The organism is Tropicimonas omnivorans, from assembly GCF_031846565.1.
Classification (GTDB): Bacteria; Pseudomonadota; Alphaproteobacteria; order Rhodobacterales; family Rhodobacteraceae; genus Tropicimonas_B; species Tropicimonas_B omnivorans.
Genome location: NZ_JAVRHL010000002.1, coordinates 1013714 through 1101624, shown reverse-complemented (window position 1 = coordinate 1101624; position 87911 = coordinate 1013714). Strand labels below are relative to the sequence as shown.

87 protein-coding genes, 1 tRNA gene and 5 pseudogenes (1 of these 93 cut by a window edge) are annotated in these 87911 nt (G+C 64.0%); 45 read left to right on the top strand and 48 right to left on the bottom strand.

The features are described 5' to 3' along the window. Positions 1-185 precede the first annotated feature (185 nt). Complete coding sequence (locus RM543_RS10570) at positions 186-941, bottom strand: AraC family transcriptional regulator (protein WP_311691312.1); 756 nt, start codon at positions 939-941, stop codon at positions 186-188. Between the two features lie 288 nt (positions 942-1229). Between RM543_RS10570 and RM543_RS10565 the strand changes: the two genes are divergently transcribed. Then, positions 1230-1985 carry an SDR family NAD(P)-dependent oxidoreductase gene (locus RM543_RS10565; protein ID WP_311691310.1) on the top strand — a complete coding sequence of 252 codons (756 nt, stop codon included), beginning with the start codon at positions 1230-1232 and terminating at the stop codon, positions 1983-1985. 325 nt (positions 1986-2310) lie between these two features. Here RM543_RS10565 and RM543_RS10560 read toward each other — a convergent pair whose 3' ends face one another. Then, positions 2311-3249, bottom strand: coding sequence for an alpha/beta hydrolase family protein (locus RM543_RS10560; RefSeq protein WP_311691308.1), 939 nt, complete (start codon positions 3247-3249; stop codon positions 2311-2313). A gap of 146 nt (positions 3250-3395) precedes the next feature. Between RM543_RS10560 and RM543_RS10555 the strand changes: the two genes are divergently transcribed. Then, positions 3396-4292, top strand: a complete 897-nt coding sequence (locus tag RM543_RS10555; RefSeq protein WP_311691306.1) for an AraC family transcriptional regulator — start codon at positions 3396-3398, stop codon at positions 4290-4292. Between the two features lie 469 nt (positions 4293-4761). Here the strand turns inward: RM543_RS10555 and RM543_RS10550 are convergent, their stop codons facing one another. Beyond that, positions 4762-5211: a MarR family winged helix-turn-helix transcriptional regulator gene (locus RM543_RS10550; RefSeq protein WP_311691304.1), complete on the bottom strand. Its 450-nt coding sequence runs from the start codon at positions 5209-5211 to the stop codon at positions 4762-4764. Positions 5212-5289: 78 nt separating this feature from the next. Between RM543_RS10550 and RM543_RS10545 the strand changes: the two genes are divergently transcribed. From RM543_RS10545 to RM543_RS10525, 5 genes are all read left to right on the top strand, one after another. Then, entirely contained in the window at positions 5290-5757 is a 468-nt protein-coding gene (locus RM543_RS10545) for a hypothetical protein (protein ID WP_311691302.1), read from the top strand. A gap of 53 nt (positions 5758-5810) precedes the next feature. Next, a complete protein-coding gene (locus tag RM543_RS10540) occupies positions 5811-6203 on the top strand; it encodes an anthrone oxygenase family protein (protein ID WP_311691300.1) in 393 nt (130 codons plus the stop codon). Positions 6204-6462: 259 nt separating this feature from the next. After that, positions 6463-7164 carry a hypothetical protein gene (locus RM543_RS10535; RefSeq protein WP_311691298.1) on the top strand — a complete coding sequence of 234 codons (702 nt, stop codon included), beginning with the start codon at positions 6463-6465 and terminating at the stop codon, positions 7162-7164. 23 nt (positions 7165-7187) lie between these two features. Further along, positions 7188-8216, top strand: coding sequence for an ATP-binding protein (locus RM543_RS10530; RefSeq protein WP_311691296.1), 1029 nt, complete (start codon positions 7188-7190; stop codon positions 8214-8216). Between the two features lie 2 nt (positions 8217-8218). Continuing rightward, complete coding sequence (locus RM543_RS10525; protein WP_311691294.1) at positions 8219-10072, top strand: TniQ family protein; 1854 nt, start codon at positions 8219-8221, stop codon at positions 10070-10072. Between the two features lie 332 nt (positions 10073-10404). On the opposite strand, the gene RM543_RS10520 is transcribed toward RM543_RS10525, so the two are convergent. Next, complete coding sequence (locus tag RM543_RS10520) at positions 10405-12630, bottom strand: FepA family TonB-dependent siderophore receptor (RefSeq protein WP_311691292.1); 2226 nt, start codon at positions 12628-12630, stop codon at positions 10405-10407. Positions 12631-12985: 355 nt separating this feature from the next. On the opposite strand from RM543_RS10520, the gene RM543_RS10515 reads away from it, so the two are divergent. Next, positions 12986-14275 carry a class I SAM-dependent methyltransferase gene (locus tag RM543_RS10515; protein ID WP_311691290.1) on the top strand — a complete coding sequence of 430 codons (1290 nt, stop codon included), beginning with the start codon at positions 12986-12988 and terminating at the stop codon, positions 14273-14275. Between the two features lie 6 nt (positions 14276-14281). Here RM543_RS10515 and RM543_RS10510 read toward each other — a convergent pair whose 3' ends face one another. Continuing rightward, on the bottom strand, positions 14282-15577 hold the full coding sequence (locus RM543_RS10510) for an ATP-binding protein (RefSeq protein ID WP_311691288.1): 1296 nt from the start codon (positions 15575-15577) through the stop codon (positions 14282-14284). Between the two features lie 64 nt (positions 15578-15641). Here RM543_RS10510 and RM543_RS10505 point away from each other — a divergent pair, with 64 nt between their 5' ends. Both RM543_RS10505 and RM543_RS10500 read left to right on the top strand, forming a co-directional pair. Continuing rightward, on the top strand, positions 15642-16532 hold the full coding sequence (locus tag RM543_RS10505) for an MBL fold metallo-hydrolase (protein WP_311691286.1): 891 nt from the start codon (positions 15642-15644) through the stop codon (positions 16530-16532). 118 nt (positions 16533-16650) lie between these two features. Continuing rightward, positions 16651-16725, top strand: a tRNA-Asn gene (locus RM543_RS10500). 196 nt (positions 16726-16921) lie between these two features. Here RM543_RS10500 and RM543_RS10495 read toward each other — a convergent pair. Beyond that, positions 16922-17713 (bottom strand): dCTP deaminase domain-containing protein, encoded by a 792-nt coding sequence (locus RM543_RS10495; protein WP_311691284.1) that lies wholly within the window; start codon positions 17711-17713, stop codon positions 16922-16924. A 57-nt stretch (positions 17714-17770) separates the two neighbouring features. Between RM543_RS10495 and RM543_RS10490 the strand changes: the two genes are divergently transcribed. Further along, positions 17771-18226: a deaminase gene (locus tag RM543_RS10490; protein WP_311691283.1), complete on the top strand. Its 456-nt coding sequence runs from the start codon at positions 17771-17773 to the stop codon at positions 18224-18226. Positions 18227-18365: 139 nt separating this feature from the next. Here the strand turns inward: RM543_RS10490 and RM543_RS10485 are convergent, their stop codons facing one another. Continuing rightward, positions 18366-18497: a type II restriction endonuclease gene (locus tag RM543_RS10485; protein ID WP_311691281.1), complete on the bottom strand. Its 132-nt coding sequence runs from the start codon at positions 18495-18497 to the stop codon at positions 18366-18368. Here RM543_RS10485 and RM543_RS10480 point away from each other — a divergent pair. Further along, a complete protein-coding gene (locus tag RM543_RS10480; RefSeq protein ID WP_311691279.1) occupies positions 18487-18675 on the top strand; it encodes a hypothetical protein in 189 nt (62 codons plus the stop codon). The genes RM543_RS10485 and RM543_RS10480 overlap by 11 nt on opposite strands. A 48-nt stretch (positions 18676-18723) precedes the next feature. Here the strand turns inward: RM543_RS10480 and RM543_RS10475 are convergent, their stop codons facing one another. Next, on the bottom strand, positions 18724-19398 hold the full coding sequence (locus RM543_RS10475; protein WP_311691277.1) for a GntR family transcriptional regulator: 675 nt from the start codon (positions 19396-19398) through the stop codon (positions 18724-18726). 128 nt (positions 19399-19526) lie between these two features. On the opposite strand from RM543_RS10475, the gene RM543_RS10470 reads away from it, so the two are divergent. Both RM543_RS10470 and RM543_RS10465 read left to right on the top strand, forming a co-directional pair. Further along, positions 19527-20879 (top strand): malonyl-CoA decarboxylase domain-containing protein, encoded by a 1353-nt coding sequence (locus RM543_RS10470; protein WP_311691275.1) that lies wholly within the window; start codon positions 19527-19529, stop codon positions 20877-20879. Further along, positions 20876-22396 (top strand): malonate--CoA ligase, encoded by a 1521-nt coding sequence (locus RM543_RS10465; protein ID WP_311691273.1) that lies wholly within the window; start codon positions 20876-20878, stop codon positions 22394-22396. Before RM543_RS10470 ends, RM543_RS10465 begins: the two co-directional genes overlap by 4 nt. 151 nt (positions 22397-22547) lie before the next feature. Here the strand turns inward: RM543_RS10465 and RM543_RS10460 are convergent, their stop codons facing one another. The 9 genes from RM543_RS10460 to RM543_RS10420 all read right to left on the bottom strand — a co-directional run bounded on the left by RM543_RS10460 (position 22548) and on the right by RM543_RS10420 (position 32210). Beyond that, on the bottom strand, positions 22548-22970 hold the full coding sequence (locus RM543_RS10460) for a hypothetical protein (protein ID WP_311691271.1): 423 nt from the start codon (positions 22968-22970) through the stop codon (positions 22548-22550). Positions 22971-22973: 3 nt separating this feature from the next. After that, the gene (locus RM543_RS10455; RefSeq protein ID WP_311691269.1) at positions 22974-24821 is read right to left on the bottom strand and encodes an alpha/beta hydrolase domain-containing protein; all 1848 of its coding nucleotides are present in this window, start codon (positions 24819-24821) and stop codon (positions 22974-22976) included. A gap of 283 nt (positions 24822-25104) precedes the next feature. After that, positions 25105-26952 (bottom strand): TniQ family protein, encoded by a 1848-nt coding sequence (locus tag RM543_RS10450; RefSeq protein WP_311691267.1) that lies wholly within the window; start codon positions 26950-26952, stop codon positions 25105-25107. A 63-nt stretch (positions 26953-27015) separates the two neighbouring features. Continuing rightward, entirely contained in the window at positions 27016-27834 is an 819-nt protein-coding gene (locus RM543_RS10445) for a TniB family NTP-binding protein (protein WP_311691265.1), read from the bottom strand. A 119-nt stretch (positions 27835-27953) separates the two neighbouring features. Further along, positions 27954-30173: a TnsB C-terminal domain-containing protein gene (locus RM543_RS10440; protein ID WP_311691263.1), complete on the bottom strand. Its 2220-nt coding sequence runs from the start codon at positions 30171-30173 to the stop codon at positions 27954-27956. Continuing rightward, positions 30173-30772 (bottom strand): hypothetical protein, encoded by a 600-nt coding sequence (locus RM543_RS10435; protein WP_311691260.1) that lies wholly within the window; start codon positions 30770-30772, stop codon positions 30173-30175. The genes RM543_RS10440 and RM543_RS10435 overlap by 1 nt, the downstream gene beginning before the upstream one ends. Positions 30773-31012: 240 nt before the next feature. Beyond that, the gene (locus RM543_RS10430; RefSeq protein ID WP_311691258.1) at positions 31013-31456 is read right to left on the bottom strand and encodes a hypothetical protein; all 444 of its coding nucleotides are present in this window, start codon (positions 31454-31456) and stop codon (positions 31013-31015) included. Between the two features lie 74 nt (positions 31457-31530). Next, the gene (locus tag RM543_RS10425; RefSeq protein WP_311691256.1) at positions 31531-31932 is read right to left on the bottom strand and encodes a hypothetical protein; all 402 of its coding nucleotides are present in this window, start codon (positions 31930-31932) and stop codon (positions 31531-31533) included. A gap of 131 nt (positions 31933-32063) precedes the next feature. Further along, positions 32064-32210 carry a hypothetical protein gene (locus RM543_RS10420; RefSeq protein ID WP_311691254.1) on the bottom strand — a complete coding sequence of 49 codons (147 nt, stop codon included), beginning with the start codon at positions 32208-32210 and terminating at the stop codon, positions 32064-32066. Here RM543_RS10420 and RM543_RS10415 point away from each other — a divergent pair. Then, positions 32209-32601 (top strand): hypothetical protein, encoded by a 393-nt coding sequence (locus RM543_RS10415; RefSeq protein WP_311691252.1) that lies wholly within the window; start codon positions 32209-32211, stop codon positions 32599-32601. The two genes, RM543_RS10420 and RM543_RS10415, sit on opposite strands and share 2 nt — an antisense overlap. A 368-nt stretch (positions 32602-32969) precedes the next feature. Here the strand turns inward: RM543_RS10415 and RM543_RS10410 are convergent, their stop codons facing one another. Both RM543_RS10410 and RM543_RS10405 read right to left on the bottom strand, forming a co-directional pair. Then, positions 32970-33455: a hypothetical protein gene (locus tag RM543_RS10410; RefSeq protein ID WP_311691250.1), complete on the bottom strand. Its 486-nt coding sequence runs from the start codon at positions 33453-33455 to the stop codon at positions 32970-32972. A gap of 183 nt (positions 33456-33638) precedes the next feature. Beyond that, the gene (locus RM543_RS10405; RefSeq protein ID WP_311691248.1) at positions 33639-34118 is read right to left on the bottom strand and encodes a hypothetical protein; all 480 of its coding nucleotides are present in this window, start codon (positions 34116-34118) and stop codon (positions 33639-33641) included. A gap of 441 nt (positions 34119-34559) precedes the next feature. On the opposite strand from RM543_RS10405, the gene RM543_RS10400 reads away from it, so the two are divergent. After that, a complete protein-coding gene (locus RM543_RS10400; RefSeq protein WP_311691246.1) occupies positions 34560-35372 on the top strand; it encodes a hypothetical protein in 813 nt (270 codons plus the stop codon). A gap of 287 nt (positions 35373-35659) precedes the next feature. Here the strand turns inward: RM543_RS10400 and RM543_RS10395 are convergent, their stop codons facing one another. After that, complete coding sequence (locus RM543_RS10395) at positions 35660-36055, bottom strand: DUF305 domain-containing protein (RefSeq protein ID WP_311691244.1); 396 nt, start codon at positions 36053-36055, stop codon at positions 35660-35662. 132 nt (positions 36056-36187) lie between these two features. Beyond that, the gene (locus RM543_RS10390) at positions 36188-36721 is read right to left on the bottom strand and encodes a Crp/Fnr family transcriptional regulator (RefSeq protein WP_311691242.1); all 534 of its coding nucleotides are present in this window, start codon (positions 36719-36721) and stop codon (positions 36188-36190) included. Positions 36722-36781: 60 nt separating this feature from the next. On the opposite strand from RM543_RS10390, the gene RM543_RS10385 reads away from it, so the two are divergent. The 4 genes and pseudogenes from RM543_RS10385 to RM543_RS18950 form a co-directional block, all read left to right on the top strand. Further along, entirely contained in the window at positions 36782-37339 is a 558-nt protein-coding gene (locus RM543_RS10385; protein ID WP_311691240.1) for a hypothetical protein, read from the top strand. 433 nt (positions 37340-37772) lie between these two features. Beyond that, on the top strand, positions 37773-38240 hold the full coding sequence (locus tag RM543_RS10380; protein ID WP_311691238.1) for a DUF411 domain-containing protein: 468 nt from the start codon (positions 37773-37775) through the stop codon (positions 38238-38240). 1 nt (position 38241) lies between these two features. After that, complete coding sequence (locus RM543_RS10375) at positions 38242-38709, top strand: c-type cytochrome (protein ID WP_311691236.1); 468 nt, start codon at positions 38242-38244, stop codon at positions 38707-38709. Between the two features lie 169 nt (positions 38710-38878). After that, positions 38879-39187: pseudogene (locus RM543_RS18950) on the top strand (multicopper oxidase domain-containing protein); the annotation flags it as partial. An 80-nt stretch (positions 39188-39267) separates the two neighbouring features. Here RM543_RS18950 and RM543_RS10365 read toward each other — a convergent pair. Then, the gene (locus RM543_RS10365; protein ID WP_311691231.1) at positions 39268-39540 is read right to left on the bottom strand and encodes a metal-sensitive transcriptional regulator; all 273 of its coding nucleotides are present in this window, start codon (positions 39538-39540) and stop codon (positions 39268-39270) included. 98 nt (positions 39541-39638) lie between these two features. Between RM543_RS10365 and RM543_RS10360 the strand changes: the two genes are divergently transcribed. From RM543_RS10360 to RM543_RS10315, 10 genes are all read left to right on the top strand, one after another. Next, positions 39639-40145 (top strand): DUF305 domain-containing protein, encoded by a 507-nt coding sequence (locus RM543_RS10360; RefSeq protein WP_311691229.1) that lies wholly within the window; start codon positions 39639-39641, stop codon positions 40143-40145. 16 nt (positions 40146-40161) lie between these two features. After that, positions 40162-40962 carry a MauE/DoxX family redox-associated membrane protein gene (locus tag RM543_RS10355; RefSeq protein ID WP_311691227.1) on the top strand — a complete coding sequence of 267 codons (801 nt, stop codon included), beginning with the start codon at positions 40162-40164 and terminating at the stop codon, positions 40960-40962. Positions 40963-41609: 647 nt separating this feature from the next. Continuing rightward, a complete protein-coding gene (locus RM543_RS10350) occupies positions 41610-41798 on the top strand; it encodes a hypothetical protein (RefSeq protein ID WP_311691225.1) in 189 nt (62 codons plus the stop codon). 197 nt (positions 41799-41995) lie between these two features. Further along, positions 41996-42271, top strand: coding sequence for a hypothetical protein (locus RM543_RS10345; protein WP_311691223.1), 276 nt, complete (start codon positions 41996-41998; stop codon positions 42269-42271). A gap of 2 nt (positions 42272-42273) precedes the next feature. Next, positions 42274-44730 (top strand): EcoAI/FtnUII family type I restriction enzme subunit R, encoded by a 2457-nt coding sequence (hsdR, locus tag RM543_RS10340; RefSeq protein ID WP_311691221.1) that lies wholly within the window; start codon positions 42274-42276, stop codon positions 44728-44730. 2 nt (positions 44731-44732) lie between these two features. Continuing rightward, entirely contained in the window at positions 44733-45266 is a 534-nt protein-coding gene (locus tag RM543_RS10335) for a hypothetical protein (RefSeq protein ID WP_311691219.1), read from the top strand. 9 nt (positions 45267-45275) lie between these two features. Beyond that, positions 45276-46715 (top strand): N-6 DNA methylase, encoded by a 1440-nt coding sequence (locus RM543_RS10330; protein WP_311691217.1) that lies wholly within the window; start codon positions 45276-45278, stop codon positions 46713-46715. Beyond that, positions 46712-48445 (top strand): restriction endonuclease subunit S, encoded by a 1734-nt coding sequence (locus RM543_RS10325; RefSeq protein ID WP_311691215.1) that lies wholly within the window; start codon positions 46712-46714, stop codon positions 48443-48445. Before RM543_RS10330 ends, RM543_RS10325 begins: the two co-directional genes overlap by 4 nt. Further along, the gene (locus RM543_RS10320; RefSeq protein ID WP_311691213.1) at positions 48442-48912 is read left to right on the top strand and encodes a DUF6998 domain-containing protein; all 471 of its coding nucleotides are present in this window, start codon (positions 48442-48444) and stop codon (positions 48910-48912) included. The genes RM543_RS10325 and RM543_RS10320 overlap by 4 nt, the downstream gene beginning before the upstream one ends. 42 nt (positions 48913-48954) lie before the next feature. Further along, positions 48955-49908, top strand: a complete 954-nt coding sequence (locus RM543_RS10315) for a GIY-YIG nuclease family protein (protein ID WP_311691211.1) — start codon at positions 48955-48957, stop codon at positions 49906-49908. A 276-nt stretch (positions 49909-50184) separates the two neighbouring features. Here the strand turns inward: RM543_RS10315 and RM543_RS10310 are convergent, their stop codons facing one another. From RM543_RS10310 to RM543_RS10295, 4 genes are read right to left on the bottom strand one after another with little or no spacing between them, the layout of a single operon-like run. Then, positions 50185-50373 carry a hypothetical protein gene (locus RM543_RS10310; protein ID WP_311691209.1) on the bottom strand — a complete coding sequence of 63 codons (189 nt, stop codon included), beginning with the start codon at positions 50371-50373 and terminating at the stop codon, positions 50185-50187. After that, complete coding sequence (locus tag RM543_RS10305; protein WP_311691207.1) at positions 50370-50591, bottom strand: hypothetical protein; 222 nt, start codon at positions 50589-50591, stop codon at positions 50370-50372. The genes RM543_RS10310 and RM543_RS10305 overlap by 4 nt, the downstream gene beginning before the upstream one ends. A 38-nt stretch (positions 50592-50629) precedes the next feature. Further along, complete coding sequence (locus tag RM543_RS10300) at positions 50630-51631, bottom strand: ABC transporter ATP-binding protein (protein WP_311691205.1); 1002 nt, start codon at positions 51629-51631, stop codon at positions 50630-50632. Further along, positions 51628-52647, bottom strand: a complete 1020-nt coding sequence (locus RM543_RS10295; RefSeq protein WP_311691203.1) for an ABC transporter ATP-binding protein — start codon at positions 52645-52647, stop codon at positions 51628-51630. Before RM543_RS10295 ends, RM543_RS10300 begins: the two co-directional genes overlap by 4 nt. A 141-nt stretch (positions 52648-52788) precedes the next feature. Here RM543_RS10295 and RM543_RS10290 point away from each other — a divergent pair, with 141 nt between their 5' ends. The 4 genes from RM543_RS10290 to RM543_RS10275 all read left to right on the top strand — a co-directional run bounded on the left by RM543_RS10290 (position 52789) and on the right by RM543_RS10275 (position 56351). Next, positions 52789-53439 (top strand): ABC transporter substrate-binding protein, encoded by a 651-nt coding sequence (locus RM543_RS10290; RefSeq protein ID WP_311691201.1) that lies wholly within the window; start codon positions 52789-52791, stop codon positions 53437-53439. Then, a complete protein-coding gene (locus tag RM543_RS10285; RefSeq protein WP_311691199.1) occupies positions 53355-54383 on the top strand; it encodes an ABC transporter substrate-binding protein in 1029 nt (342 codons plus the stop codon). Before RM543_RS10290 ends, RM543_RS10285 begins: the two co-directional genes overlap by 85 nt. 90 nt (positions 54384-54473) lie before the next feature. Then, entirely contained in the window at positions 54474-55442 is a 969-nt protein-coding gene (locus tag RM543_RS10280) for an ABC transporter permease (RefSeq protein ID WP_311691377.1), read from the top strand. A 3-nt stretch (positions 55443-55445) separates the two neighbouring features. Beyond that, on the top strand, positions 55446-56351 hold the full coding sequence (locus RM543_RS10275; RefSeq protein WP_311691197.1) for an ABC transporter permease: 906 nt from the start codon (positions 55446-55448) through the stop codon (positions 56349-56351). A gap of 39 nt (positions 56352-56390) precedes the next feature. Here the strand turns inward: RM543_RS10275 and RM543_RS10270 are convergent, their stop codons facing one another. After that, positions 56391-56600 (bottom strand): hypothetical protein, encoded by a 210-nt coding sequence (locus RM543_RS10270; protein WP_311691195.1) that lies wholly within the window; start codon positions 56598-56600, stop codon positions 56391-56393. Between the two features lie 100 nt (positions 56601-56700). Continuing rightward, positions 56701-56841 (bottom strand): annotated as a pseudogene (locus RM543_RS10265) (phage portal protein); the annotation flags it as partial. 113 nt (positions 56842-56954) lie between these two features. Between RM543_RS10265 and RM543_RS10260 the strand changes: the two are divergent. Together RM543_RS10260 and RM543_RS10255 are read left to right on the top strand one after the other, a co-directional pair. After that, positions 56955-57167 (top strand): annotated as a pseudogene (locus RM543_RS10260) (transposase); the annotation flags it as partial. Positions 57168-57964: 797 nt separating this feature from the next. Then, positions 57965-58528, top strand: a complete 564-nt coding sequence (locus tag RM543_RS10255; RefSeq protein ID WP_311691193.1) for a hypothetical protein — start codon at positions 57965-57967, stop codon at positions 58526-58528. 221 nt (positions 58529-58749) lie between these two features. Here the strand turns inward: RM543_RS10255 and RM543_RS10250 are convergent, their stop codons facing one another. Then, a complete protein-coding gene (locus RM543_RS10250) occupies positions 58750-59439 on the bottom strand; it encodes a helix-turn-helix transcriptional regulator (protein WP_311691191.1) in 690 nt (229 codons plus the stop codon). A gap of 184 nt (positions 59440-59623) precedes the next feature. On the opposite strand from RM543_RS10250, the gene RM543_RS10245 reads away from it, so the two are divergent. Then, positions 59624-62191, top strand: coding sequence for a vWA domain-containing protein (locus RM543_RS10245; RefSeq protein ID WP_311691189.1), 2568 nt, complete (start codon positions 59624-59626; stop codon positions 62189-62191). Next, a complete protein-coding gene (locus RM543_RS10240) occupies positions 62188-62901 on the top strand; it encodes a hypothetical protein (RefSeq protein WP_311691187.1) in 714 nt (237 codons plus the stop codon). Before RM543_RS10245 ends, RM543_RS10240 begins: the two co-directional genes overlap by 4 nt. Positions 62902-63080: 179 nt before the next feature. Here RM543_RS10240 and RM543_RS10235 read toward each other — a convergent pair whose 3' ends face one another. The 9 genes and pseudogenes from RM543_RS10235 to RM543_RS10200 all read right to left on the bottom strand — a co-directional run bounded on the left by RM543_RS10235 (position 63081) and on the right by RM543_RS10200 (position 70820). Next, positions 63081-63869, bottom strand: coding sequence for an aldolase/citrate lyase family protein (locus tag RM543_RS10235; RefSeq protein ID WP_311691185.1), 789 nt, complete (start codon positions 63867-63869; stop codon positions 63081-63083). Between the two features lie 8 nt (positions 63870-63877). Next, positions 63878-64678 carry a 2-oxo-hept-4-ene-1,7-dioate hydratase gene (gene hpaH, locus RM543_RS10230; RefSeq protein ID WP_311691183.1) on the bottom strand — a complete coding sequence of 267 codons (801 nt, stop codon included), beginning with the start codon at positions 64676-64678 and terminating at the stop codon, positions 63878-63880. Beyond that, positions 64675-65529 (bottom strand): fumarylacetoacetate hydrolase family protein, encoded by an 855-nt coding sequence (locus RM543_RS10225; RefSeq protein WP_311691182.1) that lies wholly within the window; start codon positions 65527-65529, stop codon positions 64675-64677. The genes hpaH and RM543_RS10225 overlap by 4 nt, the downstream gene beginning before the upstream one ends. Then, entirely contained in the window at positions 65526-66923 is a 1398-nt protein-coding gene (locus tag RM543_RS10220) for a pyridoxal phosphate-dependent decarboxylase family protein (protein WP_311691180.1), read from the bottom strand. Before RM543_RS10220 ends, RM543_RS10225 begins: the two co-directional genes overlap by 4 nt. After that, positions 66920-67644, bottom strand: a pseudogene (locus RM543_RS10215) (aldehyde dehydrogenase family protein); the annotation flags it as partial. The gene RM543_RS10220 and the pseudogene RM543_RS10215, both read right to left, overlap by 4 nt. Before the next feature lie 45 nt (positions 67645-67689). Continuing rightward, positions 67690-67872, bottom strand: a pseudogene (locus tag RM543_RS18945) (succinate-semialdehyde dehydrogenase (NADP(+))); the annotation flags it as partial. Beyond that, entirely contained in the window at positions 67869-68852 is a 984-nt protein-coding gene (hpaD, locus tag RM543_RS10210) for a 3,4-dihydroxyphenylacetate 2,3-dioxygenase (RefSeq protein WP_311691178.1), read from the bottom strand. The pseudogene RM543_RS18945 and the gene hpaD, both read right to left, overlap by 4 nt. A gap of 70 nt (positions 68853-68922) precedes the next feature. Beyond that, entirely contained in the window at positions 68923-70434 is a 1512-nt protein-coding gene (gene hpaE / locus RM543_RS10205; protein WP_311691176.1) for a 5-carboxymethyl-2-hydroxymuconate semialdehyde dehydrogenase, read from the bottom strand. Next, positions 70431-70820, bottom strand: coding sequence for a 5-carboxymethyl-2-hydroxymuconate isomerase (locus RM543_RS10200; protein ID WP_311691174.1), 390 nt, complete (start codon positions 70818-70820; stop codon positions 70431-70433). The genes hpaE and RM543_RS10200 overlap by 4 nt, the downstream gene beginning before the upstream one ends. A gap of 109 nt (positions 70821-70929) precedes the next feature. Between RM543_RS10200 and hpaR the strand changes: the two genes are divergently transcribed. Next, positions 70930-71367, top strand: a complete 438-nt coding sequence (gene hpaR, locus RM543_RS10195; RefSeq protein WP_311691172.1) for a homoprotocatechuate degradation operon regulator HpaR — start codon at positions 70930-70932, stop codon at positions 71365-71367. 9 nt (positions 71368-71376) lie between these two features. Here hpaR and RM543_RS10190 read toward each other — a convergent pair whose 3' ends face one another. After that, positions 71377-72270: a LysR family transcriptional regulator gene (locus RM543_RS10190; RefSeq protein WP_311691170.1), complete on the bottom strand. Its 894-nt coding sequence runs from the start codon at positions 72268-72270 to the stop codon at positions 71377-71379. Positions 72271-72378: 108 nt separating this feature from the next. On the opposite strand from RM543_RS10190, the gene RM543_RS10185 reads away from it, so the two are divergent. From RM543_RS10185 to RM543_RS10160, 6 genes are all read left to right on the top strand, one after another. Next, positions 72379-73554 (top strand): cytochrome P450, encoded by a 1176-nt coding sequence (locus RM543_RS10185; RefSeq protein WP_311691168.1) that lies wholly within the window; start codon positions 72379-72381, stop codon positions 73552-73554. Between the two features lie 40 nt (positions 73555-73594). After that, positions 73595-73918 carry a 2Fe-2S iron-sulfur cluster-binding protein gene (locus RM543_RS10180; protein WP_311691166.1) on the top strand — a complete coding sequence of 108 codons (324 nt, stop codon included), beginning with the start codon at positions 73595-73597 and terminating at the stop codon, positions 73916-73918. Then, positions 73915-75099, top strand: a complete 1185-nt coding sequence (locus tag RM543_RS10175) for an NAD(P)/FAD-dependent oxidoreductase (RefSeq protein ID WP_311691164.1) — start codon at positions 73915-73917, stop codon at positions 75097-75099. The genes RM543_RS10180 and RM543_RS10175 overlap by 4 nt, the downstream gene beginning before the upstream one ends. Positions 75100-75168: 69 nt before the next feature. Beyond that, positions 75169-76155, top strand: a complete 987-nt coding sequence (locus tag RM543_RS10170) for a TRAP transporter substrate-binding protein (RefSeq protein WP_311691162.1) — start codon at positions 75169-75171, stop codon at positions 76153-76155. Continuing rightward, on the top strand, positions 76155-76667 hold the full coding sequence (locus RM543_RS10165; RefSeq protein ID WP_311691160.1) for a TRAP transporter small permease: 513 nt from the start codon (positions 76155-76157) through the stop codon (positions 76665-76667). The genes RM543_RS10170 and RM543_RS10165 overlap by 1 nt, the downstream gene beginning before the upstream one ends. Continuing rightward, positions 76664-77962 carry a TRAP transporter large permease gene (locus RM543_RS10160; RefSeq protein ID WP_311691158.1) on the top strand — a complete coding sequence of 433 codons (1299 nt, stop codon included), beginning with the start codon at positions 76664-76666 and terminating at the stop codon, positions 77960-77962. The genes RM543_RS10165 and RM543_RS10160 overlap by 4 nt, the downstream gene beginning before the upstream one ends. 60 nt (positions 77963-78022) lie before the next feature. Here the strand turns inward: RM543_RS10160 and RM543_RS10155 are convergent, their stop codons facing one another. From RM543_RS10155 to RM543_RS10115, 9 genes are all read right to left on the bottom strand, one after another. After that, complete coding sequence (locus tag RM543_RS10155; RefSeq protein ID WP_311691156.1) at positions 78023-79393, bottom strand: aminotransferase class III-fold pyridoxal phosphate-dependent enzyme; 1371 nt, start codon at positions 79391-79393, stop codon at positions 78023-78025. Between the two features lie 12 nt (positions 79394-79405). Continuing rightward, positions 79406-80059, bottom strand: a complete 654-nt coding sequence (locus RM543_RS10150) for an HAD family hydrolase (protein ID WP_311691154.1) — start codon at positions 80057-80059, stop codon at positions 79406-79408. Continuing rightward, positions 80056-81051, bottom strand: coding sequence for a phosphotransferase enzyme family protein (locus RM543_RS10145; RefSeq protein ID WP_311691152.1), 996 nt, complete (start codon positions 81049-81051; stop codon positions 80056-80058). Before RM543_RS10145 ends, RM543_RS10150 begins: the two co-directional genes overlap by 4 nt. Continuing rightward, positions 81048-82337 carry an aspartate aminotransferase family protein gene (locus RM543_RS10140; RefSeq protein ID WP_311691150.1) on the bottom strand — a complete coding sequence of 430 codons (1290 nt, stop codon included), beginning with the start codon at positions 82335-82337 and terminating at the stop codon, positions 81048-81050. Before RM543_RS10140 ends, RM543_RS10145 begins: the two co-directional genes overlap by 4 nt. A gap of 23 nt (positions 82338-82360) precedes the next feature. Continuing rightward, the gene (locus RM543_RS10135; protein ID WP_311691148.1) at positions 82361-83845 is read right to left on the bottom strand and encodes an aldehyde dehydrogenase; all 1485 of its coding nucleotides are present in this window, start codon (positions 83843-83845) and stop codon (positions 82361-82363) included. Positions 83846-83849: 4 nt separating this feature from the next. Next, positions 83850-85367, bottom strand: a complete 1518-nt coding sequence (locus RM543_RS10130; protein WP_311691146.1) for a tripartite tricarboxylate transporter permease — start codon at positions 85365-85367, stop codon at positions 83850-83852. Between the two features lie 10 nt (positions 85368-85377). Next, positions 85378-85917, bottom strand: coding sequence for a tripartite tricarboxylate transporter TctB family protein (locus tag RM543_RS10125; RefSeq protein ID WP_311691144.1), 540 nt, complete (start codon positions 85915-85917; stop codon positions 85378-85380). 95 nt (positions 85918-86012) lie between these two features. Further along, positions 86013-86948, bottom strand: coding sequence for a tripartite tricarboxylate transporter substrate binding protein (locus RM543_RS10120; RefSeq protein ID WP_432280446.1), 936 nt, complete (start codon positions 86946-86948; stop codon positions 86013-86015). Between the two features lie 183 nt (positions 86949-87131). Beyond that, positions 87132-87911 carry the 3' portion of a Tm-1-like ATP-binding domain-containing protein gene (locus RM543_RS10115; protein WP_311691142.1) on the bottom strand. 474 nt of this gene lie beyond the right edge of the window, so the window shows 780 of its 1254 coding nt (coding positions 475-1254); its start codon lies off the right edge, out of view; the stop codon is at positions 87132-87134.

Below are 87911 nucleotides of genomic sequence, written 5' to 3'. Positions count from 1 at the left end.
CGCACAGCGGACGTTGGCTGTCGAAAAATGCTGAGCGACGCACAAACGACCGCTTCGGTGAAGCTGCGTCGCGGCATGGTAACCAAGTCCCAAGGTCGGCAATGGGCCGGTCGCGACGACCGCTGGAGCCTGCCAGGTGTTCGGCTCGTTGCACTGCCGCAGGTCCGCTCCGAGCCAATTCCGTTTCAGGCGGCGGCACCTGCGGCGCGTATGTCCTTTCCAGGAGGCGCGTCGAAAAGGCGGCCGTATTCCCGGGTGAACTGGGTCACGCTAGCGTAGCCGACTGTGTGGGCTGCCTGCGCGATTTTCGCGCCTTCGGCCAGCATGAGCCGCCGCGCTTCGATCAGGCGGAGCTGTTTCTGGAACTGGAGCGGAGACAGGGACGTGATGGCGCGGAAGTGCTTGTGAAACGCGGGCTCACTCATTGCGGCGGCCTCCGCGAGTTCCTCGACCCTGATCGGACGGGCGTACTCCCGCCGCAGGATATCGACCGCGCGCGCAATCCGCCCTGCATGGCTGTCCGGCACACCGAGCGCAGCGATGGCCGGGCCGTGAACGCCCATGAGAAGCCAGTAATGCAGCTCACGCAGCAGGCCGTCGGCAAGCACTGACAGGGCCTCGGGCCGATCCAGCAGCCGCGCAAGGCGAAGGGAGGCATCGATGACCTCTGTGTCGATCGGCTCCACCCTTACGGGCGGCGCGTCACCGGGCCGCACGGAGACGGCCGGGCGCAACGCACGCAGGATCGCGGGATCGAGTTCGAGCACGAGCGCATAGTAGGGTGCCGCGATGCTGGCGCGGGTAATCCGGCTGACCGTCGGAATATCCGCCGCGACGACCATCGCCTCCCCCGGCGCGTATTCGAAGCTCGCTCCCAGCGTGGTCACGCGCTTCCTCCCCTGCAGCAGCATTGCGATCACCGGCTTCTGGACGGCAACCATCAGATTTCCCGGGTGCAGGTAGCGCACCACGGACAGGCCCCGGGCCGGAGTCGGCGCCGACCCCTCGGTCCCGGAATTGGCGTCGGCGAACCGGCGGCAATGGATGAGCAACTGAGCAAAGGGGGGACTGCTTTGGGCAATGGTCATGTCGTAAAATATGGCTGAGGCTGGACCCTCGGGGAAGGGGTGAAATGGGAACAGGCAAGAAGCGGCGAGGTTCAGGCAACCACGAGCGCCGGCGCTCTTCTATTTCAGAGTGACACCATGACACCCTGAAAGGACAGTCTCATGAGCAAGATCGCTCTCGTCACCGGCGCCAATCGCGGCCTCAGTCGCAACACCGCTCTCGCCATCGCCGAAAGAGGTGGCGACGTCATCGTCACCTATCGGTCGAACGCCGGGCAAGCAGAGGAGGTCGTGACCCTTATCCGCGAGATGGGGCGCCGGGCCGTGGCGCTGCCCCTCGACGTTGCCGACACAACAAGCTTTCCGGCCTTCGTCGAAAGCCTGCGCGCGGAGCTGCGCAACATCTGGGGCCGCGACAGCTTCGATCACCTCGTCAACAATGCCGGGCATGGCGAGTTTGCCATGATCGAGGAGACCACCGAAGCGCAGTTCGATGGCCTGTTCGCGGTCCATGTGAAGGGCGCCTTCTTCCTCGCCCAGACACTTCTGCCGCTGCTGGCCGATGGAGGGCGGATTGTGAACTTCTCGTCCGGCCTGACGCGGATCTCCTTCCCCGGCTTCGCGGCCTATTCGGCGGCAAAGGCGGCGGTCGAGATGCTCACGGTTTACATGGCGCGGGAATTCGGTGCGCGGGGCATTGCGGTGAACACGGTTGCGCCAGGCGCCATCGAAACGGATTTCGGCGGCGGGCTGGTCCGCGACAACGCCGAGGTCAACGCTCAGTTCGCGGGGATGACGGCGCTCGGCCGGGTCGGGCTGCCGGACGACATCGGTCCGATGATCGCCAGCCTTCTGCGCGACGATAATCGCTGGGTGACCGCACAGCGCATCGAGGTGTCGGGCGGCCAGACGATCTGATCGCGCAAGGTGATGCGCGACGCGCCGGCTCCATCGGCGCGTCGCCTCACCGGTCGATCCGAAGCGCAGGAGTGGATTGAGATGGGCTGCGGTTTTGTCTGGTTCGTCTCACAGCAGACGTGCGACGACGCGGTGGAGGTCCCCGAGGTTCTGCGGGGCCTCCCGTCGCTGACCACGGCCCATAGCTGACTTGGATTTCGTCAGCCAAGTTGCCCCCTCCGGCCTCGACCTGCCTTTCGTGCCTGGCGCAAAGGATGACCGGGGGCACCCCTTCCGCGACTTTCAGGCCCTTTGCCAGCACTCAATCCTGAGCAGGCTTCGCGTGCTACGCAGCAATAACACGCCCCAAAGCAGATGCAGGGCCATCCAGCACGTCGCTGGCTGTCCGCCATGCCCCCTCATCAAGTCCAAGCGCGTCGCGCAGCCAGGCGAGCGTCATGCGCTTGGTGGCTTCGAGGACGTCGGGGTCCTCGGCCTCGGTTTCCTTCGCGTCGAGCGAGGCAATGCCGCCCAGCCCGTGGCCGACACCATGCATCGTCAACAGCGCCTCGGCGCCGGGGCCATCGTGAAAGGAATCGGCGAACCAGTCGGGCCCTCGGGTGGTGAAATGCGGCTGATCGGCATCGCCGCAGACCACGAGGGTCCGCGTTGTGAGGGTCGAAAAATCAACCTCGAAGAAGGGCAAACGCTCTGCGCTCTCCGGGGTCAGTTCGCTGCCGCCACGGCCGGGCGCAGTCAAGAGGATACCCGCGGAGATGCGCGGATCGCGGAAGCCCTCTCCCTTCACGCTGGTGCCCAGCAACAGGCTGACCGTGTGGCCGCCAAGCGAATGGCCCACGGCCGCGACCCTGGCCGGATCCAGCCGCCCCGAGAGTGCCGGTGCCTGCTGCATGATCTCGTCCAGGCGGTCGAGGATGGTCTTCATCTCGGCCACCCGCTCGCGCCAGAAGAAAGGCGCCCCCTCGGCGTCCGAGGGTAAACCGGCAACATGGGAACTGGCATGGGTGGGTTGGATCACCGCAAAACCGCGCTCGGCCCAGAACTGCGCAAGATGGGCGTATCCATCCTTCGACGCGATGTAGTTCGACGGTCCGTGCCCGTGCGACAGCAGGACGATCGGGATGCCCGCGCCCTTCACCGGCGCCGTGATGCGCAGTTCAAGCGGTTGGCGTCCCTCCATCGGAAGGGTGACGGGGGTATAGGCCACGGTCGGCGTCGCATCGGGCGCGGGAATATGGCGGGAAAGATCGATCAGTTTGTTCATGGGACACAGGCTCCTGGTCATGAAGGGAGGGCGCCGTCCCGGTCCGGGATCACGGCGTCTGAACTCCGATTGACGAGAAGATGGACGCTCTGATCTGGATTTCCTATGATAGGCTATCCGATAATCATTAGCGTATGTCCGAAACGATGAGCGATCCTCTCACAGATGTCGTCAGCCTGCTGAAACCCGTCCCGTCGATCTCCAAGCGGGTGACGGGGGGCGGAGGCTGGAGGGTGGAACGCACGGAAATGGGCACCCCCTTCTACTGCGCCATCGTTTCGGGCGGGTGCCTGCTGACGCCATCGGCACGTGATCCGATCCGGCTGGAGGCCGGTGATTTCGTGCTGGTGCCCGAGATCTTCGATTTCGTGATGACGGGCCTTGTGCCGCCCGAGCCGCAGGCAACGCCCCGGTGGCAGGAGATCAGCCCCGGCGTCATACGGCAGGGAGATCCCGAAGCGCCCACAGACGTGATCATGCTGGTCGGCCACTGTTCCTTTGCCTCGCGCGATCGGTCACTGCTCGTGTCGCTGCTGCCCGATATCGTGCATGTCCAGGGCCAGGCCCGGCTGATGCAGCTGGTGCAGATGATCGATGAGGAGACGCGCAGCGGCCGGGTGGCCCGCGACATGGTCCTGGGTCGCCTGCTGGAGCTGCTGCTGATCGAGGCGCTTCGCTCGACCGCCGACACCATCGTATCGCCCGGAATGCTTCGTGGACTGGCCGATCCCCAGCTTTCGATCGCATTGCGTGAGATCCATGCGGATCCCGGACGACCGCATTCGGTCGCCGCCCTGGCAAAATGCGCCGCGATGTCGCGATCGACGTTCTACGAGAGGTTTCATCGCGAACTCGGCGCGGCCCCCATGGAGTATGTCACCAAATGGCGCATGGCCTTGGCGAGGGACATGCTGACAAAGAAGACGGCCCCGATCGCCGAGATCGCACGCGAAGTCGGATACGGGTCAGCGAGTGCATTCAGCGTGGCATTCGCCCGTCATACAGGGAGGCCACCGGGAGCCTTCGCCAACGCCCAAGGGTGACCTGCCAAATCGCTCCGCGGAACAACCCACTTCGGCCACCATTTATGGGCGGCAGATCCTGGCCGTCCAAGCCTACGGATACGGCGTCTCAAGCCTTCCCAATATGCCCGCTTTTGCGCACCGCTGGCTTTTGTCCAGTGTTAACAGAAAGCTGGCTCTCCGCCCTATGTGGCTGAATTTCTACTCAGTCACGATGACCGCGGGCATGTCCGTTTCAGGCTGGGAGCGGTCATCCGATTGGTCGCGCCGAAGCCCGCAAGGTCAACACGCAAGACGCAAGACGCAAGACGCAAGACGCAAGACGCAAGACGCAAGACGCAAGACAAGATCTGCATGTCGCTTCGGGAGCGAACCATACCCCACATACTTCAGGTCGTTGTCCGGTCGGCGACCATGGGACACTCCCCTACTCGGGGTCGGACCGCTTGAGGCTGTCGCGGCGCCTCGCGCCCTTCCTTGAGCTCTTGGGCTACTCGGCGTCTCCCGCCTTCAGCCCCTCGATCGCACTGCGCATGGTGGACACGAAAAGATCGAGGTCGTTGTTGTTCAAATGACCGAGGGCCATCGCATTGACGTCTCGAGCGGCGGCCTGCGCCGGGCCGCGTAGATCGCGAGCCTGCGCCGTAAGGTGAATTGTCTTGGCCCTTGCGTCCGTCGCGTGCGCCCGCCGTTCGATAAGCCCGTCCCGCTCCATCCTCGCGAGAGTGTTGGCCATGGTCGCCTGCTCGACATCGAGACGTTCGAATAAGTCGCGCTGCGTCAGACCGTCCTCCTCCCACAGCACGAGCAACGTCATGAACTGCGCAGGCGCGAGACCCAGCGGACGGATACGTTCATGCAGGCGCTGCGCAAAGAGCCGAGCCATATGGTTGGCGAGATAGCCCGCGGAGCGGGCGCGATCGAAAGTATCGGTGGCCATGGCGGACGAATAGATCTTGCATAGCGTGCTGTCCATATCTAACTCATAACATAGTATGCTATTCAAATGGAGGCCAGCATGTCCCGTACCTCTCTCGTCGCACTGCACGGCATTTCCGGCGCCGCGGCCCTTCTCACCATCGCAACCTTTTGGGTTTCGGCACTGACCGCCGAATTCGTCCTTGCCACCCCGGGCGTCGTGGCCGTTCGGACGGCGATCCTCTATGCGCTACCGGTGCTCGTGATCGCCATGATGGCCGCAGGTGCCACCGGCACGCGCCTCGCCGGGCGGTCCAAAGCGCCCGTCATCCGCGCCAAGCGCAGACGCACCATCATCACGGCGGCCAACGGCCTTCTCATCCTCGTCCCCTCGGCGGTGTTCCTGGGGCTGCGGGCGCGAGCCGGACTTTTTGACGCGACTTTTGCCACCGTGCAGATCGTCGAGCTGGCCGCCGGCGCATTGAACATCGCCCTGCTTTCGCTGAACATGAAGGCCGGAATGGCGATGCGGGCGCGACGTATCCGGGCCGGAAAGACAACGGCCTGAGAGCAGTTTTCGCCTATCTGGCCGTCCTCGGATCGGCCGCGTTCACCGGCACGATGCTTTGCATCGCCATCGCCTTCGGCGGCTACTGGACCAGCTTGCCGCCGGACGACTTCCTCGCATGGTTCGCCGCGAACAGCGGATTAATCGCGCGGACCATACCGGTCGTGGCGGGACCCGCGTTGCTGGGACTTGTTGGTTCGCTCTGGCTGGCGCGACGGGAACGGGGGGTGCGTGGTACATGGGCGATCGCCGCCGCCGCAATGGTCGGATTGGCGCTCGTCACAGGGCTCTACCACTTGCCAGCGAACGCGGCACTCGCCAACGGAGAGATCCCGTCAGAAGCCGTGTCGGCGACGTTACGGACATGGCTGACCCTCCATGCCCTCCGCATCGCGCTCGGTCTCGCGGCGAGCGCCTTCGCGCTTGGCGCGGCTCGGCATGAGTAAGGCGTTCACGATGAGCGGTGTGACTTCTTGCTCTTGCCCCGAATGCAGACCTTCGAACAATTGTCGCGAAAGGCAGTTTTGACGGATTGCGCTGCAGAATTCGAACCCAGGACTGAAGGTCGGCTATGGGCCGTTCGCGTCGGTGGGGACCCTCGACACGAAGGGCGGGAAACCGACCTTCGCTGCGATCTGGGCGAACGGCTGCTTTAGTACGCCCCGTAGTCTGCCAGAAACGCAACGCGCCGGTCTTTCGCGATGAGTGGATTGCGGTAAGACGCATATTATCGCCCCCCATCCGCGCGGCCAAACTAAGGACCTTGCACGCTTTTTCTTCGAGCCTGGCTCGACGACGCTGGAAGTGCGGTGGAACGAGGAGGATCTTGGTGCCATCGAAGTTTTTTTTGATGGCGGATGGCAAACGGTACCGTCCATTCTCGAATGTTTCCGCGGCGTTCATGCCTCAACCTGGCTCAAGACCTGCCGTTCGCTCAAGGCGACCGATCCCGAGCGGAAAGAATGGGAGGAAAACGTTGTCGAGCAAGCAATCCGGTCTATTGAAGCTTTGAATGCCAAGGCGAAAGCTTCGTTCCACATTCTCGATCACGCTTGGACAGAGGACCGGATCGCGAAGCTGGAAGATGAGGCCCTTGCCAGCTTCTCCACGGTACCCGCTCGCGAGAAAACAACCAGTTCACCCGATGGGCGCGGCCAAGTGATCCTTCCAGTCGCTCCGGCTGGGTCGAACAACGCGGCCCCGGCGATAGATCCTGACCGGCATGCGGTCCCCTCGACCAATCAGTCGGATTCCCCGACCCAGGCGAAGCCCTCCATTGAGACGGCAAGTCACCCGCAAGAAGAACCCGAAAAGGCCCGTCGAGCCGACGAGCGTGGCGAACCTTCCTCTAATGTGGATGGCGGTCAGAGCCCCAACTATGGCGCTGACTTTGACTTTCCGTCCTGACCGACAAACTCCGGAGAAGCAAAATGACGAACGCATCCAAAGGTATCAATTTGCCCGTGGATGAGCTGCGTAATCTTCATATCGGGACACCCAGTTATAGGTCCCTGAAAGACAATCTGGCCCGCTTGTTCCGCGCGGGCCCCGACGGGACGCTCACACACGAGCCTGTCTTGTTCACCCGCGGCACCGAAACCCACGGCATCATTCTGATTGCGGGTGCCGGCGCGGGGAAGACCCCCGATATTGGCGAAGCGATCGGCAGCATCGAAGCCCTTACCGACAACCACGAAACCGGGGTCCCGCGTTACATCCACGTCACCGTCGGCAGTCCGGCAACACTACGCAGCCTGGCTGTTCAGTTCCTCGAGAAATTGGGCCTCGATGGCGTCGGAGACCGGGTCAAGGTGCATGAACTATGGACTATGGTTCGACGTCGCCTCCAGCGCCTCGGCATCAGCCTCGTCGTCGTGGACGAGGTTCACGACATGTTCCGATCTACCCCGGGTAGTGAGACCGACGCCATGTTTCGCATGATGAAGTCCCTGATGCAGGGCGATCATCCGGTTGTTCTGCTACTTGGCGGAACAGAGCGCTTGCTGGCCGTCACTGGGCTCGACGCCCAGGTGAACCGTCGGTTCCGAAAGGTCATTGCACAACCTCTCGATTGCGGCGGCAACGCGGACAGCATCCACAAGACCGTTGCATTCTATGCTGGGAAAGCCGGCCTGGCGCTTTCGATCCGCGATGATCTCGCTGTCCGTCTCATCCATGGCGCCCGTTACCGCTTCGGTCGCTGTGTCGAGATCACGATTGCGGCGATCGATGAAGCTCTGCGTGCGGGAGACGACACGCTGACGGGACAGCATTTCGAAACTGCATGGGGTATGGAGGAAGGATGCCCCCTCACCGCGAATGTGTTTGCTGTCGAAGACTTCATGTCCATCCAACTCGAGGACGATGACGAGATCGGTGAGCGCATTCAGGTCGCTCGCGAGAAGAAGCGGAGGGCAAAGGCAACGCCGAAGTCTAAGCGCGGCAAGAAGGTAGCCTGACGATGACCCTGCGCCCCATTCTGCCTGCCTTGCAGGACGAAAGCCTGACGAGCTATCTGGCCCGTTGCGCCGAGTACCATACCGGCCTAGACGTGTTCGCCTTCATCAGCGCTTTGGGCTTCAGCCAAACCGAAATCATCGATCCTGCGCCAGCAACGTTTGATCGTCTCTCCGAACTGACCGGACATTCACTCGAAGTGTTGCATCGGATGGTGTTCCGATCGGTTCGACCGCGCGTCAGGGCTTTGGGCCAAGAGCACTTCCACACGGAGTTCACGAACCTCAAGCAGACCAGCTTTTGCCCGGCCTGCTTGCTCGCAGACAGGGAACCAACAAGCCCTTCTCGAGGACTGCGCGTAGGCCGATTGTCATGGCGAATCGAACCTGTGCGCAGGTGCCGCCAACATGGGTTTGCTTTGGTCCGACGCCCCTTGGCCCGGAAGGCGGAACGGTTTCAGACCATGGACATGGTAGCTCCAGATAACGCGGAACTTAACCGTCTTGTCAGATCAGCTGACCCAACGAATCCTTCTGCGCTGCAAAGTTATATCGAGACGCGGCTGGCAGGCGGCAGTGGGCCGGCTTGGCTGGACGGACAGCCGATCGATCTCGCTGCTCGAACGTGCGAGATGTTGGGACTGTTGCTGACCTTTCCTGTAACCCGGACCATGCCAGCAGCCACATCGGAAGATCTCGAAGCCGCAGGAGCCGTCGGTTTTGAACACGCGTCGCAAGGAGAAGATGGCGTTTGCAGCGCGCTGCAGAGCGTTCGTGAGCAGGCTCAACACGAAGGGTTTCACGGCGGCCCTGCTCAGGTCTACGGCTTCTTCCACACGTGGCTGCAGGATACGGATAAACGAAAGCCCTTTGGTCCGGTCCTGGATGTCGCCCGGACCTTCATTCTCGATCACTTCCCGGTGGAAGCAGGTGCGGACGTCTTCGGGTCGATAATTTCCCGCCGTCGCAAGCACACCGTTTACACCTTGGCGCGGCAGATGAACGTCGGTCCGATGACGGTGCAAAGAGCCCTTGTCTACGGCAAGCTTTTGGATGGCGAGCCCGATCGCAGCTCCCATCATGTCGTCTTCGACGCCATATCGGGTGAAACTTTGTTCTCTCGGGTTCACACTGCGCTTTCTAACCGAGAGTTGCGTAAATTCTTGAACTGCGGCCGAACGCAAGCAGAACAACTCGTAGCCGCCAGTTTTCTACCCCAAGTAATCGAACAAGAAGATCGCGCTTCAAACTCGGCACAGCATGTTGCTCTGGAAGACGCGAAGACCTTCCTCCAAGCGATAATGGGTCGCACTAAATCGGTCGAACGCGCCACTGAAGGCATGTGCGATATCCCGAGGGCAGCTCGCTCATCACATTGGTCAGTCACAGACATCGTGCGCGCCCCTCTCGGCGGCAAATTAGAGAAGGTCGAATGTGTTGATCCGGATCTTCGCTTCCTGGGCATCCTTTTGGACCCCAAGGAAGTCAGCACGGTACTGATCCGCGAAAGCTCTCCGGACCTTGTCGGCTTTGAAGATGCAGCCAGCATTCTTGGGATCAAGCGGTACGGAGTTCGCAAGTTTCTCGATCTGCGTGATCGGGATGGCGTGCCTTATCTTCGCGTACATTCGATCCAGAACTCCGAAGGTTGCCAGATTGACTGCTTGTCGCGCACAGAGATCGCAGGTTTTTTGCGGGAACATATCGCGCTTGCCGACATCGCCAGCCATATGGAATGCCACTGGAGGACCGCCGAAGCTCGGCTTATGTCTGCAGAAATTTCAGTCGAGCTTAAAGGCGCCGGGATCGGGAGGTCGTTCTACCGAAGATCCGAGGTCAAAGGCGTTATGCCAATTTAGACCTTTTCAAAATGCCTGTCTCTAAAACCGCCCTCTGTGGCGGTTTTTTCATGCTCGGAACGAAGTACAGTGTGGCAGATAATGACCCGACGAAGTGGAAGAACCTATCCGCCGATCGAAAGCCCGGATATATAGAAAACAGTGGCCTAAGGTGTATAAAGTGGTAGAGATAATGCCGCCGTCACACCGCACGTGCCTCCATCGGCTCGCCATGCGCCCCAAGGCGGATCGGGCGTGGGGGGTGCGGCTGCGTCGAACATCGACTAGTGGCTTCTAATGAAAGAGGCCCGCCGGTCTCCCGGCGAGCCCCCTGCAGACCGAAATGCGTCCGCTCAGAACGACTTAGTCAGACCCACGTAATACGTCCGGCCGGGCTCGTTGAAGGTATTGGCACCGTCGCCCGTGCGCTTGATCTCCTTGTCCGCGACATTGGTGATGCCGGCGGTCAGGGAGAAATCCTCTGTGACCTCGTACCGCGAAGCGAGGTTCCACAGGGTGTAGGGATCGCGGGCGTCGGTGTTGTCGTAATCGGTCTCCATCACCGGGTTCTTCTTCGGCGCCTCGATCTTTCCGTAATGGGTGAGCGACGGAATCAGGGTCAGCGCGTCCGTCGCCTGCCATTCGAGGGAGGCGTTGATCGTGTAGTCAGGCACGAGGCTGAGCGGGTCTCCCGTCTCCTTGTTTTCCGATCGGGCCATGTAGGTGAAGTTGGTGGCAAATTGCAGATCCTGACCGATCGGTGCGGCAAAGCTGCCCTCGACGCCCGAGACCACCGCCTCCGGAATGTTCTGCCACTGGAAGACGCGGTTGGCGTCGTCCCCGATCGTGAATGTCGCCAACTGGTCGGTGCCGGACTGAATGCGGTCGCGGTAATCGTTGTGAAAGGCGGTCAGCGTCGCCTCGACGCCGGTCGGGCCGGAATAGGCGACGCCGATCTCGGTGTTGGTGCTGGTCTCGGGCTCGAGATCGGGATTTCCGAGGACATAGCAGGGTCCTTGCAGGTAGTAGGGCGCGGGGCATCCCCGGCCATTGGTGACATAGATATACCCTGGGTTGATCTGGTAGAGGTTCGGCGCCTTGAAGGCCCTCGCGATACCGACCTTCGCCGTCCAGTTCGGTGTGACCTCCCATGCCGCGTTGATCGCGCCGGAGAGGTTCCAGCCGAACGTGTCGGCGTAGTCGGCCCTGAGGCTGGGAGAGAGGGTGACGACGTCCGACAGCTTCATGTTCGCTTCGGCGTAGATGCCGAGAAGCGTCTGGTCCATCTCGTCGTCGCGATTTTCCGCTGCCGCCTCGGTATCGCCGAACTCGAAATCGAGATCGCCGCGGGAGCCGACGGTAACCGGATCGTCCAGATGCTCGTATCGCAGTTCGGTCCCGAACGTGTAGGTCGTATCCCGGCCGAAGGTCCGTCCCGGCAGGATCCATTCGGTCTTCGCGGCGATGTTGTCGAGATAGGTGACGCCGTACTCTTCGGACTGGATCCGGCCCTCGCCGGACCCCGCGGTGCCCTCGATCAGGCGCTTGTTCTTGGTGCGCTCGAGCTGGAGGTAGCTGACGGATTCGCCGAAATCGTATGTCCCCTCATGGGTGACGGCGAAGGTGCGGCGGTGGAGGACATTGGTCTCGTCGCCATCCTCGGCGAGGCTCTGGGACAGCTCGGACGGCAGGCTGAGCTGGCTGTCGCCGGCATAGATGTTGCCCTGTCGCGAATAACCGAGCTCGAAATCGATGCGGTGCCCCCCGGTCGGCTCCCAGCGCAAGAGGCCAGTCATGTCGCGGTTCTCGACCCCTTCCCGTCCGGCATAGACGTTGCAGCCCCGGGTGCCGATCTCGCAGGTCTCCTCGACATTGATGTCCGGATCGTCCGCATCCGTGCGGTTGTAGTTCGCCGTCAGACGCAGGCTGAGCGCGTCCGTCAGCGGCTTCGACCAGATCATGTTGAGGCGGCGGGTATCCCCCTCGCTGCTCGATTCAGGCGCCGTGTACTGGGTGGAGATGGTGAAGCGTTCCGCCTCGGGCTGCTTGGTGACGATGTTCACCACGCCCCCCGCCGCGCCGGAGCCGTAGCGGGCCGCCGCCGGGCCACGGATGACCTCGATGCTCTCGATCAGTTCGGGCGCGACCCAGTTGGAATCGCCGCGCGTATCCCGTTCGCCGCCACGTCCCATGCGGATCGAATTGCGGGACTGGGCAGGCTTTCCGTCGATCAGGATGAGGGTGTTCTCGGGGCCCATGCCGCGGATGTCGATCTGTCGCTGGTTGCCTCGCTGCCCGGAGGCGCTGGCACCGGTGAGGTTCACCCCCGGCATCTTGCGCACGATCTCGGAGATGTCGTTTGTCACGGGTCGCTCCGCGATCTCATCGGAGGAGATGACGGAAACGCCGAGGGATTGGAGCACTTCCTCCTCATACGAGTCGACGAAGATCGGATCGAGGACGAGAACCTCGGAGCCGTCGTCGAGCGCATAGCTCTGCTGAGCCGTGGCCGCCTCGAACGGAAGGGCCGAAATGAGAGTGAGCGCCGTGCAGGACGCAAGACGAGAGAAGCCAGCCATCGGCAGTCTCCTTGGGGTATGGGGTTTGGGTGCTTGCTGATCGCCCGCGGGGGGAGCGAAAGGTCCGGGGGTGACGCCACCCCTGGCACGTCGCTGGCAGAAGGCTCGCGTATGCCTCGATCCGGGGGGCCTCAACCTTTTACCTGACAGGACCTGTCAGGTATTGCCGACAGGTCACACCCGCTGCCCGTCCGAGGCCGCTCAACGGCAGCGTTGAACTGGCCGGGTCCCGTGGCTACGCTGCGCCATGGAGGGCGCCGATCGGGGTTTGACGCGACACGCGCCGCCTTACGGCCGCATACCGGCACACGGCACGCGGAGCGCGACAGGATCTGCGAGGCAGAGGGACCGATCGATGAGCGATCTCGACGATACGACGACGCGTACCGAGCCGGGCGAACCTCTGGCCGAGACGTCCCGAGACACCCCTCGCTCCCGCGCGGCCCTCGACGACGGCATACGGGCTGCGTCGCAGCAGGTCTTCGCTGCACGCCAGGCGGGGAACGAAGCCGAAGCGGCGCGGATCTTCGAGCGCATCCTGTCGCTGACGGAAGAGAAGGTGGCCCTCGATCCCGCCGACGGCGAAGCCCGCACGGAACTCGCGATCCTGCTCCACCTCTCGGGTCGCTCCGACGAGGCCAGGTCGGAGGCGGACCGCTCCCTTGCCGCCGATCCCAGCGATCGCTCAGCCGTGCAACTCGCTTCGGTACTCGCTCTGAAGGACGGAGACGAGGCGCGTGCGGCAGAGGTCTGGGACGACCTGATCGGGCAATGGCCCGAAAGCGGCGAGCCGAGCCGGGCCTACATGATCGTTCGCGCCGCCAAGGTCTTCGCCTTCTTCGACCGCGATGCCCGCGCCCGCGCCTATCTGGATCTCGCCCGCCCGCTCCTGCGCACGCCGGCCGAGCGGGACGATCTGCGCGCGGTCGAAGTGCTGGTCAACGGCGCAGGCGACATGGAGCGGCAGGCGGCGCATTCGGTCGAGATCTTCGACGCTTTCGCCAAGACCTACGATCAGGTTCTCTTCGGCATCCAGAACCGCGGCCCGTTCCTGATCCGCGACATGGTCCAGCGCCTCGGCCTGACCGCGACCCGCTCGCGCGACATCCTGGATGCGGGCTGCGGCACCGGGCTTTGCGGTCCGCTCCTGAGGGAGTATGCGCGGACGCTCCACGGCTGCGACATCTCGATCGGAATGCTGGAGCAGAGCCGCGCACGGAACGTCTACGACCTGCTGACCCGCTCCGACATCAGCGTCGCCGGAAGCCTGCCGGAGGGGCCGTTCGACGTCATCGTCGCGGGGGACGTCATGGTCTATTTCGGCACTCTTTCCGGCGCTCTCTCGGGGCTGGCGCAGGTCCTGAAGCCGGGCGGATGGATCGTCTTCACGACCGAGCTGGCGCAGAAGCCGGCGCCTCGCGGCTGGCACCCGACACTCACCCACCGCTACCGGCACGACCCCGCCTTCGTGCGCGCCGAGCTTACCCGCTCCGGGTTCTCCGCGCCGCGCCACGAGGTGAGGGATACGCTCCGCCACGAATTCATGATGCCGGTGGAGGCCAGTTGCGTGGCGGCGCAGAAGCTCGCGCTTGCATCAGGCCCCGGCGCGCTGTCCCTTCCGGGCCTCAGCGGCCTGACGGGCTGAGCCCGCTCAGAGAGGCAGCACCAGGTCGGCCCTCAGCCCGCCCCAGCGTTCGCTTTCCCCGAGGCGGAGCGTGCCGCCATGACCGCGCGCGATGTCGAATGCGATCGAGAGGCCGAGACCGACGCCGGATCCCCTGTCCTGGTTGCGCGCGGTGTCGAGGCGGGCAAAGGGCCGAAGCGCGATCTCCCGCGAGTCCTCGGGGATCCCCGGCCCGTCATCCTCCACGGTGAAGACCACCGCCCGCTCGCCCAACTGCACGGACACCTCGGCCTTACCGGCATACCGGATCGCGTTGCCCACGAGGTTGGCCAGCGCGCGCTCCACGGCCAGCGGGCGAAGCGTCACCTGAACCTCATCGGGCGGCACCCGCCCCAGCGAGACAGTGCCACCGGCGCGCTGACCGTTCTCGACCGCGCTCAGCGCAAGGCCCGCCGGAGAGACCTCTTGCGGATCGTCCAACGCCTCGCCCCGGGCGAAATCGAGGAACGTGCCCAGCATCGCCTCCATCTCAGCGATATCGTTCAGCATGTCCTCCGCCTCGGGCTCATCCGTGAGCATCGACAAACCGAGGCGCAGGCGCGTCAGCGGCGTCCTGAGATCGTGGCTGACGCCGGACAGCATCAACGTGCGCTGTTCGATCTGCCTCTCGATGCGAGAGCGCATGTCCAGAAAGGCGTGGCCCGCCGCCCGCACTTCCGTCGCCCCGGAGGGTTTGTACGGGACCACCCTGCCCCGCCCGAACGCCTCGGCGGCGGCAGAGAGCCGGGTGATGGGCCGTAGCTGTCCGCGCAGGTAGAGAAAGGCGATTCCGGTCATCACGATCGCCAGGATCCCCATCAGGACCAGAAGCTGGTGCGGGTTGGACGGAGCGGCCCGCCTCCGGTCGAACTGGAGCGTGAGAGGGCCGTGCGGCGTCTCCGTCTGGAGCGTGACACGGCGCAGGGAAGACGCAAGATCGACGGCCCTTAGGTTCGGCAGCGCCTCCTCTAGTCGCAGGATCACCACACGGCCCGAGATATCGTAGAAGACCCGCCGATATCCGCGCATCTCCTCCCCCGGCAACTCCCAGTCGATTGCGAGCGCATCGGCCACGGGCGCGATCCGGGCTTGCGCCGCCTCGAGATCGGGCGCCTCATCCGCGAGCGTCGAGAGATAGGACAGCTCGAGCGCCGCGGAGCGCATCATCTGGTCCGTCACGCCCTCGAAATTGCGCTGCACGAAGACGATGGCCAGCACGATCTGCAACACGGCGATGGGCAGAACGAGGATCAGCGCCGCGCGCCCGTAGAGCCCTTTCGGCATCGATCGTTTAAGCCAGGCGAAATTCATGGGATCAGGGGTAAAGCGCCATGCGGGAGGACGAAAGATGAATTGCGACATGTGGGAGCCCCGCCTGCGCCGCATCCTTGCGCCGAACCCCTCACCCATGACCGCGGAGGGGACGAACACGTTCATCGTCGGTCGCGGCGACGTCGCCGTGATCGATCCCGGGCCCGACCGTCCGGCACATCTGGACGCAATCCTCGCCGCACTCGATCCGGGCGAACGCATCGCCCTCATCCTCGTCACCCACAGCCACCTCGATCACAGCGGCCTCGCCCCCGCCCTCGCAGCCCGCACCGGCGCGCCGACGGCGGCGTTCGGCGATTACCGCGCCGGCCGCACCCCCCGTATGGAGGCCCTCGCAGCGCGCATGACGCGCGGCAGCGACGGGGTCGACCGCACGTTCGTTCCCGATCTCGCGCTGGCTGACGGGCAGAGCGTGACGGTCGGGGCGGAAACACTCACCGCGATCCATACCCCGGGCCACATATCGAACCACCTCTGCTTTGCCTGGACGGACGCGCTCTTCACCGGCGACCATGTCATGGGTTGGTCGACGTCCATCGTCTCCCCGCCGGATGGCGATCTCGCGGCATTCATGGCATCAATGAGAGCTCTGCGCGCACGGAGCGACCGGATCCTCTACCCCGCCCATGGCGCGCCCGTGCCACGGGCCTCCGCCCGGATCGCCGAACTCGTCGCCCACCGCGAGGCCCGCGAGGCCCAGATCCTGGACGCCCTCACCTCGGGCCCGGCCACGGCGGACGAACTGGCCGCGATGATCTACACCGGCAGTCCGGCGACCCTTCTGCCGATGGCCGCACGCAACGTGCTGTCGCACCTCATCGACCTCAAGGCTCGCGGCGCGGTCATCGCGGACCCCGCCCTGCTACCGGATGCCACCTTCCGCCTGTCCCGCGCCGCAAACGCCTGAATACAAACGCCTCCTTCGGGCTTCCCCCACGTTTCCGCCACGTCTCCAGCTCGTAGCAAAGTTTTTCTCAAACACCTCTGGACGCCCACCACCCGCATTGCTAAAGGTCTCGCCGTGTTCCGGCGTAGCTCAGCGGTAGAGCAGTTGACTGTTAATCAATTGGTCGTAGGTTCGATCCCTACCGCCGGAGCCAAAAACCCTGAATGAGATCAGGTGAATATGTGGCAGTTCGCTTGAAGCGACCTTTCGCCTTATGGCCTGAATCGCCACGGGGTCGCCACCGTGAAGACGGTTCATCGGTCAAGCTGGGCTACAATATCCTTAGAATCTGTCTCCGTCTTAGTCAGGATGCTGGATTTAGTCGGTTCCTTCATCGCTCACCCGCCGTGTCACTCATCAAGCTCGTTTACCACTCCGTCGCCCGCGTCCAGATCAGTAGTCGGCGATCCGTCGTCCGGCACCGCGGTTACTTCAGTAGCGCCAACCGTTTCGGTCAGAGAGGCTACCTGGGCCTTCAGCACGGCTATCTCCTCTCTGAACTGAGAGGTCGTGTACCAGCCGTCGACGGCAGCCGGAGAGACCCACGAAACAGCCAGTTGAAGCACGGCGAACAGAAACGCGATGAAGCCGAGCCACATAAGGGCGGAGTTACGCATCTTTTCCATCGCAACTTTGCCCGCGTCCTCAGCTACCTTGTCGGCATTCAGAAACTGCCGTCCGAAGGTAGTCATGGCCGTCTTGCGAACCCCTCTCTCATACTCCTCGACGGCTGGGCCCTCATTGAGGCTCGACACCGGCGAATGTTGAAACATCGAAACTCTGAGAAACACGTCGCCCCTGCTGATTGCGAAGGGGACCTTGCTGAAATTGAAAAGTGTGGTCGAGACAGGACAATTCCAACCCGGGTCCACGACACCGACCGTCAACGCCCATATTCCTTTGTGAGTCATGCCGGTTTTGTAGGATACGTGAGCGGTAATATCGGAGGGAAGGCCGAAGACCTCAGCGGAAGTCACCTGAACCATCTCGTTGGGTTCTAGGATATATGGACCCGCGATCTCTTGCCCCTCATCGTTGAAGATGCAGCCAACCGTGAGGTCAAAGCTGGATGCACGTTTTATCGGATCACCCTCGCGAAAGAATCTCGTCTTATCGAGTTTATCGCCAGCAAGTAACGTCATTCTGCCCTCTCCATCTTGCCTCAACCCCTTCAGTCCGAACGGTATGCCATGAAAACGATGCAGACTGATAGCGACTATCTGCGGCGGAGCGTCGAGCTCCACCAGCGGAGCCACGACCCGCACCGCCAAGTGGGTGCGCTTATCGTGGATTCGGCAGGAAACATCGTCTCAGAGGGGGTGAACGCGCCACCGGATCGCTTCAACTTTTCGAAAGCAGACACCTTTCGCGCCATCGTGCTTGATCCCGAGTGGAAATACTTCATGCTGGAACACGCAGAGCGGAATGCTATTAATGCTGCCTTTTCCAAGGGCATGTCGCTATCGGGTTCGACAATGTATGCGTCATTGTACCCATGCGCTGACTGTGCACGGGCAATTGTCGCTGCGGGCATCAGCCGTCTGGTCGTACCCGATATAGGTGGCGATGCTGATCGAGACACCAAATGGAAAGCGCACTATCACTACGCGAGCAAGGTGTTTGCGTTGGGCGGTGTTAAAGTCGAAGTCAGATAACCGTAAGCCAGCGTTATGTAGCCCCGGTTGCGAGCAACCGCAGATCACCCATGAAGCTCTCAAGTGTCTGAAGGTCTGCCCGGATGCTCGCCGGAAATTTTCCGATCAGCGGTTCCGGCACTACAAGCTGCACATTCGCCTACGTCATTTCGCGGAACTGCGCCTCGGAAACGCCCTCCTGCAAGGTCAGGAGGTGCTTCACCGGAATCCGGTCTGCCTCGTTGATGACCTGCCGCCAACGGTCGCGGCAGGTGATCTTGGTGGCAAGCATCCGCAGCCGGGCCTATGTGCGCTTTCTGTCCGACAAAGTGCGCGATCTGCTGCAGACCTACTACCGGAAGGGTTACGCGGGTCATCACGCCGACCTGCTGGCAGCGCTCGACGCGGGCGACAAGCCGCCTTTCGCGCGGCGATGGCGGCCGACATCGGCGCGACCCGCGATCTTCTGATGACCCTGCTCGGCGACGAGGGCGCGGCGGACTGACCCCGCGCGCGGCTCAGCCCGCCGCGGCGCGCCCGGCCCCGGACCTCAGCGTCGCGACGAGGTCGTGGAATCTGTCGCCCTGAATGAGGACATGCCCACGCATCGCCGCCTCGGCGGCGGCGCCGTCCCCTGCCCGGATCGCGGCCATGACCTCGGCATGTTCGGCGTGTGACCGCGTCAGCCGCCCCCGCGCGCGCAGTTGCATCCGCCGGTAGGGTTGCAGCATCGCGTGAAGCCGTCGCGCCTCTGCCGCGAGGAAGGCGTTGTGCGTCGCCTCGTAGATGCAGACGTGAAAGGCCGTGTTCTCCGAATAATAATCGTCGAAGGCCGAGGCGCCGGCCAGCGACAGGCACGCTTGGTGCCGCGCCTCCAGCGCCTCGAGCTCTGGCTCGGAGATGCGGCGCGCGGCAAGACGGGCGCAGATGCCCTCGATCTCGGCCATCGCCTCGAACCGTTCGGCCAGTTCCTCGGCGTTCCATTCCGACACGAAGGTGCCCTGCTTGGAATGGACCCGCACCAGCCCAGAGGCCTGCAATTGCTGAAGCGCCTCGCGGATCGGCGTGCGCGAGCAGCCGAAATCGCGGGCCAGCGCCTCGGGGTCGATGCGCGCGCCGGGGGCGAGCGTGCCGTTCACGATGGCGGTCTCGAGCGCTTCGCGGATGCGGGTGGTGTTTGACGTGCGGGACATTCGGGCCGTCTTCTGCTGAATGCCGACCACCTTAGAGGAGGACGCGCAAATATCCAAACTCGACCCTGTTATATACAACAGACTACGGCAAGTGTATAGGGCGGTATCTCATGCAGGGAGCCGCGGACATGGCCAACCCCAACATCGCCTTTCTCAACGATCTTCTGTCGAATGTCGGCAGCGCCGTGCGGGGGCGCATCGTCGCCGCCGGCTCGGACCAGTCGGCCGAGGAGCGCCTGTCCGCCAGTTGCCGGGAGCTGATGCGCCGGGGTGGCGAGGCGACCCGCATAGCCGCCGCCGAGCAGGCGCTGGAGGCCTTCGCGGAGCTCGGCGACGCGGCCAAGCTGCGATTCTTCCGCACGCTCCTGACCGATTACAGCGCCGATCCCGAGGCAATTCGCGCAGCCTACGCCAGATGGGAGGAAGAGCGCAGCGAGCCCGCCCTCTCGGCCCTCTTCGGCGCCGTCGAACCGCGGCGCCAGAGCCTCCTGCGGCGGCTCAACTATCCCAGCGGCGGCACCCTTCGGCTGGTCCGGATGCGCAAGGACCTGCTGCGGCTGATGGCGGATGCGCCCGACCTCGCCCCGATCGACGACGATTTCAGCCACCTGCTCAAGTCCTGGTTCAACCGCGGCTTTCTGGAGATGCGGCGGATCGACTGGAATTCGCCCGCCGCGATCCTCGACAAGATCGTCGCCTACGAGGCGGTGCACGCGATCCGCGATCTTGACGATCTGCGCCGCCGGCTGGAGCCGCCGGACCGCCGCTGCTACGCCTTCTTCCACCCCGCGACCGGGGACGAGCCGCTCATCTTCGTCGAAGTGGCGCTTTGCGCCGCGATCCCGGACGCCATCGGCCCGCTTCTGGCGGGCGATACCGCGCACGAGGACGGCAGCGGCGACACCGCGGTCTTCTATTCGATCAGCAATTGCCAGCCGGGCCTCAAGGGCATCTCTTTCGGCAATTTCCTGATCAAGCAGGTCGCCGCGGACCTCGCGGCCGCGCTGCCGCATCTGCGCACCTTCGTCACGCTGTCGCCGGCGCCCGGCTTCGCCCGCTGGCTGGCCGCCCGCGAAGAGCCGGAGGGCGCCGCCCTTTCCGAGGCGCTGACCCGCGGCGACTGGCGCGAGGACGACGCCGCGCGCGATGCGCTGGCGCCAAAGGTCCAGGCCTGGGCCGCGCGCTACATAGCAGAGGCGCGGTCCGGCAGCGGCCAGCCGCTCGATCCGGTCGCGCGGTTCCACCTCGGCAACGGCGCCTCGGCGCACCGCGTCAACTGGCCCGCCGATTTCGCGCCAACCGCGCTCTCCCGCGCCCACGGGGTGATGATCAACTACCTCTACGAGCCGGGCCGGATCGAGGCCCGGCACGAGGCCTTCGCCAACGAGGGCACCATCGCCACCGGCCCCGAGCTGCGCCGCGCCCTCAAGGGCGCCCGCGCGGCGGCGCCAGACCGTACCCGCCAGAAAGACGCGACATGACCCAGCCCATCCTTTCCGCCTTTTACGACCGCGCCCGCATTCATGGCAGCAAGCCCCTGTTCGAACGCCCCGGCCTGACACCGATCGGCTTCGAGACGGCGGCGGACAATGTGCGCCGGATCGCGGCTGTCCTGGCAGAGCGCGGCGTGACGCCGGGCGACCGGGTGATGGTGCAGGTGGACAAGAGCCCCGAGGCGGTGATGCTCTACCTCGCCTGCCTGCATGTCGGCGCTGTCTTCTTGCCGCTCAACACCGCTTACACGGGTGCGGAGGTCGACTATTTCCTCGGCGATGCCGAGCCGCGGCTCGTCGTCTCTACGCCCGACCGCGAAGGCGAGATGCGCGGCCGTCTGCCTGGCGGAACGAGGCTGGAGACGCTCGGCGCCAATGCCGGCGGCACGCTGATGGACGCCGCGCGCGACGCTGCGCCGCACGAGACGCCAGCGCCCCGCGGCGAGGGCGATCCGGCGGCGATCCTCTATACCTCCGGCACCACGGGACGCTCGAAGGGGGCGGTTCTGACCCACGGCAACCTCGGCTCCAACGCCGCGGCGCTGAACGACGTCTGGCGGTTCACCGAAGAGGACCGGCTGATCCACGCGCTGCCGATCTTCCACACCCACGGGCTGTTCGTGGCGTGCAACATGGCGCTGACCACCGGGGCGACGATGATCTTCCTCACCCGCTTCGACGAGGGCGGGGTGATCGACCTGATGTCGGACGCCACCGTCCTGATGGGCGTGCCGACCTTTTACAGCCGGCTGGTGAAATCGCCGCGCCTGGACAGGGCGGCGACCGCCGGGATGCGCCTGTTTGTCTCCGGCTCCGCGCCGCTTCTTCGAGATGTGCGCGAGGCCTTCGCGGAGCGCACCGGGCATGCCATCCTCGAACGCTACGGCATGACCGAAACCTGCATGATCGCCTCCAACCCCTATGAGGGCGAGCGGCGGGTCGGCGCGGTCGGCTTTTCGCTGCCCGATGTGGAGATCCGCATCACCGACCGCGAGACCGGCGAAGCCCTGCCGGAGGGCGAGACCGGCGCCATCGAGGTCAAGGGCCCGAACGTCTTCGACGGCTACTGGCGGATGCCCGAGAAGACCGCAGAGGAATTCCGCGCCGACGGCTTCTTCATCACCGGCGATCTCGGGCGCATCGACGAAGACGGCTACCTGCACATCGTCGGGCGCGACAAGGACCTGGTGATCACCGGCGGCTACAACGTCTATCCCAAGGAGATCGAGACCGTGATCGACGCCCTGCCCGGCGTCGCCGAAAGCGCGGTCTTCGGCGTGCCGCATCCCGATTTCGGCGAAGGCGTCACCGCCGTCGTCGTCCCCCGCAGCGGACAGGACGTGGACGTGGCCGCGCTTCGGTCGGCCCTGTCCGGCGCCATCGCGAAGTACAAGCAGCCCAAGGAGGTCATGATCGTGGACGAGCTGCCGCGCAACGTGATGGGCAAGGTGCAGAAGGCCGAACTGCGCAAGGATTACGCGGACCTCTACGGCGCCGGCGGCTAGGCGCCCGGCGCGACGACATCCTGCCGATCTCCAGGCATCTCGGCACGGTCTTCGACGACCCCCGGCCGACAAACACCACCGTCACCTGCGGCTTCGTCAACGAGGAAATCAAGGTCGAGATCGAGGTGACCGCCCGGCATCGTCCGGCGGCCTAGACCTCTCGGGCGGCCTCCAGTCGCGGCGACAGGGCCTGTGCTCGCGCCGCGAGATCGCGCAGCTCGCCCGACGAAAGAGCCCGGTTGGGCAGGTTGAGATTGACCTGTCCGATCAGCTGCCCTGCCCCGTCCCGCACCGGCAGGTTGACGAGGCATAGACAGCCGATCGCGGTCAGCCTGTCGATGCCGCCGAACATGGCGCGCAGCTCCTCCTCTCCGCGAAACACCTGCGTCTCTCCGCGCGCGCGCATCCGCGCCATGGCCGGCGCGTCGTCGAAACGTTTGCGGCCCCGGGCCGGCACGATGTCCGGATCGGAGGAATAGAGCCGCTCCGCCGCCGCCTCGTGATACACAAGGACCGTGGTGCAGCGGCACCCGAACCGTGCGGCGGCCCAGTCCGCGAAGGCGTCGTAATCCATGGCTCAGATCCGGTGATGATGGTTTGCCGCGCCGTAGCGCGCGCTCAGGGCCGCGAACTCCGCGCGCGCCTGCGGCAGCAGGAACCCCTCTGCGATCAGCCGGCAGACCGCCTTCAGGATCGCCTCGGAATAGGCGGCGGGCGTGGGATAGAGCTCCGTGATCGCCGGGCGCGGATCCCCGGTCAGCGCCGCCTCTTCGGGCGTTTCGGGCAAGGGAATGTAGCTGCCCATGAACGAGAACAGCATACCGCGCCCGCGGAGGTTCCAGCCGTGTAGCTGCCCAGGGGCGCCACGACCATCGGCGCCAGCAGCCCCGCGACATCGTTGCCAGGCTCGTCGGGCACCGGCACCAGCACCGCGTGGCGTGCGCCGGTCTCGAGCGGCGGATGCGCCGCGGCCGCGCCGGCAGCGTAGCCGGGGCCGTAATCGAGAACCGGCAGATCGTTCGCGCCCTGCGGCAGAAGCGTGCCGGGGATCGCGGGGAACAGCTCCCGGTAGGTCTTCTGCGCCGACAAGCGTGCCGTCCGTCACGCTCGGGATCCGCGAGGGCGGCGGGGCGCCCCCGTCGGTCAGCCAGCGCCGCATCAGCGTCAGCGTGGCCGGAAAGAACGGCGCGGTGTGCACGTTGTTGAAATACTCCCGGCACGGCCCCTTCACCGGCGGCGCGACGCGGGTGTCGGCCCAGTGCTGGGCACTTGCCCGGATATAGATGCGGACGCTCTCGGGCTGCTCGAGGTCGCGCCCCTCGGTGTCGGTGTGCACGAGCGAGCCGCGCCGGTACCAGTATTCCGACGACGTCTGCGTGTGGATCACCTTTGGGTCGGTGCCGGGGTGCCGCAGGATCGCATCCCGCGCCCCGCTCACGTGATCGGTGCTTTCGGCGTAGGAATAGGGGAACTGGTCAGACGGGTTCGCCCGGTCCTCGTATTCGGGCGAGGCCGCGACCACGAGGTTGGTGAAGCGGTTCATGTTGGTCTTGCCGCCGCCCGAGATGTGCGGAAGCATCCCGTCGAAGACGCAGCGCCCGGCATGATCGGCGTTGAACCCGCGCCAGAGGAAATCGCGGATCGCCCGGCCCGATTGCGACCGGCCCCATCCGATCGCATGCCGGATCGCTCCGGCCAGCGGGTTGCCGGCGCCGCCGTGGCGCAGAAAGCCGAGTGTCTCGCTGATTAGAACGAAGCCGACGTCGATCGCCAGCGCATCCTCGGCGTCGTATTCCAGCGTATGGACCCAGCCGGGGCGGAACCCGCCGAAAAGATGCAGGTGCCGCGCACAGGGCACGATGGCCTGCTCGGCCGCCATGACGTCGCCCGCCCCGAGGCCCGCGGCATCGCCGTCGTTCCGTTCGAACGCCCAGTCGTCGGCGCCGATCTCTTCGGCCGGCGCGTCCGGATAGCGCCGCCGGGTCAGGCGTGCCGCCGACGTGTCGAGCGACGCGGCAGGGTAGCTCCGGGTGCCGGTCTTGGTGGACAGCGGCAGAACGCGGGTCGCCTCGTCCTCGACGATGAACTCTGCGGCGATGCGCGTGGGCGCATCGTCGACATAGCCGGGCAGCGCGCAGCTCATCCGCCCGTCGCCCCGCGGCACATCGCCCTGCCAGGCCACCACGACGAGCGTGTAGCCCTCGCCGAGAAGCCGGCCGTTGCCGGCGTCGGACATCGTTCGGGTGTCGTTACCCGGAGCCCCGTTGTTGAAGAACTGCAGCGCCCGCTTGTTGCCGCGGTTGATGAACTCGAAGAGCAGTATGCCGTTGCCGCGCGCCGGATCCTTCGGCGTCAGGATGAACACGTCCGAGCTTCCCCGGATCCGGCCGTCCGCGTCGGTCTCGATCCGGTCGGCCTCGAACATGCTGTCGGTGTAGCGACAACCAAATAACGACCATCGACCTCCGCTAACCCATTGATTCAACGGGAGTCGAACAGTGTATTTTTTGCGGTCTTGGCCATTATACAACCAATTCATGACCGTCAGGATCACCCGAAAATATTTCTTGGGTTCCGATCGAAGCGCTCCGAGAACGTAGTGCACAATCGCAGACTCAGAAAGCAAAAAAGGGCCGCCGAATGGCGACCCTCGATACGTTCTATTTCTGCGCCCCCTGCCCCGTTTCCACCCGAGGCAATGTCCCGGGCTACGCTGTGCTGAACTCGGGAAGCCGAGCGACCTTGTAGAAATCAACGCCGACCTCGGATTGACTGACCACCGGTCGAACGCCTCGCGACTTCAGACGAGAAATCACGTCCTCCCGCTCGAGGTCGTGCTCGTTCGCGATCCGAACCGCGGTCGTGAACTCGGACATGAAGGAAACCACTTCCCGAGCGTCGAACCGGTGAAAGCGATGCCGCCCGCCCCGGCCTTCGATCACCGTGGACGGCAGCCGCGGCGCGACCTGACGGTCGACCAGCGCCCAACCAGTGGCCTTCGGTATCCGCAGCTTTCCGAAGACCGTGTTTGCAGAAAGCCCGGGCATATGCGCTGCGACTGCGGCGCGGACTTCAGCCGGATCGACGAGCACGGCCGCGATGCCGTGGACACCCTGAAGACGGGCGATGTTCTCGAGGAAGCCGCCGAGAATGAGATGGATGATCTCGATGCACAGCGCCCTCGATTTCTCGGCCGCTTTCGAAATTGTCACCATTCCCGACGGCACGGTCGCAACCGGCCGCGCCGGAGCGTGGAGATCCGCGATCAGCTTGGCGACGGCGTCCTCGCCGACCGACTTCCACATGCGGCCAGCGGAATCCTTGGGCCCATCGGCAAGCGGCAGGAGCAGACGCTCGTTGAGGAGCTGATCGGCCACGGGGCGCGTGCAGCCCAGCGCTTCGTCGAGTGTGCTTACGGTGATGGCACGCGGGACCGGAGCGGCCAGGTTGCGACCGGCCTCGGCGTCGAAGAGGTGATATGCGCTGATCTCCGGCTCGGCCGGGATAAGCCCTCCGGCCGCCAGGATGTTGCGCAAAGTCATCGGGTGCAGACCACTTTCGCGCGCGAGGGACTGAACGCTATGCAGTCGACGCTCTGGCAACGCTTCACCCAGAATTACCTCCCCTGAACCGATCGCCATGGTCTCGAAGATGTGCTCACGCATGATACGCGCGATATCACCGGGCGCCTTGCGCAGCTTCGTCGCGGACAGCCATTCCCAGAGCATGCCGTACATTTTGCGGCGGCCCGGCACGGCGCCGGTGCGCTTGAAAGCGTTTTGCGCCTCGTGAAGCGCCCGTTGAATGCCGGCCTCCCCTTCCGATGTCACCTCGAAGCCGATGCGACCCGCTTCGTCCCACTGATCTTGGCTGAGTTCGGAGGCCTTTGCGGACGGACCGAATGCTACCAGCGCGCCGACGAACTCCGAGGTCTTGATGGCTTGCTTGAGCGCCTGGCTGTCGAGCCACGCCGGGCCAGCTACGCCGTCCAGTCGCGACAGGACATAGCCCTGCAAGCGTGACGGTGATCTTTGGGTACAGCCGTCGATCAGGTGGCGAAGATCGTCGCCGCGCTCAGGCACATGACGGGCCAACTCGAAGTACTTACGATCGTGACCTTTGACGCGGCGACGGACGAGTGAGAGACCATGCCGCGCGCAGGTCCGTACGGGGCGCAGGGTCCAGGCGAGGCGCTGGCGGCGGAATACGGCGACATCCGTGGCGTCGGCATCATCCTCAAGCAGGCACGCCGGGCAGAAGGTGGTGTCGGGACGCGACAACATCTCTGCGCTCAGCTCGTGGCCACGAAGGACGTAGTCGTCCTTGGCAGTGCTGCGCATGGCGTTGCGGCTCAGCACCGCCGGGTCCACCCCGGCGATGGCAGCGAGGCGATTAACGGCATCGGTATTGCCGAGAGCCAGGGCATCGGGCTGCACGCCGATGTCATGGAGGAATGGGACGAGCGGTTTGTCGATATGGAAGGCCGCGAGACGCGCACTGAAGGACAGTGGCGTTTCGTCGGCGTGGCATTGTAGATGCGGGAAGAGGACGGGCATGTTTGAGTTCCTGTGAAATCGGCGAATTTGGCGTGCGTGGGTGTGCCTGATGCACAGCGGGGATCAGCCGAGATCGATCGACGACCACCGCGGCGAGAGGAAGATGTTCCGGTCGACCTCGCACCCTTCTTGCTGGAAGAAGGCGTCGGCGAAGTGCTGTATGTCGAGCTGGGTATCCCCGCGCATCAAAGCGATCTCGATGGCGGAGATGATCTGCTCGATGCAGATGCCGAGGCGATACCGGCCGGCATGGGCGAGACGATCGATGAGGTCGGTCTGCTTGGGGCGATCAAGATTGGCTCGGTCGCAGAATTTGCCGATCATTCCCCAGATCAGCTTGCTGTCCGCCGCCGTGGTGACCGGCGGTAGTTCAAATTTTGCGAACCGCCGCTGCACCTGGTAGTCGAACGAGATGCTGTCGGTGAGGCTCTCGATCCCGCAAAGCACGACAACAACCGACCCGTTGCCCTGCATGAGCGATTTCAAGGTCCGGAGAATATCGTAGGCCTCTGATTTCGATTTCCGTGGAAACAGGTCGTGCGCTTCATCGATCACGAGAACGCGGGTACCGAGAAGCCGGAAGCGGGTTCTGACGTCGTTCCAGATTTCCCAGGCCGTCCGCCTGTTGGCGAGTTCCGGGTACCCAGTCTTCTTCAGGATCTCGAAGCCCACGCTCTTCACGGTGGCGGGGTTTGGCACAGTGATCTCGACGACAGGCATGAGGGCATCTTCGGACGGCTGGAGCGCCGGGTGCTTCCCGACCGCTTTTGCGATCAGTGAGGTTTTCCCGCTACCGGCCCCGCCGACAACGGCGATACCGCGCTTTTCGCCGGCGGCCCTCATGGCCTCACCGGCCATGATCGGATTGCCGTTCACGTCCATCGCCAGAAGTCGGTCGAGCTGCGCGCGAAAATCATGATCCCGCTTCAGGGTCACGTATTTCCCGCGCAGGTCGGAAACGGTGGCGCGGATCGTACCGCGGTTTTGCAGATCTTGAGTAGTCATCTATTTATCCTCGATGTCGAAGTCCGGTTCATCCGGGTCGTCACCCTGGGATGGGTCACGCTCGGAACGGTTCGGATCTGCGTACGGCGAGGTCGGCGCGGAAACGCATCTTCGAATTTCAAAGCGGTTTCTTTGACGTTTTCGTGATCTCCCTCAGACGGAGTGAAGTCTTCTCCGAAATCAGCGGAAGTCGCTCGTTGCGGCTCGCCCTGCGCATCGGGCTCAATTGCGAAGCCGATGAACAAATTCTTCTCTTCCTGCTCAAGCTGCTCTTTTGACCAGTCTTCTGAAAGGAGGCCCACACGTTTCATGGCCTCGCCGTTGATCTGCTCGATATCGTCGATTGCCTTGTGGACGATGTGTTCCTCGAGCGCGGCCTCGTGTTTGAAGCGGGCCCGGAGCTTGTCGCAGGCTTGGCGCCAAGTGGCGGCTCGCACACCTTGATGACGCGCAAGGACCGACGGGACCTCGATCCACTCGCCATCGATCTCGACGGCGATGGCCCCGATATCCTCGCTGTACCAGCGCAGGTTAAGCTCCTTGTCCCGCTTGTGCAGCATCGTCTCGGCAAGGAATTCCGAGTGATAGCGCACGCCGAAAATGGTGATGCCATCCTTTTGCACGGAGCGTTTCATCCGCGTCCCGAAGGCCAGTCTGCGGCGCCGCAGGTCTGCCGGCGGAGCAACCCCGTACTCCTCGGTCAGCCGCTTCCAGCAGTTCGCTGGTGTTTCTCCATCGAGCCCTTCATGCGGCGTGCGGTGATAGATATCGACGACCCAGCGAGTGAGCGCCGCGCAAAGGTCATCTACGGTCAGCGCAGCACGTCCCTTCGAGTCGTAGTCACCGCGCTCGACGACGTTGCTAAAGGTCCGCCCGGTAAGACGAGCCAGCAGGTTGACTGAAATCGTCCGGAACACCCGCTCGATCCGTGCCCGCATCTCCGGAAGTCCGGCCGGCGCATGCTCGAATGAAACGCCAAGATCTCGTGCGGCTACTCGCACATCGTATGAGACGTATTCACTCCCGCAATCGGCCAAGATAAGTTCCGGCGTTCCGCGCATGGGCCACGGGCTGAGCGTGCCTACCGCGTCGGCCCAGACGCCCTTGTCACGGCCGATCATGTCGATGACTTCGAGAGTGGTCTGCGCATTGGGTGTTTGCGATAGCCGCATCGCGATAATGCATCGCGTGGTCGTGCAGATCGCGACGGTAAGATGCCAACGCTTCTTCTCGCCCGTCAGGCCGAAGCTCAACTTCTCGTCTTCCGTGAGGAAGTTCAGAAGCCCTGAATCGGTGAGCAGGGTGATCAGATCGACCTTCCATGTATCGATCTCGACCCACTGCAACGGGCGGGTCAGGTCCAGACCAGTGCCCACCGGAGCGTACTTGCGCCGCGCCGCCTCAGCCCCGAGACGGGCAACATCGCACTGATACGGGTCTAAGGCTTTGATCGCCTTGCGGACTGTCTCCTTCGACGGGCAAATCAGGTCCGGCCGACCCTCCGCGCGGAGTTCTTCGTTCTTTCTCCTGATGGCTTTCTTTACGTCTTCATAAACCGCCGACTGGGTCATGCCCGGCGTCATGTAATTGCGGACACAATCCGCAAGAACCATTCTTTCCTCAAGGCGAAGCCGGGCCTCACGGTTTCCGCGTTGCCCGGTGCCATTGTAGAGCCCGCAGACGCCGAAATCTTCATACGCCCTAAGCCAGCGCCTCAGCGTCCTCGCACCGAAGGCCGGAACCTTGAACCCCGAGGAGCTACCGGACATCCCGTCGTATTGGCTCGGCGTTTCGAGCATCCGGGCGGCCCTACCGGTGATGGTGTCTTTCGCGTTCGTGATCGACGCATCCGTCCGCACCACCTTGCCTTCCCGTTCGAGGGCAAGGAATGCAAAGACGACAGCTTCCTTTCCGCGGGCCACGCGATGCATGGCATCGGGCAACTGCGAAAGGAGGTCGGCAGGAAGCGCCAGACGGGCCTTAGCGTGGGCGGGTAGCAGAGCACCACGTTCGTGCTGGATGTGTCCGAGATCCGCGAGCCTTGCGATTTCGGTCCGGCAAAAGGTCTCAGTTAGTCCCGTTCCATCAAGACGGACGAACTCGTATCCGTGATCTCTGATATCGAACGGGCGATACTCAATTCCACCGATAGTTACCTTGTCGCCCTTGAAGAAAGCGAAACGGGGCGTGTCGCCGCTTGGTGCGAAATTCAACATTACGAGGCCCTCCGGCGGACCAGCGTATCGGGAGAGATCCGTTCATGTGCGACGAGCTCGAGCTCATGACTACGGATCATGCGAACGACGGATCGGAAGCCACTCCCCCGGCACTCGGCTGCGGTGGCGATGTCTGAAATCCGCGCCGCGCCGACAATGGACGCAACGACCTCGCGGACGGCACCGTCTGGCTCCGGATCGGGCTGCCGCACGGCGTGGATCAGCTCGGCGTTATGAACCTCGATGGGGTCGAGATCGGCCATGGTGATCAGGCTGAGGCGGTCGGCAAAGGCGGGAACGGCCCGATGCGCCAAGCCACGCAGCCACAAACGGAATTCCGGATCGGATGCCTTCGGCTTTTTCTTCACCACCAGTGCGATGCGCCTGCCGTCGCGCAGCGTGACGCGATAGTCGAAGAAGTGCCGACGCGGCTTTTCTTCTTCATCCAGCCAGCGGAACAGCACCTGGTTCTCGAGGTTCACCACCTCGGGACGCGCCAGCATCACCAGTGCAACCATGAACTCTGTATGGCTCTCGAACTCGATCTCGCGACCTTCGTCGTCACCGTCGATGAAGCTCCCGGTGAAGTGCTGTTTCACCCCCATCTTGATGGAGCGGTCCCCAAGGGGTGGGAGGGGGAGTCGGACGCTCCCTGTCGGTGTCATGTGCATGGTCGTCTGCCTTTCGAACCAATCTGCGTTCGGGCGCGGAAATTTATCCGGGCCGTCCTCCGCGGAAGCGCCATCGGCGAAAAACTTGTATCGCCTTGTAAGCGCCGGATTCTTTCCTGGTCGCCGATCGCGTCACAGCAGCCGGCGAGTCACCGAAAGCTTGGCAGGCTACGCGCCGAGCAACCGCATGATGGCTCTCTCGGCGGCGATGGCATCGAGCGCGGCGGCACGGGTCCTCTCGAAGTCAGCCAGCAGATCTCGCACCCGGAGGAGGTGTTCACCCCGTTCGGTGTAGATGGCGATCTTCCGAAGCTCGTAGCTCTGTCCCATGGCGTCGTAATGGGTTTCGACGGGGCGTCGCTCGATGCCGATGACCTCCGCCGCGAGATCACGCTCGAAAATGCCGCGGAGGGTCTCGACCGAGGCGTCGTCGCGATCGTCGAACGGGTTTCGCTCGGCGAACCGCTTCAGGCTGCGCGCGACGAAACCGAACGTCTCGGCGCTGCCCCCGGCGTAGACGGCATGGGCTTCCGCCTCGAGGTCTCGTCCGAGCCGCATGGCCTCCTCCGCGAGGCTCTGGAGCGACCGTTCGGTGTTCTGGTGTCTATTCATGTTGGACTCCCGAAAGCCCGGCCCCTGCGGCCAGGCGTCAAGACCCGGTCTCTGCGAGAGAGACCGGGAGGATCTCAGGCAGCGAAGACGTCGATGTCGTCGAACACGCGACCGCAGTCGGGCTCGCACCCGATGTCGTGCAGGAGATCGTCGAGCTGCTCTGTCAGCAGACAGATTGTCTCGACCTCAGCCGATGCCGGATGCAGGTTCGCGAAGAGCGCCGTCTCCAGGCACTCGGGATCACCGACATCGTGCAGCGCCAGAAGCTGATGGAATGCGACAAGGTCGCTCTGGATGCAGCGGTCGACGCGGGTCGCTGCCTCGAGCCGCAGCGCGCAGGAGACCACGCGGGCCTCGGCTGCCGCCCGTCCCAGCAGCGCCGCGGCCTGGGCCAGGTGGTGCCCGTGGTCGAAGAAAAAGCAATGCACGCTGTCGAGGAGCTCGTCGCGGTGGTCGAAATTGGCAGAGTCGAACATTGGTGTCGCTCTTCATGTCTACGCTGCACCGATGCGGCAGCTTCAAGATCGCCCTTCCCTCCTTCCCACGGCGTACTGTCGTTGCTTCGAATTGAAGATTGGCCGATCGACCCGGCGACGAAGGAAAAAGTTCAGAAAATGTGCTTGATCGGCTGTTCCGGGGGAAATCCAGCCAAGATGTTCATTCCTGTGGGACGGCGATCCCAGGCGGAAATCTGGCCGAATCTCCCTCTCCAGACGTTCGACATGACGCATTCGGTACGGTAGCGTCCTGCCATGACGGCTTTCGAGATTGCGTTCGTGACTGCGTACTTGGCGTCGGCCGTGACTGGCCTCGCATTCGTTGCGTACACCCTGCGTACGGCTGTGCGACCGCGGCCCCACGATCCGGAGGCCGTGGATCGGCTCATCGCGAAGGTGCGGAGTCCGCGTGCGATCGCGATGCCATCATTCAACGACCGCTGGGATGAGCGGGATCATCAGGATCGCCATACCGGCAAGAGACCGGCGACAGAGGCGGCGGGGGCCGAGAATGATGCCGGTCGCACGCCTCAGGAGTTCGACTTGGAGGCAGCCGCGGTGGCGCTTGACGACGTATGTCGGCAGTTCAATGTCGAACTGCTTGGCACGCCGAGTGGGGTTCGGATCTTGCCCAAGCAGCGAGAATGAGCTGAAAACCCGTCCACGCGCATAACAAATCCGTCAGATGAAGCCAGACATGAAGATCGAAGCAATTATCGTTCGCATGCTTCCGGAAGGCCTATTCCCGACGCCACAAGAAACATCGATGTTCTCTGGCAGAAGCCGCTCTGATATTATCAGAATTCGGAGAGCTACTTCACAGAGGTGTCGTATGTGGGCGGATTCCTGAAGTTCGCTGCAGGTGCGCTGTATTCCTGCCAACTCAGATGAAGCTGACATCCACCCGCCTTCGGCAGGGGATCTTCACTGCTGCACAGCCGGTATGCCCTTTGGAAACCTAATAATACGAAGTTCCCGTCCTTCAACAATACTCGGACAAACCGCGGAAAGAAGTCTCATTTGGTCCATCGCGATTTATCCCATCGACCCCAAACGCAGATGCAGTGTGTATTAGGCTTGCGCATAGACACCTCTTGCGCCCCCATCCTGTTCAGCAAGGCGAAGCGTGCGTCGGACAACTTTTGAATATCGCTGTCTCCAGCAGAACGATGTAGGTCGAAGGTAATCTGGCTAATTTCCGGAGTTTGCTCCGCAACTAATTGAGCAAAGCCACGGAGAACTATTTCCGCCACTCCGCTACCTTGCAGGTTTCTATCCACGGCAAAGTGATCGACATGGAGGGTTCTGTCTTTTATCGACAATGTCTCAAACGTTGCTATGGAATGCGGACCCTTCTTCACGTAGCAATCCGGCGCTCGTGACAATGTCAGCATGTAGGGCTTACCACCGTGGATGCAGTAACGGATGGTAGCTACAAGCTTATCGGGCGCTCCGGCGAAATCCTGATACGTGATAGTTTTGGTTTTCAACCAACGTAACATGGCAGCGTTCCTTTAGATAAACTTCTCTACCATCATTCCGAGAACTGTAGGTATGCCCTGAATCGTCGACCTACACCCGTCCGGAATTTTCTACACACCTTTACGAAAGGCCGTTTCGGAGAGGCCGCGCCTCGGCGATGCCCATCATGGCAAATGGCAGGATCAGGCCATCCATCGAATCGCTCAATGTTTTCCCTCGAACATCATTCGGAGATCATGGTCGTGCCGCAAAATGGCATCTATCGAAGAGAGCGCATTGCCGACCAATACATCGTCTCGGTCTTTATCCGGGTCACCGCTCTTGCCTCCGTGGAAGAGGTTGTTTCGGACGCGTCGAAGAGAGCCTACTAACTCTTGGATGTTCGAAACTGCGCCTACCTGCTTCCAACTCAGGTAGCCTTGGCCGTCGCCAATTTGGCGCTTTGGCGGCGTCTGTAGTAGAACGTTCACACTGCCTTCCGCCTTCATTGCATTAAAAAAAGATGCGCCAAGACGTTCATTGGCAAACCTATCCCAATCAACTTCGGCCTTCTGGTTTCCTGCAGTTTTGCAATAGCCGATTTCCTTGAGGGCAAATTCAAGGCGCATCATGACCTTGAAGAGCCGGTCGGCTCCTACCGGATGTTCCTCTGACTTTGAATAGTTCACCTCAACAGCCGCCAAAATCGTCGCCTCCTACTGAAACGCTACATATTATTATTATCTTTACGACAGGTAGCATGCCATGTCCAATTCAGAGAAGCTGCCCTGCGGCAATGAAGGCTGCTAAGAGCGACCGGTATGGGCCGGCTTAGCAGGCTTCCGTCCCGATCAAGCGTTCGACCAGCCGCGGTCCCGTAGGTCGGCTTCCAACCCCTCTTGACCAACGCTGCGGAGCGTGTGAATGGCCGCTCCGACGACAAATTCCTCCTATGGCAGCGTTTAATATACGTTTTCCGATTTGAGTCGCAGAGTTCAGCCAGGCCAATCTGGATGGGGAGCCATTAAAACCGATTTCCATCCAATAGCTCGGCCCCCTGTCGGGATCGAATGCGCCGAAGGGTGCGGGAGTGACATCCGCAGTCCTCGAGGTTATGACCGCTAAGCGGGTCAAACAGGCGAGAGATGACGTTGGGGAAAGAGCTAACCAAGCTTCGGCATCGCCATGAGGCAAGGCAACGTCTCGAGGATCTGGACAAGGAGCGTAAACTCGTTCACGTCATCCATTACTCCTGTGAATCCTTCTATGATATTAAGGACGGCCGCACACCGCGAGTGACCTCTATCGCCGTTCGCAACTATGCATCCGGGCAAACGAAGTCCTTCTCAATTCACAAGTCGGCTGAGCAGAAAAACGTGCCGAGCGAGGAGATCTCCGACCGGTACGATGAACTGGAACGGGAGATGCTCGGAGAGTTTTTCGAATACCTCAAATATCTTAAAGGTCATCGGTTTATTCACTGGAACATGCGCGACATCAACTATGGGTTTCCAGCCATCGAGCACCGCTTCAAGATCCTCGGCGGCGAGCCGATTGTCGTTGAAGACGACCGGAAGTTCGACCTCGCTCGCGAACTGGTTGCCCTCTACAGCGTGAAGTATGCTCCGCACGGAAAATTTGGCCGGATGCACAGCCTCATGGATATGAATTCGATCGGAGCAAAAGATGCTTTGACGGGAAAGGAGGAGGCCGACGCGTTCGATAATGAAGAATACGTCAAACTCCACCAATCGACATTACGCAAGGCGGACGTTATTGCCAATCTGCTGGACCGAACGCTGGATGGCAGCTTGAAGACTAAGGCGACGTGGCGAGAGCGCCATGGCATTCACCCTGTCGCTCTGCTCGAGTTCCTAACCGAACACTGGATTTGGGCGATCATAGTTGCGGTCGGCGTCATCGTCAGCATCATAAGTGGTATTTGGTCGCTGGTCTAACGCGGTGAGCTACAGATAGCGGAAACGCTTATCGGTCGCGAAGCTGGCGAGGCAAAAGCAAACAGACATTCACGCGCCACTGGTGAAGGTACGGTTTTTGTCCCGAACAGCGGACCTCCGGGTCTTGGACGCTGGTGCACACAGCCATGAAAGTCCGGTGTGGGTAAGCGGCGATGCAGCAACAACGATCCTGGCGAAAGGCAGGTTTGGGCCGTACGCGTTGGCGACCCTGCTCACCGGATAGGGATGGCTCGGTTCTTCAGCCGTTCGGCCCAGCAGAGCCGCCGCTACTTCACCGGGTATCCGAGCCGTGCGAGCATTACCTTCATCGCCGAGATTTCGGCCTCCTGGGTGTCGATCACGGCTTGTGCCATGGCTGCCACCTCGGCGTCGTCCGATCGTGATCGTTCGAGAAGGGTGCGCGCCATGTCGACCGCGCTCTGATGGTGCGGGATCATGAGAAGCAAGAAGTCGGCGTCCGGATTGCCGGTCTCCTCGACGGTCTCCATCGAATGCATCATGCTGTCCATGGCGTCCGCATAAGGCGATTCCGCTTGACTGCGCGACATCTCGGCGTCGCTTTTTCCGTGATCCATCGTCTGAGCACCAACGGGTGCCGTGGACAGAAGTGCAATCACGAAGATTGATGAGATCGCTGCAACGCGACGCGAGACGGTTGTCATATTGATATTCCTTGGAAGAACGGGACGAGCGTCACCCTGCGAGGCGATTAGGTTGTATGTGTCCGTTCCGAGACCCCGGGCAAGACCCCACGCGACCATGTCACGGCGAATTGCATTCAATACGGCTGCGCCTCAGGGCACCCGTTTTCGCCGCGCAAGTTCCCGGTACAGGGCGGGTGGCGTGACCCCGATCCAGTCCGCGACGCGAACCCAGCCACCGGATTCTGGCAGGCCGTGCAAGTCGATGTACGCGTCGAGCCGGTCGCCAAGCCGCCGTAGCCGGAGCACCTCGACACGAGCGCGCAGGACCTGGATCTCGCGCGCCGCCTGGGCCATGGCCGACACCGCGGGCGACGCTCCGAGCCAGTCTCGCACGCGCGACGCGGGCTGCACCGCAACACGCACGTCGGTCTCGCAGATCGCATCGCAATGGGTGACCTCGGACCAGAGCGAGCCGGGCGCTACGACCTCGCCTGGCCCTGCCGTTTGCAGGATAAGCGCTCCACCGTCGCTCAGGGCGCGGCGCAGAGAGACGCGGCCCTCGCGTACGAAGAACAGGACGCTCGACGGGGCTCCCCGGTGAAACAGGACCTCACCGGCGTCCAGCCTTCGCTCCGGTGCGTCGGTGAAGACGGAAGACCAGATATCGGACATGATCGCGATCATGTCCGCTCCGCAATGAACGTGCAAACATCTCACGATCGCAACGACACCCGGACCCGCATCATGACAGTTCTTCGCCCCCTCACGATCGCCCTTGCCTCACTTGCGACGCCGCTGGCCGCGCAGACTGACCACACTTCTATGCATCACGGAGCCGATTCCGGTCGGGCGCCGCTGACCGAGCCCGGACAGGGCGCATTCGCCGCCATCGCCGAAGTGGTGATGCGGCTCGAAGCCGATCCATCGACCGACTGGTCCAGAATCGACCTCGACGCGCTTCGGGCGCATCTCGTGGACATGGATCTCGTCGCGACCCGTGCCCGCGTGCGGGTCGAGCGCCTGCCCGATGGCCTGCGCGCGATAGCAACCGGCGACGCGGCGACCGCAGCTGCGCTTGGCCGCATGGTCCCCGCCCACGCGGCGCAGCTTGCGGCGGACGCGTCATGGACCGCAGATGGAGAGGCGACAACGGACGGCGCCATCCTGACGGTGACGTCGGACGACATGGCCACGGTTGCGCGCATTCACGGCCTCGGGTTCTTCGGCCTCTTGGCCAGTCAGGACCATCACCGTGCCCATCACCTGGCGATCGCCACCGGCGGATCGCCGCACGGCGACTGAGACAGGTTGCCCGTTGGAAATACCCCCTTTAGGTATGGCGCATGTTTCGGGTCCTCGCCTCACTCCTGCTTTGCGTGCTGATGAGTGTCGCCGGCGCCGCCTCGGCTACCCACATGCCTACGCGCGGCGATCATTCGACGGCGGCCCCTCACGCGACAGAGCAAGCCGCCGATCCCCATGAGAGCCATGCGGTCGCTCAGGCCGAGTGCTGCGACGCTCTCGGCACCAAGGTCGGCGGACCTTGCCAGACCGACGCCATACATACCGCGGCGCTGCCGGGCGAACCGGCCCGGGCTACGGCACAGCGTATGAGGCCTGTCGTGACGCGGCTTGCCCACGGCCTGATTTCTGCGGTCCCGACGGGTCCTCCGAAAGTCTGATCGCCGCTCTGAACGGGCTCGCCGACCAGATATTCAGACCAAGGACCGATCCAATGACCAATCGACGCCAGTTCCTGGTGCTGTCCAGCGCCGCTCTCACCGTCGCCGCCCTTCCTGCCCGCGCCGCGACGCCGATGCATGTGCATTCGGCACCGTCCTGCGGCTGCTGCCACGCCTGGGCGGACCTGGCCCGCGCGGCGGGCTACGATGTCACCGTTACAGAACTGACTGATCCTGGCGCCCAGAAGGCGGCCATGGGCGTGCCCGCGAACATGGTTTCGTGCCATACCATCGAAGCAGGCGGCTATGTCTTCGAGGGCCACGTGCCGTTCGAAGCGGTCGCAGCCGTCCTGGCCGATCGCCCCGCCATCACGGGCCTCGCCGTGCCGGGTATGCCGATGGGATCGCCCGGTATGGGCGATGATCCTGCGGCGCGCTTCGACGTGATCGCATTCGGCGGAACGCCAGGCGCGGGCCGGGTGTATTACAGGGCCGGAACGGCGCAGCCCTTCGAGGTCTGACATGGGCGGGACCAAGGCGCTTCTGGGCGGCGGCCTGCTGGCCGCCACACTCATCGTGGCGGTCGTCCTGTTGCGGCCCGCCGGCGTGCAGGATGTGCGGCTGGTGCCGGACGACGAGTCCATGGTCGCCCAAGGGGCGCAGATCTACGCCGCCGAGTGCGCGTCCTGCCACGGTGCCGATCTGGAAGGGCAGCCCGACTGGCGGTCGCCCGGACCGGACGGTCTGCGGCCCGCGCCACCCCACGATGCCAGTGGGCACACGTGGCACCACGACGACACGACGTTGTTCATCCTCACCAAGCACGGTCTCGCGGGCGTGTTGGACGACCCGCCGCTCTCGGGGATGCCGGCCTATGAGGAAGTGTTGACGGACGAAGAGATCGTCGCCGTTCTGTCGTACATCAAATCCAACTGGCCCGATGAGATCCGGGCCAGACACGATGACATGAACGATCAGGCCGGGCCCTGATCAGTGATACAAGCCAAGATGGCGGGGTCGAAATCGGAATCTTCAGGGGTCACGATGCCGGCCCAATCGAAGCTCAGACCCGGCCGGTGCGTCCGCTCTCAATGACGGGGGAGCAAGCGCTCGACCTGTCCGCACCGCAGGGCGAAGAACTGCGGACGGAGGGGGTGCCATGGGACGGATGAGCGGGGTAAAGCTGAACGGCGTGGACAGTGACTTCCGCGCGCTTCTTGCTGCCCGGCGTGTCTGGGCGTTCGACGGCGTCTTGGGCTACATGGACGAGCCCGCCTTCCGGGCAAAGCGTGGTCGCACGATGCGGATGCGGCAGATCGACGACACGGTATGGCCCCACGGCATCCGCCTGCACGGGCATCACTTCACCGTCCTGTCGCGCGGCGACACTCCAGATCCGCACCGCGATCGCCGCGAAACCGTCTTCGTCCTGCCGAACGAAACGGTAGAGATCACCTTGGTCGCGGACGATCTTGGGCATTGTCATATGCTGGGTCACCAGGCGTCGGGTGTGGTCACAGGTTTGAGGTCACCTGACCCAGCGCAGTATCAACCGCGCGCCTTGTCCAGCAGGTCGAGAAGCTCGGTGAACTTCGCTCGTTGGTCCTCACGGTCGCCCGAAGCGAGGGCGTCCTCGATGCAATGGGCCGCGTGGTCGTCGATCAACAGCTTCTCGACACCCTTCAGCGCCGCGCGCACGGCCGCGATCTGCGTCAGGATATCCACGCAGTAGCGATCCTCCTCTACCATCCGGTTGATGCCCCAGACCTGCCCTTCGAGGCGTTTCAGACGTTTGAGCGCGGCTTCACGGTTCTTGTGCATGACAGGATATAAAGGGCTCGGCGGCGTCAATGTCGAGAGGCGACACCAAAGAACGTCGGTCCCTTGACGATACCCATAAGGGGTATACCTGAGAGCTTATGAAACACGACAGCAAACACAAAGGCTCCTACGGCCGGTTCGCCGCAATGATCGCGACCTCGACGGTCGTGATGTTTGGACTGATGTATCTCAATACCTATGCGTTGGATCACGTCTTCTTTTCGCAGACGCGAATGTGGATGGCGCTCTACATGGGTGCAGTGATGGCGATCATCATGCTGGCGTTCATGTTGGGCATGTATGGCAACCGCCGGATCAACATCGGCATTTTCGCGGGCGCAGCGATGGCATTTGCCGCGTCGCTGTACCTCGTGCGCTCCCAGGACACGGTTGAAGACGTCGCCTGGATGAAGGCGATGATCCCGCACCATTCCATCGCCATCATGACATCCGAACGCGCCAACATCTCGGACCCTCGCGTGCGCGCGTTAGCAGATGCGATCATTCAGGCGCAGCGCGCCGAGATCGAGGAGATGAAGCTCTACATCGCCGATATCGAGGCCAACGGAGACGCCCCCACGGGCACGCCGCGGGAAAGGCAATAGCACCACGGAGGCTACCATGCCGAAAGACATCCTCGCAGATACTCGCGACGTCTCTGACGTCACCACCGATCCTGCATCTGACGCGACTGGCAAGACGGCTGTGCTCTATCGTATGGCGCTGCCGAACCACCTCTGCCCTGCTGGGCAGAAGGCGCGCTGGTTGCTCGACCGCCAGGGCTACGAGATCGACGACCGCGTGTTCCGCACCCGCGACGAAGTCGACGCCTTCAAGGCGCGGTTCGACGTGCCGACGACGCCGCAGGTCTGGATCGAGGGCGAGCGCGTCGGCGGCTATGACATGCTCCGGCAGAAGCTGACCGACCACGACCCCAAGGCGACCACCTACAAGCCGGTCATCTACCTGTTCGCGGTGGCCGCGGCGACGGCGCTGGCCCTGTCCATCGGGTTCCTCGGCGCAATCACATGGCAGACGCTGGGTTGGTTCATCTCGATCTCGATGATCCTGCTGGGCATGCAGAAGCTGCGCGACATCGAGAGCTTCAGCACGATGTTTCTGAACTACGACGTGCTCGCGCGGCGGTGGGTGCCGTACGGCTATGTCTACCCTTGGGTCGAAACCGGAGCCGGCGTGCTGATGACGGGGATGCTGCTGACCTGGCTGGCGGCACCGGCGGCGCTGATCATCTCGACCATCGGCGCCTGGAGCGTGTTCAAGGCGGTCTACATCGACAAGCGCGAGCTGAAATGCGCATGCGTCGGCGGCGGCTCGAATGTGCCGTTGGGCTTCGTGAGCCTCAGCGAGAACCTCGCCATGATGGGCATGTCCATCGTGATGCTGAGGATGCTCCTGGCCTGATAGAATGCCCCGGCCCAATATTTGCGCCGTTGCCGGGGCCACCGTGTGACTTGCCGTGATGGACTCGCGATGGTGCGTAATGGTGCCTGTGCCGGAATGGGAACGGTCGGCCAAAAAACGGCGCTGAGTGGACGAGCTGGCCCAGGTCCCGAAGTCACAGCATGATTTGGCGCGGGCAGCCAGAGTAGTCTTCTGCTGGCATCAAGCATGTAGAAATACTGCGTTCGGCACTTATGGCCACTTCAAAGAAACGGTGTTGCAGTAGAAGCGATCTCGACGAACGTTCGGTTTGGGGAAGCTGCGGTGGGGAATGATATTGGGCGGTGAATGGCTCGTGTGGGCTGGTCATAGCGAGTCTTCGTAACGCGGGGTTTCAGCACGGTTGAAACAGGCAGTGCATCCTATGGACTAAATTTATCGAAATTTCTCTTCGCTCATCCTCATGTCGGCCAATCTTCCGGCTACCTCAACTGGAGAACCGCATGGCACGACCGGATGAACGCGAAAAGCACCTTGGTTGGATCGAGGTCCAACTGCGACTGGACCACCCGAAATTTCCAAGCCTTCAGATCATCGCGGACTCGCATTACGGGTCCTTCAACAATGTCGCTTGCGTGGAAATATGGGGGGTAAGGGACCGTTGCCGAATGGAGAAGATCCAAGAACAGGCGAAGGGGCTCTTGCGTGACCTTGGGTACGAGGTTGGCTATCTTTCCGGGCTGGATACTTACGAACTATACGTCGAGAGACCTGAATCGGCGCACGAGAAGATCGAGTTCCTGCGATCCCTGAATACTGCGCTCGCAGAGTCGAGGAAGCCTGACGACGCTTCCTGACGGTCTGGCGGGCAAACTATCCAGTGAGCTCCCTTCGGGCTCACCTCCCGCATGCACCGCTTCTCAGGACGATGTGAACGAGGCTACCGTCGAAAAAGCCACTCAGAAACACGGCAGAGGCAGCCAGTACAAATCGATCCCTTAGATTGCCGGCTTCCTTGCTCGCCGTTAGGGTAGCAAGAAAATGAGGGGCAGGCATGTTCGAGAACGCATTCAACAACGATGATCGGGCTCTACGGAACGACGAGGGAGCAACGCTCGAGTTGAACTACGCCAGCAGATGGCATGGCGGCTCTTCCTCAAGCACCTCGACGACGGTGCGAAGAGACGAGGCCGAGCTCAAGGGCAAGGACTACAGCCCTATCGTTGACACCGCCTACAGCTGGAAGATTGGAGCCGCACCCGGCCTGAGGAGCTACGCTTGCGCGGACGATCACATCTTCTACGCTGCCGATCGGACCCTGTGTAAGTAATTATGGGCAAGCGGCTCCTTTCAGAACGGGATATTTGCAGCAAGTTTATCCTACCGGCTTTGATGGATGCTGGGTGGGACCTACAAACGCAGATCGCTGAGGAACGCACGCTCACTGCGGGTCGGATCATAGTGCGCGGAAGGCTTGTAGCGCGGGGGCAGAAAAAGCGGGCCGACTTCGTACTCTACCTGAAGCCGAATATTCCGATTGCCGTGATCGAGGCGAAAGACAACCGCCATGCAATCGGCGATGGTATTCAGCAAGCACTTACTTACTCGGAAATGCTTCAAGTGCCCTTCGCCTTTTCGTCAAACGGCGATGGCTTCGTTTTCCACGACAGAACGGGGCAATCGGCTCAAACTGAGACCGAGATTGGGCTCGACAGCTTTCCTTCGCCCGAGGAATTATGCGCGAAATATTTGGCGTGGAAAGGACTGACCGAGACCGAAGCCAATACCGCCCTCCACCCATACTACGAAACCGGTAAGGAGCCTCGCTACTACCAGACGAACGCCATCAATGCCTCTCTGGAAGCGATCGCCAAGGGTCGAGATCGGCTCCTCTTGGTGATGGCGACCGGCACCGGGAAGACTTTCACGGCCTTCCAGATCATCTGGCGCTTGTGGAAATCGGGCAAGAAAAAGCGGGTTCTGTTCTTGGCTGATAGAAACGTTCTTGTAGACCAGACCATGGTCAACGACTTCCGGCCCTTCATCGGATCGATGGCGAAGCTGTCGACGCATTCCAAAACCATTGAGCGGTCAGACGGCACAGAGGAAAAACTGACCTTAGCTATGGACGGGCGTCGGCGCATCAACACCGCCTACGAAATCTACCTGGGGCTTTACCAAGCGCTGACCGGCCCGAAAGATAGTCAGAAGATCTACCGCGAGCTGAGCCCGGATTTTTTCGACCTGATCATCATTGATGAGTGCCACCGCGGAAGTGCAGCCGAGGATTCCGCATGGCGCGAAATACTCGAACATTTTTCAGGCGCGACGCAGATCGGCCTGACCGCGACGCCGAAGGAAACCGAATACGCTTCCAACATCGATTACTTCGGAGACCCCATCTACTCTTACACCCTGAAAGAAGGCATCGATGACGGTTTCCTTGCCCCCTACAAGGTTATCAAATGCCATGTAGATCGGGATATCGAAGGCTATCGTCCGAGACAGGGGCAACTCGACCGAGATGGCAACGAGGTCGAGGACCGGATCTACAACACCAAGGACTTCGACAGAACGCTTGTGATCGATGATCGCACCAAGCTTGTTGCCAAGCGTATCACCCAGTTCCTGAATGAAAGTGGAGACAGGATGCAGAAGACCATCGTCTTCTGCATCGATCAGGAACACGCAGGCCGCATGCGCCAAGCTCTGATCAACGAAAATCAGAATCTGATCGAAAAAGATAGCCGCTATGTCATGCGGATCACGGGCAACGACAAAGACGGTTTGAACCAGCTCGCAAATTTCATTGACCCCGAGGCGGACTATCCCGTCATCGTGACCACATCTCGGCTGTTGAGTACGGGTGTGGACGCGCAGACCTGCCGCCTGATCGTGCTCGACCGTGAGATCGGTTCGATGACGGAGTTCAAGCAGATCGTCGGGCGTGGCACGCGCGTTCATGAAGACACCGGAAAATACTTCTTCACGCTGATGGACTTCCGGGGGGCAACGTCCCACTTCGCCGATCCAGACTTCGACGGAGATCCTGTGCAGATCTACCAGCCGGGTCCAGATGACCCAATGACACCCCCGGAGGACGAAGATACTCCGGCAGGGGACGGGGGCGAGGGTTTCGAGACAGTTATTATTGATCCTATCGACCCGGGCCCAACGGGAGATCCGAACGGTCCTGATGGATCTGATGTGCGTAAGGGACCACGGAGAAAGATCTACGTCGACGGGATTGGTGCGACAATCATCAGGGAACGCGTCGAATACCTGGACGCGGACGGAAAGCTTGTCACTGAGAGCCTCAGTGATTTCACGCGAAAGCACCTCACGCGCCGTTTCGCGTCCCTGGATGACTTCCTCCGCCGTTGGCATGCAGAGGACCGAAAGCAGGTCATCATCGACGAACTCGCCGAAGAGGGCCTTGACCTGCAATTGATCGGCCGTGAGATCGACAGCGATCTCGATCCCTTTGACCTCGTTTGCCATATCGCATTCGGCGCCAAGCCTTTGACCCGTCGGGAGCGGGCTGAAAACGTCAAGAAGCGCGATGTCTTCAATCGGTATGGGGATCAGGCCCGCGCTGTCCTGGATGCGCTACTCGAGAAATACGCTGACGAGGGACTGCTGACCCTCGACGACACGAACATCCTTCAGATAAACCCGTTTTCCCACATGGGAACGCCAGTCGAGCTCATGCGAGCCTTCGGCAAGAAACCCGACTACCTGCGAGCGATCCATGACTTGCAGGAAGCTCTATACGACGAGAGTGCGTGACAGTGTCCAACGCTAAGCAACAAGGAGAGCTCGATGGACTCTGTGGGATGTATGCGATTGTAAACGCGCTGCGAAAGATGGGTGTTTCGCGGGAAGATGAAGTTTTTCAAACTTGTTGCGAAGCTCTGTGCAGCAGCAGGTGGCCGGATACGCTTTGGGAAGGAACAACACTTCGAGATATCGAAGTAATGCTCAAAGGGTGCCGAGCAGCAGATATCAAAGGCGTAGAGCGTATAACAGTTTCATATCCGTTTCGCCGGACGGAGCCTAAGTCGAATAAGGAATTCTGGGACAGTTTTTACGAACTCTTCCAAGAAAACAGAGCTAACAAGTGCGCCATCCTCGGCCTGGCGGAACCTTCGTTGCATTGGCTCGTAGCGAACCCGAATGGGTCAGGCATTCGCTTTACTGACTCGGGCGTGAGGAAGCCCGTTACCGTGCCCCAAAATATGATCTACGCGGGAAGCAGAAGAAGCGGCAAAGAAACCCACCGCATCGAGCGGAAAGAGGTGATCCTCTTTGAAAGGCACAGCTAATCAATGTCCATGAGAAATCTCGTCAAAACGATCCAAGACGTCATGCGCAAGGACGTCGGCGTCGACGGTGACGCGCAGCGCCTGTCGCAGCTGGTCTGGATGTTCTTCCTCAAGATCATAGACGACCAGGACGAGGCCCTCGAGTTCACGCGGGACGACTACACCTCGCCGATCCCCGAACATCTGCAATGGCGCGCATGGGCGGCGAACCCGGAGGGCATTACCGGCGACGAGCTCCAGGACTTCGTCAACACGCAGCTGTTCCCGACCCTGAAGGAGCTTCCCGCCACCACACCACGCGCCCGCGTCGTCCGGTCCGTCTTCCAAGACGCCTACAACTACATGAAGTCCGGCCAGCTTATGCGGCAGGTGATCAACAAGATCTCCGAGGTCGACTTCAACAGCCTGTCCGAGCGTCAGCACTTCGGCGACATCTACGAACAGCTCCTGAACGACCTTCAGAACGCGGGCAATGCCGGTGAATACTACACCCCCCGCGCCGTCACCGCCTTCATGGTCCAGCAGATGGACCCCAAGCCCGGCCAGATCCTCATGGACCCGGCTTGCGGCACTGGGGGCTTTCTCACCTGCGCGATGCGCCACATGCGCGAGCACTACGTGAAGCGGCCCGGAGACGAGGCCACCATGCAGGCCTCCCTCCGCGCCGTCGAAAAGAAGCCCCTGCCGCACATGCTGTGCACGACAAACATGCTCCTTCACAACGTCGAGGAGCCGTCCTGGGTGAAGCACGACAATACGCTGGCCCGTCCGCTCATCAGCTGGACCAAGGACGAGCGCGTCGATATGATCCTCACCAACCCGCCATTCGGCGGCAAGGAAGAGGACGGGATCGAGAACAACTTCCCAGCCTTCAAGACTCGCGAAACCGCCGACCTCTTCCTGGCCCTCATCATCCGGCTGCTGAAGAAGAACGGCCGCGCCGCCGTGGTCCTGCCCGACGGCTCGCTCTTCGGCGAAGGCATCAAAACCCGCCTCAAGGAGCACTTGCTGACCGAGTGCAACCTGCACACCATCGTCCGGCTGCCGAACTCGGTCTTCAAGCCCTACGCCTCCATCGGCACCAACCTGCTGTTCTTCGAAAAGGGCTCGCCGACGGAGGAGGTCTGGTATTGGGAGCACCGCGTTCCCGACACGCAGAAGGCCTATTCCATGACCAAGCCGATCCGGCTGGAGCATCTGGATGACTGCGCCGCGTGGTGGGGCGGAGCGGAGCGCGAGGGGCGTGAGGAAAGCGACCGCGCCTGGAAGGTCTCGATCGACACGATCAAGGAGCGTGGCTTCAACCTCGATATAAAGAACCCGCACGTAGAGGCCGACGACTGGGGCGATCCCGAGACTTTGCTGAAAGATCTGACCAAGGCCGAAGCCTCGGTCGACAGCCTTCGGGCCGAGCTGAAGTCAATTCTGACCGAGGCGTTGGCCCGATGAACGCGGAACGGTTGCTGGAGGTCTACGAACAGATCAGCGAGGCGCCCGACGCCATCGCGAGGCTGCGGCGGTTCGTGCTGGGTCTGGCGATGCATGGGAAGCTGGTGGAACAGGATTCGGGAGATGAGCCCGCATCAGTTCTTCTCAACCAGATCGCGGCAGAGAAGGCGCGTCTGATAAAGTCGGGGGAGATCAGGAAGCCGCGCGAACTTACAAATGGCGAGGAGCTTGAACCGCCCTTCGAGATTCCCGTTTCCTGGCAGTGGTGTCGCTTGGATGTCATCGGTGCGATCATCGGGGGTGGAACGCCGTCAGCCGGCGACCCCAATAACTTTTCCAAGCCCGGCGAAGGTATTCCATGGCTGACCCCAGCTGACCTCGGTGGCTACCGCGATCTCTCTATTTCGCGGGGCGCGCGTGATCTTACCGAGAAGGGCCTCGCCTCGTCCTCCGCGACCATGATGCCCTCGGGGACTGTGCTGTTCACCAGTCGCGCGCCTATTGGATACGTGGCCATTGCTGCGAACCCGATCTCCACCAATCAAGGGTTCAAATCCATTGTTCCATACGTCGCGGAGTGCTCGCGCTTCATCGCACTGGCGATGCGGACTTTCGCGCCTGAAATAGACGCAAGGGCACCAGGCACTACGTTCAAGGAAGTCTCTGGCAAGATCGTCGCCGGCGTCGCCTTCCCTCTGCCACCCCTCCCCGAGCAACACCGGATCGTCGCCAAGGTCGATGAGCTCATGGCGCTCTGTGATCGGCTGGAGGAGGCCCGCAAGACCCGCGAGGAGACGCGCGACAAGCTCACCACCGCCAGTCTCGCCCGCCTGACCGCCCCCGACACCATGCCCGAGGACTTCCCCGCCCACGCCGCCTTTGCCCTCGACGCGCTCCCCGCACTCACCACACGCCCCGACCAGATCAAGACCCTCCGCCAAACCATCCTCAACCTCGCCGTTCGCGGGAAGCTGGTGGAACAGAACCCGGCGGATGAACCGGCGTCTGATCTGCTTGAAAAGGCCAAGGAGGACATTGCGGAATACGGTCAAGCTAACGGCGTTCGACCCGCAAAAGTCGATAAAATTCGGGGTTTTCCGTTTGATGTGCCTTTCGGATGGGCATGGACGCGGCTCGCCAGTATCTTCCGCGTCGTGACCGACGGCGACCACCAACCGCCGCCACGCTCAGATGCTGGAGTTGCGTTCCTAACCATTGGAAATGTTTCCGGCGGCACCCTTGAGTTCGACGGCTGTCGTCGCGTGCCGCAGGAATACTTCGACGCGCTTCCTCGATATCGCACTCCGTCGGCAGGAGACCTGCTTTACACGGTCGTCGGCGCGACCTTTGGGCGTCCAGTAGTTGTTGACGATCATGAACCATTTTGCGTCCAGCGACATATCGCGATCCTGAAGCCATCGTCAGAGATGAGCCTGCCGTTTCTCGGTCTGCTCATGGCATCGCCTTTCGTCTATTCTCAGGCAAAAGAGGCGCTTACCGGAGCTGCGCAGCCTACCCTGACATTGAGGCCTTTGCGAAACTTCATGCTTCCCATCCCGCCTCTAACTGAACAACACCGCATCGTGGCTAAGGTCGACGCCCTCATGGCCCTCTGCAACCGGCTGGCGGCCGCCCTGACCACCACCGAAACCACCCGCACCCGCCTCCTCGAAGCCCTCCTCCACGAGGCGCTGGAGCCTGAGGCAAGAGCTCTGGAAGCCGCCGAATGAGCGAGGACGTCGATTGGGCGCAGGTCGCGGCCCTGCTCGACGATCTTTACACGGCCGCCGACGGTCTTGAGCAGCTGTTCCCTGGACGAAAATTCACGCTCGACGGCCATCTCGTTGGCAGCATCGGCGAGGTCACGGCTGCCTACATGTTCGACCTCGACCTCAACCCAGCCTCGACCCTGGGCCATGATGCCAGATCCCGCTGTGGACGAAACGTGGAGATCAAGCTGACCCAGGGGCGGGGCGTCGCGATCCGGCATCAGCCCGACCATTTGCTTGTCCTGCACCGCCCCGTGGGCGGTCCCATGGCGGTGATCTACAACGGCCCAGGCGCTATCCCGTGGGACGCATCGGGCGCCATGCAGAAGAACGGCCAGCGGCCGATCTCGCTCTCTCGGCTTCGGTTGCTCTCCAAGGACGTGGCGGACCACGCACGCTTGCCGATCATGAGGGAGCCACCGGTTTAAGCGCGGGTCGAACCCGGAGGATTTTCTTGGAGGATTGCCAGCATGAGTAACGGCCTGCCCGAAGGCAAACGCATCCGCATTCGCTCGTTCTACGGGTTCAGCCCCGAGGAAGATGGATACGTGGGCTGGTCGCAGGAACAGGCTCGAGACGCCTACCTGCGCAAGCTGAACGACGGCGATCTCCTCATGATCTACGGCGCCAGCACGACGGAGACTGAGAAGGCTCAGCGCTCCTACGTTCTTGGCTTCGTTGAGATCGCGGCCACGCCCATTCGCGATACGGACAAGGCCTCTGCGGTCGGGCAGCAGATCAAGCGGGACAAAGGATGGGCCGATCGCTGGACCTATGCCATCCCGGTCAAGCGCGCCTGGCGGACCGAGGAAAAGGTGATGATCGGTCGGATCGCCATCAACTCCTATCGACCGGAAGCGGGACAGGCGCTCGCTGTCCATGGCGCAGAGCTCGATGATGCCGAAATCGCCGAGGCCTTGAAGATCAAGGTCCGTGAGGTGAACGTGTTCGGAGAGGACCCGGTCACGGACCGAGAAGCCCCTGTCATGCCCTTCGGGCAGGTCTTCAAGCCATCACGGGGTTTTCCGGGGAGCAAGGGAGAGCGCACTGCAATTTATGAGGACGGGGACACCTACCTCTATCTTGCGGTCTATGACGGCGACGGCCACGCTTTCATCGGTCGAAAGAAGTCGTTCGGCGACACCTCAGTCGCTCTGAAGATCGGCGTCTCGAACGATCCGAAACGTCGATGTGAGGAGCTGAACGCAGGCATTCCGCCAGCGGCGAAGGGTCGGTGGACCCTGCGCGTCAAGTCGCAACCGTTTCCGGACATGAAGAGCGCCGAGCACGCTGAAGCACTGTTCAAAGACCAGTCCGGTCGGCACCTCGAAAGCCTTGGGAATGAGTTCTTCTGGGGCCGCCTCGATCACGCGGAGACCCTGTGCTGGTCGCTCCCCGGGATGTCGCGTTTCCGGACAAAGTAGGCCGCAGGCTATGCCCTCGCTTCTTAGCGGGCAACCTACCAAGCGCACGGTTAGGTCTGGTCAAGAATGCTTCGCCAGCAAGGCATGTGTATAACAGTGGATGAAGCTCTATCCGTCGGCTTGGATCGTAACTGCGCGGAAACGCCGCCAAGTCGATCTTCCGACAGATCTCGCGAAGCAGGAAAGCCTGCTTCGTCATCCAGGATCGTCCGTTCCGCTGGGCCGGCCTGAACGCCGATTTCCCGTCGAAAGCGCCCAGTGGCCGGCTTTTGGTTGTTATAATGGACAAATGACCCCCAAAATGGCCAATAATTGCTGGTCGTTACAGTCGGCGCCGATCTCCTCGGGCCGGATGGCAAGGCGCGCCCGCCCGTCGATCCGCCGGTAGGCGCCGGTCTCGCCGAAGGCGGCCCCGCCGGCAAACGGCGCGTCGTCGCGTATGTCGAGCGATAGGATCTCTGTCATGTTAGTCTCTTGGCCCGAAGAGGTAGTCCCCCCAGCGGGCCGGCCTCCAGCACCGCGACCTCGCGCCCGGCGCGCGCGAGGTGCAGCGCGTCCGCACGGTCGGAGCCGCCGCCGATCACCGCGACCTCGGCCCGCTCGGGCACCGCGTCCGCACGGTCGAAGCCGCCGCGGGCGGTGCGGCGCCAAAGGGTGTCCTGAAAGGGAATGTCGGGGCTCATGGCTCTTGTCCTCGGGCTGTCCGCCGGTGGCAGCTCTGTCAGGCGACCTCGCCGGAGCGGAGGCAGGCGGCGCGGCGGCCGTCCACCTCCTCCAGCGGCGGCACCGTCTCGGCGCAGGCCGCGATGGCCCAGGGGCAGCGGGTGCGAAAGGCGCATCCAGATGGCGGATTGGCAGGGTCGGGCAATTCGCCGAGCGGCGGCGCGCCCGCGGTCACCTCGTCGAGACGCGGCACCGCGTCCATCAGCATCCGCGTGTAGGGGTGGCGCGGTCGGGCGAAGATCGCCTCGCGCGAGCCGATCTCCACGATCCGCCCCAGATACATGATCGCCACCCGGTCGGCCATGTGATCGACCACGCCGAGATCGTGGGTGATGAAGAGATAGGCGAGCCCGTATTCCTCCTGCAGGTCCTTCATCATGTTCAGGATCTGCGCCTGCACCGACACGTCGAGCGCGGAGGTCGGCTCGTCACAGATGATGACCTTCGGCCGGGTCGACAGGGCCCGCGCGATGGCCACGCGCTGGCGCTGCCCGCCAGAGAACTGGTGCGGGAACTTCTCCGCGTCCTCGGGGGCGAGACCCACCTGGCTCAGAAGCTCCGCCACCCGCGCCTGTGCCGCGTCGCGCCCGGTCTCGAGCCCGAGGACCTGCATCGGCTCCGCGATGGAGCGGCCCACCGGCCAGCGCGGGTTGAGCGACGAATAAGGGTCCTGGAACACCATCTGCACGTCCTTGCGGGCGGGCAGCGCGCGGCGGGCGATCCGCTCCATCGTCTCGCCGGAATAGCGCACGGTCCCGGCGCTCGGCGATTCCAGCCCGGCCACGCAGCGGGCCACCGTGGACTTGCCGCAGCCCGATTCGCCGACCAGCGCCATGGTCTCGCCGGGGCGCAGGCGCAGATCGACACCGTCAACCGCGCGCACCCGGCGCGCGGGCTGGCGCAGCATCCGCGCGAGCATGCCCGGCGCATCGCCGTAGGTCCGGCGGAGGCCGGCGACCTCGAGGATCGGCTCGGCTCGCTGAGCGGTCACTTCGGTCATTGCACCGCCTCCTCGTCGCATGGGTGAAAACACGCCGCCGGATGCGCGGCCGGGCCGGTCAGCTCGGGCACCGCGCGGCTGCACTGCGCTGTCGCCCGATCGCAGCGGTCGGAAAAGGCGCAGCCGTCCGGCAGCGCGCCGGGCCGCGGCATGGACCCCTGCAATTGCGGCAAACGCTCGTGCCGCTCCCCGATCCGCGGGATCGAGCGCATGAGCGCGCGTGTGTAGGGATGGCGCGGCCGGGCCAGCACATCGGCGGTGCGGCCGGTCTCCACGATGCGGCCGGCATACATCACCGCGACGCGGTCGGTGGCCTGAGCGATCACGCCCATGTCGTGGGTCACCAGCGCCGCGGCCAGCCGCTTTTCGTGGCAGAGCCGCTTGAACAGGGCAATGATCTGCGCCTGGATCGACACGTCGAGGGCGGTCGTCGGCTCGTCCGCGAACAGGACTTCGGGCTCGCCGGCCAGCGCGAGCGCGATGACCACGCGCTGCCTCATGCCGCCGGAATATTCGTGCGGATATTGGTCGAGCCTGTCCTCGGCCGCTGGAATGCCGACCTGGTGCAGCAGCTCGCGCGCCCGGTCGCGGGCCGCCGCGCCGCGCAGCGCCGTGTGCCGCCGGATCGTCTCCACGAGTTGATCGCCGACGGTGAAGACGGGATTGAGCGCGGTCAGCGGGTCCTGGAAGATCATCGCGATGCGCCGGCCCCGTATGTCGGCCATGCGCCGGTCGCCCAGCCCGTCGATCCGCGTCTCTCCGAGGCGAACCTCGCCCGCCCGCCGGACAAGCGGCTCGCGCAGAAGGCCGGTCACCGCGTTACCCGACATGGATTTGCCGGCCCCCGATTCGCCCACGATGCCGAGGATCTCTCCGGCGCGAAGGTCGAAGGACACGTCCGAGACGATGGGCAGCCAGCCGCCCGGCACTCTCAGATCCACCTGCAACCCGCGCACCGACAGGATCGGTGGGCCGTCGCTATCCTCTTGATGTGTCAGGGGCTTGAGCTCTGTCATCCGGGGCTTTCCCTGTTGCTTCATCCGGCACGGGCACGGCCGGCATGCCTCCGACCGTGCCCCTACGGTGTCGCAAAGTAAATAGATTTTGATCAAACGATTTTATGTGCAATGATCGAGAAAACCAACAGGAGGCCCGGAATGACAAGATTTGCCAGAACGCCGCTTATCGGCGCCGCGATTGCCGCCATGCTGCCGGTCGCGGCCGCGGCGGAGACCCTGCAATACGCCGGCACGACCGCCCCGCTGACCTTCGATCCGCACAGCACCAACGACTACGTCACCACCGCCATCGCCCGGCAGACCTACGAGAGCCTTGTTGAACTGGGCCCGGACTCGGAGCTGATCCCGGGCCTTGCAACCGAATGGGAATATGTCGGGGACGCCACCTGGCGGCTGTCCCTGCGCGAGGGCGTGAGCTTTCACGACGGCACCCCGATGACCGCGGAAGACGTGGCCTTCTCGGTGATGCGGCAGGCCACATCGGCGCGCTACGCCTCCCTTTTCGGGCAGATCGTGGAAGCGCGCGTCGTCGACGAGTCGACCGTCGAGATCGTGACCGAAGCCCCCGATGCGGTCATGCCGGTCAAGCTCTCGCGCCTGTTCGTGATGTCCAAGGCCTGGGCCGAGGAGAACGGCATCGCGGAGGTGCCGCAGCTCGGCACCGACAGTACCGAAGCCTGCGGCACGCCAACGGCACCGGCGCGATGCGGCTCGAACAGCAGATCCCGGGCGAAAAGACCGTCTTCGAACGCAACGAGGATTGGTGGGGCGAGTTCACCGGCAACGTGACCCGCGCCGAATACACCGCCATCGGATCGGCGCCGACGCGGCTTGCCGCGCTCCTGTCGGGCGAGGTCGACCTGATCACCGATCTGCCCCTGCAGGACATCCAGCGGGTCGAGGCGGCAGACGGCTTTCGCGTCGTGTCGGGCCCGCTGCGCCTGTTCATGGAACTTGAGATGGACGGCACCCGCGACGTGGCGCTGGCGACCTACGACAAGGCCGGCAACCCGCTGGATTCCAATCCGTTCAAGGATCTTCGCGTGCGCCAGGCCATCGCGCTTGCCATCGACAACGAGGCGATCGTCGAACGGGTGATGCGCGGGCAGGCCAATGCCCTGACGATGCCCTCCGCGCCCGGCTTCTACGGCTATCCCGCCGACATGGAAAAGAGCCCCGAGGTCGACTACGACCGCGCGAAGGAGCTTCTGGCCGAGGCCGGCTATCCCGACGGGTTCGCCACCACGCTCAACTGCCCGCTTGAACGCTACGTCAACGCCGAAGAGATCTGCCGCGCCTCCGCGTCTCTTCTGGCGCGGATCGGGATCGACGTGACCGTGAACGCGATGGTCTGGCCCGAATTTGCCAAGATGCTGGTGAACGGGCCCGACAGCTCCTTCCACCTGATCGGCGCGGCCGGCAATTCGGGCGACGTGCAGGACACCTTCGCTGCCGTCCTGCACACGCGCGAGGAGGACAGCGGCCTCGGCGGCCAGAACTGGGCGCTCTGGTCCAGCCCGGAATTCGACGCCGTATTCGAGGAACTGGTGTCGACCTTCGAACCCGAAGAGCGTGACGCGCTCTACCGCGAAGGCCTGCAGATCGCGCGGGATCAGCAGCACGCGGTCTACCTGCACCAGCCCTACATCACCTGGGCGGTGGCCGACCGCGTCGAGGCCGACGTGCGGGCCGACAGCGCCGTGGTCCTGCACGCCGTGACCGTCGACGAATGATCGGGCGCGGCGGGGCGGCGTGATCCTGAGGGGGTCGCGCCGCCCCGCCGCACGCCTTCCTTCACAAGCCGGGGATCCGCGGCCATGACCATGCTCTACTTTCTTCGCCGGCTCGGGCAGGCCTTTCTGGTGGTCTTCATCGTCAGCCTGATCGCCTTCCAGCTCGGCACGCTGATCGGCGATCCGGTGACGGCTGTCCTCGGGCTCGACGCCACCAGCGCCGCACGGGCGGACCTGCGCGAGGCGCTCAGGCTCGACGATCCCTATGTGGTCCGCTACGCCCGTTTCGTCGCGGACGCCGTCCAGGGCGATTTCGGCATGTCCTACCGGGCGCAGCGCCCCGTCGCCGACGTCATCGCGGAGCGCATTCCCGCAACCGCGGAACTGGCCATCACGGCGCTGATCGTCTCTCTCGGGATCGGCATCCCGCTTGGCGTCGTCGCGGCGATCTGGCGCGAAAGCTGGTGGGCCAGCCTGCTGATGACGGGCTCCATCGTCGGCGTGTCGCTGCCCACCTTCGTCGTCGGGATCCTGATGATCTTCGCGTTCTCGGTCACGCTCGGTTGGCTGCCCTCCTACGGGCGCGGCGCCACGGTGTCCGTCGGCGGGTGGGAGACGGGGCTCCTGACTGCCTCGGGCCTGACCGCGCTGATCATGCCGGCTGTGTCGCTGGCCGTGAGCCAGGTCGCGCTGGTGGCGCGGCTCGTCCGGGCAGAGATGCTCGAGGTGCTGCGCATGGATTTCATCCGCTTTGCCCGCGCCCGCGGCCTGCGCGACCGCGTCGTGCATTTCCGCCACGCGCTGCGCAACACGCTGCTGCCGATCATCACCGTCAGCGGCATCCAGATCGGCTATCTCGTCGCCTTCGCAGTGGTCGTGGAACAGGTGTTCCAGTGGCCCGGCCTCGGCACGATGTTCCTCTCTGCCCTGACCGAATCCGACATCCCGGTGATCACCGCCTTCCTGGTGCTGATCGCCTGCCTCTTTGCCACCATCAACCTGGTGGTCGACCTGCTTTATGCGCTGGCCGACCCCCGGGTGCGCCTGTCGCGAGGATAAGCCATGCCAGCCGCGAGCGCCCTGCGCGACCACGCCCGAGCGATGAGCCTGAAACCGGCCGTGATGGCGGCCACCGCGATCCTGCTGATCCTGGTCGGCGTCGCGGCGCTGGCACCCTGGATCGTGCCGCACGATCCCTACGATCTGGCGTCGCTCGACCTCTTCGACAGCCACCTGCCGCCAGCCTGGATGCCCGGCGGCGACGCGCGCTATCTTTTCGGCACCGACAGCCAGGGCGCGGATCTTCTGTCGCTCCTGATGCTGGGGCTGCGCACCTCTCTCAAAGTCGGAGTGCTCGCGGTCGCGGTCTCGGTCTCGATCGGCCTTCTGGCCGGGCTTGTCAGCGGCTATTTCCGCGGCTGGACCGAAACGATCATCATGCGTGCCGCCGACATCCAGTTCACCTTTCCGGCGATGCTGCTGGCGCTTCTGATCGGCGGGCTCGCGCGATCCATGCTGCCGGTCGGCCAGCAGGAAAGCGCCGCGATCTACATCGTGGTGCTCGCCCTCGGGATCTCGCACTGGCCGCATTTCGCGCGCCTCGTGCGCGCCGCCGTGATCACCGAGGCGAGCAAGAACTACGTCATGGCCGCCCGCCTTGCCGGTCGCAGCCATTCCGGCATCCTCTTTCGGCACGTGATGCCCAATTCGCTCAATCCCGTCTTCGTGCTGGCGACCATGGACATCGCCTTCGCGATCATGACCGAGGCGACGCTGTCCTTCCTCGGCTTCGGCATGCCGACGAGCCAGCCGTCCCTCGGCACGCTGATCAAGATCGGTTACGGCTATCTGTTCTCGGGCGAATGGTGGGTGGTGGTGTTTCCCTCGCTCACCCTGATCGTGCTTCTGGTCAGCGTGAATGTCTTCGGCGACTGGCTTCGCGACCGGCTGGACCCGAAGCTGCGCTAGGACGGTCGGACCCCGGATCGGGCGCGCCGCTGCGGTTCGTCACCCCACCGGGATCTGCCCCGGCGATCGGCGATTGCTCTTCTCGACCGGGCCCTTCTGGAAGGGGGGAGGATGAACCGCAGCCCGGGCGCCCGGCGGTTCGCGACCCGCGGCGGCGGCGTTGTACCCCTCGCGCCCGCCGATGAGCGAGAGGCCCAGATACATCTCGTCGATCAAGCTGAGGAACCCCGCCTCGCGGTCGATGTGCATGCGGTAGGTCCGCGACCCCGCCACTAGCGCAACCGCGCCCCGCCCCGGCCCGCGAGCCGTCAGACCAGCAGGCCCGCCATGCGTCGGCGTTGATCATCCCGCGGAGCTCCACGAGCCCGGCCCGGATCGAGGAATAGTTGACCTGGCCGAGGTCCCCTGACCGCAGTTCGTAGGGCACGCGGAACCCGGCCGAGATCGTGTGTAGGCTCGCCCGCTTGTGTTCGCCGTGGCGTTGTTGCAGAACTCTGCCCGATGAGGATTAACAGCACGAATTCAAGAGGTTAGGAGAAGGCTATGCCGAAGCCCTCACCTACCCGCTACCGCACGACGAACTGATCGGACGATAGCGCCGCTCTGCGCAAGCGCGGCTCGCTGCTGATCTGGCTGGGCAAGGACATGACGTGGCTAGCGCCGCGTGAGGGGCGACTTGGTCGGCCGCCCGTCCTCTCTGACGCGGCGAACCAATTCTGCCTGTCGATCAAGGTGCTCTTCCGGCTCCCCTTGCGGAAGGCCGGGCTCGACTGGCCCGTGCCTGATGCTTCGACGCTCTGCCGTCGGCAGGTTCAGCGGAAGTCAGAAATGTTCGCTGATCGAACCAAAGGCGTAACAATATGCTGCGCAGCTGATCCAATGTCCGCTTGGGGAAGCTGCAGTGCGGCGGCGTGAGCTTGCGCGAACGGCAGCTCCGAGCCGCGAGCGACGGCGCGCGAGGAACGACCAGGGGTTTGCCCTCGCTGCGCCGCCGCATGACCGCTTAAAGCCCAAAGTGATCGCGCCGATCTTTTAGTGATCGCCATTGAAGCATGGTCGCGCCGGTAGCTCCCGGCCCGAAGCCCTATAGTAATCAATGGAACTCCTTATCATCACGAGTAAGGAAATCCGTATCTTGTGTCGACGCGCGTAGATCAGTCCAATCTTGAGGCGGTCGATCGGATGCGGACAATAGCTCAACCAATATCAGTAAGGTGCATGCGTTTGCCCATTTTTATGTCGTTATTCCCGTCGGCGGCAGGAGCAGTCCATACCGAGGCGAGCGACATGGCCGTCTAGTTCGATATGTTGATGTCGCCGAGGGGCCAAGTCAAAGGCGTCGCCAAAGACGAAATCGCGCGCCATACTTTTGGTGGGCCGTTAAGCCATTGGCTAACCGATACATTCAGTCCGGGACGAATAGTCGTTCGCCGCAGTGGAGCAGGATTCAGACGTTTTCTTGTAGTAGAGCATTCAAACTCTACGCTTATCAAGCACCCTCATCGCTTGAACTTCGCAAGCACTGTCGCGGATCAAACAAGGCCCGGCTTTCCCAAAGCAGGAGAGCTCTAACCAACACTAATATGCTTCTAAAAATTCAAGGAATTACCGAGATGAAATACGTATTGTCATTGGCGTTTACCGCTGGCCTGACGCTGAGCAGCGCGGCCCAAGCAGATGAAATTTCCGACACGCTTCAGTCCGCATTGGACGCTTACGCAGAAGGTGACGTCGCATACGCGTTGGAAGAGCTTGATTTCGCAAAGCAGAGGATGACAAGTTTGCAGGCGAGTTCTTTCGAGGAATTCCTGCCAAGCCCGCTCGAGGGTTGGACGCGCGAGATGGATAATGAATTGCAGACCGGACTGGCATTCATGGGAGGCGGCATCGCGGCCGGCGCAAATTACACCGCACCGGATAACGCGCAGTCTTACAAGGTCACGATCATGGCCGACAACGCTATTGTCGCATCAATGGGAACCATGGCCGCAAATGCAGCTCAAATGGGAATGAGAGTTGAACGGATCGGGCGCCAGCGCATCGCGCTGGGTGACGATCAGGCTTTGGCCTTCATCAACAATCGTGTCCTGATCACAATCGACGGTAAAGATCAGGATCTCATGATGACCGTGATGGAACAGATCGATTTTTCCGGTCTCTCGGATTTTGGTAGCTAGGTGAGCGATTCCGATTGTTCGACCCCGTGGTTCCACGTAGCGATCTCTTTTTAAGTCTGAAAAGAAGCCGTATGAACTCGATGCGAAACGCCTCTAGCTGGCCGCTCTCGAACACACCGTTTGCGTCGTTCACCATCGCGAGTCTCGAAGTGGGCTTTAGGCCGGACTAGGACGGCCAGTTTCCCAATATGTGGAGGATGCGTGCTCGACCCTCTTGAAGGTCAGATAAGGCCGGTACGCACCGCCAGCGCGACCGCATGATCTCGCGTTTTCGCATTGAGCTTATGTCTCGCACTTCGGAGGTGCTTCTCGACCGTGACCTCAGCGATCCCGAGGCGGTGCGCCACATTGGTTGCGCGCAATCCGTCCGCGAAGAGTGCGAGACAGTCACGCTCGCGATCCGTCAATGCAACGGAAATCGGCGCAGTTTGGGACAGGCCAGCATAAACGACCTGACACCAGGCTCGCCAATCGACTTCGAACTCTCTGCGCAGATCGGCAAATTCACGGGGATCATGAGACGTCATCAGGTTCCAGCCGACACCGGCCCCCAAGGAGCCCGGGCAGATCGTTACCGACATCCCGGTCCGGATATCGAGCGATGCGCTGCCACGCGCAACCTCGTCGCGTGCCCCGTCCGTCAGAGCGGGGTGAGCCTCGAGATGGGCGATCCCGGTCAGAACCGGCGCGATCCGTGACAGACAGTTGATTGGGAATGGATCGCGCCCCGAGACGACCGCGTCGGCATAGTCGTCCGTCCAGGTTTCCTCGGCATTGCTGAGGATGAGCGGAGAGCCGCGGCGGGAAAGATCAAGGAACACGACCTTCGACAGCCCCAGATCCGGCAGGAGACGCATCGCGCTGCTCCAGACCTCTTGCGGCGTATCGGCCGTGGTCAGTTGATCGGTCATGGAGCGAAAACGTAAAATCGGGTCCCCCACGTCGAACAGCGTAAGGATCTCCTTACCTTGCGACCAATACCCGCGTTGGCGACCTTGACCTACTGATTTTTCCGAGGGGCTCTCAAGCCGGGGTCCCGTTCGAAGTGGAGCCCGACCAATCATGCGCATATTTCCGACACTCGCACTCTCTGCCTTGGCGACTGGCAGCGCCATCGCGCAGGACGCGCCGGGCGACATGATGGTCGTTTTCGACATGTCCGGATCCATGTGGGGCCAGGTCGAAGGCGTCGCCAAGGTCGAGATCGCGCGCGACGCCTTCGGCGGATTGCTGGACGACTGGCGTGCGGCGGACATGCGCACGGGGCTGATTGCCTATGGGCACCGGCGGAAGGGCGACTGCGGGGATATCGAACTGCTCGCTCAGCCTGATGAGCAAGCCGACATCGATGCGCTCGTCGCGGGTTTGCAGCCACGCGGAAAGACACCGCTGTCGGACGCGGTGCGTCAAGCCGCAGAGGTGCTGAAATTTACCGAAGAGGCGGCGACAGTGGTGCTGTTGTCCGACGGGGTCGAGACATGCTCGGCCGATCCCTGCGCTCTGGGGGCCGAGCTGGAATCCCTGGGCCTCGATTTCACCGCGCATGTCATTGGCTTCGACATCGCCGAAGCTGACCGCCCACAGCTGCAATGCCTCGCAAACGCGACGGGAGGGCAGTATTTCGATGCCGAGGATGCGGGCGAGCTTGCCCAGGCAATGCGCAACGTTGCTCTGGAAACCACGGCACAAGTGGCGGAGCCGGCTCCCACAGCCCCCGATACGACGGAGGTCCTGATCCGCGTGCTGCCGCCCGAGCTGATGAGGCTGCCTGCTGAAATCGAGGTCTTCAACGGCGAAACATCGATTGGAACTCTGACGAACAAGACCGCCTCGGTGCCGGGCCTGACGGTGGACTTGCCGCTCGGGACGGCGGACCTGCGCGTTCAGGCGCAGGGAATGTCCGGGACCTTTCCGACCGAGATCGTGGCAGACATGGGGGTTATCGGGCTAAGGCTCGAAGCGAATGCGGACACCTACGTTCTCTGGCGTGACCGCGCTCTTCCTTTGAACGGGGACCACACGGTCCTGATCGCGAACACGACGGGTGTGGACCGAACCACCCACTACCGCGTGTACCTACATGCCCTCGGCGCGCCGGAGCCTCTCGAAGTATCCGCAGGCGGCAGTCTCATCGGTCCGCAGGCCGGGATTTACCATCGCGTCAGCATTCCCTCACCGACCGAGCCGGGCGACTACGAAATCGTGCCCACCGGAGCCGATGGAACCGAATATGCAAGGATTCCGATCCCCTTTGCGGACCCGATCGTACCGGCATGGCTCGGCCCGCGGGTGGCGGAACCGGGTGCCACGATCCCCGCACGATGGGCCGGGGATGCCAACCGCTCGACGGTGTTTCAATTCGAGAAGGATGGCCAACGCGTCAGCCGCGTGGTTGTCGAGACGATCGCCGAGGAAGACGGGTTCCAACTGCCGGTGCCGCCGGAGCCTGGACTCTACGACCTTTCGTTGTTGTGGCGGACGGTAGACAACGAACAGCTCTCCGCGCCCCTGGGTCAGATCGCCGTCGGCGTGCCGCTTCCCGACGATGAGGCCGCCCTTGCTCAGGACGCCAACGTCGACACTGACGGCCTGGCGCAGGAAGCCGAAGCCATGGGCGGCGAGGAAGGCCCGCTGGAGGATGTCGGTCCGCTGCACGGCGACTGGAACCTCATCTTCATGAACGATCAGCGGACCATCTCGATGCTGCGTGGTCAGGTCAGCCAAGCCATCAGTGAGGATCTGGGAAGTGGCGGTCTGGTGATCGACGCGCATCCCGGGTGGGGATTCGGGCCGACCGGCAGCTTCGGGACCATGGCCGTCGAAGAACTGGACGGTGCGCCGTTGCTCCTGACGCTGGTGACAGAAACGGGAACACATGTTGCGGACATGGAGCGCGACGGCTCATCCTACCGTGGAACGATGGCTCTGCCGGATACGGAGCCGCGAGACTTCGTGCTGGTCCGCCCCAAGGATCTGCAAGCCGCCGAAAGCGCCATGGATGCGATGCCGGTCGATCATCAGATCGTCACGCGCGACGAGCGAGGCGAGCGCGTTGACACCGCACTCACCTGGACGATCCAGGGGGCCGACATGGAAAGCCCCGAGACGTTCAACACAGAGAACTACAGTCTGGAAGACACCGGCCGAGCCCCAGGCTCCTACCGCGTTACAGCCCAGACAAGCGACCTGGAGGGCGTGACGAACATCACCATCGGCCGAGGCAAGCAGCGGGCCAACCTGATCGTCCTGCGCCCAAAGGGTGAAGGTTCGGACCTGCCGCTCGACGTGCAGTTCTTCTGCTCGGAGGGCGAAGATTGCGACATGACGATGGCTGATGTGCCCATCGACTTCACACTGCCCGTCGGCTGGGGGGCCGAGCGCCCGCTACCGGTCGAGCGGGGCATCGCGACATTCAACATGGTGACGATGACCGATGACGGGCCGTTCTATGCCACCCTCAACCAACCCCAACGCAGCACCGATCTGGGTCCCTGCGAAGAGCTGATGGCCGGCACATTCTGCTGGGACACCACAAGCGATCCCGACCTTATGGCCGACATCGACATGCTGCGCACCGCGCTGTCCTTCAAGGCCGCCGGGCGAATGTTGATCGGGAGCGAGGTGGACGAAATGATCCAGAAACTGACCGGAGACGCCGAATGAAGTCGCTCATCCTCGCGCTTGTCGTGCTGGCCGCGCCCGCAACAGCTGAAAACGTCAAGATCTTCGTTGTCCAGAAGGACGGCGGCGTCATCGTGAAGCCCGGAAACGGCGATGTGCGGGAAGCCGCCCTGATCCTGGGCGACAAGAACCCGCCCCCTGGTGCCACCGGCATCGTGATCGAGCGGAGCAAACCGGCCAGGTGGACCGATCTGTCGGACGAGGACGTTCACCGAAAATACGGCGGCGTTGGTGATCCGGTGACCGAGCTTTTTCCAGAAGAAGATACGCCGACAGAGCCGATCGAGGTCTTCCCGGAGGCGCAGGACAGTAGCCCGGGCATCGCGCCACGCGCGGGAAACTGGATCGGCAAGGTCGTCTTGCAGGAGGTTTCGGCCGATTGTCCGGCAGGGATCGCCGAAGGCGTCGCCGGGCCCCTCGCGGCCCTCGACGGATCGCCGGTGCCCGGCACCATCGACGCGTCGTTCAGCCCCGAGAAAATCTACCCGTCTCTCAGCTGGACCAGGGAGAGTGCGAATTCCTGGCGCAGCACGACCGAGATGGGCCAGGGACCGGCGCTCATCACCGTGCAATTCGCGATTCAAATCATGTCGCCGGAGCGGATCTCGAGCAAACAGCTTGCATCCATCGGTGGATCACTGTTCGGCGACTGCAAATCCCGCATGGAAGTCGATTTGCTCTGGCAGGAATGACGCGTGGCTCCGTACGTCTGATTGACCGGCAGGCCATGATCTTTCATGTCCTCATCCTATCCGAGCCTCTTGCCCGGACCGACGTCCGCTCATCGAGTTCGCAAGAGCGGTAAACGGAGGCAATCCGACGACGACGCCTGCATTACGACTCTGTTGGCAGTCCAACGCTCGGTCGAACGTCAGGCGCCGAGGCCGGATAGTCTGTCACGCGCTCTTGCGGCACCCTCACGCATGTTGCGTGCAAAGAGGCTGACGTCGATGTCGGTCGCGATGAAAGATGCGCCGATATTGCGACACTCCGCCTGGAACGAGGCATCGAGGGTCAGGATCCCCGCTGCCTTTCCGGCAGACACGATCCTGGTCAGGGCATCCCGTACCGCGTCTTTCACCTCCGGCGCATCCGCCCGGCCAATATGGCCAAGGTCAGCCGCAAGGTCGGAGGGACCTATGAAGACCCCATCGATACCATCGACCGCAAGGATCTCGTCGAGGGCAGCGAGCCCCTTACGGTTTTCGACTTGAACCAGGAGGCAGATCTCGTCGCTCGCAGTGGTCAGGTAGTCCGGGATTGCCGCGAAGTCCGAGGCCCGCGCCAGCGCGGAGCCGACGCCGCGCACACCGTGCGGCGGGTAGGTCACCGCATCGACCAGCGCGCGGGCCTGCGCGGCGCTTTCGACCATCGGGATCAGCAGGCTCTGCGCGCCGGCGTCCAGGTACTGCTTGATGAGCCACGTCTCTCCGATGGGCGGGCGCACCACGGCGTGCGCGTTCCGCGACGCGATCACCTGAAGCTGCCGGACAGTCGAGCGCAGGTCGTTCGGCGCATGCTCGCCGTCCACCAGAAGCCAATCGAAGCCGGCCCCGGCGCTGATCTCGGCGATGTAAGGATCGGCGAGGCCGAGCCAGCAGCCGAGTTGCAGCTCGCCTCTGGCGATGGCGTGTTTGAACGGGTTGCGCGGTGCGGGCATGGCGGACCTCAGACGAAGGAAATCTGGACAGACCCGAAGGGGCCGAAATCGGCGTCGATATGGCTTCCGGGCGGGCATTCGATCGGGCGGATGAAGCTGCCGGACAGGATCACGTGGCCGGGCTCGATGCTCTGGCCGTACTCTGCCATGCGGCGGGCGAGCCAGACGACGCTTTCGACCGGATCGTTCAGCACCCCGGCGCCGAGGCCGGTCTCTTCGACCTCGCCGTCGAGCGAGGCAATGGCGCCGACCCAGCGCAGGTCGAAGGCGTCCGGGGCGTGCCGATCCGGTCCGAGGACGATGCCGGCATTGGCTGCGTTGTCGCTGATCGTGTCGAAGACGGTGCGGATCTGTCCGGTCTCGGCGTCCTTGCGCACGATGCGCGTGTCGAGGATCTCGATCGCCGGGGCGACATGGTCGGTCGCGGCCAGCACATCCTCGCGCGTGACATCCGCACCACCGATGGGGGCCTTCATCACGAAAGCGATCTCGGCCTCGATCCGGGGCTGGATGAAGCGGCCCGCGGGCACGGTCGCGCCGGTCTCGAAGGTCATGTTGTCGAAGAGGATGCCGCTGTCGGGGATGTCGATGTTCAGCGCCGCCTGCATCGCCTTCGAGGTCAGGCCGATCTTCCAGCCGATCACCGCCCTGCCCTGCTCCAGCTTGGCGCGCTGAATGGCGGTCTGCACCGCATAGGCGTCGTCCATGCCGATGTCGGGGTGGCGGAGGCTCAGAAGGCCGATCTGCCGGCCGGTCGCTTCGGCCCGCAGAAGGTCGGCGGCGGCTCTGGCGTGATCTTCGGGGCTCATTGCGCTTCGTCCTCCACGGTATTGCGCAAGGTGCCGATGCCGGCAACCTCGACCTCGACCACGTCGCCGGGGGCGAGGAATTGCGGCGGATCGAGCCGCGCGCCCGATCCGGTGGGCGTGCCGGTGACGATCACGTCGCCGGGCTCCAGCGTCATGAAGGTGGAGATATAGGCGATCTCCTTGCGGATCGGAAACATCATGCGCGAGACGACGTCGTCCTGCCGCACCTCGCCGTTGACGCGCGTGACGATGCGCGCCTCGTCGAGTTGCCCAGGGTCGGTGAAGGGTACGAGCCACGGGCCGATGGCGCCCGAGCGGTCCCAGTTCTTGCCTTGCGTGACGTTGAACTTGGCGTGCCGCACCCAGTCGCGGATCGTGCCTTCGTTGCAGATCGTCAGCGCGGCGATGTGGTCGTAGGCGTCGGCCTCGGCGATGCGCCGGCCGGCCTTGCCGATGACGATGGCGATCTCGCCCTCGTAGTCGAGCTTGTGGCTTTCGGGCGGGCGGATCAGCGGGCGGTCGTGGCCGGTGAAGCCGCTGGCAAAGCGCGGAAACAGCGACATGTACTGAGGCTGATCGCTGCCGTCCTTGTATTCGGCGTTGCGGTCGGGAAAGTTCACGCCCACGCACAGGATGCGGCGTGCGTCGGGCATCACCATCTCGTAGGTGACGTCCGTGTGTGTCGCTTGCCGGCCCTCCGCCGCCTCGGCCAGTGCTTCGAGGCCGCCGGCCCGGACCGCGTCGAAGAGCGTCGGCCATTCGGGAAACGCGTCGTTCAGCGCAACCATGCCGGTATCCGTGACGGCGCCGAAGCGGCGCGCGCCATCCGCGGTAAACGTCGCGAATTTCATCTGATCTTCTCCCATACCTCTTTCACCGCGTCGCGCACGCACATCACGTCCGCCCGCGTCGTGTCGAACTGGCCCACCTGGACCCGGATGATCCTGCGCCCGGCAAAGGCACCCTGTGTCAGGTAGACCCGGCCGTCGTCGTTGATCGCGTCGACCAGGCGCTGCTGCATCGCGTCGTCGCCCGGACAGCGGAACGAGAACAGGCTCAGGATCGGCTCGGTCACGATCTCGAACCCGTCGAGCGCGCGGATCTCCTCGCAGAGCTCGCCGGCCCAGGCGACGTGGTTGCGGATGCGCGCCTGAAGGCCCGACACCCCGTAGGAGCGCAGGAGGAACCATATCTTCAGGGCCCGGAACCGCCGGCCAAGGGGAATGGTCCATTCGGAATAGTTCGTCACGGCGCCGCCGGAGGTCCGCAGGTATTCCGGCTCGATCCGCAGCGTGTCGAGCTGCGGCGCCGGATCGCGCAGGAACTGGACCGAGCAGTCGAATTGCGCCCCGAGCCACTTGTGCGGATTGAAGACGATGCTGTCGTAGCCCTCTGCACCTTGCCAGTAGGCCTCCCGGTATTCGGGGCAGATCATCGCCGCCCCGGCCCAGGCCGCATCGAGATGGGTATAGAGCCCGTGCGCCCGAGCGACCTCGAGGACCGGGCCGAGCGGGTCGCAGGCGCCGACGCCGGTGCCGCCGGTGATCGCGATCACGCCGGCGGGAGTGTGGCCCGCAGCCTTGTCGGCACGGATCGCGGCGTCGAGCGCGTCTGGCGCCATCCCATGACGCGGCCCGGTGCCGGGGATCTTCACCAGATTGGCCTGCCCGATCCCCGAGACCCAGCAGGCCCGGTCGATCGACGAATGGACCTGATCCGAACAATAGATCCGCAGTGCCCCCTTCTGCGACAGGCCGTCGGCATTGCCGGTGTACCCGGTGGCGCGTTCCCGCATGGTCAGGACCGCCGACAACGTCGCAGAGGACGCGCTGTCCTGGATGACGCCGGTCATCCCCTCTGGCAGACCGAGGGCCTGGCGCAGCCAATCGACCATCACGCCCTCGACCTCGGTCGCGGCGGGCGAAGTCTGCCAGAGCATGCATTGCGCCGCCACGGTGTTGACCAGCTGTTCGGCCAGCATGGAGGGCGGCGCCGCGTTGGCCGGGAAATAGGCGAAGAAACGGGGATGCTGCCAATGGGTCATCCCCGGCATCACGATCTCTTCGAAATCCTTGAGGATCGCGGCCATGTCCTCTCCGGCCTCGGGGGGCGCGGCGGGAAACTGCCCGGCGATCTCACCGGGACGGGTGCGGGCACGGACGGGACGGTCGCGCAGCGTCAGGTGATAGTCCGCGCCCCAATCCGCGATCCGCTTGCTCCAGCCCCTGAACTCGTCCCAGTTCATGCAACCCGCTCCGGTTCGATGCCGCCCATGCAGATGTACTTCACCTCGAGGTAATCATCGAGCCCGTGGCGCGATCCTTCGCGGCCGAGGCCCGACGCCTTGATGCCGCCGAAGGGCGCCTCCGCGGTGGAGATGAGGCCGGTGTTGACCCCGACCATGCCGGCCTCAAGCGCTTCGGACACGCGCCAGACGCCCGCGTGTTCGCGGCTGAAGACGTAGGCGGCGAGGCCGATTTCGGTGTCGTTCGCCGCCGCGACGGCCTCGGCTTCCGTCTCGAAGCGAAAGAGCGGCGCGACCGGGCCGAAGGTTTCCTCGCGGGCGATAGCCATGGCGTGGGTGACGCCGGTCAGCACGGTCGGCTCGTAGAAATTGCCGCCGAGCGCGTGGGCCTTGCCTCCGAGGAGGATCCGAGCCCCCCGGCCGTGGCGTCGGCGACGTGTTCGGCGACCTTCGCCGCCGCCGCCGCGTCGATCAGCGGGCCGAAGGCGACGCCGTCCTCGACCCCGTTGCCGGTGCGCATGTCCGGCAGCCGTGCCGCGAGCCTGTCCGCGAAGGCGTCGTAGACGCCCGACTGCACGTAGATGCGGTTGGCGCAAACGCAGGTCTGCCCGTTGTTGCGGAACTTCGCGACCAGAGCGCCCTCGACCGACGCGTCCAGATCGGCGTCGTCGAAGACGAGGAACGGCGCGTTGCCGCTGAGCTCGAACCAGCGGCGGATGACGGCGCCGCGCTCCTTCGCGGTGCGCGCGGCCCAGTCCTTCTGCGCCGCGGCGGCCGCGTCGATGGCCGCGCGCGTCTCGGCCGCGCCGAGGTCCGGCACATGCCCCAGCGTCGCACCGTCCGCGGGATCGGTCACGGCGATGCCGGTGCCGCCCGCGTCGATCCAGGAGCCCCCGACGAGCGCCGCCTGGCGCAGAAGCGCGGGCCTTTCGTGATCGAGCCCGGTCATGGAGCGACGATCGGCGTGGCCTTCATCTGCGAGTCCTTCGTCTCCACCCCGGAGAAGGTCGTGCCGTGCTTGAACCAGCTTTCCGGCGCCGGCGCGCCCCAGAGGGTCTGGCGCTGCGGATCCTTGAGGTCCCACTTGATCGGTTCGAGGTCGGGATCGACCGTCTGGTAATCCGAGCAGTAGATCTCGATCCGGTGGCCGTCGGGGTCGAGGGCATAGAGGAAGAAGGCGTTGGAGATGCCGTGCCGGCCCGGCCCGCGCTCGATGTTCTTCACGAAGCCGCTCGTCGCCATCAGGTCGAGCAGGTCGATGATGTTGAGCGGGGTCGGCACCCAGAACGCGACGTGATGCATGCGCGGGCCGGTGCCGTTGGTGAAGGCCATGTCGTGCACGCCTCCCTTGCGGTGCATCCACGCGGCCCAGAGCTTCTTGCTCTCTTCGTCCTCGGTGTATTCGGTCACGCGGAAGCCGAAATCGCTGTAGAACGCGACCGAGGCGTCGACATCGCTGCTGAAGACGTTGAAGTGGTCGATCCGAAGCGGCTTCACCCCGCGATAAAGCGCGTATTTCTGATGGATCGGCTCCAGCCGATCCATCTTGTGATAGAACTCCAGCGGTATGCCCATGTTGTCCGAGGTCAGAAGCGTCTTGCCCTGATAGGGCCGTTCCACCCACTCCGTCGGCCGGCCCCTGGCCTCGAAATAGGCCTTCGCCCTGTCGAGGTCGTCCTCGTCGAAGGTCTTGAAGCCCATAACCTCGACCGTGCCCGGCTGGTCAGACGCTTGCAGGATGATGCAGTGGTGGCCGCGTTCTTCCATCGCGCGCAGATAGACGCGGGTGTCATCCTCGTCGGTGATCTGAAGACCGAGGATCTCGGTGTAGAACGTCTTCGAGGCAGCCAGGTCCTTCACGTTCAGGCAGACATGGCTGAGCCGGATCGTATTGAAGTCCGGGTAGAGATTTGCGGCGGGAACGGGCATTGGACTCTCCTCGTATCCGAAAGGGCGGTAAGGCAGGTGGGCAAAAGGGACCGCGGGGACGGCGCGCTCGTCAGCCTGCTCCCAGCCGGGTGATCCTGTGCTGCCCGGTGGCGAAGCCGATGTGCTTCTGTTCCATGTAGAAGTCGAAGGACCAGTCACCGCCGTCGCGGCCGATGCCGCTGGCCTTCACGCCGCCGAAGGGTGTCGGCAGGTGGCGCACGTTCTCGGAGTTCACCCAGATCATCCCCGCGTCCAGCCTGTCGGTGAAGCGTAGCGCGCGGGTCAGATCGTTGGTCCAGACATAGCCCGTCAGGCCGTAGGGGATGTCATTTGCGATCTGCAGCGCCTCGTCCTCGATCGAGAACGGGATCGAGGTCAGGACGGGCCCGAAGATCTCTTCCTGCGCAATCCGCATGTCATTGCTTGCGTCGGTGAAGAGCGTGGGCCGGACGAAATAGCCCTCCTCGCCCACGGTCTCGCCGCCGGCGGCGACCGTCGCGCCGTCCTCGCGCGCGGTGTCGAAATAGCTCGTGACCTTGTTGAAGTGCTCTTCCGTGACGAGCGGCCCGATCTCGGTCGCGGGATCGAGCGGATGGCCCACGCGGATTTTGTCGACCCGCTCGATGAGCCTGGCCTCGAACTCCGCGCGGATGCTGTCCTGCACCAGAAGGCGCGAGGACGAGGTGCAGCGCTCACCGTTGATCGAGTAGATCATGAAGATCACCGCATCGAGCGCGCGGTCGAGATCGGCATCGTCGAACACGATCACGGGGTTCTTGCCGCCAAGCTCCAGGTGGTTGCGCTTGAGCGTGTCGGCGCCCTGCTTGGTGATCAGGCTGCCGGTCCGCGACTCGCCGACAAAGGCGATGGCCTTGATTTTCGGATGCTCGCAGAGCGCCTTTCCGGCATCCTCGCCGAACCCGTTCACGGTGTTCAGAACGCCCGGCGGAAGGCCCGCCTCCTCGGCGATCTCCACCAGGAGGCGCGCGGTCAGCGGGGAGGCTTCGGCCGGTTTGTGAACGACCGTGCAGCCGGCCGCGAGCGCCGGCGCGATCTTCCACGTCGACAGCATGAAGGGGGTGTTCCACGGCGTGATCACCCCCACCGGGCCGATCGGCACGCGGGTGGTGATGTTCATCAGCGTCGGCGATTTGAGGTGCTGGCCATCGCGCGCCTGTACCACCTGATCTGCGAAGTAGCGGAAGTTCTCCGCCCCGCGCAGCGCCGCCTTGGACATGAACTTGTAAGCCTGGCCGGTATCCCAGCACTCGCAGAGCGCGATTTCCTCAGAGCGCGCCTCGATCCCTTCGGCGACGCGGATCAGGATCTTCTTGCGCTCGAGCGCGGGCATGTCACGCCAACCGGCGAAGGCCTCGTGCGCGGCCGTGGCCGCCGCGTCGATATCCGCCGCCGTCCCGTGGGCGACGTCGCAGATCACGCTGCGATCGACCGGGGAGCGGGTCTGGAACGTGCCGCCGGAGCCGCCGGAATCCTCCCCGCCGATGCGATTGCGGATGCCGGTTTCGCGGAAGCGGCCAAGATGACCTTCCAGCTTGGCGATGTTGTCGTCGAGCGCCGTCATTGGGCCTCCTCCAGGTGATCGCGCACGTTTCCGGACTTCAGTGAAAGGCCTGCGTCGATATCACGGATTTCCGCCGACAGGGCGACGGACCGGGCGGCGAGAACGGGGGTCATCGCCGTTTCGAGCGCTGCAAAGATCTTCGCGAGAGCATCGGATTTCACTGCATCGCTGCGCCCGGCGCGCAAGCGAACGGACAGATCGACGAAGCCGTGTTTCGGATCGCCGTCTGCCATCGCAACGTGATCGACACGGATCGCGCGGACCCGTATGCCGGGCATGGGAAACGCCTCGATCCCGGCCGCGGCCGCGCGGATCGCCTCGCACACCGTGCCCATGTCCACCGCGCCGTCCAGATTGGCCGAATATTCGATGTGAATGTGAGGCACGAGATATCCTTAACGTGTTAACTGTTGCGACGTTAAGTATACCGGTCCCACGTTGTCAAGTGTGTGAACTCTGTGCAATGCCGACAGGACGAAATATGCGAAGGCGGCCATGACCTCGAAACTTCCCTCGACAGAGCGGTCCCTGCCGATCGCACTCATCCGCGCCCGCGAAGGCGTTATGGCGCCGATCCGCGAGATGCTGGCCGAGACCGGCATCACCGAACAGCAATGGCGCGTCCTGCGGGTCCTGTCGGAATATGGCCGCCTCGACGCCAAGACGCTGGCCGACCGCTCAAGCCTGCTGTTTCCCAGCCTGACCCGAATTGCCGCGACCCTTCGCGAAAAGGGCTTCGTGACCCAGACCCGCGACGACGCCGACCGCCGCCGCCACTTCATCGAGATCACGCCCTCCGGACAGAAGATCATCGACGACCGCGCGGACGAGGCCGCGCGCATTGTCGAATGGTTCAAGGCAACGCTCGGAGCCGACGATTACGAGACGCTTCTGAACCTTCTGGCGCGCATCGATCCCGGCGCGAAGGGCTGAGACCGGCGGTCAGCGACAGGCAGCGAAAACCCTCTCCCTCAGCCAGGCGTGCCGCGCAGAGGCGTTGACCCGAGCGGTCCAGACCACCGAAATGTCGAAGGTCCCCGGAAACGGGCTTTCCCGGATCGCCAGCCCGTCGGAAATCGCTTCACCCATGCGGCGGGGGACGGTCGCAACGAGATCGGACGCCGCGACCATCCTGGCAATCCCGGCCGGGCTGGGCGCCGTAATCGCCGGACGCAGCGTGTGGCCAGCGGCTTCTATCTCCTTGAGATACGCCGATTTCCACGTTCCGTTGTAATCGATCAGGATATGATTGAGCGACAGATAGGCTGCCTCATCCAGAGGCTTCCCGGCGGCCGGGTGGCCCGGGTCCATCAGACAGGCATACCGTTCTTCGTGAAGACGCCTGGAATGAAAGCCCGACTCGGCCCGCCCGAACGGGCCGATGAGCAAGTCCGCCTCGCGCCGCAGAAGCCGCAGGTGCCCGTCGCCGAGTGAGTTGATCACATTGATCCGAAGGCGCGGGGCCTGAGCGCGCAACGCCGCGACGATCTTCGGGATCAGCAGGATACGTTCGTAGAAGTTGCACGCGAGGGTGACGGTGTGTTCGGAGTTTGCCGGATCGAACGTGTCTGGCTCGACCATGTCGTCCAGCGTGTCGAGCATCCCCTGGGCGTGCGCGATCAGCCCTTCGCATCGCTCGGTCGGGACCTGGCGGCCGCCCTCCCGCACGAAAAGCGGATCGCCGAAACAGCTGCGCAGCTTGGCGATCGTGTAGCTCACCGCGGATTGGTTCACGTCCAGCACCTCGGCCGCGGCGGTGAACGAGCCCAGCGTGTGAACGAGGCGCAGCGTCTCCAGCGCGGCGAAATCGAGGCTTCGTGGATCGGGGACTGGCATGCGGCCTCCATCGAATTCTTTGATGGATGATAATAATTCCATCGCGTGGTCCCGCATAGACCTCTGATCGTATCCATGGGCCGAGGAGATTCTTGGGGGGAGGACGCGATGCCGCTCGCGCCGATGAACGAGAGCATCACGCTCGATCAACTGACGCACGATCCGTATCCGATCTATCGGCGCCTGCGCGCCGAGAGCCCGGTGACGCGGGTCGCCGCCGCCGGCCGGACCTTTCTGACGAAGGCGCACCTGACCAAGGCGGTCAAGGACGATCCGGTCCTGTTCAGCAGCGACGATCCGAACACCCCGATGAAGCCCGCCTTCCGCGCCCACACGCTGATGCGCAAGGACGGGACCGAACACATGGCCGAGCGCAAGGCGATCATGCCGGCGCTGTCGCCCAAGCGCATTCAGGCCGACTGGGACCCGCTCTACGAGAGCCTTGCGGACGAATACATCTCGCGCCTGCCGCGCGGGGAGACGGTGGACCTCTTCACCGCGCTCTGCGGGCCGCTTGCTGCGCGCATTCTCGCGCACATCCTCGGCATTCCCGACGCCACGGACGAGCAGATGCAGCGCTGGTCCCAGCGGCTGATCGACGGCGCCGGCAATTACGGCTGGAAGGCGGAGCCGTTCGCCGCCTCGGAGTCGGCGAACGACGAGATGGATGCGCTCTTCGACGAATTGCGCCCCGTGCGCGCGGCCGAGAACGACGGCAGCGCCTTTTCGATCATGCTCAACGCAGACGATCCGATCCCGATGAGCCAGATCTATTCCAACATCAAGATCGCCATCGGCGGCGGCATCAACGAGCCGCGCGACGCGCTCGCCACCGCGGTCTACGGGCTTCTGGACAATCCAGACCAGCTTGCGCAAGTCCGCGCGGAAGATGCCTGGGGCAAGGCCTTCGAGGAGGCGATCCGCTGGGTCGCGCCGATCCAGATCAGCTCGCGCCTCGTGACCGAGGACACCGAGCTTGGCGGCTTTGACATTCCCAAGGGCGACACTGTGATGACGATCCAGGCCTCCGCCTGCCGGGACGAGGAGCTGTTCGAGAACGGCGAGGAGTTCTTCGTCTTCCGGGCCAAGAACCCGCACCAGGCGTTCGGCAACGGCCCGCATCACTGCGCCGGCGCACACGTGGCGAGGCGAACAGTCGGCAAGATCATCCTGCCGCTGCTGTTCGACCGCTTTCCGGACATGCGGATGACCCACCGCGACGACGTGATCTGGAAAGGCTTCGCCTTCCGCGGCCCGATCACCCTGCCGGTCGTGCTGAACTGAGCGCGCCGGCCCGCGATCCGAAACTCCAGGGAGGACCGAGATGGTCAAGGTGACCTATGTCAGCCATGACGGCGACAAGACCACGGTGGACGCCGAAGAGGGCGCCAGCGTCATGCATACCGCCATCGCGAACGATGTCGAGGGCATCGTCGGTGAATGCGGCGGCGCGATGATGTGCGCCACCTGCCATTGCTACGTGGACGACGCCTGGACCGCCGCCGTTGGCGTCCGCCACGACGAAGAGGGCGAGATGCTGGAGGGCGCCAGCGCCGAGGTGACGGAGCGGTCGCGCCTGTCGTGCCAGATCAAGCTGACGCCCGAGCTCGACGGCCTGGTCGTGCACCTGCCCGAGGATCAGATTTGAGCCGCGAACCGGTCGTCATCGTCGGCGCCGGGCAAGGCGGGCTTCAGGCCGCGATCAGCCTGCGGCAGGCCGGGTTTGACGGTCCCGTGTCCCTGATCGGGACGGAGCCGGGACTGCCCTATCAGCGCCCGCCTTTGTCCAAGGCGTACCTCAAGGACGGCGACCCCGAGGCGCTTGCGCTGCGGCCGCAGAGCTTCTTCGAGACGAAGGACGTGAGCTATCTGCCCGAGACGACGGTGTTGCGGATCGACCGCGCGGCGGGCCGGGTCGAGGTCTCCGGGCCTGCGGGAGAGACCGCCCTGCCCTATGGCCAGTTGATCCTCGCCACCGGCACGCGCAACGTTCGCCCGCGCATCGAGGGGCTGGAGCATGCCTGCGATCTGCGCACGCTGACGGACGCGCGGACCCTGCGCGACCGTCTCGGCGCCCCGCGCCGTATCGCGGTGATCGGCGGCGGCTTCATCGGGCTGGAATTCGCCGCCGTCGCGCTGAAACAGGGCCATGAGGTCGCGGTGATCGAAGCCGCGCCGCGGCTCATGGCGCGCGCGGTGTCCCCGATCATGTCGGACGCCTTCGCGGCGCTCCATCGCGGCTGGGGGGCCGAGCTGTATTTCGGCCAGCCTGCAATAGCGGTCGATGCGGGCGGCGTGACGCTTGCGAGCGGAGAGCGCGTGGCGGCAGATTTCGTGCTTCTGGCCGCCGGCGTCCAGCCGAACGCGGAACTTGCGGCGGAGGCGGGCCTCGAGACCGGCAACGGCATCACGGTCGACGACCGTCTGCGGACCTCCGATCCGGCGATCTCCGCTCTGGGGGATTGCGCCTGCTTTCCCGATCCGAGGACGGGCCGGCCGATCCGGCTGGAAAGCGTGCAGGCCGCGACCGATCACGCCCGATCCATCGCCGCGCGGATCGCCTCGGGCGACGATAGAGCCGCCTACGGCGCCGTTCCGTGGTTCTGGTCGGATCAGGGCGACCGCAAGCTGCAAATCGCGGGCTACGCCGCCGGGCCGGAGACGACCGACACTGCGATCTCGGACACCGTAGTCGCCCGCTTCGACACGCACGGCCTCGCCGCGGTCGAGACGGTCAATTCCGCCCGCGTGCACATGAAGATCCGCCGGTGTCTTGCCGCCGGCGAGGAGGTCGACCTGCCGCAGTTGGAGGAGCTCGCGGAGGGATGACCGGGATTAGTTTAACTTGTTAAGCAACCGTGCCTCATGGTACGATCGCAAGCGTAAGGGAGGACCATCATGAACATCGCATCCACCGCCGCGGCGGCCGCCTTCGGCGTCGCCATCCTTGCCGGATCCGCCGGTGCGCAAGAGCTGAAATACGCCAACTGGGCGCCGCCGATGCACACCATCAACGCCGCCCAGATGGAGCCCCTCGCCGAGGCGCTGAGCGAGGGCACGGACGGCGCAGTCACCCTGCGCGGCTTCCACGGCGGAGAGCTGGGCGCCGGCCCCGCGGACCAGTTCGTGCGCGTGCTTCAGGGCACCGCCGACATGGGCTGGGGCGTGCAAGCCTACACCTCGTCGCAATTCCCCAAGAGCCTGATCCTCGAGCTTCCGGGCGCGCTGCCGCTCGACCGTCCGGGCCATGCCGCGCTGTGGCGCGCCTTCGAGTCCGGCGAGATCAGCGACGAATATCCCCGCACCGAGGTCCTCGCGCTCTGGGCGTCCGAGCCCAACATCCTGATGATGCGCGACACGGAAATCCGCAGCCCCGAGGATCTGCGCGGCCTGAAGATACGCGTCGCCGGCTCCATCTCGGCCGATGCGATGGAAGCGCTCGGCGCGACGCCGGTGCAGTTCCCGATGACGCAGGTCTACAACGGCCTGCAGACCGGCCTGATCGACGGTGTGATCTCGGGCGCGTCCGTCCTGTCGGACTTCAAGCTCAACGAGGTGGTGGACAGCGTCACCACCGGCCCCAACTTCGGCCGGACAGCCTTCTACACGGTGATGAACCAGGGCGCCTATGACGGCCTCTCGGACGAGGCGAAGGCCGCGCTCGACGAGATCAAGGGCGCGCCGATCTCGCAGATGACCGAAGAGGCGTGGATCGCCACCGCCGACGCCGCCCTCGAGGCCGCGCGCGAGTCCGACAGCACCACGGTGATCGAGCTCGAGAGCGCCGAGGCGGACGCCTTCAACGAGGCGCTGGCCGAGGTCACCGACGCCTACGTGGCCGAGGTCGGCGGCGACGCGACCTTGCAGGCGATCCAAGCGGAGTGATGCTTCGGACCCTGCACAAGGTGACGGACAGGCTGATCGGCCTGTCCGCGTTCGTCGGAACGGTGGGGCTGGTCTTCGTTGCGGGCGTGATCGTCGTGGACGTGGTGGGCCGCAACTTCGGCGCGCCGCTCTACGGCTCCCAGGATCTCATCACCATGACCATGGTGCTGATCGTCTTCGGCGGGCTGGCCCTGTGCGACCGGACCGGGGGCCACATCGTCGTCGACATCTTCGAAAGCGCGTTCCCCCCGGCGCTGAACCGCGCCATCGACGTCTTCTCCGGCCTTCTCGGCGCGACGATCTTCATCGGCATCGCCTGGACGGTGTTCCAGTCGGCGCAGATCAGCCAGATGCTGAACCTGTCCACGAACCTGCTGCGCCTGCCGACGGCCTGGTTCCAGTACGCGCTCTGCGTGCTGTCCCTGATCGGCGCGCTGACCATGCTGCTGCGGGCGGCGACGCCGCTGCCGGGGGGCGCGGGCGACCGGATGGAACGGAGCGAGCCTCAATGAGCCCCGAACTCGTCGGAACCGCGGGGCTGGCGCTGCTGCTCGGCCTTCTGCTGATGCGCGTGCCGGTGGCCTTCGCGATGTTCGCGGTGGGGTTCGGCGGCATCTGGATCCTCAATGGCCTGAACGCCGCGACCGGCCTTCTGTCCTCCGAGACCTTCGCGCTCGCCTCCAATGCCGAACTGATCGTGGTGCCGCTGTTCATCCTGATGGGCAACGTCGCCAGCGTCACCGGGATGAGCCGCCGGCTTTACGATGCCGCCTATGCCACGATCGGCCAGGTCCGCGGCGGGCTGGCCTCTGCGACGGTGATCGGCTGCGGTGGCTTTGCGGCGCTGTCGGGATCCTCCGTCGCGTCGGCGCTGACCATGGGTCGCACGGCCCTGTCCGAGATGGACCGCTTCGACTACTCCCCGCGCCTGTCCACCGGCGTCGTGGCCGCAGGCGGCACGCTCGGCATCCTCATTCCGCCGTCCACTGGCTTCGTGATCTACGCGATCCTCACCGAACAGAGCATCGGGCGATTGTTCATGGCCGGTATCCTGCCCGGCATCCTGCTGCTCACGGCGTTCCTTCTGACGGTCGCGATCCTGTGCACCACATGGCCGGCCATGGGGCCGAAGGGCCCGGCCACCACCCCGTCCGAAAAGTGCCGCGCGCTCTTTGGCGCGGTGCCGATCCTGATCGTGGTCTTCATCACGATCGGCGGCATCTATTCTGGTCTCTTCTCTCCGACCGAGGCGGCGGGGGTGGGCGCGGCGCTCGTCATCGGCATCGGCGCCGTCAGCGGGCAACTCTCGCTTCGCGCATTCTGGGACGCGGCGCAAAGCAGCATCGTCACCACCGCGTCGGTCATGCTGATCCTGATCGCGGCGCATCTGATCAACCCGTTCGTTGCGCTGAGCCACCTGCCGGCCGAGGTCAGCCGGATGCTCGTCACGCTCGATCTAGGGCTCTACGGCACACTTCTGGTGATCCTTGCGATCTACCTGGTGCTCGGCTGCTTCCTCGAGGGTCTCGCCATGCTGGTGCTGACGCTGCCGATCTTCTTTCCCGTCGTCACGGATCTCGGCGTCGATCCGATCTGGTTCGGGGTACTGGTCGTCCTGACGCTGGAGATGGGGCTGATCTCTCCGCCGGTCGGGATCAACGTCTTCATCGTCAAGTCGGTGGCGCGGAACGTGCCGCTTCTCGACATCTTCCGCGGCGTCATGCCGTTCTGGTTCGCCATGCTGGTGACGCTTCTCATCCTCGTGGCGGTGCCGCAGCTGTCGCTCTGGCTGCCGGGGATGATGTAGACTTCCGGCCGGCCCGCCCGGGCGAAGGGGGTACGCCTCCTCCGGGCGGATCGGCCGATCTCAGGCGGCGTTCGCTGCCGCCTTGAGACCAGTGTCCAGCCCCGCCTCGAGCCGGTCGATATCGGCGCGTTCGATCACGAGGCACGGCGAGATGATGATGTTGTTCCCCGAGGTGCGCAGCATCACGCCGTCCTCGTAGGCCGCATCGAACATCGCCTGCACCGCGCCCTTGCCCAGAGGCGTTTTCGCCGCGCGGTCCGACACCAGCTCCAGCGCCGCCATGAGGCCCTTGCCGCGGACGTCGCCGACGATGTCGTGCTTTTCCTTCAGACGCTCCAGCGCGGCCAGAAGCTGCTCGCCACGCGCCTTGGCGTTGGCGACGACGCCCTGCTTCTGCACCTCTTCCAGCGTGACGAGCGCGGCCGCCGCGCCGACCGGGTGGCCGGAATTGGTGTAGCCGTGGCTGATCGTGCCGTCGGCGCCCGAGGCTGTCTCGAACGCCTCTGCGATCGTGCCGTTCACCAGCGTCGCGCCGAGCGGGAAGAAGCCGTTGGTCAGCGCCTTGGCGGTGGCCATCATGTCGGGCTGAACGCCCCAGAGCCGCGAGCCGCTTTCCGAGCCGGTGCGCCCGAAGGCGCAGATAACTTCGTCGGCGATCAGCAGGATGCCGTTGCGGGTGCAGATATCGCGCATCATCGGCATCAGCGTCTCGTGCGGCACGATTACACCGCCCGAGCCCAGGACAGGCTCCATCACGAAGGCGGCGATGGTGTCGGCGCCGTAGAAGGCGATATCGGCCTCGAACCGGGCGGCGATGCCCTGCGCGATCGCCGCCGGATCGTCGGTGCCGAACTCGTTGCGGTAGGGATAGGGCGCCGGAAGGTGGTGGCAGCCCGGCAGCATCGGTTCGTACTGGCGGCGGAACTTGTTCGAGCCATTGATCGACGCGCCGCCGAAATGCGTGCCGTGATAGCCGTACTTGAGCGAGAAGAACCGCGTGCGCTCGGGCTGGCCCTTGATGCGCTGGTATTGCCGCGCGAGGCGCAGCGCGGTGTCGATGGAGTCCGACCCGCCAGAGGTATAGAACGCCCGCTCCATTCCTTCGGGGGCGAAGAATTCGCGCAGCGCCACCGACAGTTCGATCACCCGGTCGTGGGTGGTGCCGCGGAAGGTGTTGTAAAAGGCCAGGCGCTCGATCTGGTCGATCATCGCCTGTTTCACCGCGGGCGCCGAATGGCCGAGGCTGACGTTCCACAGCCCGCCCACCGCATCGAGCAGACGGTGCCCGTCGATGTCGATGACCTCCACCCCCTCGGCGGCGGTGACGATGCGCGGCGGATTCGCCTGCATGTCTCCGGGATGGGCCATCGGGTGCCAGCCGTAGCGGGCGTTGTTGGCCTTGATGAAGTTGGAGTCCCTGAGATCGTTCATCGTCTTGTCCTTTCAAAGACCGAGAAGGCGCAGCGCCTCGGCGTAGCCGGCGCCGGGAGCGGTGACGTCGAAATGCACGCAGGCCATGCCCGCCGTCTCGCCGCCGCGTATGTTCCTGAGCTGATCGTCGACGAAGACGCAGGACGACGCCGGCAGACCGAGCCCGTCGGTCACGAAGGCGAAGGCCCCGGGATCGGGCTTCAGGATGCCGGTATATGTTGCATCGACGATCAGCTCGAAATCGGACAGGAACGGCAGCTTGTCGCGAAAGCCCGTCCCGTAGAAGAGGTCGAGCTCGTTGGACAGGATTGTCAGCCGCTTGCCCCCGGCCTTCGCCCTTGCGATCGCGTCGAGGAATTCCGGCCGTATGATCGCAGCGGGATCATCGCCGCGCACACGCGCGATGAACTGTGGAAACTCTGTCCAGTCCTCGCCGACCATGCCGCCGACCTCGGTCATGCGCCGCATGTAATAGTCGCGCTCCGATATCCCGCCGGCCTGCATCGACGACCAGAGCGCGTCGCCTTCGGGCGCGAACGGACCCTGCCAGGTCAGGGTGCCGGGCGGCAGGCCGAGCGACCGCTCGGTCAGATCGTGCGTCTCGAACAACGTGCGCGAGATGACGCCGCCGAAATCCAGAACCAGCGCCTCGCGCGTGTCGGTCATGTCTGAACGTCCTCGTGCGACTGAAGTCCCCTGCCCGCGCCATCGGCTATGGGGGCGCGCGCCTCGAGCCAGGCGCCGGCCAGCCCGCGGGTCTGCGCGGCGTAACGTGCGCAGCGCTCGGCCGCGCCGTCCTCGTCCATGCGCTGAGCGATCCAGCCGACATAGCTGGCCGCGCGCAGCAGCACGAAGAGATCGAGCGGCGCCGGATCGAGCGGGCGCACCGACCGGTACCCTTCAATCAGGGCATCCCTCAGTGCGGGGTAATCCGGCTCGCGCATGTTCTTCAGAAGCGTCGTGGCGACGTCGAACAGGCGAAAACCGAAGCCGCCATCGTCGAAATCGATGAGATGGAGCCTTTCGCCGTCCACGAGGATGTTCTCGCGCACGAGATCCGCATGGATGAGCCCGAAATCGACATCGGGACCGAGCGCCCGAAGCTCGGCACCGGCAACCTCACGCACGTCGCGGAACAGCGCGCGATCCGCCTCGGACAGCGCAGGATTGTCCCAGAAGCGGCCCCAGACCGGCGCCTCGCCCACAAGACCCGTCCGGTCCCAGCGGCAGCGCGTGAACTCCGGCGGTGGCGACCAGGCGTCGCTCAGCGCGTGCAGGTGCGCCATCTCGCGACCGATGCCGCGGAAGAGCCCGGTGCGGTCCGGATGCTCGAGCGGCACGCCACTCGCACCGAGCGGCCGCCCGTTCAGCCATCCCAGCACATCGACCTGAACCCCGTCCACGACGTGCAGAAGCGCGTCGTCCCGCGCGGCGACCGGTGCGGGCACATTGAGCCCGCCTTCGGCCAGCGCCGCCATCCACTGCAGCTCCGAAGCCAGCTCCGCGTCGGTGCGGTAGCCGGTCCGGTGTAGCCTGAGAGCGACGGTGCGCCCCCCCTGCTCCACCCGGTAGACGGCGTTTTCGCGGGCGGCGACAAGATCCGACCGGGCGCCGGCAAGGCCCCAGAGGTCGAGCGCCGTTTCGACCGTTCCGGTCATGCGTGCACCGAAGTCTCGGCCAGAACCTCGTCGAGCGTGTCGAACAGAAGGTCGGCGTTCTCGATCGAGAAGGGCAGCGGCGGTCGGATCTTCAGCGTGTTCTTGTGGCGCCCGAGCTTGGAATGGATGATGCCGCGATGGCGCATGGCGTTGATGACGCGGTCGGTGAACTCGGTCGCAGGGGTCTTGTCCTCCCGGTCCAGCACCATTTCCGCGCCGAAGATCAGGCCCGATCCGCGCACGTCGCCGATGACCTCGTACTTATCCAAGAGCGCAAAGAGCCGCTGCCGCGCATGCTCGCCGACGCGGCCCGCATGGGCGACAAGGTCCTTGTCCTCGATCTCCTTCAGCACGGCCATCGCCGCGGCGCAGGACACCGGGTTGCCGCCGAAGGTATTGAAGTAGCGATAGCCGCGCCGGAACGTGCCGAGGATCTCGGCGCGGGTAACGACGCCGCCGACCGGATGGCCGTTGCCCATCGGCTTGCCCATGGTCACGATGTCGGGCACGACGCCCATCTTCTGATGCGCCCACATATGCGTGCCGGTGCGCCCGAAGCCCGATTGCACCTCGTCGCAGATCAGAAGGCCGCCGGCCCGGCGCACGACTTCGGCCACCGGTTTCAGCCAGCCATCCGCGTTCTGCGGGAACCCTTCGTTGAGGAAATAGGGGCAGATGACGAGCGCGGCGAAGCCATGGCCCTCCGCCTCGTGGGCGGCGATCTCGGTTTCCACCGCGGCGGCAAAGGTTTGCCCGTCCGGGTCTGGCCTGCGGTAGCTGTCGGGCGCCTCCACGAAGCGGAAATACTGCCCGAGGCCGAAGCCCACACTCGGCGGATTGCTGCGCCCGAGCTGGCTGACCAGCGCGGTGTTGCCGTGATAGGTCGCGTCGGTGGCGACGATGCCGCGCTTGCCGGTCATCCCCTCGGCCATGCGCAGCGCGATGTCGTTCGCCTCGGACCCCGTGCAGGTCATCGCCGCCGCCTCGAGCGAGGCGTCCATCGTCCCGGTCAGCTTGTCGACATAGTCGAGAATGCCCTCGTGCAGGTAGCGCGTATGGGTGTTGAGCGTGCCCGCCTGACGGCAGATCGCCTCCACCACGCGGGGGTTGCAGTGCCCGACCACCGGCACGTTGTTGTAGCAATCGAGGTACTTGCGCCCCTCCGCGTCCCACAGCCAGACGCCTTCGCCCCGCACGATGTGGACGGGATCGTCGTAGAAGGTCGACACGCCCGGCCCCAGAAGGCGGTCGCGGTCTCTCATGATGTCGGCGATGCTGCGTGTCATGCGGTCTCCGGGCCGATGGGCCCTCAAAGCTTGAACCAGGCGGTCTTGAGGTCGAGGTACTTGTCGAAGGCATGCAGGGACTTGTCGTGCCCGTTGCCGGACTGCTTGACCCCGCCGAGCGGCACGGTCAGGTCCGATCCGCCGTAGGTGTTGACGTGGACGATGCCGGCCTTGATGCGCCGCACCATGCGGTGGGCGCGGCTCAGATCGGCGGTCCAGACCGCCGCGGCAAGCCCGTAGTCGGTGGCGTTGGCAAGCGCCGTAGCCTCCTCTTCGGTGTCGAACGGAATGACGGCGAGGACCGGCCCGAACACCTCTTCGCGGGCGAGCCGGTCGTCCGGCGCGACGCCCGCGACGATGGTCGGCGCCATGTAGTAGCCGCCGGTCTCTTCCAGAATGCGGCCGCCGCCGAGGGCGATCCGCCGCCCGGCCGCGCGCGCCTCTTCCACGAATTGCAGGTTCTGCGCGAGCTGGCGTTCGGAGTTCACGGCCCCTGCCCCGGTGGCCGGGTCGAGCGGATCCCCCACCTTCATCTGGCGCGCGACGGCCGCGAGCTTCTCCACGAAAGCATCGTGGATGGACCGTTCGACCAGAAGGCGCGAGCCCGCGACGCAGACCTGCCCCGAGTTGCGGAAGATCCCGTAGGCCGACACCTTCGCCGCCTCGTCGAGGTCGGGTGCATCTGCGAAGACGACGTTCGGCGACTTGCCCCCGAGTTCGAGATAGACCCGCTTGAGGTTCGACCGCGCCGACGCCTCCAGAAGCCGCCGGCCCGTCGCGCCCGACCCGGTGAAGACCAGCACGTCAACGTCCATGGACTCCGCGATGGCGGCGCCGACCACGGCGCCCTCCCCGGTCACGACGTTGAGAACGCCGGGCGGCATCCCGGCCTCGAGCGCAAGTTCGGCGATGCGCAGGAGCGTAAGAGAAGCCGTCTCGGCCGGTTTCAGGACCACGGTATTGCCAGCCGCCAGCGCCGGACCCAGCTTCCAGGCGCCGATCATCAGCGGGAAGTTCCACGGCACGATGGCGCCGACGACGCCAACGGGTTCGCGGTGCACCAGCCCCAGGTTGCCCGGCCCGGTCGGCGCGATCTCACCGTAGAGCTTGTCGATGGCCTCGGCGTAGAAGCGGATGGCGGCGGCGGCCGACATGGGTTCGGCCTTCATCGCCATGGCGATCTCGGTGCCGTTGTCGCGCACGCCCAGAACAGCAAGCTCCAGAGCGTTCGCCTCGATCAGGTCCGCCCAGCGAAGCAGGACCGCCTTGCGCGCCGCGGGGGGGAGATCCGACCACCGGCCGTCGTGGAAGGCGGCCCGCGCCGCCGCGACCGCGGCCGCGGCATCGTCGGCCGTGCCGCGCGGCACCGTCGTCAGAACCTGCCCGTCGATGGGCGAGACGACGTCCATCACCGCCCCGTCCGACGCCGGCCGCGGGGCGCCGTCGATGATGTGCGATCCCGGCGCGACCGGCCTTGCGCGCAGCGCGTCTATCCTGGCGACATCCATGTGCTTATCCTTCGCTGCGGCTGTCGGAATGGAGTTCGTCGATCGTATCGCCACGCCGCGCCTTCCACATCGTCCAGCCATGCAGAAGGAGCGCGAAGACGATCATGCAGAACAGGATGAAGGCGATGGGCCGGTCGATGAAATCCAAAGGCGTCTGGACCCGCGCCATCGCGGTGCGCAGCTTGTCCTCCATCAGCCCGCCCAGCACGATGCCGAGGATCACCGGAGAGGTCGGGTAATCCAGCCGTTTGAGGATCATCCCGAAGACGCCGAAGCCTGAGGCGACGAAGACGTCGCTCAGCGAATTGCGCAGCGAATAGACGCCGATCAGGCTGAACGTCAGGATCATCATGCCGAGAAACCGGTTCGGGATCAGCATGACCTTCATCAGCGTGTCGGTGGCAAAGAACAGGAACAGCACCACGAGCACGTTGAGGATGATGAGGCACAGGTAGAGCGCGAGGATGAAATCCATCTCGTTGGCGAAGAGCTGGGGGCCGGGGATGACGTTGTGCACGTAGAACACCGCCAGCATCATCGCGGTCAGCTCTTCACCCGGGATGCCGAGCGCGAGCAGCGGCACCATCGCCGCGGGCGGAACGGAATTGTTCGCGGCCTCCGACGCGACGAGCCCCTCGGGATTGCCCTTGCCGAACAGTTCCGGCGTCTTGGAGGTGCGCTGCGCGTAGGAATAGGACATGAACTGCGACATGAACTCGCCCACGCCGGGGATCATCCCGCAGAACACCCCGAAGGACGATCCGACGAGCGCGAGGCGCCGGAACACCCAAAGCTCGCCCATGACCTTGAAGAATCCCTTCTTGCCGACCGTCGGCATGGGAAAGTTCTTGTCCTTGTCGAGAAACAGCACCAGCGCCTGACTGATGGCGAATATGCCGAGGACCACGACGATCAGGTCGATTCCGTTCTGCAGCCAGCCCTGCCCGAAGGTGTAGCGCTGCGTGTACCCCGTACCCTCGAGCCCGATTGTCTGCAGGAAGATCCCGAAACAGGCCAGCATCGCCGCGGCGAGGACCTGTCCCCGGTGGTTCAGCACGACGAGGACGATGCCCAGAAGCGCTGCAAGGAATATCTCGCGCGCGCCGAACATCGGCGCGACCTTCGCCAGGATCGGCGCGAACAGCATCAGGCAGATGATCGAGAAGATGCCGCCGAAGAACGACGCCGAATAGGCCAGCGCCAGCGCCCGCCGCGCCTCACCGCGCTGGGTCATCGGAAAACCGTCATAGGTGGTCAGCGCGTTGACCGGCGTGCCGGGCGTGTTCACCAGGATCGCCGGGATAGCGCCGCCGAACATCGACGAGCCGTAGACGCCCAGGAGCGCGGTCAGCCCGACGATCGGCTCCAGCATGAAGGTCGCGGGCAGCATGATCGCGATCGCGACCGCGGCCCCCACGCCCGGAAGCGATCCCACGAGTACGCCGCCGATCGAGCCGACCACGATGGCCGCGATCACGTCCCACCGGGCGATGATGTCGATGCTGGAGAGCAGAAGGTCCATCAGGCGGGCCTCAGAAGTAACGGATCAGGATGTAGCGCAGACCCTCCGGCGCCAGCTCGTAGAGCGCGCCGCCGGGGATCTTGACGTTGAAGGCGGTCTTGAACGTCAGCACCACGAAGAGCGCGAAGGCAAAGGCCGAGATCAGCGCGAGGCGGGACCGGTAGCCGAGCCGCAGCGTCAGCAGCACGCAGAACAGGATCGTCGCGGGCAGATACCCGATCACCGGAATGGCCAGCACGTAAAGGACATACCAGCCGACGAATTCGAGCGATCGCATCCACTGCGCGGCCTCCTGCCAACGGCCGGGCGTGCGCATCGTGCGAAAGGTCCGCGCCCACAGGATCGCCCCGAAGAGCGCCATCCCCCCCAGAGATAGCGCAGGCCAGAGGCGTGGCTGCGCGGCCAGTCCGGCCGAGGGCAGCCAGCTTGTCTGCCAGCTCATCATCGCCAGCACCGCTGCCGCGAAGATCAGGAACGCCGCACAGAACAGCAGCTCTCCGGGTTTCCGCCCGAGCGGGAAGACATGCGGTTCATGGTGTGGATCGGACATGTGTCATCCTCCGCGACGGCGTGCACCGCGCGTCCCGGCGGGGCGCGGCGCGACCGGTCGTGCGGCCGGGCCCGGCGCGCCGGGCCCCGGGCCTGTCACTCTTCGATCATCTCGTTGATCTGGCCGATGACCGAGATGTCGCTTTCGATCCGGGCCTCCGCCTCTTCGGCGTCCATCCAGTAGATCAGCGCGCCGGTTTCCTGAGACAATTGCTGCGCGCGTTCGGACATCACGGTTTCCTTCGCGACGGCGACGATCTTTTCGCGCACATCGTCCGGGGTGTCGGCCGGCACGAAGAGCCCGTTCCACAGCGACACGTTCAGCTCCGGCGCGATGGATCCCAGCGTCGGCGCATCGGGGAGGATCTCGATCGGCTGCTCGGTCACCGCGGCGAGGATCGTCAGTTCGTCGACGCAGGGAAAGACCTGCTGGACCGTCGTGTTGATCACGTCGAAATCGCCCGAAGCCAGCGAATTGCAATCGAGCGCGTCGGCCGAGGCGTCCGCCCCCCATTCGAAGCCGAGCTGCTTGGCGGCGGCGAGCGTCGCCTGGGTGGGCAGCGCGAAAGACCCGAAATGCCCGAGGACGACGCGGTTGTCCTGCGCGTAGTCGGCCAGCTCTTCCATCGTCGAATAGGGCGCATCGCCGGCGGCCGCGATCACGAACGGATAGGTCAGGAAGATGCCGAGCGGCTCGAACGGGTTCGGATCGAGCGCCGGGATGCCGAGCTGCGGTCCCACCACCGGGATGTCGACCACGAAGGAGCCGATGGTGTAGCCGTCGGGCGCGGCACTGGCCACGGACGCGGCGCCGGGGAACGGCCCGCTATCGGACGGCCGGTTGATGACCGCCGCCGCGACGCCGTAGGCCTCCTGGAAGTCCTCGGCGATCATCCGTGTCAGCACGTCCTCGAGATCGCCCGGCGGGAACGGGATCACGAAATTGACCGGCTTTTCCGGGTACTCGGCCGTCGCCACGGCCGGAGCCGCGGCAAGAGCGATGGCGCTTGCTGCGCGAAGGATCGTTTTCAAGATGGTCTCCCCGTTGTCATGGACCGGTTGCGCGTCGATTCGACTCGACGTCTATAAAGTTAACTTGTTAAGCGTAGGGCCGGCTGTCAATGATTAACGTGTGAACCAGTGCACCACCCCACCGGGACGGAGACGCGGGCCATACGAGACGATGCACCCGCCCCGGGTCACGGCACCGCCGGCCTAACCCTGCGCCTCGGTCTCCATCCGAATGGTGCCGTCGGCGACCCATCGGTCGATGACCTCGAGCGCCTTGTCGGCGAAGGCGAGATCGTTGATGTGACAATCGAGGTCGTGCAGCACGACCGGTTCCGTGATCACCTTGCGGTATTCGTCCACCATTTCGGCCAGAGCGTCCGGATCGTGCGCGGGCATACCCTCCACGTCCCAGGCATGGATGCCGCGCGCCGGCAGCAGGAATTCCACCGGGCCCTTCGACTGTTTGAGGCGCGCGGAGACGTCGCGCGCCAGCTCCCGCCGCTCTTCTCCGGTCAGGAAGGCCGACGCGATCAGTCGGTTGTGGGCGTGGTAATCCCGGTCCTGGAAGCGGCCCGGCGGCGACTGCCACGCGGGAAAGTCGATCATGTCGCCGAAAGCCGGCGCCGCGATCACCGGCGTGCCCCGGCGCCCGGCGGCCAGCATCCGGTCCTCGCCTGCATTGACCAGCGAGCCGGCCATAAGGTTGCCGACCTCCTGCACGGTGAAATCGAGGACGGCGGCGAAGTAACCCTGCTCGGCGAGGCTCTCCAGCGCCATGCCGCCCATGCCAGTTGCATGGAACACGGCAACCGAGAATCCGCGGTCGATCAGCGGCTGGCGCAGATGGATCATGTATTTCAGCGCCGAGGAGCCGAGGCTCGTCATCCCGATCACCGGCCGGTCGGGAGCGGGATGCACGACCGCCTGCGCCGCCCCGTAGACCGCGCCGGCTGCCTGGCTCAGCGTCGCCATGCAGATATCGTT

Bases quoted from the DNA above. Each gene is read 5' to 3' on its own strand.
- RM543_RS10520 (WP_311691292.1), bottom strand. From the start codon at position 12,630: ATGGCTGGCTTCTCTCGTCTTGCGTCCTGCACGGCGCTCACTCTCATT.
- RM543_RS10565 (WP_311691310.1), top strand. From the start codon at position 1,230: ATGAGCAAGATCGCTCTCGTCACCGGCGCCAATCGCGGCCTCAGTCGC.
- RM543_RS10430 (WP_311691258.1), bottom strand. From the start codon at position 31,456: ATGAATAGACACCAGAACACCGAACGGTCGCTCCAGAGCCTCGCGGAG.
- RM543_RS10465 (WP_311691273.1), top strand. From the start codon at position 20,876: ATGACCCAGCCCATCCTTTCCGCCTTTTACGACCGCGCCCGCATTCAT.
- RM543_RS10140 (WP_311691150.1), bottom strand. From the start codon at position 82,337: ATGACACGCAGCATCGCCGACATCATGAGAGACCGCGACCGCCTTCTG.
- RM543_RS10380 (WP_311691238.1), top strand. From the start codon at position 37,773: ATGACCAATCGACGCCAGTTCCTGGTGCTGTCCAGCGCCGCTCTCACC.
- hsdR (WP_311691221.1), top strand. From the start codon at position 42,274: ATGGGCAAGCGGCTCCTTTCAGAACGGGATATTTGCAGCAAGTTTATC.
- RM543_RS10485 (WP_311691281.1), bottom strand. From the start codon at position 18,497: ATGCTTGCCACCAAGATCACCTGCCGCGACCGTTGGCGGCAGGTCATC.
- RM543_RS10415 (WP_311691252.1), top strand. From the start codon at position 32,209: ATGACGGCTTTCGAGATTGCGTTCGTGACTGCGTACTTGGCGTCGGCC.
- RM543_RS10475 (WP_311691277.1), bottom strand. From the start codon at position 19,398: ATGTCCCGCACGTCAAACACCACCCGCATCCGCGAAGCGCTCGAGACC.
- RM543_RS10190 (WP_311691170.1), bottom strand. From the start codon at position 72,270: ATGCCAGTCCCCGATCCACGAAGCCTCGATTTCGCCGCGCTGGAGACG.
- RM543_RS10495 (WP_311691284.1), bottom strand. From the start codon at position 17,713: ATGACGTTACTTGCTGGCGATAAACTCGATAAGACGAGATTCTTTCGC.
- RM543_RS10180 (WP_311691166.1), top strand. From the start codon at position 73,595: ATGGTCAAGGTGACCTATGTCAGCCATGACGGCGACAAGACCACGGTG.
- RM543_RS10420 (WP_311691254.1), bottom strand. From the start codon at position 32,210: ATGGCAGGACGCTACCGTACCGAATGCGTCATGTCGAACGTCTGGAGA.
- RM543_RS10325 (WP_311691215.1), top strand. From the start codon at position 46,712: ATGAACGCGGAACGGTTGCTGGAGGTCTACGAACAGATCAGCGAGGCG.
- RM543_RS10375 (WP_311691236.1), top strand. From the start codon at position 38,242: ATGGGCGGGACCAAGGCGCTTCTGGGCGGCGGCCTGCTGGCCGCCACA.
- RM543_RS10150 (WP_311691154.1), bottom strand. From the start codon at position 80,059: ATGACCGACACGCGCGAGGCGCTGGTTCTGGATTTCGGCGGCGTCATC.
- RM543_RS10445 (WP_311691265.1), bottom strand. From the start codon at position 27,834: ATGGACGTGAACGGCAATCCGATCATGGCCGGTGAGGCCATGAGGGCC.
- RM543_RS10385 (WP_311691240.1), top strand. From the start codon at position 36,782: ATGACAGTTCTTCGCCCCCTCACGATCGCCCTTGCCTCACTTGCGACG.
- RM543_RS10570 (WP_311691312.1), bottom strand. From the start codon at position 941: ATGGTTGCCGTCCAGAAGCCGGTGATCGCAATGCTGCTGCAGGGGAGG.
- RM543_RS10145 (WP_311691152.1), bottom strand. From the start codon at position 81,051: ATGACCGGAACGGTCGAAACGGCGCTCGACCTCTGGGGCCTTGCCGGC.
- RM543_RS10350 (WP_311691225.1), top strand. From the start codon at position 41,610: ATGGAGAAGATCCAAGAACAGGCGAAGGGGCTCTTGCGTGACCTTGGG.
- RM543_RS10545 (WP_311691302.1), top strand. From the start codon at position 5,290: ATGTCCCGTACCTCTCTCGTCGCACTGCACGGCATTTCCGGCGCCGCG.
- RM543_RS10360 (WP_311691229.1), top strand. From the start codon at position 39,639: ATGAAACACGACAGCAAACACAAAGGCTCCTACGGCCGGTTCGCCGCA.
- RM543_RS10460 (WP_311691271.1), bottom strand. From the start codon at position 22,970: ATGGATTACGACGCCTTCGCGGACTGGGCCGCCGCACGGTTCGGGTGC.
- RM543_RS10185 (WP_311691168.1), top strand. From the start codon at position 72,379: ATGCCGCTCGCGCCGATGAACGAGAGCATCACGCTCGATCAACTGACG.
- RM543_RS10550 (WP_311691304.1), bottom strand. From the start codon at position 5,211: ATGGCCACCGATACTTTCGATCGCGCCCGCTCCGCGGGCTATCTCGCC.
- RM543_RS10235 (WP_311691185.1), bottom strand. From the start codon at position 63,869: ATGCCCGCACCGCGCAACCCGTTCAAACACGCCATCGCCAGAGGCGAG.
- RM543_RS10170 (WP_311691162.1), top strand. From the start codon at position 75,169: ATGAACATCGCATCCACCGCCGCGGCGGCCGCCTTCGGCGTCGCCATC.
- RM543_RS10470 (WP_311691275.1), top strand. From the start codon at position 19,527: ATGGCCAACCCCAACATCGCCTTTCTCAACGATCTTCTGTCGAATGTC.
- RM543_RS10345 (WP_311691223.1), top strand. From the start codon at position 41,996: ATGTTCGAGAACGCATTCAACAACGATGATCGGGCTCTACGGAACGAC.
- RM543_RS10275 (WP_311691197.1), top strand. From the start codon at position 55,446: ATGCCAGCCGCGAGCGCCCTGCGCGACCACGCCCGAGCGATGAGCCTG.
- RM543_RS10160 (WP_311691158.1), top strand. From the start codon at position 76,664: ATGAGCCCCGAACTCGTCGGAACCGCGGGGCTGGCGCTGCTGCTCGGC.
- RM543_RS10555 (WP_311691306.1), top strand. From the start codon at position 3,396: ATGAGCGATCCTCTCACAGATGTCGTCAGCCTGCTGAAACCCGTCCCG.
- RM543_RS10155 (WP_311691156.1), bottom strand. From the start codon at position 79,393: ATGAACGATCTCAGGGACTCCAACTTCATCAAGGCCAACAACGCCCGC.
- RM543_RS10490 (WP_311691283.1), top strand. From the start codon at position 17,771: ATGCAGACTGATAGCGACTATCTGCGGCGGAGCGTCGAGCTCCACCAG.
- RM543_RS10135 (WP_311691148.1), bottom strand. From the start codon at position 83,845: ATGGATGTCGCCAGGATAGACGCGCTGCGCGCAAGGCCGGTCGCGCCG.
- RM543_RS10440 (WP_311691263.1), bottom strand. From the start codon at position 30,173: ATGTTGAATTTCGCACCAAGCGGCGACACGCCCCGTTTCGCTTTCTTC.
- RM543_RS10255 (WP_311691193.1), top strand. From the start codon at position 57,965: ATGAAATACGTATTGTCATTGGCGTTTACCGCTGGCCTGACGCTGAGC.
- RM543_RS10125 (WP_311691144.1), bottom strand. From the start codon at position 85,917: ATGTCCGATCCACACCATGAACCGCATGTCTTCCCGCTCGGGCGGAAA.
- RM543_RS10330 (WP_311691217.1), top strand. From the start codon at position 45,276: ATGAGAAATCTCGTCAAAACGATCCAAGACGTCATGCGCAAGGACGTC.
- RM543_RS10530 (WP_311691296.1), top strand. From the start codon at position 7,188: ATGACGAACGCATCCAAAGGTATCAATTTGCCCGTGGATGAGCTGCGT.
- RM543_RS10290 (WP_311691201.1), top strand. From the start codon at position 52,789: ATGACAAGATTTGCCAGAACGCCGCTTATCGGCGCCGCGATTGCCGCC.
- hpaH (WP_311691183.1), bottom strand. From the start codon at position 64,678: ATGAGCCCCGAAGATCACGCCAGAGCCGCCGCCGACCTTCTGCGGGCC.
- RM543_RS10315 (WP_311691211.1), top strand. From the start codon at position 48,955: ATGAGTAACGGCCTGCCCGAAGGCAAACGCATCCGCATTCGCTCGTTC.
- RM543_RS10300 (WP_311691205.1), bottom strand. From the start codon at position 51,631: ATGACCGAAGTGACCGCTCAGCGAGCCGAGCCGATCCTCGAGGTCGCC.
- RM543_RS10285 (WP_311691199.1), top strand. From the start codon at position 53,355: ATGCGGCTCGAACAGCAGATCCCGGGCGAAAAGACCGTCTTCGAACGC.
- RM543_RS10560 (WP_311691308.1), bottom strand. From the start codon at position 3,249: ATGAACAAACTGATCGATCTTTCCCGCCATATTCCCGCGCCCGATGCG.
- RM543_RS10505 (WP_311691286.1), top strand. From the start codon at position 15,642: ATGAATTGCGACATGTGGGAGCCCCGCCTGCGCCGCATCCTTGCGCCG.
- hpaD (WP_311691178.1), bottom strand. From the start codon at position 68,852: ATGCCCGTTCCCGCCGCAAATCTCTACCCGGACTTCAATACGATCCGG.
- RM543_RS10165 (WP_311691160.1), top strand. From the start codon at position 76,155: ATGCTTCGGACCCTGCACAAGGTGACGGACAGGCTGATCGGCCTGTCC.
- RM543_RS10225 (WP_311691182.1), bottom strand. From the start codon at position 65,529: ATGAAATTCGCGACGTTTACCGCGGATGGCGCGCGCCGCTTCGGCGCC.
- RM543_RS10525 (WP_311691294.1), top strand. From the start codon at position 8,219: ATGACCCTGCGCCCCATTCTGCCTGCCTTGCAGGACGAAAGCCTGACG.
- RM543_RS10425 (WP_311691256.1), bottom strand. From the start codon at position 31,932: ATGTTCGACTCTGCCAATTTCGACCACCGCGACGAGCTCCTCGACAGC.
- RM543_RS10320 (WP_311691213.1), top strand. From the start codon at position 48,442: ATGAGCGAGGACGTCGATTGGGCGCAGGTCGCGGCCCTGCTCGACGAT.
- RM543_RS10220 (WP_311691180.1), bottom strand. From the start codon at position 66,923: ATGAACTGGGACGAGTTCAGGGGCTGGAGCAAGCGGATCGCGGATTGG.
- RM543_RS10295 (WP_311691203.1), bottom strand. From the start codon at position 52,647: ATGACAGAGCTCAAGCCCCTGACACATCAAGAGGATAGCGACGGCCCA.
- RM543_RS10450 (WP_311691267.1), bottom strand. From the start codon at position 26,952: ATGCCCGTCCTCTTCCCGCATCTACAATGCCACGCCGACGAAACGCCA.
- hpaR (WP_311691172.1), top strand. From the start codon at position 70,930: ATGACCTCGAAACTTCCCTCGACAGAGCGGTCCCTGCCGATCGCACTC.
- RM543_RS10390 (WP_311691242.1), bottom strand. From the start codon at position 36,721: ATGATCGCGATCATGTCCGATATCTGGTCTTCCGTCTTCACCGACGCA.
- RM543_RS10240 (WP_311691187.1), top strand. From the start codon at position 62,188: ATGAAGTCGCTCATCCTCGCGCTTGTCGTGCTGGCCGCGCCCGCAACA.
- RM543_RS10400 (WP_311691246.1), top strand. From the start codon at position 34,560: ATGACGTTGGGGAAAGAGCTAACCAAGCTTCGGCATCGCCATGAGGCA.
- hpaE (WP_311691176.1), bottom strand. From the start codon at position 70,434: ATGACGGCGCTCGACGACAACATCGCCAAGCTGGAAGGTCATCTTGGC.
- RM543_RS10510 (WP_311691288.1), bottom strand. From the start codon at position 15,577: ATGCCGAAAGGGCTCTACGGGCGCGCGGCGCTGATCCTCGTTCTGCCC.
- RM543_RS10515 (WP_311691290.1), top strand. From the start codon at position 12,986: ATGAGCGATCTCGACGATACGACGACGCGTACCGAGCCGGGCGAACCT.
- RM543_RS10395 (WP_311691244.1), bottom strand. From the start codon at position 36,055: ATGACAACCGTCTCGCGTCGCGTTGCAGCGATCTCATCAATCTTCGTG.
- RM543_RS10310 (WP_311691209.1), bottom strand. From the start codon at position 50,373: ATGACAGAGATCCTATCGCTCGACATACGCGACGACGCGCCGTTTGCC.
- RM543_RS10365 (WP_311691231.1), bottom strand. From the start codon at position 39,540: ATGCACAAGAACCGTGAAGCCGCGCTCAAACGTCTGAAACGCCTCGAA.
- RM543_RS10280 (WP_311691377.1), top strand. From the start codon at position 54,474: ATGCTCTACTTTCTTCGCCGGCTCGGGCAGGCCTTTCTGGTGGTCTTC.
- RM543_RS10455 (WP_311691269.1), bottom strand. From the start codon at position 24,821: ATGTTCGAGGCCGACCGGATCGAGACCGACGCGGACGGCCGGATCCGG.
- RM543_RS10250 (WP_311691191.1), bottom strand. From the start codon at position 59,439: ATGACCGATCAACTGACCACGGCCGATACGCCGCAAGAGGTCTGGAGC.
- RM543_RS10540 (WP_311691300.1), top strand. From the start codon at position 5,811: ATGCTTTGCATCGCCATCGCCTTCGGCGGCTACTGGACCAGCTTGCCG.
- RM543_RS10410 (WP_311691250.1), bottom strand. From the start codon at position 33,455: ATGTTACGTTGGTTGAAAACCAAAACTATCACGTATCAGGATTTCGCC.
- RM543_RS10130 (WP_311691146.1), bottom strand. From the start codon at position 85,367: ATGGACCTTCTGCTCTCCAGCATCGACATCATCGCCCGGTGGGACGTG.
- RM543_RS10355 (WP_311691227.1), top strand. From the start codon at position 40,162: ATGCCGAAAGACATCCTCGCAGATACTCGCGACGTCTCTGACGTCACC.
- RM543_RS10305 (WP_311691207.1), bottom strand. From the start codon at position 50,591: ATGAGCCCCGACATTCCCTTTCAGGACACCCTTTGGCGCCGCACCGCC.
- RM543_RS10270 (WP_311691195.1), bottom strand. From the start codon at position 56,600: ATGCACATCGACCGCGAGGCGGGGTTCCTCAGCTTGATCGACGAGATG.